General features: G+C 72.0%; 97 protein-coding genes and 2 pseudogenes (2 of these 99 running past the window's edge). 70 read left to right on the top strand and 29 right to left on the bottom strand.

The window, feature by feature from the left end; all coding sequences use genetic code 11:
- The 8 genes from ACERM0_RS16425 to ACERM0_RS16460 all read left to right on the top strand — a co-directional run.
- Positions 1-809, top strand: partial view of a Gfo/Idh/MocA family protein gene (locus ACERM0_RS16425; RefSeq protein ID WP_373679703.1) — the 3' portion only. 295 nt of this gene lie to the left of the window's left edge; only the last 809 of its 1,104 coding nucleotides appear in the window; its start codon lies off the left edge, out of view; the stop codon is at positions 807-809.
- A gap of 38 nt (positions 810-847) precedes the next feature.
- The gene (locus ACERM0_RS16430) at positions 848-1,744 is read left to right on the top strand and encodes a sugar phosphate isomerase/epimerase family protein (protein ID WP_373679704.1); all 897 of its coding nucleotides are present in this window, start codon (positions 848-850) and stop codon (positions 1,742-1,744) included.
- Entirely contained in the window at positions 1,741-2,604 is an 864-nt protein-coding gene (locus ACERM0_RS16435; protein WP_373679705.1) for a branched-chain amino acid ABC transporter permease, read from the top strand. The genes ACERM0_RS16430 and ACERM0_RS16435 overlap by 4 nt, the downstream gene beginning before the upstream one ends.
- On the top strand, positions 2,601-3,668 hold the full coding sequence (locus ACERM0_RS16440; protein ID WP_373679706.1) for a branched-chain amino acid ABC transporter permease: 1,068 nt from the start codon (positions 2,601-2,603) through the stop codon (positions 3,666-3,668). The genes ACERM0_RS16435 and ACERM0_RS16440 overlap by 4 nt, the downstream gene beginning before the upstream one ends.
- Positions 3,669-3,728: 60 nt before the next feature.
- A complete protein-coding gene (locus ACERM0_RS16445) occupies positions 3,729-5,078 on the top strand; it encodes an ABC transporter substrate-binding protein (protein WP_373679707.1) in 1,350 nt (449 codons plus the stop codon).
- Positions 5,075-5,857 carry an ABC transporter ATP-binding protein gene (locus tag ACERM0_RS16450; protein ID WP_373679708.1) on the top strand — a complete coding sequence of 261 codons (783 nt, stop codon included), beginning with the start codon at positions 5,075-5,077 and terminating at the stop codon, positions 5,855-5,857. The genes ACERM0_RS16445 and ACERM0_RS16450 overlap by 4 nt, the downstream gene beginning before the upstream one ends.
- The gene (locus tag ACERM0_RS16455) at positions 5,847-6,560 is read left to right on the top strand and encodes an ABC transporter ATP-binding protein (RefSeq protein WP_373679709.1); all 714 of its coding nucleotides are present in this window, start codon (positions 5,847-5,849) and stop codon (positions 6,558-6,560) included. The genes ACERM0_RS16450 and ACERM0_RS16455 overlap by 11 nt, the downstream gene beginning before the upstream one ends.
- Positions 6,561-7,026: 466 nt before the next feature.
- A complete protein-coding gene (locus ACERM0_RS16460; RefSeq protein ID WP_373679710.1) occupies positions 7,027-11,730 on the top strand; it encodes a ThuA domain-containing protein in 4,704 nt (1,567 codons plus the stop codon).
- Between the two features lie 129 nt (positions 11,731-11,859).
- On the opposite strand, the gene ACERM0_RS16465 is transcribed toward ACERM0_RS16460, so the two are convergent.
- Positions 11,860-13,101: an ROK family protein gene (locus ACERM0_RS16465; protein ID WP_373679711.1), complete on the bottom strand. Its 1,242-nt coding sequence runs from the start codon at positions 13,099-13,101 to the stop codon at positions 11,860-11,862.
- A 111-nt stretch (positions 13,102-13,212) separates the two neighbouring features.
- Between ACERM0_RS16465 and xylA the strand changes: the two genes are divergently transcribed.
- Positions 13,213-14,544, top strand: coding sequence for a xylose isomerase (gene xylA / locus ACERM0_RS16470; RefSeq protein ID WP_373679712.1), 1,332 nt, complete (start codon positions 13,213-13,215; stop codon positions 14,542-14,544).
- A gap of 57 nt (positions 14,545-14,601) precedes the next feature.
- Here xylA and ACERM0_RS16475 read toward each other — a convergent pair whose 3' ends face one another.
- Genes ACERM0_RS16475 through ACERM0_RS16485 form a run of 3 tightly spaced genes read right to left on the bottom strand, consistent with a single transcriptional unit; the run spans position 14,602 to position 17,674 of the window.
- On the bottom strand, positions 14,602-15,639 hold the full coding sequence (locus ACERM0_RS16475; RefSeq protein ID WP_373679946.1) for a LacI family DNA-binding transcriptional regulator: 1,038 nt from the start codon (positions 15,637-15,639) through the stop codon (positions 14,602-14,604).
- A complete protein-coding gene (locus tag ACERM0_RS16480; RefSeq protein WP_373679713.1) occupies positions 15,639-16,499 on the bottom strand; it encodes a PmoA family protein in 861 nt (286 codons plus the stop codon). Before ACERM0_RS16480 ends, ACERM0_RS16475 begins: the two co-directional genes overlap by 1 nt.
- Entirely contained in the window at positions 16,496-17,674 is a 1,179-nt protein-coding gene (locus tag ACERM0_RS16485) for a Gfo/Idh/MocA family protein (protein ID WP_373679714.1), read from the bottom strand. Before ACERM0_RS16485 ends, ACERM0_RS16480 begins: the two co-directional genes overlap by 4 nt.
- A 316-nt stretch (positions 17,675-17,990) precedes the next feature.
- Here ACERM0_RS16485 and ACERM0_RS16490 point away from each other — a divergent pair, with 316 nt between their 5' ends.
- From ACERM0_RS16490 to ACERM0_RS16555, 14 genes are all read left to right on the top strand, one after another.
- On the top strand, positions 17,991-18,974 hold the full coding sequence (locus ACERM0_RS16490; RefSeq protein ID WP_373679715.1) for a carbohydrate ABC transporter permease: 984 nt from the start codon (positions 17,991-17,993) through the stop codon (positions 18,972-18,974).
- A complete protein-coding gene (locus tag ACERM0_RS16495; protein ID WP_373679716.1) occupies positions 18,961-19,833 on the top strand; it encodes a carbohydrate ABC transporter permease in 873 nt (290 codons plus the stop codon). The genes ACERM0_RS16490 and ACERM0_RS16495 overlap by 14 nt, the downstream gene beginning before the upstream one ends.
- A 120-nt stretch (positions 19,834-19,953) precedes the next feature.
- Positions 19,954-21,357: an ABC transporter substrate-binding protein gene (locus ACERM0_RS16500; RefSeq protein ID WP_373679717.1), complete on the top strand. Its 1,404-nt coding sequence runs from the start codon at positions 19,954-19,956 to the stop codon at positions 21,355-21,357.
- Positions 21,358-21,438: 81 nt separating this feature from the next.
- Positions 21,439-22,812: a Gfo/Idh/MocA family oxidoreductase gene (locus tag ACERM0_RS16505; protein WP_373679718.1), complete on the top strand. Its 1,374-nt coding sequence runs from the start codon at positions 21,439-21,441 to the stop codon at positions 22,810-22,812.
- Positions 22,813-22,886: 74 nt separating this feature from the next.
- On the top strand, positions 22,887-24,041 hold the full coding sequence (locus ACERM0_RS16510) for a Gfo/Idh/MocA family protein (protein ID WP_373679719.1): 1,155 nt from the start codon (positions 22,887-22,889) through the stop codon (positions 24,039-24,041).
- Entirely contained in the window at positions 24,038-25,270 is a 1,233-nt protein-coding gene (locus ACERM0_RS16515; protein WP_373679720.1) for a dihydrodipicolinate synthase family protein, read from the top strand. Before ACERM0_RS16510 ends, ACERM0_RS16515 begins: the two co-directional genes overlap by 4 nt.
- On the top strand, positions 25,267-26,178 hold the full coding sequence (locus ACERM0_RS16520) for a sugar phosphate isomerase/epimerase family protein (protein WP_373679721.1): 912 nt from the start codon (positions 25,267-25,269) through the stop codon (positions 26,176-26,178). The genes ACERM0_RS16515 and ACERM0_RS16520 overlap by 4 nt, the downstream gene beginning before the upstream one ends.
- Positions 26,175-27,149, top strand: coding sequence for an NAD-dependent epimerase/dehydratase family protein (locus ACERM0_RS16525; protein ID WP_373679722.1), 975 nt, complete (start codon positions 26,175-26,177; stop codon positions 27,147-27,149). The genes ACERM0_RS16520 and ACERM0_RS16525 overlap by 4 nt, the downstream gene beginning before the upstream one ends.
- 3 nt (positions 27,150-27,152) lie before the next feature.
- A complete protein-coding gene (locus tag ACERM0_RS16530; RefSeq protein WP_373679723.1) occupies positions 27,153-28,070 on the top strand; it encodes a 5-dehydro-4-deoxyglucarate dehydratase in 918 nt (305 codons plus the stop codon).
- Positions 28,063-29,172, top strand: a complete 1,110-nt coding sequence (locus ACERM0_RS16535; RefSeq protein WP_373679724.1) for a mandelate racemase/muconate lactonizing enzyme family protein — start codon at positions 28,063-28,065, stop codon at positions 29,170-29,172. The genes ACERM0_RS16530 and ACERM0_RS16535 overlap by 8 nt, the downstream gene beginning before the upstream one ends.
- A 1-nt stretch (position 29,173) precedes the next feature.
- Positions 29,174-30,685, top strand: coding sequence for an aldehyde dehydrogenase (NADP(+)) (locus ACERM0_RS16540; protein WP_373679725.1), 1,512 nt, complete (start codon positions 29,174-29,176; stop codon positions 30,683-30,685).
- Between the two features lie 50 nt (positions 30,686-30,735).
- The gene (locus ACERM0_RS16545) at positions 30,736-31,839 is read left to right on the top strand and encodes a glycerate kinase (protein WP_373679726.1); all 1,104 of its coding nucleotides are present in this window, start codon (positions 30,736-30,738) and stop codon (positions 31,837-31,839) included.
- A gap of 411 nt (positions 31,840-32,250) precedes the next feature.
- Entirely contained in the window at positions 32,251-35,091 is a 2,841-nt protein-coding gene (locus tag ACERM0_RS16550) for a M36 family metallopeptidase (RefSeq protein ID WP_373679727.1), read from the top strand.
- 92 nt (positions 35,092-35,183) lie between these two features.
- Complete coding sequence (locus ACERM0_RS16555; RefSeq protein WP_373679728.1) at positions 35,184-35,777, top strand: hypothetical protein; 594 nt, start codon at positions 35,184-35,186, stop codon at positions 35,775-35,777.
- A 440-nt stretch (positions 35,778-36,217) separates the two neighbouring features.
- On the opposite strand, the gene ACERM0_RS16560 is transcribed toward ACERM0_RS16555, so the two are convergent.
- Complete coding sequence (locus tag ACERM0_RS16560) at positions 36,218-36,613, bottom strand: hypothetical protein (protein WP_373679729.1); 396 nt, start codon at positions 36,611-36,613, stop codon at positions 36,218-36,220.
- Positions 36,614-36,832: 219 nt separating this feature from the next.
- On the opposite strand from ACERM0_RS16560, the gene ACERM0_RS16565 reads away from it, so the two are divergent.
- The 3 genes and pseudogenes from ACERM0_RS16565 (at position 36,833) to ACERM0_RS16575 (ending at position 38,121) form a co-directional block, all read left to right on the top strand.
- Complete coding sequence (locus tag ACERM0_RS16565) at positions 36,833-37,375, top strand: GNAT family N-acetyltransferase (protein WP_373679730.1); 543 nt, start codon at positions 36,833-36,835, stop codon at positions 37,373-37,375.
- A 291-nt stretch (positions 37,376-37,666) separates the two neighbouring features.
- Positions 37,667-37,750, top strand: a pseudogene (locus ACERM0_RS16570) (hypothetical protein); the annotation flags it as partial.
- A gap of 68 nt (positions 37,751-37,818) precedes the next feature.
- Positions 37,819-38,121 (top strand): hypothetical protein, encoded by a 303-nt coding sequence (locus ACERM0_RS16575; protein ID WP_373679958.1) that lies wholly within the window; start codon positions 37,819-37,821, stop codon positions 38,119-38,121.
- 123 nt (positions 38,122-38,244) lie between these two features.
- Here the strand turns inward: ACERM0_RS16575 and ACERM0_RS16580 are convergent, their stop codons facing one another.
- Positions 38,245-39,678 carry an extracellular solute-binding protein gene (locus tag ACERM0_RS16580; protein WP_373679731.1) on the bottom strand — a complete coding sequence of 478 codons (1,434 nt, stop codon included), beginning with the start codon at positions 39,676-39,678 and terminating at the stop codon, positions 38,245-38,247.
- 218 nt (positions 39,679-39,896) lie between these two features.
- On the opposite strand from ACERM0_RS16580, the gene ACERM0_RS16585 reads away from it, so the two are divergent.
- The 10 genes from ACERM0_RS16585 to ACERM0_RS16630 all read left to right on the top strand — a co-directional run bounded on the left by ACERM0_RS16585 (position 39,897) and on the right by ACERM0_RS16630 (position 51,679).
- On the top strand, positions 39,897-41,252 hold the full coding sequence (locus ACERM0_RS16585; RefSeq protein ID WP_373679732.1) for a trehalase family glycosidase: 1,356 nt from the start codon (positions 39,897-39,899) through the stop codon (positions 41,250-41,252).
- 61 nt (positions 41,253-41,313) lie between these two features.
- A complete protein-coding gene (locus tag ACERM0_RS16590) occupies positions 41,314-42,732 on the top strand; it encodes an ABC transporter substrate-binding protein (RefSeq protein WP_373679733.1) in 1,419 nt (472 codons plus the stop codon).
- Between the two features lie 123 nt (positions 42,733-42,855).
- Positions 42,856-43,797 carry a carbohydrate ABC transporter permease gene (locus ACERM0_RS16595; protein ID WP_373679734.1) on the top strand — a complete coding sequence of 314 codons (942 nt, stop codon included), beginning with the start codon at positions 42,856-42,858 and terminating at the stop codon, positions 43,795-43,797.
- Entirely contained in the window at positions 43,794-44,684 is an 891-nt protein-coding gene (locus tag ACERM0_RS16600; protein ID WP_373679735.1) for a carbohydrate ABC transporter permease, read from the top strand. Before ACERM0_RS16595 ends, ACERM0_RS16600 begins: the two co-directional genes overlap by 4 nt.
- A gap of 11 nt (positions 44,685-44,695) precedes the next feature.
- Positions 44,696-45,808: an ABC transporter ATP-binding protein gene (locus ACERM0_RS16605; RefSeq protein ID WP_373679736.1), complete on the top strand. Its 1,113-nt coding sequence runs from the start codon at positions 44,696-44,698 to the stop codon at positions 45,806-45,808.
- Positions 45,805-46,956 carry a hypothetical protein gene (locus tag ACERM0_RS16610; RefSeq protein ID WP_373679737.1) on the top strand — a complete coding sequence of 384 codons (1,152 nt, stop codon included), beginning with the start codon at positions 45,805-45,807 and terminating at the stop codon, positions 46,954-46,956. The genes ACERM0_RS16605 and ACERM0_RS16610 overlap by 4 nt, the downstream gene beginning before the upstream one ends.
- Positions 46,953-48,308: a glycoside hydrolase family 36 protein gene (locus ACERM0_RS16615; protein ID WP_373679738.1), complete on the top strand. Its 1,356-nt coding sequence runs from the start codon at positions 46,953-46,955 to the stop codon at positions 48,306-48,308. The genes ACERM0_RS16610 and ACERM0_RS16615 overlap by 4 nt, the downstream gene beginning before the upstream one ends.
- Positions 48,309-48,333: 25 nt before the next feature.
- Positions 48,334-49,386 carry a zinc-binding alcohol dehydrogenase gene (locus ACERM0_RS16620; protein WP_373679739.1) on the top strand — a complete coding sequence of 351 codons (1,053 nt, stop codon included), beginning with the start codon at positions 48,334-48,336 and terminating at the stop codon, positions 49,384-49,386.
- Positions 49,383-50,441, top strand: a complete 1,059-nt coding sequence (locus ACERM0_RS16625; RefSeq protein ID WP_373679740.1) for a Gfo/Idh/MocA family protein — start codon at positions 49,383-49,385, stop codon at positions 50,439-50,441. Before ACERM0_RS16620 ends, ACERM0_RS16625 begins: the two co-directional genes overlap by 4 nt.
- Before the next feature lie 17 nt (positions 50,442-50,458).
- Complete coding sequence (locus ACERM0_RS16630) at positions 50,459-51,679, top strand: AGE family epimerase/isomerase (RefSeq protein ID WP_373679741.1); 1,221 nt, start codon at positions 50,459-50,461, stop codon at positions 51,677-51,679.
- Here ACERM0_RS16630 and ACERM0_RS16635 read toward each other — a convergent pair.
- Positions 51,676-52,113: a hypothetical protein gene (locus ACERM0_RS16635; protein ID WP_373679742.1), complete on the bottom strand. Its 438-nt coding sequence runs from the start codon at positions 52,111-52,113 to the stop codon at positions 51,676-51,678. The genes ACERM0_RS16630 and ACERM0_RS16635 overlap by 4 nt on opposite strands.
- A gap of 178 nt (positions 52,114-52,291) precedes the next feature.
- Positions 52,292-55,279: an EAL domain-containing protein gene (locus ACERM0_RS16640; protein ID WP_373679743.1), complete on the bottom strand. Its 2,988-nt coding sequence runs from the start codon at positions 55,277-55,279 to the stop codon at positions 52,292-52,294.
- A gap of 283 nt (positions 55,280-55,562) precedes the next feature.
- On the opposite strand from ACERM0_RS16640, the gene kaiC reads away from it, so the two are divergent.
- Together kaiC and ACERM0_RS16650 are read left to right on the top strand one after the other, a co-directional pair.
- A complete protein-coding gene (kaiC, locus tag ACERM0_RS16645; protein ID WP_373679744.1) occupies positions 55,563-57,065 on the top strand; it encodes a circadian clock protein KaiC in 1,503 nt (500 codons plus the stop codon).
- 34 nt (positions 57,066-57,099) lie between these two features.
- Positions 57,100-57,426: a circadian clock KaiB family protein gene (locus ACERM0_RS16650; protein ID WP_373679745.1), complete on the top strand. Its 327-nt coding sequence runs from the start codon at positions 57,100-57,102 to the stop codon at positions 57,424-57,426.
- Between the two features lie 7 nt (positions 57,427-57,433).
- On the opposite strand, the gene ACERM0_RS16655 is transcribed toward ACERM0_RS16650, so the two are convergent.
- From ACERM0_RS16655 to ACERM0_RS16670, 4 genes are all read right to left on the bottom strand, one after another.
- Complete coding sequence (locus tag ACERM0_RS16655; RefSeq protein ID WP_373679746.1) at positions 57,434-57,856, bottom strand: response regulator; 423 nt, start codon at positions 57,854-57,856, stop codon at positions 57,434-57,436.
- Positions 57,853-59,409, bottom strand: coding sequence for a nitrogen regulation protein NR(II) (locus ACERM0_RS16660; protein ID WP_373679747.1), 1,557 nt, complete (start codon positions 59,407-59,409; stop codon positions 57,853-57,855). The genes ACERM0_RS16655 and ACERM0_RS16660 overlap by 4 nt, the downstream gene beginning before the upstream one ends.
- A gap of 4 nt (positions 59,410-59,413) precedes the next feature.
- Positions 59,414-60,583: an acyl-CoA dehydrogenase family protein gene (locus tag ACERM0_RS16665; protein ID WP_373679748.1), complete on the bottom strand. Its 1,170-nt coding sequence runs from the start codon at positions 60,581-60,583 to the stop codon at positions 59,414-59,416.
- A 110-nt stretch (positions 60,584-60,693) separates the two neighbouring features.
- Positions 60,694-61,608 (bottom strand): Gfo/Idh/MocA family protein, encoded by a 915-nt coding sequence (locus ACERM0_RS16670; protein WP_373679749.1) that lies wholly within the window; start codon positions 61,606-61,608, stop codon positions 60,694-60,696.
- Between the two features lie 135 nt (positions 61,609-61,743).
- On the opposite strand from ACERM0_RS16670, the gene ACERM0_RS16675 reads away from it, so the two are divergent.
- Both ACERM0_RS16675 and ACERM0_RS16680 read left to right on the top strand, forming a co-directional pair.
- Entirely contained in the window at positions 61,744-62,550 is an 807-nt protein-coding gene (locus tag ACERM0_RS16675) for an isocitrate lyase/phosphoenolpyruvate mutase family protein (protein WP_373679750.1), read from the top strand.
- A 179-nt stretch (positions 62,551-62,729) separates the two neighbouring features.
- On the top strand, positions 62,730-63,908 hold the full coding sequence (locus ACERM0_RS16680) for an MFS transporter (protein WP_373679751.1): 1,179 nt from the start codon (positions 62,730-62,732) through the stop codon (positions 63,906-63,908).
- An 11-nt stretch (positions 63,909-63,919) separates the two neighbouring features.
- On the opposite strand, the gene ACERM0_RS16685 is transcribed toward ACERM0_RS16680, so the two are convergent.
- Entirely contained in the window at positions 63,920-65,146 is a 1,227-nt protein-coding gene (locus ACERM0_RS16685; protein ID WP_373679752.1) for an IS110 family transposase, read from the bottom strand.
- 365 nt (positions 65,147-65,511) lie between these two features.
- Here ACERM0_RS16685 and ACERM0_RS16690 point away from each other — a divergent pair, with 365 nt between their 5' ends.
- Positions 65,512-66,018, top strand: a complete 507-nt coding sequence (locus ACERM0_RS16690) for an AAA family ATPase (RefSeq protein ID WP_373679753.1) — start codon at positions 65,512-65,514, stop codon at positions 66,016-66,018.
- Between the two features lie 48 nt (positions 66,019-66,066).
- Here ACERM0_RS16690 and ACERM0_RS16695 read toward each other — a convergent pair whose 3' ends face one another.
- Complete coding sequence (locus ACERM0_RS16695; RefSeq protein WP_373679754.1) at positions 66,067-67,152, bottom strand: GNAT family N-acetyltransferase; 1,086 nt, start codon at positions 67,150-67,152, stop codon at positions 66,067-66,069.
- Between the two features lie 253 nt (positions 67,153-67,405).
- Between ACERM0_RS16695 and ACERM0_RS16700 the strand changes: the two genes are divergently transcribed.
- The 7 genes from ACERM0_RS16700 (at position 67,406) to ACERM0_RS16730 (ending at position 74,481) form a co-directional block, all read left to right on the top strand.
- A complete protein-coding gene (locus tag ACERM0_RS16700) occupies positions 67,406-67,600 on the top strand; it encodes a hypothetical protein (RefSeq protein ID WP_373679755.1) in 195 nt (64 codons plus the stop codon).
- A 171-nt stretch (positions 67,601-67,771) separates the two neighbouring features.
- Positions 67,772-68,134 (top strand): group 1 truncated hemoglobin, encoded by a 363-nt coding sequence (locus ACERM0_RS16705; RefSeq protein ID WP_373679756.1) that lies wholly within the window; start codon positions 67,772-67,774, stop codon positions 68,132-68,134.
- Positions 68,131-69,177, top strand: coding sequence for an adenylate/guanylate cyclase domain-containing protein (locus ACERM0_RS16710; RefSeq protein WP_373679757.1), 1,047 nt, complete (start codon positions 68,131-68,133; stop codon positions 69,175-69,177). Before ACERM0_RS16705 ends, ACERM0_RS16710 begins: the two co-directional genes overlap by 4 nt.
- A 2-nt stretch (positions 69,178-69,179) precedes the next feature.
- The gene (locus ACERM0_RS16715) at positions 69,180-71,774 is read left to right on the top strand and encodes an AAA family ATPase (RefSeq protein WP_373679947.1); all 2,595 of its coding nucleotides are present in this window, start codon (positions 69,180-69,182) and stop codon (positions 71,772-71,774) included.
- A 301-nt stretch (positions 71,775-72,075) separates the two neighbouring features.
- Positions 72,076-73,242, top strand: coding sequence for an NAD(P)/FAD-dependent oxidoreductase (locus ACERM0_RS16720; protein ID WP_373679758.1), 1,167 nt, complete (start codon positions 72,076-72,078; stop codon positions 73,240-73,242).
- Positions 73,243-73,273: 31 nt separating this feature from the next.
- Positions 73,274-73,723, top strand: coding sequence for a MaoC family dehydratase (locus tag ACERM0_RS16725; RefSeq protein ID WP_373679948.1), 450 nt, complete (start codon positions 73,274-73,276; stop codon positions 73,721-73,723).
- A gap of 41 nt (positions 73,724-73,764) precedes the next feature.
- Positions 73,765-74,481: a L,D-transpeptidase family protein gene (locus tag ACERM0_RS16730; protein WP_373679759.1), complete on the top strand. Its 717-nt coding sequence runs from the start codon at positions 73,765-73,767 to the stop codon at positions 74,479-74,481.
- Between the two features lie 61 nt (positions 74,482-74,542).
- Here ACERM0_RS16730 and ACERM0_RS16735 read toward each other — a convergent pair whose 3' ends face one another.
- On the bottom strand, positions 74,543-76,504 hold the full coding sequence (locus ACERM0_RS16735; protein WP_373679760.1) for an APC family permease: 1,962 nt from the start codon (positions 76,502-76,504) through the stop codon (positions 74,543-74,545).
- Positions 76,505-76,724: 220 nt separating this feature from the next.
- Here ACERM0_RS16735 and ACERM0_RS16740 point away from each other — a divergent pair, with 220 nt between their 5' ends.
- The 3 genes from ACERM0_RS16740 (at position 76,725) to ACERM0_RS16750 (ending at position 78,289) form a co-directional block, all read left to right on the top strand.
- Positions 76,725-77,468 (top strand): ANTAR domain-containing protein, encoded by a 744-nt coding sequence (locus ACERM0_RS16740; RefSeq protein WP_373679761.1) that lies wholly within the window; start codon positions 76,725-76,727, stop codon positions 77,466-77,468.
- Between the two features lie 123 nt (positions 77,469-77,591).
- Positions 77,592-77,957: a hypothetical protein gene (locus tag ACERM0_RS16745; RefSeq protein ID WP_373679762.1), complete on the top strand. Its 366-nt coding sequence runs from the start codon at positions 77,592-77,594 to the stop codon at positions 77,955-77,957.
- Positions 77,954-78,289, top strand: coding sequence for a hypothetical protein (locus ACERM0_RS16750; protein ID WP_373679763.1), 336 nt, complete (start codon positions 77,954-77,956; stop codon positions 78,287-78,289). The genes ACERM0_RS16745 and ACERM0_RS16750 overlap by 4 nt, the downstream gene beginning before the upstream one ends.
- Before the next feature lie 18 nt (positions 78,290-78,307).
- Here ACERM0_RS16750 and ACERM0_RS16755 read toward each other — a convergent pair whose 3' ends face one another.
- From ACERM0_RS16755 to ACERM0_RS16770, 4 genes are all read right to left on the bottom strand, one after another.
- Positions 78,308-78,763 (bottom strand): universal stress protein, encoded by a 456-nt coding sequence (locus ACERM0_RS16755; protein WP_373679764.1) that lies wholly within the window; start codon positions 78,761-78,763, stop codon positions 78,308-78,310.
- 115 nt (positions 78,764-78,878) lie between these two features.
- The gene (locus ACERM0_RS16760) at positions 78,879-79,397 is read right to left on the bottom strand and encodes an ion channel (protein WP_373679765.1); all 519 of its coding nucleotides are present in this window, start codon (positions 79,395-79,397) and stop codon (positions 78,879-78,881) included.
- Between the two features lie 57 nt (positions 79,398-79,454).
- Positions 79,455-80,342, bottom strand: coding sequence for a class I SAM-dependent methyltransferase (locus tag ACERM0_RS16765; protein WP_373679766.1), 888 nt, complete (start codon positions 80,340-80,342; stop codon positions 79,455-79,457).
- Positions 80,343-80,441: 99 nt separating this feature from the next.
- Positions 80,442-82,103 (bottom strand): LuxR C-terminal-related transcriptional regulator, encoded by a 1,662-nt coding sequence (locus ACERM0_RS16770; RefSeq protein ID WP_373679767.1) that lies wholly within the window; start codon positions 82,101-82,103, stop codon positions 80,442-80,444.
- A 225-nt stretch (positions 82,104-82,328) separates the two neighbouring features.
- Between ACERM0_RS16770 and ACERM0_RS16775 the strand changes: the two genes are divergently transcribed.
- Positions 82,329-82,553 (top strand): hypothetical protein, encoded by a 225-nt coding sequence (locus ACERM0_RS16775; protein WP_373679768.1) that lies wholly within the window; start codon positions 82,329-82,331, stop codon positions 82,551-82,553.
- An 86-nt stretch (positions 82,554-82,639) separates the two neighbouring features.
- Positions 82,640-83,026: a phage holin family protein gene (locus ACERM0_RS16780; RefSeq protein WP_373679769.1), complete on the top strand. Its 387-nt coding sequence runs from the start codon at positions 82,640-82,642 to the stop codon at positions 83,024-83,026.
- Positions 83,027-83,053: 27 nt separating this feature from the next.
- On the opposite strand, the gene ACERM0_RS16785 is transcribed toward ACERM0_RS16780, so the two are convergent.
- Positions 83,054-84,676: an MFS transporter gene (locus ACERM0_RS16785; protein ID WP_373679770.1), complete on the bottom strand. Its 1,623-nt coding sequence runs from the start codon at positions 84,674-84,676 to the stop codon at positions 83,054-83,056.
- 517 nt (positions 84,677-85,193) lie between these two features.
- On the opposite strand from ACERM0_RS16785, the gene ACERM0_RS16790 reads away from it, so the two are divergent.
- Positions 85,194-86,576 (top strand): DUF222 domain-containing protein, encoded by a 1,383-nt coding sequence (locus ACERM0_RS16790; protein ID WP_373679771.1) that lies wholly within the window; start codon positions 85,194-85,196, stop codon positions 86,574-86,576.
- Positions 86,577-86,813: 237 nt separating this feature from the next.
- Positions 86,814-87,275, top strand: coding sequence for a YbhN family protein (locus ACERM0_RS16795; protein ID WP_373679772.1), 462 nt, complete (start codon positions 86,814-86,816; stop codon positions 87,273-87,275).
- A gap of 21 nt (positions 87,276-87,296) precedes the next feature.
- On the opposite strand, the gene ACERM0_RS16800 is transcribed toward ACERM0_RS16795, so the two are convergent.
- From ACERM0_RS16800 to lon, 3 genes are all read right to left on the bottom strand, one after another.
- Positions 87,297-87,926, bottom strand: coding sequence for a PRC-barrel domain-containing protein (locus tag ACERM0_RS16800; RefSeq protein WP_373679773.1), 630 nt, complete (start codon positions 87,924-87,926; stop codon positions 87,297-87,299).
- Positions 87,927-88,102: 176 nt separating this feature from the next.
- On the bottom strand, positions 88,103-88,336 hold the full coding sequence (locus tag ACERM0_RS16805) for a hypothetical protein (protein ID WP_373679774.1): 234 nt from the start codon (positions 88,334-88,336) through the stop codon (positions 88,103-88,105).
- A gap of 189 nt (positions 88,337-88,525) precedes the next feature.
- Positions 88,526-90,871, bottom strand: coding sequence for an endopeptidase La (lon, locus tag ACERM0_RS16810; protein WP_373679775.1), 2,346 nt, complete (start codon positions 90,869-90,871; stop codon positions 88,526-88,528).
- Positions 90,872-91,046: 175 nt separating this feature from the next.
- Between lon and ACERM0_RS16815 the strand changes: the two genes are divergently transcribed.
- The 3 genes from ACERM0_RS16815 (at position 91,047) to ACERM0_RS16825 (ending at position 94,699) form a co-directional block, all read left to right on the top strand.
- Positions 91,047-92,021, top strand: coding sequence for an aldo/keto reductase (locus ACERM0_RS16815; protein WP_373679776.1), 975 nt, complete (start codon positions 91,047-91,049; stop codon positions 92,019-92,021).
- A 163-nt stretch (positions 92,022-92,184) separates the two neighbouring features.
- Positions 92,185-92,436: a hypothetical protein gene (locus tag ACERM0_RS16820; RefSeq protein WP_373679777.1), complete on the top strand. Its 252-nt coding sequence runs from the start codon at positions 92,185-92,187 to the stop codon at positions 92,434-92,436.
- 91 nt (positions 92,437-92,527) lie between these two features.
- Positions 92,528-94,699, top strand: a complete 2,172-nt coding sequence (locus tag ACERM0_RS16825) for a cation:proton antiporter (RefSeq protein ID WP_373679778.1) — start codon at positions 92,528-92,530, stop codon at positions 94,697-94,699.
- Positions 94,700-94,726: 27 nt separating this feature from the next.
- Here ACERM0_RS16825 and ACERM0_RS16830 read toward each other — a convergent pair whose 3' ends face one another.
- From ACERM0_RS16830 to ACERM0_RS16840, 3 genes are all read right to left on the bottom strand, one after another.
- Positions 94,727-95,905 carry a zinc-dependent alcohol dehydrogenase gene (locus tag ACERM0_RS16830; protein WP_373679779.1) on the bottom strand — a complete coding sequence of 393 codons (1,179 nt, stop codon included), beginning with the start codon at positions 95,903-95,905 and terminating at the stop codon, positions 94,727-94,729.
- A 49-nt stretch (positions 95,906-95,954) separates the two neighbouring features.
- On the bottom strand, positions 95,955-96,860 hold the full coding sequence (locus ACERM0_RS16835) for an SRPBCC family protein (protein WP_373679780.1): 906 nt from the start codon (positions 96,858-96,860) through the stop codon (positions 95,955-95,957).
- Positions 96,861-97,640: 780 nt separating this feature from the next.
- Positions 97,641-98,765 (bottom strand): tripartite tricarboxylate transporter substrate-binding protein, encoded by a 1,125-nt coding sequence (locus ACERM0_RS16840; RefSeq protein ID WP_373679781.1) that lies wholly within the window; start codon positions 98,763-98,765, stop codon positions 97,641-97,643.
- Between the two features lie 281 nt (positions 98,766-99,046).
- On the opposite strand from ACERM0_RS16840, the gene ACERM0_RS16845 reads away from it, so the two are divergent.
- The 3 genes from ACERM0_RS16845 to ACERM0_RS16855 all read left to right on the top strand — a co-directional run bounded on the left by ACERM0_RS16845 (position 99,047) and on the right by ACERM0_RS16855 (position 103,162).
- Positions 99,047-100,864: a thiamine pyrophosphate-binding protein gene (locus ACERM0_RS16845; RefSeq protein ID WP_373679782.1), complete on the top strand. Its 1,818-nt coding sequence runs from the start codon at positions 99,047-99,049 to the stop codon at positions 100,862-100,864.
- 147 nt (positions 100,865-101,011) lie between these two features.
- A complete protein-coding gene (locus ACERM0_RS16850) occupies positions 101,012-101,584 on the top strand; it encodes a tripartite tricarboxylate transporter TctB family protein (RefSeq protein ID WP_373679783.1) in 573 nt (190 codons plus the stop codon).
- A gap of 51 nt (positions 101,585-101,635) precedes the next feature.
- Positions 101,636-103,162: a tripartite tricarboxylate transporter permease gene (locus tag ACERM0_RS16855; protein WP_373679784.1), complete on the top strand. Its 1,527-nt coding sequence runs from the start codon at positions 101,636-101,638 to the stop codon at positions 103,160-103,162.
- A 72-nt stretch (positions 103,163-103,234) separates the two neighbouring features.
- Here ACERM0_RS16855 and ACERM0_RS16860 read toward each other — a convergent pair whose 3' ends face one another.
- Positions 103,235-104,008, bottom strand: a complete 774-nt coding sequence (locus tag ACERM0_RS16860; protein ID WP_373679785.1) for a FadR/GntR family transcriptional regulator — start codon at positions 104,006-104,008, stop codon at positions 103,235-103,237.
- A 167-nt stretch (positions 104,009-104,175) separates the two neighbouring features.
- Between ACERM0_RS16860 and ACERM0_RS16865 the strand changes: the two genes are divergently transcribed.
- The 4 genes from ACERM0_RS16865 to ACERM0_RS16880 all read left to right on the top strand — a co-directional run bounded on the left by ACERM0_RS16865 (position 104,176) and on the right by ACERM0_RS16880 (position 107,785).
- Entirely contained in the window at positions 104,176-105,468 is a 1,293-nt protein-coding gene (locus ACERM0_RS16865; protein ID WP_373679786.1) for a Rieske 2Fe-2S domain-containing protein, read from the top strand.
- 2 nt (positions 105,469-105,470) lie between these two features.
- On the top strand, positions 105,471-105,983 hold the full coding sequence (locus ACERM0_RS16870; RefSeq protein ID WP_373679787.1) for a 3-methyl-2-oxobutanoate hydroxymethyltransferase: 513 nt from the start codon (positions 105,471-105,473) through the stop codon (positions 105,981-105,983).
- A gap of 32 nt (positions 105,984-106,015) precedes the next feature.
- The gene (locus ACERM0_RS16875) at positions 106,016-106,837 is read left to right on the top strand and encodes a 3-methyl-2-oxobutanoate hydroxymethyltransferase (protein WP_373679788.1); all 822 of its coding nucleotides are present in this window, start codon (positions 106,016-106,018) and stop codon (positions 106,835-106,837) included.
- Between the two features lie 72 nt (positions 106,838-106,909).
- Complete coding sequence (locus tag ACERM0_RS16880; protein ID WP_373679789.1) at positions 106,910-107,785, top strand: alpha/beta fold hydrolase; 876 nt, start codon at positions 106,910-106,912, stop codon at positions 107,783-107,785.
- A gap of 24 nt (positions 107,786-107,809) precedes the next feature.
- Here the strand turns inward: ACERM0_RS16880 and ACERM0_RS16885 are convergent, their stop codons facing one another.
- Positions 107,810-108,259, bottom strand: coding sequence for an RpiB/LacA/LacB family sugar-phosphate isomerase (locus tag ACERM0_RS16885; protein ID WP_373679949.1), 450 nt, complete (start codon positions 108,257-108,259; stop codon positions 107,810-107,812).
- A gap of 22 nt (positions 108,260-108,281) precedes the next feature.
- Positions 108,282-109,217, bottom strand: a complete 936-nt coding sequence (locus ACERM0_RS16890; RefSeq protein WP_373679790.1) for an ABC transporter substrate-binding protein — start codon at positions 109,215-109,217, stop codon at positions 108,282-108,284.
- Between the two features lie 68 nt (positions 109,218-109,285).
- Here ACERM0_RS16890 and ACERM0_RS16895 point away from each other — a divergent pair, with 68 nt between their 5' ends.
- From ACERM0_RS16895 to ACERM0_RS16915, 5 genes and pseudogenes are all read left to right on the top strand, one after another.
- On the top strand, positions 109,286-110,440 hold the full coding sequence (locus ACERM0_RS16895) for a putative manganese transporter (RefSeq protein WP_373679791.1): 1,155 nt from the start codon (positions 109,286-109,288) through the stop codon (positions 110,438-110,440).
- 124 nt (positions 110,441-110,564) lie between these two features.
- Positions 110,565-111,788, top strand: a pseudogene (locus ACERM0_RS16900) (MFS transporter); the annotation flags it as partial.
- A 93-nt stretch (positions 111,789-111,881) separates the two neighbouring features.
- Positions 111,882-112,856 carry an aldo/keto reductase gene (locus ACERM0_RS16905; protein ID WP_373679950.1) on the top strand — a complete coding sequence of 325 codons (975 nt, stop codon included), beginning with the start codon at positions 111,882-111,884 and terminating at the stop codon, positions 112,854-112,856.
- A complete protein-coding gene (locus ACERM0_RS16910) occupies positions 112,853-113,530 on the top strand; it encodes a hypothetical protein (protein ID WP_373679792.1) in 678 nt (225 codons plus the stop codon). The genes ACERM0_RS16905 and ACERM0_RS16910 overlap by 4 nt, the downstream gene beginning before the upstream one ends.
- A gap of 49 nt (positions 113,531-113,579) precedes the next feature.
- On the top strand, positions 113,580-114,857 hold the 5' portion of the coding sequence (locus tag ACERM0_RS16915; protein ID WP_373679793.1) for an aldehyde dehydrogenase family protein. 180 nt of this gene lie beyond the right edge of the window; 1,278 of the gene's 1,458 nt are visible here — the first part of the coding sequence; the start codon lies at positions 113,580-113,582; its stop codon lies off the right edge, out of view.

The raw sequence follows: 114,857 nt of genomic DNA on the forward strand, positions 1-114,857 counted from the left end.
CGACCACCGTCGAGGAGTGCGAGCAGATCGTCGCCACCGCCCGCGAGACGGGCCGGAACTACATGATGATGGAGACGGTGGTCTTCTCACGTGAGTTCCTCTACGTCCAGGACCTCGTGCGCTCCGGGGAGCTCGGTCGCATCCAGTTCCTGCGCGGGGCACACCAGCAGGAGATGGCGGGCTGGCCCGGCTACTGGGAGGGGCTGCCGCCGATGCACTACGCGACCCATGCGGTCAGCCCGCTGCTGGCTCTCGCCGGCAAGCAGGCCGAGTACGTCCACTGCCTCGGCTCCGGGCAGATCTCCGAAGAACTGACCGCGAAGTACGGCTCGCCGTTCGCGGTGGAGAGCGCGCTCATCAAGCTGCGCGACTCGAACCTGTCGGCCGAGATCACCCGCTCGCTGTTCGAGACCGCCCGCGAGTACGTGGAGAGCTTCGACGTCTACGGCGACAAGCTCTCGTTCGAGTGGGAGCAGGTCGCCGGGGAGCACCCGGTGATCCACCGCGGGGAGGACGCCTCGCGGGTCGAGGTCCCCGACTACGCCGACCGGCTGCCCGAGGGCATCCGGCGCTACACGACCAAGGGTGTCTACGACGCCGAGGAGAACGAGCACCTGTCGTTCAAGCAGGGCAGTGGGCATGGCGGTTCCCACCCACACCTCGCACACGAGTTCGTCCGCAGCATCGTCGAGGGCCGCAAGCCGCTCGTCGACGAGGAGACCGCGGCGAACTGGACCTGCGTCGGCATCTGCGCCCACGAGTCGGCCATGGCCGGCGGCAAGCGGGTCGACCTGCCCACCTTCGACTGACGGATCGCCGACGGCCACCGAGGAGACGAGGAGCCGCCATGAAGCTGGGCATGAACCTGTTCCTCTGGGACAGCGACGTCACCGACGAGAAGTACCTGCCGCTGTTCGAGCGACTGAAGACGATCGGCTTCGACGGCGTCGAGGTGCCGATCTTCGACGCCCGCCCCGAGGCGATCGCCGCACTGGCGCGCCGACTCGACGACCTCGGACTCGAGCGCACCGCCGTCACCGCAGCAGGAGCCCACAACGCGGTCATCAGCGCCGATCCGGCGGTGCGCCAGGCCGGCATCGACCATGTCCGGGCCGTGCTCGAGTGCTGCCACGCCGGCGGCATGGACCTGCTCGCCGGGCCCTTCTACGCCGGGCTCGGCGTCTTCAGCGGGACCGGCCCGACCGACGAGGAGTGGGAACGTGGTGTCCAGGCGTTCCGCGGCTTGTCCGAGGACGCTGCCGCGGCCGGGGTCACCCTCGCTCTCGAGTACCTCAACCGGTTCGAGATCTACCTCCTCAACAGCGCGGCGGACACGCGACGTCTGGTCACCGAGGTCGACCATCCGCACTGCCGGATGATGATCGACACGTTCCACTCGCACATCGAGGAGAAGGACGTCGGTGCCGCCATCCGCGACAGCGCCGACGTGCTGGTGCACATGCAGCTGGCGGAGAACGACCGCAGCACGCCCGGCAGCGGACAGGTGCACTGGGACGCGGTCTTCGGCGCCCTGGCGGACATCGGCTACGACGGCTGGCTGACCATCGAGGCGTTCGGGAGCGGGCTGCCGGAGCTCGCCGCCGCGACCTGCATCTGGCGGCGCATGTTCGACAGCGAGGACCAGCTCGCCGCCGACGGCCACGCTTTCGTCCGTGACGCCTGGGCCGCCGCGGTCGCGGCCGCCCCCGAGCGGCCGCGACTGGCCACCTCGAGCACCTCATGAGGCAGGTACTCGTCATCGGCCTCAACGGCCTGACCCTGGCCGCGCTGTACTTCCTCGTCGCCAGCGGCCTGACGCTCATCTTCGGGATGATGCGCATCGTCAACCTGGCGCACGGGGCGTTCTACCTGCTGGGCGGCTACCTCGGCTGGAGCGTGCTGCAGCGCACGGAACGGTGGGGCGTCGCCCTACTCGGTGCCGCGATCGCGATCGGTTGCGTCGGGCTGCTGATGTACGAGGTCCTGCTGCGGCGCATCGAGAAGGAGGACATGCGCGTCGCCCTGGTGACGATCGGGGTGTCGCTGATCATGGCCGACCAGATGCTGCTCAGCTACGGCGGCGTCGCCTACTCGCTGCGCACACCCGATTGGCTGCGCGGCGCCTTCGACTTCGGGTTCGCCGGCCTGGTCTACCCACGCGGCCGGCTGTTCACGCTGCTGCTCGCCGTCGTGGTGGGCATCGCCCTGTGGGCGTTCATCACCCGGACGCGCTTCGGCATGATCATCCGGGCCGGGGTCGACGACCGCGACATGGTCTCCGCGACCGGGATCAACGTCCGCGTGGTGTTCGCCGCCGTCTTCTTCCTCGGGTCGGCACTGGCCGGCCTCGGCGGCGCCGTCGGCGGCACCACCTTCTCCCTCGCGCCGGGGACCGACATCGAGTACCTGCTGTACTCGCTGATCGTCGTCATCGTCGGTGGCATGGGCAGCATCACCGGCGTCGCCGTCGGCGCGGTGCTGGTCGGACTCGTCTCGCAGTTCGCGCTCGGCTACATCCCGGCCTGGGCGTCGATCCTGACCTTCGCACTGATGATCCTCGTCCTGGCGGTCCGCCCGCAGGGGATTCTGGGGCGCGCCGCATGAGCCAGCTCATCGACACCACACGTCGGCGCACCAACTGGGTCGCCTTCGGCATCGTCCTGGCACTGCTCGTCGCGTTCCCGTTCGTGGTGCCACGGCCGCAGTTCTGGGTCGTCAGCGTCGGATTGCGCTCGCTCTGGCTCGGGATCGTGGCCATGAGCCTGATCTGGCTCGCCAAGACCACCGGGATGCTCTCGCTCGGCCAACTCACCTTCTGGGGCGTGTCCGGCTACACGGTCGCGATCCTCAGCACCACCGGCGACCTGCACTACGGGTTGTCCCTCCCTCTGGCCGTGCTGGCCGGGACGGCGGTCGGGTTCCTGGTGGCCCTGATCTGTGTCCGGACGCAGGGCGTCTACTTCCTGATGCTGACGCTGGCCGTCTCGCAGCTGGGCTACTTCCTGGTCCTGCAGGCCGCATCGCTGACGGGCGGGTTCGAGGGGATCGGCGGCATCCGCCGCCCGGAGCTGTTCGGGCTGTCGTTCGACGACCGCAACGTCCTGTACTTCTTCGCGCTCGCGGCGGCGGTCGGCTGCTACCTGCTCTGCCGCTACGTCGCGAGGACCCCGTTCGGGCTCGCGCTCGAGGGCGTGCGCGACAGCCCCGAGCGCATGCGCGCACTGGGCTACAACGTCTACTGGTACCGGGTCGCGGCCTTCACGTTCTCGTCGTTCCTCGCCAGCGTCTCGGGGGTGCTCGCGCTCTTCTACCACGGGCGGATCACGCCAGGCGCGGTCGACATGGTCCGGTCCGTCGACGTCCTGATCGTGTCCGTCCTCGGCGGGATCGGCTCCATCGCCGGCGCGTTCCTGGGCTCCACGGGGCTCACGATCCTGCAGAACTTCGCCCAGCACCCGGCCATCCCCGTCCGTCGCCTGACGCTGACCGGCGTGGTCTTCGTGGTGGTGCTGCTGTTCTTCCCCGGCGGGATCGTCGGGCTCACCGACCAGGCGCGTCGCGCCTGGTCGCGATTCCGGAGGCGGGACGGTGACCCGTCGGGTGACCGCGAGGAGGAGGGATCGGGCCGCGAGACGGCGGCGACGGGAAGTGCGACCACCCGTGGCTGAACCACGTCACGACCGTTGGGAGAGGCCGCGGGAGCGGCCAGCGACAGGAGGAGAGTTCGGATGACCAGCCGACTCCGAAAGTACAAGAGAGGCACCGCCACGCAGGCCGTGGCGGCGCTGGGCGTGTCGGCGATGTTGCTGGCCGCCTGTGGCACCGACGGCGACACGTCGCTCGGGGACGAGGTCGGTGGCACCGACCTGGGCGAGGAGGACCCGGGCGCCACGGACGACGACGGCGGCGAGGCCGCCGCGGTCGACGCCGAGGGCGACGAACTCGTCATCGGCCGCATCAGCGCCCTGGAAGGTGCCTTCGCGGCGTCCGCCGAGGACGGCGAACGCACCGTCCAGATGGTGCTGGAGGAGTACGGGCACCAGGTGGCGGGTCGCCCGATCCGCACGATCGTGGAGAGTTCGGACACCACGCCGGAGACGGCCGTCGACCGGGCCCGAAAGCTCGTGGAACAGGACGGCGTCCACATCATCCACGGCCCGCTGTCCGGCGGCGAGGGTGCCGCACTGGCCGACTACGCGAAGAGCGTGCCGCACGTGACGTTCGTCGACGCGGCCTCCGGTGGCACGGCCACGACGCTCGCGGACCCGGCCGAGAACTACTTCCGCTGGCACTCCGAGGGCGCGATGTGGACCAGCCCCCTGGGTGCCTACACCGTCGAGGAGCTCGGTTACACCAACATCGCGACGCTGGCCGAGGACTACGCCTTCCCGCACTCGCAGGTGGGCGGGTTCCTGGAGAGCTACTGCGCCGCCGGTGGTGAAGTCGCACAGACCTTCTGGGTGCCGCTCGGCGAGAGCGACTACAGCTCCGTGATCGCGTCCATCCCGGGGGACATCGACGCCATGTTCGTCTCCGTCGGTGGCTCGGACGCCGTCGACTTCCTCACGCAGGCCGAGGAATTCGGGGTGGACATCCCGATCATCGGCGGCTCCATCCTGGTCACCGAGGACGTGCTCTCCTCCGAGGGCGACGTGCGGGCCGCGTCCGCGGGCATCGTCAGCTCGGGCCCGATCCCGCCGGCCAGCGCGGACATCCCGGAGTGGCAGGAGTTCCAGCAGGCCTACCGCGACGCCAACCCCGACGCGTTCGACACCCCCACCCTCCAGGCCGTCCTCTACTACAACAGCTTCAAGTCCCTGCTGTTGGCGCTCGAGGAGAACGACGGCGTCGTCGAGGAGGACGAGGGCGCGTCGCTGCGCGAGACCATGTCGAACCTGCAGTGGGACTCGCCGATCGGTTCGCTCCAGCTCAACGAGAACCGCCAGGCCGAGACCTCCATCTTCATCTACGAGGTCGTCGACGAGGGTGGCGAGCAACTCGGCACACAGCTCGTGAGCACGGCCGAGGGCGTCCAGCAGGGAAGCGAGAACTGGGCGCGGCTGGACGGCTGCCCATGAGTTCCCTCGACACCACGTCCGGTCGCGACGGCTCGGCCCTCCACCTGACGGGCGTGTCCAAGCGGTTCGGTGGTGTGCAGGCGGTGGCCGACGTCGATCTCGACGTCGGCCACGGCCACCGGGTGTCCGTCATCGGGCCGAACGGGGCCGGCAAGTCCTCCCTGTTCAACACCATCGCCGGCGAGTACAAGCCCACGGCCGGGCGCATCGAGATGCTCGGCGAGGACGTCACCGGCTGGTCGATCCAACGGCGCGCGCACGCGGGGCTGGTCCGCACGTTCCAGACCTCGCGGCTGTTCACGGGCGTCTCGGTGGCCGACAACCTGTACCTGGCGCTGTGCGGGCTGCCACGGTCGGTCAACCGGCTGACCAACGCCGACCGAGACGACGACCGGCGGGCCCGGGCCCGCGAGCTGGCCGAACGGGTCGGTCTGCGCGCCAGACTGGACGCGGTCGTCGGCGATCTTTCGCACGGCGAGCAGCGGCAGCTCGAGCTCGCCATGGCCCTCGGCGGGAACGCCCGGGTGCTGATGCTCGACGAGCCGGCCGCGGGTCTCTCACCCAGCGAGCGAGGCCTGCTGACCTCGCTGCTGGAGGACCTGGATCGGGAGATCACCCTGCTGCTGATCGAGCACGACATGGACATCGCCCTGCGGGTCGCCGAACGCGTCGTGGTGATGGCCGACGGACAGAAGGTCCTCGAGGGCACGCCGGCCGAGGTCCGCTCCAGCGCCCTCGTGCGCAGCATCTACCTGGGAGGCGACCTGCATGCCAGCTGAGCCCGAGAACCGGCTCGTGGTCTCCGACCTCGACGTCTACTACGACCAGGTCCACATCCTGCAGCAGGTCTCGTTCGAGATCGGCGACGACGCGGTGGCGATGGTGGGCCGCAACGGGATGGGCAAGACCACCCTGGCGAAGGCCATCATGGGGCTCGTCCCGGCACGTGGCGGCTCGATCGAGTTCGGTGGCCGGTCGCTGCGCGGGCGCTCGCCGTACCAGATCGCCAACGCCGGTATCGGCTACGTGCCACAGGGCCGCCGGATCTGGCCGAGCCTGAGCACCCACGAACACCTGGTGATGGTGGGTGCGAAGCCGGCCGACCGGTGGAACGTGGACGCCGTGTACGACCTGTTCCCCCGACTCGCCGAGCGGCGGCGCGTCGGCGCGGCCAATCTGTCCGGTGGCGAGCAGCAGATGCTGGCGATCGGCCGGGCCCTGCTGACCAACCCACGTCTGCTGGTGATGGACGAACCGTCCGAGGGACTGGCACCGGCCATCGTCGAGCACCTCGTCAACACCCTGCGCACACTGATCGGCGAGGGGCAACGGGTGTTCCTGATCGAGCAGAACCTCGCCTTCGCGACGGCGCTGGGCGACCACGTGCTCGTCATGGTCAATGGCCGGATCGCGACCGAGATCTCGTCGCAGGAACTGCTCCACGACGAAGAGAAACAGAATCAGTACCTCGGGGTCGCCTGAGCGGCGAAACGGGCCGAGTCATGGCTCGTTGTCGTCTCGGATGGTCCCGAGGGTAAAGAGCGCGTCGGAGCCGGTCGCGCCCGGTTCATTTCGTCCTGCCGCGACGCCGCGCGAGGCGCTGCGATAAGGAGTCGCTGCGTCGGGCGCCACCGTCCCGGGTTGCGCGGACGCCGAAATCCGGCGACGAGGGGGTGCCAGTCGTCCGGAACGCCGAGTGCGGCGCGCGCCGGGGTCATCGGTGTCAGCGAACTCCTCGGTTACGAAGCCTTGACGTCTAGTTCCAATCGGCTAGTTTGTTGGTCACTCCGCGAAAAAATGGATCGGCGGAGATGTGCCGCGGAAATTCGGTATGACGACGGCTCCGTCGTCGCGTGTTCCGAATGCCTGCTTGGGAGGGCGCCACCGCCTCGGCGGTCGAGAACGAGGCCGATCACCCGTGTCGCGGGTACCCAGGGAGAGATGTTCGATGAAACGCTCGACGCTTCGCGCCGTATGCCAGCTGCTGATGATCGCCTCGCTGGTGCTGTCGACGATGGGCACCGCCGTCGCGCAGGAGGAACCACCACCCGAGGAGCCGCCGGAGGAGGAGTACGCCGTCCTCTTCTTCCATCTCACGACCGGGTTCCGCCACGACTCGATCCCCGCGGCCATCGCTGCGGTCGAGGAACTGGGTGCGGAACACGGGTTCAGCGTGACGGCGACCCAGGACCCGACCGTCTTCGACGACGAGTCGCTTCGTGAGTACGCCGCCGTGGTCTTCTTCACCGACGGCGAGAACACGCTCGACCACGCCCAGCGGACGGCCTTCGAGCGCTACATGCACCGCGGTGGTGGGTTCGTCGGGTTGCACTCGACGTCCAACATGGACACCACCGACTGGCCCTGGTGGGAGGACCTGCTCGGCGGTGCCTTCTTCGCCAGCCACCCGCCGACCCAGGACGCCACGCTGGTCGTCGAGGACGGCGAGCACCCGTCCACGCTGCATCTGCCGGACACCCTCGAGTGGGCGAACGACGAGTGGTACGACTTCACCGCCAACCCGCGTGACGGTGGCGCCCACATCCTGCTGACCGTCGACGAGTCGACGTACGAGGGCGGTCAGATGGGCGACGACCACCCGATCGCCTGGTGCAACGAGTTCGACGGCGGGCGCACCTTCTACACCGCGCTCGGCCACTACGCCTTCCACTACGAGCAGGCCGCGCTGCGCCAGCACATCCTCGGCGGCATCCAGTGGGCGGCCGGCGTCGCGGACGGCGACTGCGGCGAGGCCCGCGAGGGTCCGCCGACCGAGGCGTCGTTCGAGCGCGTCGCGCTGGACGACAACACCGCCAACCCGATGCGCCTGGCCGTCACGAACGACGGTCGGTTGATCTACGTCGAGCTCGCCGGCACCGTCAAGGTCTACGACCCCGACACGCAGGCCGTGACCCAGGCGGCCCAGATTCCGGTCTACCGCGACCAGGAGAACGGCCTGCTCGGCATCGCGCTCGCGCAGGACTTCGACGACACCGGCCACCTGTACCTGTTCTACAGCGACCCGGACGAGGAGCAGCAGCACGTCTCGCGGTTCACCTTCGACGACCTGTCGAACACGATCGACCTGGACTCCGAGGTCGTGCTGCTCGAGATCCCGCACCAGCGCGTCGAGTGCTGCCACTCGTCGGGTGACCTCGACGTCGGGCCCGACGGGGCGCTGTACATCTCGACCGGTGACGACACCAACCCCTTCGGCTCGCAGAACTTCGCGCCGATCGACTACCGCGAGGGCCGCGACCCGTGGGACGCCGCCCGGACCTCGGGCAACACCGCGGACCTGCGCGGCAAGATCCTGCGGATCGTGCCGATGGACGAGCCGGGCGACACGCCCGGACTCGGATCCACCTACACGGTGCCCGACGACAACCTGTTCACCGAGGCGAACGACACCTACCACGACCTGTTCCCGGACGGCGCCTACGACCCGGACCTCGCCCTTCCCGAGATCTTCGTCATGGGACTGCGCAACCCGTTCGCGATCGCGGTCGACCAGGTGACCGGGGACCTGTGGTTCGGCGACGTCGGACCGGACTCGAACCCCTCGGGTGGCCACCACCCCGACCGTGGCCCGCGCGGTTACGACTCCTGGACCCGCACGAGCGAGGCGAGCAACTACGGTTGGCCGTTCTGCTACGTGTCGCACGAGCCGTACCGGCAGTGGGACTTCGCGACCCAGACCCCCGGTGACTGGTACGACTGCGAGGGCGGCGCGACCAACGACTCGCCGCGCAACGACGGCCTGGACCAGCTGCCGCCGGCCACGCCGCGGACGTTGTGGTACCCGTACTGCCCGTACACCGCGGAGCCGCCCTTTCCCGAGGTCCCCGGTGGCAACGTCGACGGTGGTCAGAACTACGGCTGTGGTCGGTCCGCCTTCATGGGCGACGTGTACAACTTCGACCACGAGGCCGAGGAGCCCGCGGAAGGGGCCTTCCCCGAGATCTTCGACGGCAAGTCGTTCGTGATGGAGTGGGAGCGCGACGTCCTGGCGACCATCGACGTCGACGACGACGGCCAGTACGTCGAGGGATCCTTCGAGGAGTTCGGCCACCGCTGGCGCTTCAGCGACGAGACCCGCATCCGGAAGCCGCACGACATGCAGTTCGGGCCTGACGGCAGCATGTACCTCATCGAGTGGGGCGACGACTTCAACTTCGCCGGTGGCGGCGTCAACGCGGACTCGGGCCTGTACCGGATCAGTTACGTCAAGGGTGGCCGGACGCCGGTCGCGAGTGCGTCGGCGACCCCGGACTCGGGCCAGCCCGACCTGGAGGTGAGCTTCTCCTCCGAGGGCAGCTACGACCCGGACGGCGAGGACGTCACGTACCTGTGGAGCTTCGGTGACGGCACCACCAGCACCGAGGCGAACCCCACGCACACCTACACCGAGATGGGGGTCTTCAACGCCCAGCTCACGGTGACCGACACCACGGACCGGTCGAGCAGTTCGACGGTGACCATCACCGTCGGCAACACCCGACCGGAGGTGACGATCGAGTTCCCGGAGCACGGACAGGTGTTCGACTGGGGCGACGAGATCCCGTTCCTGATCACCGTCGAAGACGCGGAGGAGGGCACGACCGGCGACGGCGACATCGACTGTTCGCAGGTCACCGTGCAGCGCGGCCTGTGGCACTCGTCCGGAGGCGCCGCCCACGTCCACCCCGGCCCGTCACAGAACACCTGTGAGGGGACGCTCACCACGCAGGCCGACGCCGACCACGGCGACGACGCGCACATCGCGACCGTGGTCACGGCCAGCTACACCGACGACGGCGGTGACGTGGGCGTGCCCCTGACGGGCGGGACGACCCACCTGCTGCAGCCACGGCTGAAGCAGGGGCACTTCACGAGCGAGGAATCCGACGACCTGACGCGCGCGCCCAGCGGCGACACCGAGTGCTGTGGGGACGCGATCGCCGGCTCCGATGGTGCGTGGGCGATGTACCAGCCCTACCACCTCGGCGACGTCGCGCAGATGCGGCTGCGCGTGGCGTCACTCGACGACACGACCATCGAGGTGCGCCGCGATGCGCCGGACGGCCCCGTGCTCGGGACCGTGGACGTCGCGGCGACGGCCGAGGTCGAGCGGGTCGATGGTCCGGACGGCTTCGGCAGTGCGGTGCGGTTGCATCCAAACGGTCCGAACTCGTTCGTGGACCTGCCCGACGACCTCGTGAACGATCTCGAGGACTTCACGATCAGCACCTGGGTGCACTGGAACGGCAGCCAGACCTGGGCCCGGATCTTCGACTTCGGGACCAACACGAGCAACTACATGTTCCTGACGCCGGCGGCGGCGGGTGCGGGACTGCGCTACGCCATCACCACGGGTAGTGGCGAGCAGATGATCAACGCACCCTCGGCGCTGCCCACGGACGGCTGGCAGCACGTGGCGGTGACCCTGTCGGGGACGACCGGCACCCTGTACCTCAACGGCGAGGCCGTCGGCACCAACACCAACATGACCCTGTCGCCCTCGGATCTCGGGAGCACCGACCAGAACTGGATCGGTGAGTCCCAGTGGGGCGCCGACCCGATCCTCGACGGTGCGGTGGACGACTTCCAGATCCACGACCGTGCGCTGACGGCGGACGAGGTCGCGGCCCTCATGGAGCCTCCGGGCGCCGACGCGAGTGGCGGCAACGTGGCCTGGTACCGCTTCGAGGAGGCCGGCGGCGCTCGCGCCGACGACTCCTCCGGTCAGGGCAACCACGGCACGATCGTCCAGGCCGCCGGAGCCGCGACCTACACCGACGTGCACGTCGACCTGGAACCGACGAACGAGACGCTCGAGCTGTACCTGGTGTTCCCGGGTGCCGAGGCGCGCGTGAACTTCCTCGAGATGCTCACGGCCGCCGAGCCGGAGCCGCCCTCGATCGAGGTCACGCTGGACCCCGCCGAACCCGACGGTCAGGACGGCTGGTACACGGCGAGCGTGCTGGGCACCTTGTCGTCGGACGATCCGGAGGCACACCTCGAGTGGCGCGTCGCGGGTGGAGACGACTGGACCGCCTGGGCCGAGCCCGTCGCCTTCGACCAGGACGGCGAGCACGAGATCGAGGCCCGCGCGACCGGCGACGGTGGCTCGTCCGAGATCGTGACGGTGGCGTTCCGGATCGACGCGACGCCACCGGAGACGCTGGCCACGGTCGAGGGGGAGCAGGACGGCGACGTGTACGTCGACGCCGCGTCCGTCATCCTCACGGCGCAGGACGCGACCTCCGGCGTGGCCACGACCGAGGTCCGTGTCGACGACGGCGACACCGTCGTCTACGACGATCCCGTGGTCCTCGCGGAGCCCGGCGAGTACACGGTCGAGTACCGCTCGATCGACGTCGCCGGCAACGCCGAGGACTGGCAGTCGCTCACGGTGACGGTGATGGTCGCCTGCACCGGCACGGTGGTCGTCGCCGGCATCGACTCGGGCGTGCGCGAACGGGCGGTCGACCTCGCGAACTGCATGGCCGACCGGATCGGGCCGCGCAGTGACCACCGCAACCACGGGCACTTCGTCGACCACGTGAAGGCCGTCGCCGACACGCTGGTGGACGAGGGGACCATCACGCGGGCGGAAGCCCGCCAAGTGCACACCGCTGGAGCACGGTCCAACACCGGGGGGCCGCGCTGAGCGAAGACGGTGGCTGCGGGATTCTCCCGTCCCGCGGCCACCGTCGGCCTCCGACCGGTCGCGCCCCACGGCGCGGCTGGTCGGGGCCGACGGCGAGCAGCTGCCGGGGCTGGTCGGGTGCGGGCCCGGCTAACCGACGTGCAGCCCGGGGTCCGACAACAGCTCCGCGAAGGCCAGCTCCGCCGCACCGACCAGCGGGGCACTCCCGCCGAGCGCACTGGGGACGATGCGCACCAACTCGCCCGGCGGATCCAGCACCCGGGTGGCGAGCCCCTCGCGAACGGAACGTTCGATGAGCGGGAACGTCTGGCGGTACAGGCCGCTGAGCACCACGAGCGAGGGATTGAGCAGGTTGACGAGGTTCCCGACGCCGATGCCGAGCCAGCGGCCGACGGCCTCCGCCGCGCCGAGCGCGGCCTCGTCGCCGGCCTCCGCGCGCGCCAGCAGCTCCGGGACGGCGACGGCGCCCGGGGCGTGCGGGTCCATGCCCGCCTCGCGTAGCAGGGCCGTCTGCCCGGCCGCCGTCTCCCAGCAGCCTCGGGCGCCACAGCCACAGCGCCGGCCCTGGGGATCGATCAGCATGTGGCCGGCTTCGCCGGCGTACCCGGCGGCGCCGAGCAGCGGCACGCCGTCGCTGATGACGCCGACGCCGATGCCGATCTCCCCGGAGACGAAGACGAGGTGGTCGACCCCGCGGCCCGCGCCGCGACGGTGCTCGGCCAGGGCCCCCAGATCGGCTTCGTTGGCGACGTGGACCGGCACGGGTCCGGGCAGGCGGGGCCGCAGGGCCGCGCGCAACGACGCGGCCAGCGGGACGTCGCGCCAGCCGAGGTTCGGCGCGAGATGGACGAAGCCGTCGCTGCGTCGCGTCACGCCGACCACCGCGACCCCCACGGCCGTGAGCGTGCCGCCGGACAGCGTCTCCAGCAGCGGGCCGGCCGCGGTCGCGAGATCGGCGACGAGGTCCTCGGGTGCGTGCTTCTGGGGGTCGTGGGGGACCGTGGCCGTGGAGACGACGTGGCCGCCGATCCCGACGGTCGCCACCGTGGCGGCGTCCGCCGCGAGTTCGATCGCCAGGACGTGGGCGCCCTCGGCCCGGGGGTGCACGACCGGTGAGGGGCGGCCGGGCCCGCTCGAGGCTGTGCCACCCACCTCGGTGACCAGGCCGAGGTCGACGAGTTCCGCGACCAGGGCGCCGATCGTCGACCGGTTCAGCCCGATGGCCGCGGTCAGCTCGGACCGGGACGTCCCGCCGTGGAGATGGACGTGGCGCAGCACCGCCGAGAGGTTGGCGCGGCGCAGTCCGCTGGCGCGGGCGCCGCGGCCGGAGACCGGGCGCGGCCCGACCGCGCCGGTGCCGTGTTCGTGCACCCGCCGAACTCCTCTGCCGTGAAGGGTGAGCTTACTGCCCGGGAGGCTTATTGTGGTTCTGAACAACAAAGCCGTGGTGGCCCCACGGCACGATGGATCCCGGAGGTCCCCATGACGGAAGCATTCTTCTCCGACGTCGCCGGCCGTGTCCCGTTCGGTGGCCTCGGAGGCGACGAGGACGTCGCGTACCGAGTCTATGACCCGGATCGCATCGTGGCCGGCAAGCGGATGGAGGACCACCTACGCATCGCCGTCTGCTACTGGCACTCGTTCGCCTGGTCGGGTGCCGACGTCTTCGGCGACGGGACCCTGGACCGGCCGTGGCTCCAGGACTCGGCGTCGCTCGACGCGGCCCGCCGCAAGATGGACGCGGCCTTCGAGTTCTTCACCAAGCTCGGGGTGCCGTTCTTCACCTTCCACGACGTCGACATCGCCCCGCAGGGCGAGCGGTTCTCGGACTTCGCGCGCAACCTGGAGACCATGGTCGAGGAGGCCGAGAAGCGCATGGCCGAGACGGGCGTGCGCCTGCTGTGGGGGACCGCCAACCTCTTCTCGCATCCCCGGTACGCCGCCGGCGCCGCGACCAACCCCGACCCGGCGGTGTTCGCCCACGCGGCGGCGCAGGTCCGTCACGCGCTCGAGGCGACACACCACCTCGGCGGTCAGAACTACGTGCTCTGGGGGGGTCGAGAGGGCTACGAGAGCCTGCTCAACACCCGTCTGGCGCACGAGGAGCGGCAACTGGCCCGCTTCCTGACCATGGTGGCCGAGCACAAGCGCGACATCGGCTTCGAGGGGCCGCTGCTGATCGAACCGAAGCCGGCGGAGCCGACCAAGCACCAGTACGACCACGACGCGGCGACGGTGCACGGGTTCCTGGCACGGTACGACCTGCTCGACGAGTTCCGGCTGAACCTCGAGGTCAACCACGCGACGCTCGCGGGACACAGCTTCCACCACGAGGTCGCCTACGCGGTCGAGCACGGCCTGTTCGGAAGCATCGACGCCAACCGCGGTGACGAGCAGAACGGGTGGGACACCGACCAGTTCCCCAACTCGGTGGACGAACTGTCGCTGGCGATGTACGAGATCCTGCGCGGTGGCGGGTTCACGACCGGAGGCTGCAACTTCGACACGAAGCTGCGCCGCCAGAGCATCGACCGGACCGACCTGTTCCACGGGCACATCGGCGGCATCGACACGCTCGCGCGTGCCCTGCTCGTGGCCGCGGAACTGCACGAGCGTGAGACCCTGTCGGCCGCCCGCGCGTCCCGGTACGCGGACTGGGACGGTGAGCTCGGTGCCGGCATCCTGGAGGGCCGCGAGACGTTGGCCAGCCTGGAACGCCGGGTGTCGGCGGGCGAGATCGTCCCGACCGGCCGGTCGGGCCGTCAGGAACTCCTGGAGAACCGCGTCAACGCGGCCATCTGGTCCGTCTCGTGAGGCGCGCGGTGGTCCGGCGGTCGTCGTCGCCGGACCACCCGCCGACCGCGGCGAGCGTCAAGCCGTGACCAGTTTGGTGCTGTCCCGCAGGATGACCTCGCCACGGACGCGCACCAGACGCGGGCCGCTGGGGTCGGGGTCCAGCGCCATCTGCGCCGCCTGACGGCCCATCTCCCGTAGCGGCAGCGCGACGGTGGTCAGCGCCGGGGTGACGTCGCGCAACGTCTCGATGTCGTCGAACCCGGCGACCGCCACGTCGTCGGGCACCGACAGGCCGTGCTCGCGCAGCGCCGCCATCGCTCCGACCGCCATCACGTCGTTGACCGCGAAGACGCAGCCCGGGCGTGCGCCCGCGGCGAGCAGGCGGCTCATGGCGTCGTGACCCCCGTCGCGCGTGAACGTGCCGTCGACCACGGGGACCTCGCCGCCCACGCCGCCGTCGCGGAGCCCCTCGCGGAAGCCGCGGACGCGGTCGCGGGCGGTCAGCAGGCCCTCGGGGCCGCCCAGCATCGCGAACGACCGGTGCCCGAGATCCACCAGCGCCCGGGCGAGGTCGCGTGCCCCCGCCCGGTTGAGCGGCTGCACCGTGTCCACGCCGAGGCGGTCCTGGCTGACCGCGGCGACCCGCCCGCCCGCGCGCCGGTAGGCGTCGATCTCGCGCGCGACCCTCGCCTGGTAGGCGCGGTCGTCCCAGCGGCTACCGACCATCACGATCGCCCGGGCCCGGTGGGCACGCAGGGTCGCGAGATACTCCAGTTCCCGTTCGCGGCGCTGCCGGGTGCTGGCGAGCACCACGGTGGTGTCCAGGTCCTCGGCCGCCTCGGTGACGCCGGCCGCGATGGCCGCGAAGTACGGATCCGAGATGTCATGGACGACCAACCCGACGAGGTTGCTCGCCCCACGCGCCACGGCTTGAGCCTGCGCGTTGGGGGAGTAGCCGAGCAGCTCCGCGGACCGCAGCACCCGCTCGCGGAACGCCGCCCCGACCGTGCGACCCGTGGATCCGTTCAGGACCCGGGACGCGGTCGCCAGCGACACCCCCGCGTGGCGGGCGACGTCCGCCAGCGTCACCGAACCGTTGCCCGTCGTGCTCATCATCGCCCCTCGTCCGTGCCGTCCGGGAGACGCCACCCGTCGGCCACCAACACCTCGAACTCGCGCTGCACCACGGCTCCCGGCGTCAGGACCACGGGATCCACGAACGCCAGGGCGGAGCACACCCCCGGGTAGCCCGCCACGCGGACGAACCAGGGATCGGCGCGCGTCACCTCGTCCATCGCGACGACCGCGACCGTCCACCGCCGCCCTGCGGTATCGCTGCCGTGGGCGGCGACCCAGTCGGCGACCGACCCGTGGACGGCCTGTTCGCCCTCCGCCGCCGGGGTGCGGACCCGCACCGGCTCCGGACCCGTCGGCAGACGCCAGAAGAAGCCACCGTAGCCGGCGCCGACCCGACCGTTGGTCGCCGGCGAGCCCAGCGGCAGGTCGGCGTCCGTGGTGTTGTGCAGCGCGAACGTCACGCCCAGACGCCAGGCACCCTCGTGGCTCTCGCGGACCTCGAGGTGGCGCTGCTCACGCAGTCGTCCCCGACCGTCGGGGCCGACCCACCGGAACTCGGCCTCGAGGCGGCGCTCATCGGCGGTGAGGGCGTCGACGGCCACGTGCCCGTGGTCGTCGCGCCACGTGTAGCCGCGGTCGCGGAGGTAGGTCCGCCCGCCCCAGAAGTTGACGCCGCCGACGTCCTGCAGGGTCACGGAGGCGCCGAGGTGCCAGCGGTGGTCCTCTGGATGGGTGTCCGTCACGACGACGCCCGCGGGAGTGGTGACGGGGTGCAGGTAGGGCCGCGGTGACCACTCGGGTGCGGTGTCGTTGCCGCTGCGCAGCTCGGCCCCGCCCCGGCCCGTGGCCGTCAGGCGGGCGAGGACGTCGGGGACCGGTGCACGGGTGCTGGTCACGAGGCAGCCTTGGTGGTGGAGTCGGCGGCGGCCCGCGCCCACGGCAGGCCGAGATCGGCGTAGGAGGCACGTTCCCGTGCGCTTCGCTGGACGGTGACGTCGATGCCGTCGACCACGACGCGGGGACCCGCCTCGTCCTCGACCCAGCGCGCGTACGGCGGGTCGATCGGCCGCGGCTCCGGCGCGTGACGCACGGCGTCGATCACCTGGGCGAAGCCCAGCGTGCGCTCGACGGGCGCGAGCAGCGTCGTGCGCTGGTCGCCGAGGTGGTCGAGGAGGTTGTCCAGCAGGTCCACGTCGTCGTGCACGACCTCGCGCTCGACGCCGTCGAGGGCCGTGCGCAGCCGGTGGGTCTTGTAGAAGACCTGCATCCACCCGCGGCTGCCCTGCAGGAGCAGGTAGGGCTCGACATGGCTGGGCGAGCACAACGTCACGGCGACCGACAGCCGGGTGCCGCGGCTGGTGGTGCCGGTCAGGCAGGAGGTGTCGTCGGCCTCGATGTCGTTGGCGTGGAACAGCTCGAGGTGCAGGTTCCGGAAGCCGCCGTCGACGCCGTCGCTGCCGTCGATGCGCAGCGCCGTGGCCGTGGCGTGCGCGAACGGGTTGGTCAGGGCCCCGTCGACCACGGGGCGGCCATCGAGCATCCGCCGGCCGGCCCAGGCGGCCCGCGCGTAGTAGGCGTCGCCACGGATCCAGGCGCCGGCCACACCGATGCCGTGCAGTTCACCCAGGGCACCGTCGGCGACCAGGCGCCGGGCGGCCTCGACCGCCTCGGAACCGAAGCTCTGGAACCCGATCTGGCAGGCCACCCCGGCGGCGACGGCCGCGTCGCGCAGGACCAGGTGCTCGTCACGGGTCGGCGCGGGCGGCTTCTCCAGCAGCACGTGCACGCCGGCCGCCATCGCCTGTGTCGCCAGCTCCAGGTGAGTGTGGATCGGGGTGCACAGGATCGCGATGTCGGGTGCGTGCCGTTCCAGCGCCGCCGCGAGCGTGTCGCTGCGCGGGACGTCCGCGAGTTGTCCGGCGAGGTCAGCCGTCGGCGGGCGCGGGTCGCAGACGCCCACCAGCCGGGCCCGCCCCGCCGCCGCCTGCCGCGCCAGGTTGCGCAGGTGCCAGCGACCGTGACCGTGCACGCCGGCCAGCACGACCCGGGCAGGTGTGGGGACGTGGACCATCGCGGGCGAACCTTTCCGTGCGAAGGATGCCACCCACCGCACACGCTGTCTCGGAAATCGCTTTCCCAGCTTTGCGGCCACCAACGTGGGTGTCAAGTCACGTTTTCCCGTTTTCCCGCGAATCGGCGGGATTCAGGGTCTTGACAGGTTCCGTCCGCCGCTGTTAGAAACCGCACTGCCGGGTCGGAAAACGCTTACCAGCGCACTCGGGGTCGCGGAGAGGCGGCCCTCGCAGAAGAGACCGATCCTGCATCAGTCACCGGGAGGACGACTCGATGGGCACCAGCCGCGAGGCCCGCAGGCACGAGGCCGTGTCGTGACCGCGACCGGCTCGGTCGAGCAGGCCACCGACACGCAACCGGCGGCGCCCCCGCGGCCGCCGGCGCCGGCGGTCCCCCCGCGTCGCCGGCGCCGGACCGGCCGCGTCGCCGAGGACCGGCGTGCCGCCTGGCTGTTCCTGTCGCCGTGGTTCGCGGGGCTCGCCCTCATCACCATCGGGCCGATCCTCGGGTCGCTGTACCTCTCGTTCACCGACTACAGCCTGCTGACCGCACCCGAGTGGACCGGGCTCGACAACTACCGGCGCATGCTGGACGACCCCCGGTTCTGGACCTCGCTGCGCGTGACCTTCACGTACGTCTTCGTGTCCGTCCCGCTGCAGCTCGGCTTCGCCCTGCTCCTCGCGATGGTGCTCAACCGCGGCGTCCGGGGCCTGCCCATCTACCGCTCGATCTACTACCTGCCGTCGCTGCTCGGCAGCAGCGTGGCGATCGCCATCCTGTGGCGGCGCGTCTTCGGTGCCGAGGGGCTGGTCAACTCCGTGCTCGCGATCGTGGGGATCCAGGGGCCGGGCTGGGTCTCGCACCCCGACTGGGCGCTGTCGAGCCTGATCGTGCTGAACGTGTGGACCTTCGGTTCGCCGATGGTCATCTTCCTGGCCGGGCTGCGGCAGATCCCCACGATGTACTACGAGGCGGCCCAGGTCGACGGCGCGGGCGCCTGGCAACAGTTCCGCAGGATCACGCTGCCGCTGCTCACGCCGATCATCTTCTTCAATCTGGTCCTGCAGCTGATCAACGCCTTCCAGAGCTTCACCCAGGCGTTCATCGTCAGCGGCGGCACCGGGGGACCGGCCGATTCGACGCTGTTCTACACGCTCTACCTCTACCAGCGCGGGTTCGGCTCCTTCGACATGGGTTATGCGTCGGCGCTCGCCTGGGTGCTGCTGTTGATCGTGGCGGGTCTCACCGCCGTCAACTTCCTGGCCTCCAAGTACTGGGTGTTCTATGGCGACGAGTGAGCTCACCCTGCCCCGCGCCGCCGCCGGACGTCCCCGGCGTCGCCGCAAGTGGCCGATCCATCTCGGTCTGATCCTGTTCGGTCTCGTGCTGCTCTACCCGCTGCTGTGGATGCTGGCGAGCTCGTTCAAGCCGACCGCGGAGATCTTCACCCAGCCCGGCCTGATCCCGTCGCAGTGGCGGCTGGAGAACTACCCCGAGGGCTGGGAGGCGCTGCGTCACCCCTTCAGCCGCTACCTGATGAACTCGGCCATGGTGGTGATGGGCGCGGTCGTGGGCAACCTCGTCGCCTGCTCGCTGGCGGCCTACGCCTTCGCGCGCCTGGAGTTCCCGGGCAAGAAGCTCTGGTTCGCGGTCATGCTCGGCACGATCATGCTGCCGATCCACGTCATCATCGTGCCGCAGTACATCCTGTTCTCGCAGCTGGAGTGGATCAACACCTTCTACCCGCTGATCGTGCCGAAGTTCCTGGCCACGGACGCCTTCTTCATCTTCCTGATGGTGCAGTTCATCCGGGCCCTGCCACGCGAGTTGGACGACGCCGCCCGCATCGACGGGTGCGGGCACTTCGGGATCTTCCTGCGGGTGATCCTGCCGCTGTCCGTGCCGGCGCTGGCGACCACGGCGATCTTCACGTTCATCTGGACCTGGAACGACTTCTTCAGCCAGCTGATCTTCCTGACCAGCCCCGATCTCTACACCGTTCCGGTGGCGCTGCGGACCTTCGTGGACGCCACCAGCGCGACCCCGTGGGGGCCGCTGTTCGCGATGTCGATCGTCGCGATCGGCCCCATCTTCGGGTTCTTCCTCGCCGGGCAGCGCTACCTCGTCCAGGGGATCGCGACGACCGGCATCAAGTGACCCGCACGCCCGTCCGGGCCGGACGGCGACGTCACGGCCCTGGCCCGACCCGCGCCTCCATCCGGGCGCGAACCCCCGGCTCCGCCGACGCGGAGCAGACCGAAGCAAAGGGAGAGCAAGGTGCACGCATTGGGAGAACGCTCTGCACGCCGATCGGCGAGACGGGCCACGGCCCTCGTCGGCGGCCTCGCGCTGCTGGTGACCGCCTGCGGTGGCGGTGACGGCGGTGGCCCGGCCGGCGGCGCCGAGGCGGCGGCCGACCAGGAGTCGACGAACGACGCCGGCAACGACACGGGGGACGGCGGCGAGGACGGCGGCGAAGGCGGCGAAGGCGGCGAACAGGTGACGTTGCGGTTCTCGTGGTGGGGCTCCGACGCCCGGCACGAGGACACGCAGGAGGTCATCGACCGCTTCGAGGCCAAGTACCCCCACATCACCGTCGAGGGGGAGTTCACCGGCTGGGGCGACTACTGGGACCGGCTGGCCACGACCGTCGCCGGTGGGGACGCGCCCGACATCATCCAGCACGAATCGCGCTACCTGCGCGAGTACGCCGACCGGGGCGCACTGCTCGACCTCAACGAGGTGGCGGACACGCTCGACCTGTCCGAGCTCGACCCGCTGGTCGCCGACTCGGGCACCGTCGAGGGCGCCGTCTACGGCGTGCCCACGGGCATCAACGCCTACACGCTGTTCGCGGACCCGCAGGCCTTCGAGGAGGCCGGAGTGGAGATGCCCGACGACACCAGCTGGACCTGGGAGGACTTCGTCGGACTCGCGGCGCAGATCAGCGCGAACAGCGACTACTACGGTGCCCAGGACAAGGGCTACAACGAGACCGACCTGCAGATCTTCGCCCGGCAGCGCGGCGAGGACATGTACACCGAGGACGGCCAGCTCGGCTTCAGCGAGCAGACGGCCGCGGACTGGTGGCAGCTGGGTCTGGAGATGCAGGAGACCGCCGGCACCCCCAACGCCTCCATCACGACCGAGGTGCAGGCCGGTGGCGTCGACCAGTCGCTGATCGCGACCAACCGCGGCGCGATGGCGTTCTTCTGGACCAACGAGCTCGGTGCCCTGACCGACACCTCCGGACGTGACCTGGAGCTGCTGCGCTACCCCGGCGAGTCCCAGCACGAGCAGCCCGGCATGTTCTTCAAGCCGGCGATGTTCTACTCGGTCGCGTCGACCACGGCGCACCCGGAGGAGGCGGCGCTCTTCCTCGACTTCCTGCTCAACGACGAGCAGGCCGCGGACGTCATCAAGAGCGACCGCGGGCTGCCCGCCAACACCCGGATCCGCGAGCACGTCCTCGCGGACCTGAGCGACGCCGAGCAGCAGGCGGCCGACTTCCTCGCCGAGATCGAGGACGAACTGGCCACCCCGCCGCCGGTGCCGCCGGTCGGCGCGGGCGAGATCGTCTCGATCGTGCAGCGCATCAACGAAGAGGTGCTGTTCGGCCGGTTGAGCCCCGACGAGGCCGCGGCGCGGTTCCTCCAGGAGGCCAACGCCGCCATCGGCTGACCCCGACCACGGCGGGGGTCGTGCGCGCCCCGACCGCGACCCCCGCCGTCTCCACCCACCCGATCGACCCGAGGAGCCCGCGTGACGACCGACGCCGCCCCGCCCCGGCGCTATCTCGTCGTCGGCACCGGGCACCGCGCCGAGCTGTTCCTCGAGGCGCTGCGCACCACGCACCGCGACGTCGGCCGCGTGGTCGCGCTGTGCGACACCAATCCGACCCGCATGGCACACCACGCCGCCGCGTTCGGTGACGAGGTGCCCGCCACCTACCGTGCCGACGACTTCGCCCGCGCCCTGGACGAGCAGCGTCCGGACGGCGTCGTGGTGTGCAGCGTGGACGCCACCCACCACCGCTACGTCGTCCCCGCGCTGGCGGCCGGCTGCCACACCGTCGTGGAGAAGCCGCTGACCACCACGGCCGAGGCGTGCCGCGCCATCGTGGCCGCTGCCGAGCGCGGTCCCGGGCGGCTCACGGTCACCTTCAACTACCGCTACGCGCCCCGCAACAGCCGCGTGAAGCAGCTGTTGCTCGAGGGCGCGATCGGCAGGCCCACGTCGGTGCACTTCGAATGGGTGCTCGACACCGTGCACGGCGCCGACTACTTCCGCCGCTGGCACCGCGACAAGGCCAACTCCGGCGGCCTGTTCGTGCACAAGGCGACCCACCACTTCGACCTCGTCAACTGGTGGCTCGACGACGTGGCCGACACCGTCAACGCCCAGGCCGCGCTGCGCTTCTACGGCGACGTCAACGCCCGCGAACGCGGACTGGGCGAACGTCCGGCCCACGGTCGCGACCTGTTGGACGACCCGTTCGCGATCGACCTGGCCGGTGACGACCGGTTGCGGGCGCTCTACCTCGACGCGGAGGCCGAGGACGGCTACCGCCGCGACGTGGACGTGTTCGCGCCCGGCATCACGATCGAGGACAACCACGCCGTGCTGGTCCGCTACCGCCGCGGTGCCTTCCTGAGCTACGCGCTCAACGCCCACAGCCCCTGGGAGGGCTACCGCGTCGCGATCAACGGCACCCGGGGACGCCTCGAGCTCGACGTCGTCGAGCGGGCGGAGATCCTCCACGGCCAGGCCGCGGACGTCGTCAACGGCCGCCGCCGCGAGGTGGACCCCAGCGCCGTCGAGGTGGCGGACACGTCCGCGGTCCGCCGGCGCGGCACGCGGCTGGTGCTGCAGCGCCACTGGTCGCCCGCCGAGGTCGTCGACGTCGTGGAGGAGGGCGGCGGCCACGGCGGCGGCGACCGCCGCCTGCTCGACGACGTGTTCCGCGGCACGGATCCGGCCCGTGACCCGCTGGGCCGCGCGGCCGGCCACCTCGACGGCGTGCGCAGCGTGCTGGTGGGTGTGGCCGCCAACGCCTCGGCCGCCGCCGACGGCGCCCCGGTCCGCCTCACCGACCTCGACGTCCCGGTGGACCCGCCGGTGTCCGCCCCCACCTGAGCCCCCGATCTCCCCGGCCTCGCCCGACGACGCCGGACGACGCCAGCACCGACCACAGCGAGAGAGCACCACGAATGACGACCACGACGCTTCCCATCATCCTCAACGGTGTGACCGGTCGCATGGGCTACCGCCAGCACCTGGTGCGCTCGCTGCTCGCCCTACGCGACGAGGGCGGCCTGCCGCTGCGTGACGGGGTCCGCCTGCTGCCCGAGCCGATCCTCGTGGGACGCAACGAGCACAAGCTGCGCGACATCGCCGAGCGGCACGGCATCGCCCGCTGGACCACCGACCTCGACGGCGTCCTGGCGGACCCGGACGTGCCGGTCTACTTCGACGCCCAGGTCACCCAGGCCCGCGAGAAGGCGATCAAGGCGGCCATCGCCGCCGGCAAGCACGTCTACACGGAGAAGCCGACGGCCGAGAGCCTGGACGGTGCACTGGAGCTTGCCCGTCTCGCCGCCGACGCCGGCGTGAAGAACGGGGTCGTGCAGGACAAGCTGTTCCTGCCCGGCCTGATCAAGCTCAAGCGGCTGATCGACGGCGGCTTCTTCGGCCGGATCCTGTCGGTGCGCGGCGAGTTCGGCTACTGGGTCTTCGAGGGCGACTGGCAGGAGGCACAGCGCCCGAGCTGGAACTACCGCCGCGAGGACGGCGGCGGCATCGTCGTGGACATGTTCTGCCACTGGTCCTACGTGCTGCACGAGTTGTTCGGACGGGTCGAGGCCGTCACCGCCAAGGCCATCACGCACGTGCCCGAGCGCATCGACGAGCACGGCGAGCGTTACGCTGCCACCGCCGACGACGCCGCCTACGGCATCTTCGAGTTGGCCGGCGGGATCGTCGCGCAGCTCAACTCGTCCTGGTGCGTACGGGTCTACCGCGACGAGTTGGTCGAGTTCCAGGTCGACGGCACCCACGGCAGCGCGGTCGCCGGCCTGCGCGAGTGCCGCATCCAGCACCGCGCCACGACCCCGAAGCCGGTCTGGAATCCTGACCTGCCCGTCACCGAACGTTTCCGCGACCAGTGGCAGCTGGTGCCCGACAACGCCGAGTTCGACAACGGCTTCAAGGTCCAGTGGGAGCAGTTCCTGCGCCACGTCGTCGAGGACGCCCCCTTCCCCTACGGCTTCCTCGCCGGCGCCCGCGGCGTGCAGCTGGCGGCCCTGGGACTGCGCTCCTCCGACGAGGGCTGCCGCGTCGAGGTGCCGGAGCTGGAGCTGGCATGACCACGATCACCCTGCCCCGCCCCGACGGTCGTTACGAGCGGTTCGAGCTGTCACCGCCACCAGCGCTGCCGGTCCCGCCCGGCCCACCGCGCTCACGGGTCGTCTACGCCGCCGCCCACGTCGTGGCCGACCCGCTGAGCGACACGACCCCGGACGCGCCGGCCCGGCTGAACTGGGACGCGACGCTGGCGTTCCGCCACCATCTGTGGGACCTCGGGCTCGGTGTCGCCGACGCGATGGACACCGCCCAGCGCGGCATGGGTCTGACCTGGGACACGTGTGCGGAGCTGATCCGCCGCTCGGCCGCGGAGGCGGCCGGCCGCGGCGCCCGGATCGCCGTCGGCGTCGGCACCGACCACGCGGCCGCCGACCTGCCCGACACCAAGGCGGTCCTGGACGCCTACCGCGAGCAGCTCGAGGTCGTGGTGCCCACCGGCGCCACGCCGATCCTCATGGCCAGCCGGCAGCTCGTGCGTGCCGCCCGCGGACCCGAGGACTACCTCGAGGTCTACGGCCAGCTGCTCGACGACCTGCCCGACGGCGCGATCCTGCACTGGCTCGGGCCCATGTTCGACCCGGCCCTGGCCGGCTACTGGGGCGCGGCCGACGTCGCCGTCGCCACCGACCACGTGCTGGCGCTGATCGAGCGGCACGCCGACCGCGTCCAGGGCGTCAAGGTGTCGCTGCTCGACCTCGACCACGAGGTGGACCTGCGCCGCCGGCTGCCCGAGGGCGTCCGGCTGTTCACCGGCGACGACTTCCACTACCCGGAACTGATCGAGGGTGACGCGCAGGGGTACTCCGACGCGCTGCTGGGGATCCTGGACCCGATCGCACCGGTCGCGGCCGCGGCGCTGCAGGCGCTCGACGCCGGCGATCGGGACCGCTACCGCGAATTGCTGGCCCCGACCGTGCCGCTGGCCAGGCACGTGTTCGGCGCACCGACGAAGTACTACAAGGTCGGCATCGTCTTCCTCGCCTGGCTCGCCGGTCACCAGGCGGCGTTCGCCATGGTCGGTGGGCTGGCGTCCGGCCGCAGCCTGCCGCACCTCGCGGAGACGTTCCGGCTGGCCGACCGCGCGGGGCTGCTGCCCGACCCCGAGCTGGCCGCCGCGCGGATGCGGGCGCTGCTGGTCGTGCACGGCCTCGACGGCGGTGCCGTGAGCGGCGGAATCGGCCCCATGATGCCCTTGGAGGGGCCGATTGCGGTCTCGGAGGAGGGGACGTGAGCGCCGCCGACACCGCGACGAACGTCGACGCGCCGCTGGGCGCGCCGGCACGCGTGCCGACCCCGCCCGCGGGCGACCCGCGCCTCGCGCGCCTGGCGCTGAACCAGAAGACCACCGACGGTTGGGACCTGCAGGACCTGGTCGCCGGCTGCCTCGACGCGGGTCTGCCGGCGGTCGGGCTGTGGCGCGAGCCCGTCCAGGCCCACGGCGTCGAGCGCGCCGCCGCCCTGGTCCGCGAGGCCGGGCTGCGCGTGTCGTCGCTGTGTCGCGGCGGGTTCCTCACCACCGACGACCCCGCCGGGCGGCAAAACGCCCTGGCCGACAACCGGCATGCCATCGACGAGGCCGCGACCCTCGGCGCCCCGTGCCTGGTCATGGTGGTGGGCGGGCTGCCGGCGGGCTCGACCGACCTGCGGGGCGCGAGGGCCCGCGTCGCCGCCGCTCTCGAGGACCTCGTGCCCCACGCCCTGGACCGCGGGGTCCAGTTGGCGCTGGAGCCGCTGCACCCGCTGTTCTGCGCCGACCGGGCCGTGCTGTCGACCCTCGGGCAGGCACTGGACCTCGCCGCCCCCTATCCGGCGGAAGCGGTCGGCGTGGTCGTCGACGCCTACCACGTCTGGTGGGACCCGCAGCTGGACGCACAGATCGCCCGGGCGGCCGGCCGGATCGCCAGCTACCAGGTGTGCGACTTCGTCCTGCCGCTGGCCGACGACCCGCTGCTGTCGCGCGGGATGATGGGGGACGGGTTCGTCGACTTCGCGTCCCTGTCGCGCGCCGTGGCCGCGGCCGGCTACGACGGCGACGTCGAGGTGGAGATCTTCGACCGGGCCCTGTGGGACGCCGATCCGCGGCAGGTCGTGGACACGGTCAAGCGTCGCTACGTGGAGCTGGTGGAGCCGTCGCTGTGAGCCGGGTGCTGATCACCGGTGCGGCCGGGCGCCTCGGGCGCTCGACGGTCGCCTGGTTCCTGGCGCGCGGCCACGACGTCGTGGCCGTCGACCGGGTGGCACTCGATGCGACCAGCGAAGCGGCCGGTCACGCCGGCGCCGCACCGCGGACGGTGGTGGCCGATCTCACCGACGCCGACCGGGCCGCGCAGGTCGTCGCGGAGGCCCGTCCCGACGCGATCGTCCACCTCGCCGCCATCGCGGTGCCCTTCAGTGCCCCCGAGCCGACGATCTTCGCCGTCAACACCGCGATGGCGTTCAACGTCTGCCAGGCCGGCGCCGACGTCGGGGTCGACGCGGTCGTGGTGGCCTCCAGCCCCACGCCGATCGGCTACGGCAACCCACGCGGGTGGACGCCGCGGTACCTGCCGCTCGACGAGGACCACCCGCTCGAGCCGTGGCACGCCTACGGCCTGTCGAAGGTCGTCCTGGAGGAGACCGTCCGTGCCTTCGCCCGCGCCGCGGGCGACCGGACCCGCTTCCACGCCGTGCGCCCGTGCTACGTCATTGCACCGGAGGAGTGGGCCGGCGCGCCCACCCAGCAGGGCCACACCGTCCGCGAACGGTTGCTCGATCCCGCCCTGTCGGCCGTGGCGCTGTTCAACTACGTCGACGCCCGCGACGCCGCGGCGCTGTTCGAGTGCCTGGTGACGGCGGGCGACGAGGTCCCGAACGGCGAGGTGTTCTTCGCCGCCGCGCCGGACGCGCTGGCCACCGCCCCGCTGGCCGAGCTGCTGCCGGCCTTCCATCCGGGCACGACCACCGCGGCCACGGCCCTGACCGGCGACGCGCCGGCCTTCACCGCGGCCAAGGCGCAACGCCTCCTCGGCTGGACGGCCCGCCACACCTGGCGGCACGAACTGCACGACACCACCGACCTGCTCACGACGGCGCGCGCGGCCGCGCCGACGGCACCCGCCCAGGAGGGCTGACCCATGTTGCACGACGGCGTGCTGTTCTTCCCGGTGACCCCGTTCGACGAGACCGGCGCGGTCGCCACCGACGTCCTCGCCAAGCACGTCTCCGACCGGCTGGCACACGACCCGGGCGGCGTGTTCGTCGCCTGCGGGACCGGCGAGTTCCACGCCCTGGACACCGACGAACACGCCATCGCGACCCGGGCCGCCGTCGAGGTGGTCGCCGGCCGGGTCCCCGTGGTGGCCGGTACCGGCGGGCCGCTGCCGCTGGCGCGCACCTGCGCCCGGCAGGCGCAGGCGGCCGGCGCCGACGCGCTGCTGCTGCTGCCGCCCTACCTGGTCGGTGGCCCCGCGCGGGGCGTCGTGGACTACGTCATGGGTGTCGCCGACGCCAGCGACCTGCCGGTGATCCTCTACCAGCGCAGCCAGGTTCGTTTCGACGTGGACGGGCTGCGCCGCCTCGCCGCCCACCCCAGGGTGATCGGGCTGAAGGACGGCACCGGGGACTTCGACCTCCTGCAGCGGCAGCTACTGGCGCTGCGGGCCGATCTCGGCGACGCGCTCGGCCACGACTTCCTGCTGTTCAACGGGTTGCCGACCGCGGAGTTCACGATGCCCGCCTATCGTGGCATCGGGATCACGCGCTGGTCGTCGGCGGCGTTCGCCTTCGTGCCGGAGCTGGCCCGCGCGTTCCACGACGCACACGTCGGCGGTGACGTGGCGCGCGAGCGCGAGCTGCTGAGCCGTTTCTACGCCCCGCTCGTGGTCCTGCGCGACCGGGTCCCCGGCTACGCCGTGTCGCTGGTCAAGGCCGGCGTACGGCTGCGTGGCCTCGAGGTGGGGCCGGTCCGTGCCCCACTGGCCGAGCCGACCGCCGAGGACCTGGCCGAACTCGAGCGCCTGATCGCGCTCGGCCTCGAGCTCGCCGATGGCTGACCGACTCGCGATCGAGGAGCTGAGCACGCGACACCTCGTGCTCGAGCTGGCACGACCGTGGGGTCCGGACGTGCCCCACAACCACCTGATCGTGGTCGACGTCACGCTGTCCGACGGCAGCGTCGGGACCGGCGTGAGCTGGACACCGCGCGTCGGTCCCGAGGCCGTGCAGGCACTGCTCGACCACGACGTGCGGCGGGTGGTGGCCGGCATGCCGGCCGAGCCCGAACTGGTCTGGGACCGCCTGTGGGAGCGCCTGCACGAGGGTGGCAGCGGTGGCCTGACGACCATCGCGATGGCCGGCCTCGACCTCGCCCTGTGGGACGCCCGCGGCAAACGCCAGGGCCGCAGCCTGGTGGACCTGCTCGGACGCCGGCACGACGAGGTGCCGACCTACGGCAGCGGGATCAACCTCCACTACCCGCTGGACGACCTGCTGTCGCAGGTGCAGGGCTGGGTCGACGACGGCCAGACCGCCGTCAAGATCAAGGTCGGGCGGCCGCGGCTGTCCGAGGACGTGCAGCGGGTGGCGGCCGTCCGCGAGGTGCTCGGCCCCGACCGTGCGCTGATGATCGACGCGAACCAACGCTGGGACCTGCCCACGGCCAGACGTGCCATCGACGCCCTGGCGCCCTACGACCTCCACTGGGTCGAGGAGCCGCTGCTGGCCGACGCGACCTGGGCCTACGCGCAGCTGCGCCGGTCCGTGGACGTGCCGATCGCGCTGGGCGAGAACGCCCACACCGTCCACCGGTTCCGCGACCTGCTGGACGCCGGTGCGGTCGACGTGGTGCAGCCGAACGTGGTCCGCGTCGGCGGCATCACCCCGTTCCTGCGCATCGCCGAGATGGCCGCCACCTATGGCGTCGGCCTGGCCCCGCACCTGCTGCCCGAGCTTTCCGGGCAGCTGGCACTCTGCCTGCCGGGACCGACCTGGGTCGAGGACGTCGACCGCGCGTCCTTCGCGGCCCTCGGCGCACTCGCGGAACCCTGCGGTGTCACCTGCGTCGCCGGCCGGCTGACCGCCGCGACCGGACCCGGACTCGGCCTGTGCTTCGTCGACCGCCTCCCGGACCCGACGACCGACCCCCGAAAGGCCTGACATGACCTCGACCGAGATCCCCGCGGTGGTCACCGGGGACGCCGGCATCGCGCTGGCCGACGTCACCGCCGCCGCCCGGACGGCGGCCGGCTGGCTCGCGGAGACCAGCCTCGACGCGCGTGCGGAGCTGCTGGAGGCGGTCGCCGACGCGCTCGACGCCCACGTCGACGAGCTGGTCGCGATCGCCGACCGCGAGACCGCCCTGGGCACGACCCGCCTGACCGGGGAGGTGGCCCGCACGACCGGGCAGCTGCGGCTGTTCGCGTCCGCCGTGCGCGAGGGCAGCCACCTCGAGGTCACGATCGACCACGCCGACCCCGACGCCACGCCGCCGCGGCCGGACCTGCGCCGGATGCTGGTCCCGCTCGGACCCGTGGCCGTGTTCACCGCCTCCAACTTCCCGTTCGCCTTCAGCGTCGCCGGCGGCGACACCGCTTCCGCGCTGGCCGCCGGCTGTCCCGTCGTGGTCAAGGCCCACTCCGGCCACGCCGAGCTCTCGCGCCGCACGGCCGGGGTCGTGGCGGACGCGCTGCGCGCCGCCGGCGCACCCGCGGGGGTCTTCGCGCACGTCGAGGGCCGCGAGACCGGCGTGGCGCTGGTCCAGGACCCGGCGATCCGGGCGGTCGGCTTCACCGGGTCGCTGGGCGGCGGCCGGGCGCTGTTCGACCTGGCCGCAGGTCGCCCCGACCCGATCCCGTTCTACGGCGAGCTCGGCAGCATCAACCCGGTCGTGGTGACCCGCGCGGCCGCCACGGCCCGCGGGCGGCAGCTGGCGGCCGGACTGACCGGCTCCTTCACGATGGGGGTCGGCCAGTTCTGTACGAAGCCCGGCGTGCTGCTCGTCCCGGCCGACGTCGGCTTCGAGGACGCCGTCGTGGCGGCCGTGACCGACGCGGGCGGGCGACCGCAGCGGATGCTGACGACCCGGATCGCCGAGCAGTTCCGCGACGGCACGGCCGCGCTGGCCGACTCGGCGGCGGTCCAGACCCTGGTCGGCCCGGGCGAGACCGTCGAGGGCGCCGCCACGCCGCAGGTCTTCGCGACCGACGTCGCGGCCCTGCTCGCCGACACCGACCACCTGCTGGAGGAGCGTTTCGGCCCCGCCTGCCTGCTGGTGCGCTACCTCGACGAGGAGGAACTGCACGCGGCCATCGAGGTGCTGCCGGGCAGCCTGACCGCCACCATCCACGCGGAGCCCGACGAGGACGTCGCCGACCTGGCGCGTCGTCTGCGCGAGCTCGCTGGGCGGGTGCTGTTCGGCGGCTGGCCGACCGGCGTCGCCGTCACCTGGTCGCAGCACCACGGCGGTCCGTGGCCGGCCACCACCGCGCCGCTGCACACGTCGGTCGGCGTCTCCGCGATCCGTCGCTTCCTGCGACCGGTCACGTACCAGGACGCCCCTGCGTCGGCGCTGCCGGCCGCGCTGCAGGAGGCCAACCCGCTGGGGGTTCCACGTCGCGTGGACGGGCACCTCGAGGTACCCGGCGCCGGCGGTCCGTCGGACGCGACCTAGGCTGCGCCGCACCCCACCGGTGGGGCGTCGCGAACAGCAACGAGGTGGTCGTGCGGGTCCTCATCGCGCCCGATTCGTTCAAGGGCACGCTGACGGCGACCGAGGCCGCCGTCGCGATCGCGGACGGGTGGCGCGGCGCACGGCCGGACGACGTCGTGGAGCGGTGCCCGCTGTCGGACGGTGGTGACGGCCTGCTCGAGGTGGTGGCCGCCGGCGGTGGGTGGACGTGGCACTCGGCCGAGGTCGAGGACCCGCTGCGGCGGGCCTGTCGGGCCCGGTGGCTGCGCCGCGAGCGCCGCGCGGTCGTGGAGTCGGCTGCCGCCTGCGGCCTGCACCTGCTGACCGAGGCGGAACGGGCGCCGCGGCGGCTGTCGACGTTCGGCGTCGGCCAACTGCTCGACGCCGCGGTCGACGGTCGCGTCGAGCAGGTCTTCGTCGGCCTCGGTGGGTCGGCCACCTCCGATGGCGGTCTCGGCCTGCTCGCCGCGCTGGGTGTCGACCTGCGCGACGCCGCCGGGACGGCGGTGGGCGCCGCCGGGGCGCCGGACCTCGACCGGGTCGACCGCGCCCTGCCCGGCCCCGCGGCGAGGTGGCGGGCCGTCGACCTGGTCGTGGTCAGCGACGTCACGACCACGCTCCCCGACGCCGCGCGCGTCTTCGGGCCGCAGAAGGGCGCCTCGCCGCAGGACGTGGAGGTGCTCACGCGCGGACTCGGACGGTTGGCGGACGCGGTCGAGCGCGGGTTCGCGCTGCCCGGGCTCCGAGACCAACCGGGCACCGGCGCCGCTGGTGGCCTGGGGTTCGCCTTGGCCGCCCTCGGCGCTCGGGTCGTCGACGGCGCCCGCCACGTCGCCGAAGTGGTCGGGCTCGCCGAGCGCGTGGCCTCGGCCGACCTCGTGGTGGTCGGTGAGGGGCAGCTGGACGCGACCTCACTGCAGGGCAAGGTCGTCGGCGCGACCGCCGCGCTCGCCCGCGAGCACGGCGTGCCGGTGGCGGCGGTGGTCGGGCGGGCCGTCGACCGGCCGGCCTCGCTGGTCGCCGTCGAGGAGGCGTCGCCGGCGGGCCCGGGCCCGGAGCCGGGGGCGGACGTCCGTCGGGCCGCGGGCCGGTTGGCCGCCACACTGACGAGGGCCGGCGGTTCGGGACCGGAGTGATCATTTCGGACTGGACCAAACGGATCTGACCGAGTAAGGCGGGGTGGCCGAGCGGTCCATGGCCTGTTCTGGTCACTCTCCGTGGCTGCACCTGCGCACATCGGGCTTGACGCGCTAGTGCGAGTCGGCATACGACTATGGCGGCTGGACCGAACGTTCGGGCGCTCCAGCTGCCGCATGACACGGCCCTGTCGGAGGGTCGCGCGTGTCGGCGGTCGGTGAACCGGGGGGTGAACGCCGGCCGAGGGGAGGAGACTGGGAGCGCGGGGCACCGGCTGCCGCACCAGGGGCGCGCTGGGAGCGCATCGATCACCGCGGGGGAGTGGCGGTGAACGATGCCGGCGTCCCCTGGGACGGCTGCCGGCGTCCCCGGCCCTGGCCTGCCCATGCCCGAGACTGGGAGCAGGTCAGATGGAACGAACGCATTCGCGCCTCGCGGCGGTGACGGTCACCGCCGCGATGGTCGCCCTTCTGGTGCCGGTGGCATCGGGAACGGAGGCGGCGGCGCAGTCCACGGTGCCGGCATCGGGGTTCCTCACGGGCCCCAACGACGGGGCACCCGAGGACATCGCCACGAGCTACTTCCGCGAGGAGGCGGCCACCTACGGACTGTCCAGCAGCGACGTCGCCGACCTGGCGGTGCGCTCGAGCTACGTCAGTCGTCACAACGGCGTCACGCACGTCAACCTCAACCAGCGGTACGAGGGACTCGAGGTCTTCGGTGCCGACACGACGGTCAACATCGCGGCCGACGGCAGCGTCGTGTTCGTGGGTGGTGCGTCGGTCAGCGGGCTCGCCGCGGCGCCGACGGACGCGGATCTGACCGCGGCCGACGCGGTCGAGGCCGCCGCCGAGGCCCTGGACCTCGACGAACCCGAGGACCTGCGCACGCTGCGGCGCCGGACCGGGCCGGCCCGGGAGACGGTGCTGAGCGACGGCGGCATCTCCGACGAGCCGATCCCGGCCCGCCTCGGGTGGCAGCCCACCGACAAGGGCCTGCGGCTCGCCTGGCAACTGGTCATCGACGACGCCTCGGACGTCCACCTGTGGAACGCCACGGTGGACGCGAAGACCGGTGAACTGCTCGACGTCGACGACTGGACCTCGCACGACCACGAGGACGACCTGACCGCGACGCTCTCGCGCGCAGGTGGGCCGTCGTCGTCGGCCTCGTCCGCACTGGCCGCGCTCGCGCCGCCGAGCCGTGTCGAGGACGGGTCGAGCTACCGGGTCTTCGCCTTCCCGGCGGAAACGCCCAACGACGCCCCCACGACCCTGGTGACCGAACCGGCCGACGCCGAGGCGTCGCCGTTCGGCTGGCACGACACCGACGGTGCGCACGGGGCGGAGCACACGACCACGCGTGGCAACAACGTGCACGCGTACTTCGACCAGGACGCCAACAACCAGCCCGACCCCGGGTTCGACCTGGACGGCGGGGCCGGCCTGACCTTCGACCACGAGCCCGACCTGCACGAGCACGCACAGAACTACCGTGAGAGCGCGCTCACCAACCTGTTCTACTGGAACAACCTGTTCCACGACCTCGCGTGGCGCTACGGCTTCGACGAGGCGTCGGGCAACTTCCAGCAGAACAAGTACGGCGCGACGCAGGCCAACGGCAACCCCGTCCCCGGTGGCGACCACGTCCGCGCCGAGGCCGCTGACGGCGGTGGCACCAACAACGCGAACTTCTCCACGCCGGCCAACTACGGCGGCACGCCGCGCATGCAGATGTTCCTGTGGCCGGGCAACCAGTTCGGTTCCCAGAATCAGATCATCGTGGACGGCGTCGGCGAGTTCGGCGCCGGCTGGGCGCGGTTCGCACCGGCCCCGACCGCCGCGGGCCTGTCCGACCGGGAGATCGTCTACGCCGGCACCGGCTGCAGCGCGGGGCTGTACCCGACCGAGCTACCCGCCGGACCGTGGATGGCGATCGTCGACGGTGGCACGACGGGTGGGCTGTGCACCAACCCGATCCGTGCGCAGGTGGCCCAGTCCCTGGGCGCCGACGCGCTGGTCGTCGCCCACAACACCACGGCGGCGGCGCCCATCCTGACCGGGGCCATCACCCTGCCGCGGGTCGAGATCCCGGTCGTCAGCATCACGCAGGCGGACGGGAACACCATCAAGGCCGCCGTCGCCGACGGGTCGACCACGGGCGCGGTGCGCAAGCACCCCGACCACCCCGGCATCCGCGACGGTGACCTCGAGGCCGGCATCATCATCCACGAGTACGGCCACGGCGTGTCGAACCGGCTCACCGGTGGTCCCGGGATCAACTGCCTGTCGGGCAACGAGCAGGCCGGTGAGGGCTGGAGCGACTACCTCGCGATCGCCCTGCTGATCGACCCCGAACTCGACGACCCCGAGGGGCCGCGTGGCATGGGCCCCTACGCCCTGTTCCAGGACTCGCGTGAGGGCAACGGCATCCGCCCGCGCCCGTACTCGCGCAACTGGGACATCCAGCCCTTCAGCTACGACAGCATCAAGACCGGCGGGTGGCTGAACGGCACCTCGCTGGCGCTGCCGCACGGCCTCGGGCACGGCTGGGCCGCGGTGCTGTGGGACATGACCTGGGATCTCATCGACAAGCACGGGTTCAACCCCAACGTCTACGAGGACTGGAGCACCGGCGGGAACAACCTCGCCTACCAGCTCGTCATGGACGGGATGAAGTTCCAGGGCTGCGGCCCCGGTCTGGTGGTGGCCCGCGACGCGATCATCGCCGCGGACGCCGCCCTCACCGGTGGTGACAACGCCTGCACCCTGTGGGCGTCGTTCGCCCGTCGCGGTCTGGGCTACAGCGCCGTGCAGGGCACGACCAACCGCAACGACAACGACGAGGCGTTCGACACCCATCCGGCGTGTCAGAACGGCTTCCAGTCACCGGTCCGTGCCGGTGCCGGTCAGCTCAACACGGTCGGCGCCGGCTCGACCGTGCCGATGCGGTTCGACCTCGGCGCCAACCGTGGCAAGGACGTCCTCGCCACCAACTCCCCGTACTCCCGGCAGGTCGACTGCGACACGCTCGCCGTCGTGAGCCAGGACCCGAACTTCACCACCCCACGTGCCGCGCCAGTCGCGGCCGACAGCCCCGGCAACGCGAGTCTGTCGGTCACCAACCGCGGGATCTACTCCTTCAACTGGAAGACCGCCGAGGGTTGGGTCGACACCTGTCGTGAGTTCGTGCTGACGCGGGACGACGGCCAGCAGCACCGGGCCTTCTTCCGGTTCGTCGAGGCGGACTGACGCCACCTGGCGCAGGCCGCTGGCCTGCCTATCCTGACGCGGGGTGGGGACCGACATGGTCTCCACCCCGCGCCACCCGTCACGAGGCAGGCATGCGGTACCCCGACGCTCGGCCCACCGCCCGGCCCACCCGACCGCGGCGTCACGTCATGGCGCTGGCGGCAGTCGTGATGCTGGGGCTGGCCGTGACGGCGTGCGGCGGGGACGCGGGAACGGATGCGCCGGCCCCCGGGGCCGACGAACCGTCTCCGGACGATCCCGCGGCGCTGCCGGAGGACCAGACGTCGGGCGACGACGTTCCCGCGTCGGGCGAGGACGAGCCCGCGTCGGGCGACGGGCCGGCACCCACCGTCGACGACGGCGACCCGGCCAGCGACCTGCCCGAGGGGGCGACGCTGGTGACCGAGGACGACGACGGTCGCACCATCCCGCTGACCGTCGGGGACCTGCTGGTCGTGCGGTTGTCCAGCGCGTGGTCCTGGGACCAGGCCGGCGCCACCGGCGCGCTGGAGATCACGCCCGTCGACCACTTCGCCGACCCCGGCTACGCCGAGTGGCACGTCACCGCCGGCGCGGCCGGTCCGGCCGAGCTGGCCTTCGACGGCAGCCCGAACTGCGCCGACGAGCAGGCATGCCCACCCCGCACCGTCACCGTGTCCCTGGACGTGCTCGAGGCGAGCGCGTAGGCGGCCCCAGCGCCGGATGAATTCGGCAGCGGCTGTTGCTGGATAGCCCATCAGCACGGCGGCTGGCGGTGACCTCCGCGTCGCCAGGCATCCGGCACCTACGGCGGTTTCCGACGTGCTGACCTCCGGGGCGGACCGCGCGCCCGCCCACTCCCTGAGCATGGCCAGGTTTCCGGCGCTCCGGCGGTTGGACCGGGCCGCGCGCCCGCCCACTCCCTGAGCATGGCCAGGTTTCCGGCGTTCCGGCGGTTGGGCCGGCCGAGCTCCCGACCCACTCCCTGAGCATGGCCAGGTTTCCAGCGTGCCGACGTCCGGGGCGGACCGCGCGCCCATGCGATGGTCGACCAGGAGAACCCGCCCGTAGGGGGCCAACCAGCCGACTCGACGAGGGTGACGATGTGGGGTGGCGGTTACCGCGGTCGGGTGCGTGTTCACCTCGGTCAGGAGCCGCTGGCGACGACCGATCGCTCCAGCACGGCGATGAGCTCGTCATGGTCGGTGGGGGTGATCAGCTCGTCGAGGTCCACCGGCCGATCATCGAGACGTAGCCGCAGCAGCCCGAGGCCGATCGCTTCCTCTGCGGCCGCGATCAGCAGCTCCGCATCGAGAAGGCGGGGCTCGCGCATCCGGAACCCGTCGCTGTGGCGGACCGCATCCGCAGGCTGTACGAGACCGCAGAACACCGGACCGGGACCGGCGTTGTAAGCCGCCACCTCGCCGTGGATACGGGTACGGACCACGTCTCGGACGCTCACCTCGTCAGGCAGGTCGGCGACCCGGGCACCACCGAGCACGTGCCCTGCCCGGCTCTGGTCTCGCATCATGATCTCGGCCATGGGCACCAGCGTAGGTCGTCGCCGCTCCACACCGGCTCGTAGGGGCGGAGGTCGAATCCGGGCGGCAGGTGACCCGGTAAGAAGCGCCCGGATCCACTTGGTCGCCCGCGGCGGTTATCGCCCGGTTGGCGATTGACCGGTGCGTTCTCCGATGCGTCGTGTGCTCGAGTCTTCGCGTCCGGCATGATGGAGGGCCGACATCGGATGACGAGAGCGGCTGTGGCAGACGCCGAGTGGCCCGAGGTGTTGCTGACGGAGCGCACTCGGCTTCGCCCGGTTCGGGTGGACGACGCTCCAGCCGTGTTCGCGTCGTACGCCGCGGATGAGCGTGTCACCCGATTCTTGACCTGGGCGCCGAACAAGACCGTCGACGACGTGCGCGCCTTCCTCGCGCGTCTGATGGAAGACATCTTGCGCGGGAGACAGTTCGCTTGGGCCATCCAGAGCCGAGGTGACGAGCGGCTCATCGGGATGGTGAACGCGCGCGTGCAGGCCCACATGGTCGAACTGGCCTACGTGCTGGCCTACGACCGGTGGGGGCAGGGCTTGATGTCGGAGGCGGTGGCCGCTGTCGTGGAGGCGGCACAGCGCAAGCCCCAGGTGTTTCGGATCTGGGGGTACCACGATGTCGACAACCCGGCATCGGGCCGCGTGATGCAGAAGGCCGGGCTCGAGCACGAAGGTCGCCTTCGGCGCTGGGCGTTGCACCCGAACGTCTCGCGCACGCCCCGCGACGTCGAGGTCTACTGCTGGGTGCGGTAGCACTTCAGCGCCGCCCGCCATGCTCAGCGCCGGCAGGAGCGGAGCAGCCGGTGCTGTCGTGGCCGCGGTAGCGTCGGGCCGAGCAGCAGACGTGGGGGCCGCGTGCACCTTGATCCAGACATCCGAGCCTTCTACGAACGTGGGGCGGAGGCCGACCGATTACGTGGAGGGTTCCCGTCGGGTCCGTTGGAACTCGAGCGGACGAAAGAGCTCATCGATCGCTCCCTGCCCGACGGCAGCCTGCAGATCTTGGGCGTCGGTGGTGGCCCTGGGGTGTATGCCTCGTGGCTGATGGATGGCGGCCACGCGGTCTGCTTGGTGGACCCTGTTCCGTTGCACGTCGAGCAAGCGGCCGCGGCTGGCGTGGATACGGCACTCGGTGATGCTCGTCGTCTGACTCAGCCGGACGCCTCGGTCGACGTGGTGCTGATGCTCGGTAGCCCATGGTTGCGGAAGCGGTCGCAAACGGCGCGTTCCGGGGCGGGGCAACGGTGTTCACCAACGCCTACTTCCACCTCCCGAGCGAGCTCGCCAGCGAGGTCGAAGCCGCCGGCTTCCAGGAGGCAGAGGTCTTCAGCATCGAGGGCCCAGGTTTCCTGGTCCACAACTTCGAGGAGCGCTGGGCAGACCCGGCGCGCCGCGAGACCCTGCTGGCCACCGCCCGTCTCGTGGAGACGGAACCAGAGATGCTGGCCGCGGCCAGCCACCTGCTGACCGTTGCGAGGAAGCCTGAGACGATTCGCTGATCGCGCGGCAAGCGCTACCTGCCGGTCGTGTCGGATGCCTCCCGACGTTTTGCGCTCACCCGTTGAGCCCGCACCCCTTCTGCGCACCACTCGGGCCTGTCTCCACGACACCCGCTGCCGAACTCAGCGCCCGACCAACGGCAGACCCGTGATGGCCTCGATCATCTCGCTGGCGCGGGTGGCAGCGGCCGCCGGCGTGAGCCGGCCGGTCAGAACCGCCTCGCACATCGCCTGCAGTTGCACCGACACGCGCACGTACGCCGCCGTCTGTGGTCGCACGGCGGCCTGGTCGACCAGCGACGACGTCAGCGCCAGCAGCGGCGAGTCCCCGGTCGTGCGCTGCACGGCCGACCGGCGCGGCGGAATGCGTCCCGTGTGGCGCGCCATGCGCACCACACGGTCGGTGTCGACGAGGTGCTCGAGTGCGCGCATGGCCAGCTTCGGATTGGCCGCCTGCCGCAGGATCACGTACGTCATGCTGCCCAGGACGCACGCCGGCGCCCCGCGCGGTCCCGCCGGCACCGCCACGAAGCCGACGTGGTCCCACAGCCGGTCCACGGGGACGTTCATCGAGTCGGCGATGGTCCCGGCCTCGTAGCTGCCGCCGAAGCTGAACGCCGCCGCACCCTCGGCGAGCAGTCGGGCGGGACGGTCCCACGGCCACCGGACCGCGTCCCGCGAGAGCAGCCCCCCGGTCACCAGCGACTGCAGGAAGGTCAGTGCCTCGACGGTGTTGGGCGAGTCCAGCCGGATGCCGTCGTCGCCGAGCACCTCGGCGCCGTTGGCCGCGAGCAGGGCGACGAGGCAGTACGTGGTCGTCTCGTCGGCGCGGGTGCCACCCGGCAGCGCGATCGGGTGGGTGATCCCGAGTGCGGCGGCGTCGCGGGCGGCGGCGGCGAGTTCCTCCCAGGTCGTGGGCGCGGCCCGGCCGAGCCGGTCCAGGACGTCGCGGCGGTACCAGAGTCCGGCGACGTCCGCGTCGGCGCAGACGCCGTAGGGCCGCTGCTCGTGCAGGCCCGCCTTCACGCACGCGTCGAGGAAGTCGCGGTCGTGCTCGTCGTGCATCCAGCCCTGGTCCAACTCGTCGAGCGGGTACAGGAAGCCGGCCGCGGCCAACTCCGCGACCCACACGGCGTCCAGCAGCGCCACGTCGGGAGCCCGGCCCTCGGCCACGGCGCGGGTCAGCGTCGCGTGCAGCGCGGGCCGGGCGACGGTCGCCACGTTGAGCGTGACCTCCGGTGGTGGCGACTCGCGCACGATGCGGTCCCAGGCGCCCTCGGTGAGCAGGACCCGCAGCTCCGGCCCGTCGCTGCGCCGATGCTGCCAATGCGGGTTGACGTACGTGCCGCTGCCGCGCCGGCGCAGGACGACGCCTTCGTCGGCGAGTTCCTTGAGGGCGCGGTTGACCGGGCTACGGCTGATGGCGAAGCGCTCGCACAGGTCGTGCTCGGTGGGCAGCTGGCCGTCGGCGCCGTACGCGCCGTGGAGGATCTCTTCGAGCAGCAGCGTCTTGAGCTGGTAGTAGATCGGTACCGGCTGCGAGGGGTCGATGGTCACGGTCGGTCCTCGTTGACGTCGGCGGCCGGCACCGCGCGCCGTTGCCCCGCCCCGAACCCGGGTTGTACCGGATGCCGCGACGTGACACGCCGGTGGCGCGACATCGGACTTGACGCCACCCGCCGCCCGACTAAGTTTGTCACAAAGACATGACAAAGAGGCAATCGGCGGTGGCGGGGAGGGCGCCACGGCCGGGCCCGGGCGGGAGCATGCACGCGATGACGATGGCGGACGTCGATCTGGCGGCGGCGGCACGACAGGTGCTGGACGCGAACTGGATGGGGCACGCCACGCGTCCGTCACCGCGTCTGTACCCGCACCAGTGGAGCTGGGACTCCGCATTCATGGCGATGGGGCAGGCGACCCACGATCCGGCGCGCGCGCAGCAGGAGCTGCGCAGTCTGTTCGCCGCCCAGTGGAGCAATGGTCTCGTACCCCACATCGTCTTCAGCGAGGGTCAGGGCCGCTACTTCCCGGGGCCGGACTTCTGGCAGAGCCCACGCTGCCCGTACGCGCCGCGCCGGCCGCTGACCTCGGGCATCGTCCAGCCGCCGGTGCACGCGATCTCGGCGTGGCGGGTGTTCCGCCAGCTGCCGGACGCGGACGAGGGGCGCGCCTTCCTCGCCGAGCTGTTGCCGCGGCTGGCGGCCTGGCACGCCTACCTGTACCGCGAGCGGGCCGACGAGCACGGCTTGGTGGAGATCTGGCATCCCTGGGAGTCGGGGATGGACAACTCGCCGCTGTGGGACGAGGCGCTGGCACGCATCGAGCCGGCGCCCGGCGAGGTACCGCCCTACGAGCGGATCGACCTCGACTACGCCGACGTTACCCACCGGCCGACCGACCGCGAGTACGACCGTTACGTCTATCTCGTCGCCCTGATGCGCGAGGCCGCCTACCTCCCCGACCGGATCCGGCCGCGGTTGCCGTTCGCGGTCCAGGACGTGCTGTTCAACGCACTGCTGGTCCGCGCCGACCGTGACCTGGCACACATCGCCCGGGAGGTGGGCGCGGACCCACGCCCGTTCGAGGAGTGGGCAGACTGGACCGCCACGGGCATCGACGCCCGGCTGTGGGACGAGGCACGAGGCCTGTACCTCGACTTCGACGTCCGCGCGGGCCGAGCGATCGACGTGCGCTCGGGAGGTGGGTTCGCGCCGCTGCTGGCCGGCGTACCCGACGAGGTGCGGGCGCGGCGGCTGGTGGAGACGCTGGACCGCTTCGCCGTCGCGCATGACGGCGAGGGTTTGCTCGTGCCGAGCCTCGACCTCGACGACCCGCGCTTCGAACCCGCCCGCTACTGGCGGGGGCCGGTGTGGCCGGTCGTGCAGTGGGTCGTGCAGGCCGGGCTCGAGGAGTACGGCTTCCGAAGCCGGGCGGCGCGCGTCCGGGCCGGGCTGACCGGTCTGGTCGATCGCTCCGGCTTCTGGGAGCACTACGACCCCACCAGCGGTCGGGCCAACGGTGGGGAGCAGTTCGCCTGGACGGCGGCGATCGTCCTGGACGTGCTGCAGGCCGGTTCGGGGGACCGGCCGGCGGGGGAACCGACGATCCCGGACGGCTCCGGGACCTGACGAAGAACGGCGAACGCGACCGGCGGGCACCCGGCCCGCCACGGAACATCGGGAGAGAACGATGACGCATCTCAGCACCAGCGCGCCCCCGGGCGTGCGCCGATGGCGGGGGCTCGCCGCCGCGCTGGCCGGAGCCCTGCTCCTGGCCGCCTGCGGCGGTGGCTCGACCGCCGACCTCGAGCCCGACGAGCTCGCGGGGGAAGCCGACGCCGACGAGGACGCCGACGAAGGCGACGGGGACGCGACCGCCGGCGCCGGTGGCGACCTCGACCTGACCCTGCTGTCCACCCAGCTGCGGCCGGTCGAGGAGGCCGAGGCCGTCCGCAACGTCGTGCTGGCCGACTTCCCCGGCACGGTGGAGTTCATCGGTGAGGACGACGGCCCGTTCGTGGACCGCATCCTCGCCGAGGCCGAGGCGGGCAGCGGCTCGGTCGACGTCATCGGCGCCCTCCACGGCGACTTCGGCACGTTCGCGGCCGAGGACGTCCTGATGGACCTCTCCGATCTGCTCGAGGAACTGTCGGCCGACCGCGAGTTCCCGGACAGCCTCGTCGAACTGACCCGGTTCGGCACCGACGCCGTCTACTACATCCCCTGGGTGCAGGCCACCTACGCGATGGTCGCCAGCACCGAGGCGATCGAGTACCTGCCCGACGGCGCCGACCTGCAGGCGCTGACGTACGACGAACTGCTGGAATGGGCCCGTGTGCTCGAGGAGGAGACCGGCGCGCCGCAGTTCGGGCTGCCGGCGGGCGAGGACGGGCTGCTGCACCGCTTCTTCCAGGGCTTCCTGTACCCGGCGTTCACGGGTGGGCTGAACACGACGTTCACCAGCGACGCCGCGGTCGAGGGCTGGAGCTGGCTGCAGGACGTCTGGGAGCACACCAACCCGCAGTCCACGACCTACGGCTTCATGCAGGAGCCGCTGCTGTCCGGTGAGGTGATGGTCGCCTGGGACCACACGGCGCGGCTGATCGGCGCGCTCGAGGAGCGGCCGGACGACTTCGTCGCCTTCCCGTCACCCGTTGGGCCCGAGGGGCTCGCCTTCATGCCCGTCGTCGGTGGACTCGGCATCCCGGCGACCTCGCCGGATCCCGAGGGGGCCAGGCAGCTGATCGAGTACCTGACCCGGCCCGACGTCGCCGCGCTGACCCTGCGCGAGACGGCGTTCTTCCCCGGCACGGGTGACGAACTGCCCGACGACCTCGAGGGCGGGGTCGGGGCGCTGGCCGAAGTGGTCGCGGCCCAACAGGACAGCCCGGATGCGCTGCCCTCGCTGCTGCCGATCGGCCTCGGCGACCAGGGCGGCGCCTACAACAAGGTCTTCCAGGACAGCTTCCGCGCGATCATCCTGCAGGGCAGCGACCCCGCCGGCGTGCTCGAGTCGGAAGCCGCCAACCTGCAGTCCGTCCTGGACGCCGCGGGCGCGGCGTGCTGGGAGCCGGATCCCGACACGGGCGACGTCTGCCAGGTCGGCTGACCCTTCCCGGGCCGCGGCGCGCGCGCCGCGGCCCGGACCCACGCGTCCCTCGGGCGGGGCCCCTCCGCGCACCTCCCGCCCCGCCCGGGGGGCGCACCACGCCGGAGTCAGGGAGAGCCTGCCGTGGCCGCCACCGACACCCCCGACCGCACCAGGCGACTGGGGCACCTGGGCCTGGCGCCCTACGTGCTGTTGCTGCCGTCCCTCGTGTTCCTCGCCGTCTTCTTCGCGCGTCCGATGGTCGACGCCTTCACGCTCGCCTTCGAGGATCCCTCCGGTGGGTTCGGCCTCGAGCCGATCCGGCAGATGATGGCCGACTCGCGCTTCGGTGAGGCGCTGCGGACGACCTTGATCCTGCTGGTGGCCATCGTGCCGGTGCAGTTCGTGCTGGCGATGTCGATGGCACTGGTCATCAACGCCAAGCTCAAGGGCCAGAGCGTCTGGCTCTACATCTACGCCATCCCCCTGGCCGTCTCCGAGCTGGCGGCCGGCATCATCTGGCTGTCCATCTTCACCCAGCGCGGCTGGCTCAACAGTTGGCTGATCCAGACCGGCCTGCTGGAGCAACCCTTCGACTTCCTCGGCTACCAGAACCGCGGCTGGCTGATCGCCGCGATCGTGCTGGCCGAGGCCTGGCGGGCGACGTCGATCATCATGATCATCCTCGTCGCCGGCCTGCAGTCGATCCCGAGCGACTACCTCGAGGCCGCGGAGATCTACGGCGCGAACCTGTGGAAGCGCATCCGGTACGTGATCCTGCCGATGCTGCGCCCGAGCCTGCAGGTGGCCCTGATCCTGCGCACGGTGCTCGCGCTGCAGGTGTTCGCCATCGTCATCGCCCTGGCGGGCGCGTCCATGACCGTGCTGTCGGCCGAGGCCTACAAGTGGCAGGTGACCTACCGCGGCCCGAACGTCGCCGCCGCCTACGCGGGTCTCATCCTGCTGCTGTCGTCGTCCGCCGCGGCGCTGTTCCTGTGGCTGCTGCCGGCGTCGCCGCGGTCGGGTCGTGGCGCGCTGAACCGCGCCGCCCGGCCCGAACCCGAGCGTGAGGAGGTGTCGAGATGACCGCGACCACCGACCCGGCGCAAGGCGAGGCACGCGCGGACGAGCGGCCGCTGCAGGTCCGTACGCCGCCGCGCAGCCGCCGGCACACCCTCGGTCGTGTCGGTGCCTACGTGGCCGCGACGTTGCTGGCACTGTGGGTGCTGGTGCCGCTCGTGCTCATCACGTTCGTCACGTTCGTCCCGCGCGAACGCGTCCGCGACTTCCCGAAGACGTGGTGGCCGCAGGAGTGGTCCGCGGACACGTTCCTGTTCTTCTGGAATTCGGCCGGGGTGCGGCCCGCCCTGTGGAATTCGATCGTGATCGCGCTGATGACGGTGCTGATGGCGATGGCCATCGGCGCCCCGGCCGGCTACGCCCTCGCCCGCTTCACGTTCCGCGGCGCCAACGCCTACCGGATCACGGTCCTGTCGACGCGGGCCTTCCCGATCGTCATCCTCTCCATCCCCCTGGCGGTGACGTTCCTCATCTGGGGCATCGCCGACACCCGCCTGGCCGTCGCGCTCATGCACACGGCGCTGGCGTTGCCGTTCGTGGTCCTCATCACCAGCAGCATCTTCCTGAGCGTGTCGAAGGACCTCGAGGAGGCCGCCCAGACGCTCGGGTGCACGCCGTTCCAGGCGTTCCTGCGGGTGTCGCTGCCGCTCACGCTGCCGGGCCTGACCGCGGCCGCCATCTTCACGTTCGTGCTGAGCTGGAACGAGGTGTTCGCGGCCTCGATCCTCACGCTGCGCAACCCGACGTTGCCGGCGCTCGTGCTCGACGCCCTGACGGTCTCGCCGCTGCCGTTCCAGTTCGCGGCCGGGTTCTTCCTGATGGCGCCGTCGCTGATCTTCCTGTTCCTGATCCGCAAGTACCTGCTCGGCCTCTGGGGCCGCGTCGAACGCTGAGGAGGCCACCGATGGCCGAGATCCGCATCGAGGGCGTGACCAAGGTCTTCGACAAGAAGACCCGCGCGGTCGACGACGTCGACCTGACCATCGAGGACGGTGAGCTGCTGGTGCTGCTGGGGCCGTCCGGCTGCGGCAAGACCACGCTGCTGCGGATGATCGCCGGGCTCGAGTACCCGACCGCCGGCCAGATCCGCATCGGCGGGCGCGACATCACCGACCTGCCGCCGCGCAAACGCGACCTGGCGATGGTGTTCCAGAGCTACGCCGTGTTCCCGCACCTGACCGTCGCCGGCAACATCGGCTTCGGGCTCAAGATGCGCGGCGAGCCGAAGGCGGAGATCCGCCGCAAGGTCCAGCGTGTCGCGGAACTGGTCGAGCTCGAGGACTACCTCGGCCGGCACCCGGCCCAGCTGTCGGGCGGCCAGCGGCAACGCATCGCGGTCGCACGCGCCGTCGTGATGGAGCCGGCCGTGCTGCTGATGGACGAGCCGCTGTCGAATCTCGACGCACTCCTGCGGCTGAACTTCCGGGCCGAGCTCAAGGAACTGGTGCGTGAGCTGCGGACCACGACGGTCTACGTGACGCACGACCAGGTCGAGGCGCTCAGCCTCGGGGATCGGATCGCCGTCATGCGCAAGGGCCGGGTCATGCAGGTGGACGACCCCACCAGCGTCTACGACCAGCCGGCACACCGCTTCGTCGGCGGCTTCATGGGCAACCCGCCCATGAACTTCCTGCAGGCACGCTGCGAGCAGGAGGACGGCGACCGCGTGGCCCGCGTCGGCGACCACGCCATCGCGCTGCCCGACCACGTGGCGGCCGCCGGTGGTGAACAGGTGCTGATCGGCGTGCGGGCGGAGAACCTCACCATCGCCGACGGGCCCGGACACAACGCCTTCGCCATGCAGACGGCCGTCGTCGAGCCGCTCGGGTCGCACGCGCTGGTCACCGGCCGGGTCGGGGACGAGATCTGCAAGCTGCAGGCACCGATGGACTTCTTCGTCGAACCGGGCACCCGCCTGTGGGTGCAGGCACAGGAGGGCAAGCTGCGCTGGTTCGACCCGGAGAGCGGGCTGCGGCTGGACCCACTGCCCGACGCGAGCCCGGCGGCGACCGCGTGACCACGACGTCGGAGATCCCCCTGACCGCCGACGGCGCCCGCAGCCTGCTCGAGCGCAACTGGCGAGCGGACGGCTACACCAGCCCCAACCTGGAGACCTATCCCTGGCAGTGGTTGTGGGACTCGTGCTTCCACGCGATCGTCTGGGCCCGCCTCGGCGACCCCCGCGCCTCGACCGAGCTGCGCAGCGTCTTCCTGCACCAGCGTGCCAACGGCTTCGTCCCCCACGTCGGCTACCAGCACGATCCGGCTGCCGCGCGCGAACTGTGGGGCATCGACGGGTCCTCGACGATCACCCAACCGCCGATGTACGCCCACGCCGCCCGGCGCCTGCAGGCCGAGGGTGTCGAGGTGCCCGACGACCTGCTGCGCCGCATCGAGGACGCGCTGCAACACCTGTGGGACGTGCGGCGGGCCGGCAACGGCCTGCTGTCCTGCTACCACCCGTGGGAGGCCGGCACCGACGACTCGCCGCGCTGGGACGCCTGGACCGAGCCGCCGTTCGACCGGTTCGGGCGGTGGAAGCGGCGGAAGCGGGAACTGGTCGACGCGCTGGTGCTCGACGAGCACCGGGCGGCGGTCGACTCCCGCGCCTTCGTCGTGCAATCGGCCTCGTTCAACGCCATCACGGCGTTCAACGCCTTCGAGTTCGCCGCGCTGACCGGCAGCGACCTCTGGCGTGCCCGGGCAGCGACGCTGCGTGACGCGCTCGAGGCACGCTGGGACCCGCGCCTGGCGACGTGGACCGACGCCGCGCCGGTCGAGCACGCCAGCGGGGCGGTGCGCACGCTCGAGGCGCTGTTGGGGGTCCTCGTGACCCGCGACCGCGGCCGTGCCGGCACGGTCTTCTCGCAGCTGTTCGACCCGCAGGCCCACGGCGCCGCCTACGGGCCGCGTGGACTGCACCGCGACGAACCGGCCTACGACCCCGACGCCTACTGGCGCGGCGCCAACTGGCCCCAGCTCGTCTACCTGTTCTGGGTCGCCGCCGAGCGGCAGCAGCGACCCGACGTCGCCGCCCGACTGGCGGCTCTGCTGCGCGAGGGCGCCCGTGCCAGCGGCCATGCGGAGTACTGGAACCCCGACACCGGCGCGGGTCGAGGCGCCGCTCCGCAGTCGTGGACGGCCCTGTGGCTGGTCACCCCATGACCTTCCACGACGTCGACGAGGTGGTCGTCGACCCGCAACGCGGCCGCGTGCACGAACACGGCTGGCAGTCGTGGAGCCCGGTCGGCACCCACCCGCTGCACGTCACCACGCCGCGGCCGGAGACGGACGTCCTGCACACGATGCGGTTCCGGCCGGAGACCCCGGCCCCGGCCGCCGGCGCCCAGGGCGAGGGGCTGCTGGTCGTCGACCCCGGCACCGGCGCGCCGGTTCGGCTGTACGCCACGGTGGACGCCTCCGAGACCGTCGCATCGATCCGGACGCGGCTGGTGGGCGACCGGCTGGTCGTGTCCGCCGACGGGCCGGTCGTACGCGACCAGATCGAGGCCGACCTGCAGACGGCGCTGGCCACCTTCGGCGACCGCTTCGCGGCCGCCAACGACCTGCCGGCGCCGCGTGCGGCGCCGACCGTCTGGTGCTCCTGGTACCACTACTTCCTCGACGTCACCGAGGCCGACCTGGCGGAGAACCTGGCCGGCATCGTGGACCACCGCCTGCCCGTCGACGTGGTGCAGCTCGACGACGGCTGGCAGGCGCGCGTCGGGGACTGGCGGCGTCAATCCGACCGGTTCCACTCGGTCGCGGCCGTCGCCGACCGCATCCGCGACGCCGGCCTGCGCGCCGGTATCTGGGTCGCGCCGTTCACCGCCGTCGCCGACAGCGAACTCGTCCGCGCCAACCCCGGCTGGCTGGTCGACGCCGACGCCGGCCACAACTGGGACCAGCCCCTGCGCGCGCTCGACCTGACGCACCCGGGCGTGCAACAGGAACTCGACGACGTCTTCGGCCGGCTGCGGGAGTGGGGCTTCGACTACGTGAAGCTCGACTTCCTCTACACCGGGGCCGTGCCCGGCGCCCGTCACGACGACGTGACCGGCATCGCGGCCTACCGCGACGGCCTGCAGCGCATCCGGGCGGCCGTCGGCGAGGACACCTACCTGTTGGCCTGCGGCGCGCCGGTCCTGCCGAGTGCCGGGCTGGTCGACGCCATGCGCGTCTCGCCCGACACCTACCACCCGGCGGTCGGGACCGACGCCGTCCAGCACCTGCGCAGCGTGCCCAACACGGTCGCCCGCGCCTGGCAGCACGGGCGCTTCTGGGTCAACGACCCCGACTGTCTCGTGCTGCGCCCGTCGGCGCCCTGGCGTGAGGAGTGGGCCGAGGTCGTCGCCCGCCACGGCGGGCTGCGCGGGTTCTCGGACCGTGTCGCGGACCTGGACGACTGGGGGCTGCGGACCGCCCACCGGCTGCTGGGCGAACCGCCCTTGCCCGTTCCCTTCGACGCCGTCGCCGACGCCGCGCCGAAGGCGTCCCCGCTCCCGCCCGGTCCGTGAGGCCCATCCCACGAAGGAGCCGCGCTTGCCACAGGTCGTGCAGTTCACCGCCCCGTACCGGGTGACGCTCGCGGACGCCGAACCGTTTCCGCTGCGTCCCGGCCACGTCCGCGTGCGGACGTGGTACTCGGGCATCTCCGCGGGGACGGAGCTGACCGCCTACCGGGGCTCCAACCCGTACCTCGCCAAGACGTGGGACGAGGCGCGCCGGCTGTTCGTCGACGGCACCCCCCGTTTCTCCTACCCGCTGACCGGCTGGGGCTACCAGGAGGTCGGCGAGGTCGTCGAGGTGGCCGACGACGTCGCCGCGCTCGGCCCCGGCGACGTCGTCTTCGGCATCTGGGGTCACGTCTCCGAGGCCGTCGTGCCGGTCGAGAAGGTCGACCGACAGCGACTGCCCGCCGGGCTCGATCCCGTCCACGGTGTGTTCTCGCGTCTGGGGGCGATCGCGCTGAACGCCGTGCTGGGTGCCGAGGTCCACCTCGGCGAGGACGTCGCCGTGTTCGGGCAGGGCGTGATCGGGCTGCTGGCGACCCGCCTGACCGTGCTCAGCGGCGGCCGGGTGCTGGCCGTGGACGCCATCCCCGGCCGCCGGGAGTTGGCCCTGGGCATGGGCGCTGCGGAGGTCTTCGCCGTCGACACGCCGGGCGGGGCCGCCTCGGCCATGCGCGACCACACCGGCGGCCGCGGCGTGGACGCGGCCATCGAACTGAGCGGCAGCCACCACGCCCTGCACGAGGCGGTGCGCAGCGTCGGCGCCGACGGCACCGTGGTGGCCGCCGGCTTCTATCAGGGTGAGGCCAGCGGCCTGCGGTTGGGGGAGGAGTTCCACCACAACCGCGTGCGGATCGTCGCCAGCCAGATCGGTGGCACCCCGTCGGCGCTGGGCCCCCGGTGGGACCACGCGCGGTTGGTGGCCGTGTTCATGGCCGCCGTCGGCGACGGCCGCGTGGAGGTGGCGCCGCTGGTCAGCCACGTGGTCGACGCGGCGGACGTCGCGGACGCCTTCGCGCGACTGGACACCGACCCCGCCTCGGTCCTGCAGATGGTGCTGCGGTTCCCGGGGGCGCCGGCGTGAGAGCCTGGCCCGACCACCGGCCGCGCGTGCCCGAGGACCCGCGCCGCCACGGCATCGCCGTGCTCGGCTGCGGCGAGATCGCCCGGACGGCTCACCTGCCGGCCTACGAGCGCTACGGCCTCCGGGTCGTCGGGGTGTGGAGCCGCAGCGCGTCGTCGACCGACGGCATCCGCGACCGGTTCCCCTCGATCGAGCGGGTCCACACCTCACCGGAGGAGCTGCTCGCCGACGACGAGGTGACGGTCGTCGACCTCGCGACGCGTGCGGAGCACCGGCTGCCGTGGCTGCGGGCCGCCGTCGAGGCCGGCAAGCACGTGTTGGCCCAGAAGCCGCTGACGACCGATCTCGAGGCGCTCGCGCCGATCCTCGACCTCGCCGAGGCGCGCGGCGTGCGGATCGCCGTCAACCAGAACGCCCGCTGGGCCCCGGTCTGGCGTCTGGCGACCCTGCTGGTCCGGGAGGGGGCCATCGGCGACGTGGTCGGCGTCACCCACCTGCACGACAAGCCGTTACCGCCGATCGCCGGCACCCACTTCGACGAGCTGCCGCACATGCTGATCGTCGACTACCTGATGCACTGGCTGGACATCACCCGCTGCTGGCTCGAGGGCAAGCAGGCCGAGGTGGTGCGCGCCTTCGACCACCGCGTCCCCGGTCAGCCCGGGCACGCGCGCAACCCGTGGTCGGCGCAGGTCGACGTCGTCTGTGCCGACGGGGCGAGCGCCAGCGTGCGGGTCGTCGGCGACGGGCAGACCACCCGGCCCTCGTGTCCGTTCTGGATCCACGGCACCGCGGGCACCCTCCGTGGCAGCATCCTCGGCGACGACCACCTCGTGCTGGACCGCGACGGCGAGGTGGCACGGGTCGTGCCCGAGGGCGCCTGGTTCGTGGACGGCTTCGCCGGCACCATGGGCGAGCTGCTGTGCGCGATCGACGAGGACCGCGAACCCGAGCACGCCGCCCGCCACAACCTCGCCTCGCTCGAGCTCGTGTTGGCAGCCCGGGCCTCCGCCGAGCAGGATGGCGCGCCCCGGCGGACGGGGTTGGTGTTCTGAGCGGCGGAGGAGTGGCGATGACCGCACCGATCGGTGTGTCCGACGCGGACCGGTTGCAGGCCGAGACCGAGCGGCTGCTGCGCTTCGGCACGGACGGCCGCCATCCGGCCGGCGGGTTCGCGTGGCTGCGCGACGACGGCAGCCCGGACCTCGACCGCGACGTGGAACTGTGGATCACGTGCCGGATGACGCACGTCTACGCGCTGGGGCACCTGCTGGGCTTCGACGGCGCCGTCGAACTCGTCGACCACGGCCTGGCTGCCCTGGACGGTCCGCTCCGCGACCATCAGCACGGCGGGTGGCATGCCGCCGTCGGCCGTGACGGTCCGACGTCGTCGACGAAGGGCGCCTACGAGCACGCCTTCGTCGTGCTGGCCACCTCCTCGGCGCAGGCAGCCGGCCGGCCGGGTGCCGGGGACCTGCTCGCCGACGCGCTCGAGGTGCAGGAACGCCACTTCTGGGACGACACCGACGGTGCGGTGGTGGACGCCTACCTCGACCCGGCGTTCGAGACGCTCGAGGACTACCGCGGCGCGAACGCCAACATGCACACCGTCGAGGCCTACCTGGCGGCCGCGGACGTCACCGGCGACCGCGTGTGGCTGGAGCGCGCGGACCGGATCGTGCACCGGTTCGTGCACGGCGCCGCGGGCGGGCACGGCTGGCGCCTGCCGGAACACTTCGACCCGGAGTGGCGCCCCCGTCTCGACTACAACCGCGACGAGCCGGCGCACCCGTTCCGTCCCTACGGCGCCACCGTCGGGCACGCCTTCGAGTGGGCGCGGCTCGCCCTGCACCTCGAGGCCGCCCGCGGCGAGACGGCGACGCAACTGCGCAGCGACGCCGAGGCGCTGTTCGACCGCGCGGTCGAGGACGGCTGGGACGCCGACGGTGCGCCAGGCTTCGTCTACACGACCGACTGGGACGGCACCCCGGTGGTCCGCAACCGCCTGCACTGGGTCGTCACCGAGGCCGTCAACGCGGCCGCCGCGCTGTACCTCGCCACGGGCGAGGAGCGCTACGCCGACTGGTACCGCACCTGGTGGGACTACGCCGAGGCGCACCTGATCGATCGCGAGGCGGGCTCCTGGCACCACGAGCTGGCGCCGGACAACCGTCCGGCCGCCAGCGTGTGGGCCGGCAAGCCGGACCTGTACCACGCCGTGCAGGCGACGCTGGTCCCGCGCCTGCCGCTGGTTCCGTCGCTGGCGAGCGCCCTTGCCGCGGGCCGCGCCTAGACCACGGCCGCCGGGGCGTCGGAGGAGGTGTTCGCCTCCGCGTCATCATCGACCGGCACGGCGCCGGTACCGCCCGCCGGCCCGTCGACGGGCACCGGCCGGTACAGCTGCACCGGGATGCGGTCGCTGCCGGCCGCGAGGTGGGCGGCCAGGACGTGGCGGCCCTTCAGCAGGTACAGCCGGCGGTCGTGCAGCAGCGACACGTAGGAGGCCTCCAGCGGGTGCACCGTGCGGCCCGCGTGCCAGCGGACCTTCGCCGGGTCGATGTGGGGATCGCGGACGAAGACCTCCAGGCCGTAGCGAGGCACCAGCACGCGCACGCCGTTGGTGACCCACTCACCGGTGGGCCAGCGCGCCTCGTCCAGGACGTGGACGCGTCCGGGGAGGTAGTCGGGAAGCAGCGTCGGCAGCTGCGACGGCACGTGCAGGTTCAACGTTGGTCCTCGCGGTGCGGGACGGGCTCGGGAGGAGGCAGGTCGCGGGTTCGGGTACCGCGGACCGGCGGGATCGAAGCGCGCCCGGGTTCCGGAGACGTTTCGGGCCGGCGACGACGCGGCGACACGCGCGTGCACGCCTGCGGGGACGAACTCGGACGGTGGCGGGGTCGCGTCGCTAGCTCGCGCACCGGATCCCGCGGCCGAGCGTACGCGATGCCAACGCCTCGATCACGGGAACGACGTCGGGCAGTGGTGCGCTCTCGTCGTCCCCGTAGCACTCCAGCAGCCACCGGCTGCCGTCCGGGGTCGTCTCCGCGATCCCGACGACCCAGTCGAAGCCTTCCTCGGCCAGGACCGCCCGTTCCTGGGGATCGGCGCGGGGGTCGTCGGCGTCGACCGCGAAGCCGCCACCGTTGCGGAACGCCTCGGCGGTGGTCGGATATTCCGTGATGGGGTACTCGCCGTCCTCGGCCATCGGCTTCAACGGCTCGCCGACGCGCCGGCGCCGCACGTGGCGGGAGTGGGTCGCCAGCACGTCGTTCCCGGGCTTGGCGACGCTGAGCACCCACCGGTTGAGGTCGAACATCGCCACCGCCACGGCGCCGACCTGCTCCAGGCGCGTGGGTGCGTCGTCCGCGTCGTCGACCGCGCGGCTCCAGCGGCCGAGCGCCGCCTCGAGGGACCGCCGGTGGCCCCGGCTGCGGGCGCGGCGGCCGCCGGCCGCCGTCTCCGCGGCATGGGCGAGCCGTGACGGCGGTGGCGGGCTCCCGGAGCCGTCGTCGACGACCACCGCCAGCCCTGTCGCCTTCGCGCGGTATTGCGCGACGTCCGCCCGGGCGAGCAGGTCGGTCAGCGTCGTGTCGGCAGGTCCGGCCGTGGCGACGCCGATCGCGACCTGCGGTTGCGGTGGTGGGCTGTCGGCGAGCAGTTCGGTGAACCGGGCGACCAGCGCCATCGCCTCCTCGGCGCCCCCGGCCAACACGACGCAGAACTCGTCGCCGCCCAGCCGCGCGGCCAACGATTCCGCATGCGTCAACGAGACGCGGCTGAGCGCGTCGCCCACGGTGACCAGCAGGTCGTCGCCGGCCGCGTGCCCGTGGACGTCGTTGATCTCCTTGAGCCCGTTGACGTCCAGCATGATGGCCGTGACCGGCTGGGCCGGCCCGGCGACCAGCAGCGCCGCCGCGAAGTCCTCCAGCGGGCGGCGGTTGGCCAGGCGCGTCAGCGGGTCCTCGCCGGCCAACCGCGACAGGTGCCCGTAGTGCTCCGCCCGCGAGATGGCGAGCCCGACGAAGCCGGCGACCGCGGTCAGGTACGGCACGTCGGCGGCCGAGAAGGACGGCTCCGCGGCGGACGTGGTGACGTACAGCTCGCCCCACACGGCGCCTTCGACGACGATCGCGACACCAGCCGCGGAGCCCAGGCCGGCGCGGCGGAGGCGGTCGCGCTCGTCGGCGTCGATGGCGGGGTCGTCCGCGGCGCGCAGGATCACCGAGCGCTCGAGCAGCAGCCGCGAGGTCACCGGCAGGTCGCGCAGCAGGTAGTGCTCGTCGCGTGGGCGCCGCTCGGCGTCCCCCCGCAACTCCCCGACGTTGACGAGGGTGCGCAGCGCGGCCCCCTCCCGGTCCCAGCGCGAGATCGACAACGAGAGGCCGCCGAGCGCGCTCAGCGCCTCGTCGGCACAGATCTCCAGGACGTCGAGGAGTTCGCCGCTGGCCCCGATGGCGCGGGCAACGCCGACCAGGCCACGCAGGCGCTCACCCGCGTCGTCACGTCCGCGCAGGCGCTGCTCGACCTCGCGCACCGCGGGCACCGGCGCCGACGACACCGCCGTGCAGTACCACCACGTGCGCAGCCGACCGGCCAGGTCCGCCGCCAGGTCCGCGTCGTCGGGCGCCAGTTCCCGCAGCGCCTCGCCCAGGTCGCGGCGGACGCGGCGGGCGACCGCCAGACGGGCGACCGCCGCGGCCAGCGCGCCGGGGTGGGCGTCGGCCCGCAGCACGGGCGCCTGCGACAGGTGCGCCTCGAGCTCCCGCCAGGCGGGCACGGCATGGGCGGTGCGCACCACCTGCAGCAGTTCGCCGGCCCCGACGAGCGTCGCCAGGAGCACGACGACGTCGATCTGCGTCCGCGACAACGACAGCGCCGCGCCCACCACCCGGGCGGCCTCGACGGTGTCGGCCCGAAGGGACCCGGCACGAGGGTCGCCCGCGACGACCACCGCCGCGGCCGCCGCGGCGAGGTCGAGGGCGCGTGGCCCCACCAGCGGCTGTTCGCGACGGGGCGGTTCGACGCGGCCGGCCGCGACCCTCGTGTGGGTCGTCTCCGCGTCGGCGGGCGCGGCGAAGAGCACGCCCTGGCCCAACTCGCAGCCCCATTCGCGCAGGGTGGCGATCTGTTCGGGCCGGTCGATGCCGTCGGCGACGACCTCCAGCCCGAGCGAGCCGCCGAGTCCGATCGCGGCCTGCACGACCAGCGCCCGGCCCCGCGTCGGGCCGGTGGCCGTGCCGACCGCCGAGACGAAGCCGCGGTCGAGCTTCAGCATCGTCACCGGAGCGGACGCCAGCCGGTCGACCGTGGTCATGCCGGTCCCGAAGGCATCCAGCGCGATGCCGATGCCCAGGTCGGCGAGCGCGTACAGCGGCAGTGGCGCGGCGCCCTCGGCGTCGAAGGCCGTGTGCTCGCTGACCTCCACGACCAGGGCGCCGGCCGGCAGGGCCGTGGCCGCGAGCACGCGCCGGACCAGGTCGACGAACACCGGCGACGCCAGCGCCGACGACGACACGTCGAGGTGCAACCGCAGCCCCGCGAGCGTCGACGCACGCCGCCAGGTGGCCAGCTGGGTGCACGCGCGCACGAGCGTCTCGGCCGCGACGGCCGTTGCCAGCCCGTAGCGTTCGGCGACCGCCGTCGGGTCCAGGTCCGTGCCGTCGGCACGCACCGTCGCCTCGACGGCCACCGGGCGCGCGGACGCGAGCTCGACGACCGGCTGGTAGACGACGGACAGACCTTCACCGGCCAGCAGCTGCGCGAGCCGCGCGGCCTCGGGGGCGTGCTCCGCCGGACGATCGCCCTGCCACGTCAGCAGGGTCGCCTGGACGGCGGCACGCAACTCGCGCGGGACCGGCGCCTCGCGCCGGCCGTGCACCGTCCCGCCCCTCAACGCCGCCCCTCGCTGACCGTTTCCGGACATATCGGCTGATGGGGACGGGAGTCGAGCGGTTCGCGCACCGGTCGAATGACCAGGTCGGCCCTCGCACGCGCCGGCACGGGACATGGGCGGCTGGTGCGCTGTCGCGGTGGGCCGGGGCGCGCGGCCGCACGTCCGGTCGCGCACGCCCGAGCGGCCGGCGGGCCTCGCCGCGCACGCGTCTAGGCTCGCTCGCGGCGGCCGCCGCCGCGTACGAGAGCCGTGCGTCGGGGTGCGGCAATCCGATGGGTCTTCGATGGCAATCGCCCCGGTCCGCAAGGTGCCCACGGGGATCCCGGGCTTCGACGTCATGGCGCACGGCGGCCTGCCGGCCGGTCGCACCACGCTGGTCGCCGGCAGCGCCGGTTCGGCCAAGACCCTGTTCGCGTCGCAGTACCTCGCCGGCGGGATCATGGCCCACGACCAGGCGGGCGTCTTCGTCACCTTCGAGGAGACGCCGCTCGACGTGCGCCGCAACCTCGTGTCGTTGGGGTGGGACGTCGAGGCCTGGGAGGCGGCCGGCAAGTGGCGCTTCGTCGATGCCTCGCCGGACCCCGAGCAGGATGTCACGCTGACGGGCGCCTGGGACTTCGGTGCGCTGATGGCGCGGATCCGCCGGGCGGTGGAGTCGATCGGCGCGACCCGCGTCGTCGTCGATTCCCTCGGCGCGGTCTTCAGCGAGTTCTCCCAGAGCGGGCGCGTCCGGCGCGAGCTGCGGCGACTCGTACGCGGGCTGCGGGACCTTGACGTCACGTCGGTCATGACGGTCGAGCGCACCTCGGAGTACGGCGACCTCAGCCGCTGGAACGTGGAGGAGTTCGTCACCGAGGACGTGATCGTGCTGCGCAACATCCTCGAGGACGAGGCTGCGCGCCGGACGATGCAGATCCTGAAGTTCCGGGGTACCACCCACCGCAAGGGTGAGTTCCCGTTCGCGATCATCAACGATCGTGGCATCGTCGCCCTGCCACTGGCCAACTCCGCGCTGATCGACCTGCGATCGAGTTCGGAACGCATCGACTCCGGCAACGACGTGCTGGACGGCATGTGTGGTGGCGGGCCGTTCCGCGACTCGATCAGCCTCGTCTCCGGGGCCACCGGCACGGGCAAGACCCTGACGGTCACGGAGTTCATGAAGGGTGGGTCCCGCAGCGGTGACCGATGCCTGCTGTTCGCCTTCGAGGAGTCGCGCGCGCAGCTGATCCGCAACGCCGCCGGCTGGGGCGTGGACTACGAACGGATGGAGCGCGACGGGCTGCTGCGCATCGTCGCCGCCTATCCGGAGACGGCGTCCCTGGAGGAGCACCTCGTCTCCATAACCGACGCGGTGAACGACTTCCAGCCGCAGCGCTTCGCCCTCGACTCGCTGTCCGCCCTGGAGCGGGCGGCCACGTTGCGCGGGTTCCGGCACTTCGTGATCGGCGTCACCTCGATGCTCAAGGAGCGCGGGGTCACCGGGATGTACACGGCCACGACGCCCAGCCTCATGGGCGGCGCGTCCGTCACCGAGTCGCACATCTCCACGCTGACCGACGCGATCATCCTGCTGCGCTACGTGGAGCTGGCCGGCGAGGTGAAGCGCGCGATCTCGGTGCTGAAGATGCGCGGATCCATCCACGACCGCGAGATCCGCGAAATCACCATTGACGGCTCCGGCATGCACATCGGCGAGCAACTCACCAACGTGTCGGGTGTGCTCTCCGGGGCGCCGCGGCAGTTGGGACCGGACGAGCTCGAGGTCGTGGGTCGCCAGGCCTGACGCCATGGCGGCCGGCGACGGGGGAGGAGGGCGCATGGACCGACCACCGCAGGTCCAGCTCCGATTGCGCCTGTACGTCAATCGGCACGCGCCCGAGTCGGCCACGGTCGAGGCCAACCTGCGTGCCCTCTGCGACGGCGCCGGGCTGGAGTACGACGTCGAGGTGTTGGACGTGGACGAGCACGCCGATGCGGCCGAGGCGGACCGGATCATGCTGACGCCGACGCTCCTCCGGCTCACCCCGCCGCAGCTGCGGGTGGCCGGCGACCTGACCGACGTCGAGGCGGCACTCGACGGCCTGGGGCTGCGGATCTGGGCGCGCAACCACCGACGACCGGTCGTGAACGACGGATCCGTGTGAGACGGCGTCAGCCGCTCGTGTCGTCGGTCTGCCGGCTGGCCGCCGCACGGGCGATCTCGGCGCACAACTCGTCGTTGCGGTAGGGCTTGGCGATGAACGAGGTGTAGGCACCGGCCCCGGCGAGATGGTCGGCGACCTCGCTCTGGTCGAAGCCGCTGAAGAACACCACGGGCAGGTCGGGCTCGGCCTCCCGCAGGCGGGGGAAGGCGTCGTGCCCGGTCATCTCCGGCATCATCACGTCGAGGAGCACGACGTCGACGCTTCCGCCCCGTTCACGTACGAGGTCGACCGCCTGCCGGCCGTTGTCCGCGAGCACGACGTCGTAGCCGGCATGGCGCAGGATCAGCGACGTGACGTCGCGGACCATGGCGTCGTCGTCGACGACCAGCACGGTCGTCGACGACACGGCGGTCGGCCCGACGTCGGTCACGTGCCCGCCCGCGGCACCGGCAGCAGGACGCGGAAGCGGGTGCCGCGCCCGGGGACGCTGTCGACGTCGATGGCGCCGCCGTGGGCCGCCACGATGCCCGAACTGGCGGCCAGCCCCAGCCCGCGGCCGGCGAACTTCGTGCTGAAGAAGGGGTCGAAGAGCCGCTCCCGGACGTCGTCCGGGATGCCGGGGCCGTCGTCCTCCACCTCGATGACGACGTAGCGGCCGGGGCGCAGCGCGCCGGTCGGGTGGGTCTCCGCCTGACGCGGCCCGACCGTGGTCGTCCGGGTCCGGACGTGGACGTGTCCCGGGCGGTCGCCGATCGCCTCGCCAGCGTTGATGACGAGGTTCATCAGGACCTGGCGCAGTTGGGTCGGGTCGGCGTGCAGGGTGGGGAGGTCCGGTCCGGCGTCGACCGTGAGCTCGGTCGTGCGGGGGATGCTGGACTGCAGCAGGCGGGCCATCCCCGTGACCAGTTCGTCCAGGTGGACGCGGCTGAACTCGATGCTGCCGCGACCGCCGTAGGCCAGCATGGAGCGCGCCAGTTCGGCCGCGCGCCCCGTGGCCTCCAGGATCTGCGACAGCGCGTGCTCGACCAGTTGGGGGTCGTCCAGACGGTCGCGGGCGATCGTGGCCCAGCCCTGCATGCCCACCAACAGGTTGTTGAAATCGTGCGCGACCCCGCCGGCGAGGGTCGCGAGGCTCTCCGCCTGCTGCAGGTTGCGCAGCCGCTCCTCGCTGCGACGTTCCCGCGTGATGTCGCGGGCGATGACGACGTGCCCGACGATGTCGGCGCCGTCGTCGAGCATGGGTGCTGCCGTGACCGCCAGCAGCAGTGGCTCCCGGTCGCGTTCCAGGCGGAACTCGTCGCGCACCTGGGCCCGGGCCTCGGTCGCGGTCCGCAGCAGTGCCTCGACCTGCTGGCGTGTGCCGTCACGGAGCAGTTCGTGCAGCGGCCGTCCCTCGGCCTCGGCGACGCTCACGCCCAGCACCTGTTCGCCGGTGTCGTTGAGCGTGACGACGCGGCCCTCCGGGGTCACGCTGAGGATCGCATCCGGAGCGTGGTGGACCAGCGCCGCGAGGTACTGCTCGGAGACCGTCGTCGGTTCGGCCTGCGGCGGTGCGGGGCTCGGGCCCAGGACGTCGCGGTTGATCGCGTCCAGCGCCCGCCGGACGCGGCGTCGACGGACCGCGGTGGACGCCGCCCGGTCCAGCGTGAGACGCAGCTGCCGACCATCGGGGGGGCCGGCCACCACGACCACGTTGGTGAGTTCCGGCGCCAGCGCCAGCCGGGTCCGCGCCGTCGTGACCTGCTCGGGCGGGACGACCAGCGCCAGGCCGATGGCGCTGTCGGCACGACGGATGCTGCGAGCCGCCGACAGCGGCCGGCGGCAGGAGCTCCCGATGGCGACCAGTTCCGGACGCGGCTGCGCGTGACGGAGCAGGTCCAGGCACTGCTCCACGTCGGCGACGAAGCGCAATCCGCCGTCCGTCCCGGCCGCCGCCTCGGCGACGGTGCCGGTGTCGGGTTCGAGGAGCAGGATGCGGGTCATCGCGTCACAACAGCGGTAGGTCGAGCAGGGAACGGCCCAGCCAGCTCTTCAACAGGTCGGTCGACGGGGACATGACGTGCGCCGCCCGTGCGTCGCGCAGGGCGCGGGTCAGCGCGCCGTTCGCCTGGTAGGCGGCCCCACCGGTGAGGGTGAGCGCCTCGTTGGCGACGTGGACGGCCGCGTCCGCGATCTCCGCCTTGGAGGCGAACAGGGCGTTGCGGGCGGCCGGGTCGCCGCGATCACCCGACGCGGCGGCGTGGTGGAGCAGTTGCCGGCTGCGTTCCACGGTCGCCCACAGGCCACCGAGACGGTGCGCGATCGTCTCGCTGGTGCCGATCGGCTCGCCGGTGTGGTCGTACGCGCGCTTGCGCAGGTGGTCGATGGTGCCCTCGAGGGCCGCACGGGCGACGCCGAGGTAGGTGCCCGCCATCGCGACGATGAAGTACGGCGCGATCACCTCGAAGACGTACCAGGTCTCGTCGCCGACGGCGCCGAGCAGGTTCTCCACCGGCACCGGCGCGTCTTCCAGCAGCAGCCCGCGCGAGCTGTTGCCCCGCATGCCGAAGCCGTTCCAGGCGCCCTGCCAGCTGGCGCCCGCCGTGCCGGCGTCCAGCAGCAGGCAGGAGAACGTGCCGGGGTCGAGTTCCGCGTCCTCGCCCACGACGCTCAGCACGTACGAGTCGGCCTCGCCGCCGCTGGTCACGAACGACTTGCGGCCGTTGACGACGAAGTGCCCGTCGGCGCGCCGGTACGTCACCCGCGGCAGGTAGAAGTGGACGCCCGTCCCCGGCTCCGACAACGCCAGCGAGGTGACGTGTTCACCGGCGGCGATGGCAGCGAGGTAGCCCTTGCGCTGGTCCTCGGTCGCTTTCACGTCGATGACCTTGGCCGCGACGCAGTGCATGCCGAACACCAGGCCCGTCGAGGCACAGACGCGGCCGAGTTCCTCCGTGACCAGCGCCAGGGCCAGCAGCCCCTCGCCGCGGCCGCCCACCTCGGCGTCCACGTTCAGGCCCAGCAGGCCGGCGTCACCGAGCGTCTGCATCGCACGCCGTGGCCAGCGCGCGTCCCCGTCGACGTGTTCGACCTCCTCGGCGACGACCGAGGTGGCGATGTCACGTGCTGTCTCGGTCAGCAGCGACAGTCGGGCCGGAAGGCCCGCCGCTTCACGCACGCGCCGTTCCTCCGCATGCCGACGCCATGGCGACCACCTACCCTAGTCGTTCTCGGTCGAACGACCGTCACCGCCCGACGGACGGGGACGGCTCCGGCGCCGCCCGTGGCTCAACGCGAGGCGCCGGCGCCCGCGGTCCCGGTCGCGGTGCGGGCCAGGTCGTCCTGCGCGGCCGCCAGCACGTCCACGATGTCGGCCCCGAACCGGACGTCACACGGATGCGGCGAGCCGCCGTCGGCGGCCCTCGACAACGCGGCGACAGCGACGCCGAGCGCGTCGGTCGCCTCGTACGCGAGTCCGCCGGGCAGCTCGCGCCAGCCGGCCGGCCCGTAGAAGGCCAGTCGCCGGCCGGCCGCCGCCTCGGGCATCGTCAGGCTCAGCAGCGCCTGACTGGAGGCGCCGCCCTCGTGACGCAGCGCCAGGTGGACCGTGTCGCCCGGGCCGGCCGCCGCCCGCACCTCGTGGACCGGGCCGAGGACCGGCAGCAACAGCGACAGCACGTGCGGCCCGACGTCCCAGAGGGCGCCGTGTTCACGCCGCCAGGGCGAGGCGCCGAACGGGTTGCCGGGCGCGTCGAGCGCCGCGAGAAGCGTCGCCTGTCCACCCAGCCAGCCGCCCTCGGCGGCGGTCTCCTCGAGCCAGCGCTGGATCGGCGGGACGAACCGCGATGTCAGGAAGACGACGCTGGCGACCCCGGCCGCCTCGGCGGCATCACGGACCGCGTGGGCCGCTGTCGCCGTCAGTGCGACCGGCTTCTCCAACAACAGGTGGCAGCCGGCACGTGCGGCCCGGACGGCCAGGTCGGCCTGGACGTCGGGGGGCACGGCGAACGCGACCGCGTCGACCTCGGCGAACAGCGCATCGGCGTCCTCGTACGCGGTGGTGCCGTAGGCGTCGGCCACACGCGCCGCCTTGGCGGTGTCGCGACCCCACACGCCGACGAACTCGACGTCGTCGGCCGCCGTGAGCGCGGGGGCGTGCACCTCCGCCGCCCAGTAGCCGGTGCCGACCAGTCCGAACCGCATGCCGCTCCTCACGTGCCGACGTGTGGACGGGTCAGCCAAGCAGCCGGCAGGGGCGGGCCGCGCACCGCCATCCGGCCGTCGGGAGGGTGGTGTCCTAGCGTGCATCGCCCGGTGGCAGCGACGCGAGGAGCGACGATGAGATCCGTGGAGGACCGGCGTGGGATGTTGCGCCGCCTGCACGAGCAGGGCTTGTTCGTCCTGCCGAACGCCTTCGACGTCGGCTCGGCACGCTTGCTGGCTTCGCTCGGCTTCCGGGCGCTGGCGACCACCAGCTCGGGACACGCCGCGACGCTGGGGCGACTCGACCAGCAGGTGCAGCGCGACGAACTGCTGCGCCACGCCGCAGCCCTGGCCGACGCCGTCGACGTGCCGCTGAGCGTCGACGCGGAGCGTTGCTTCGCGCAGGACGCGTCCGGGATCACCCGGACCGTCGACCTGCTCGCGGACACCGGTGCCGCCGGCTTCTCCCTCGAGGACTACGACCCGGCCACCGACCGGATCGACGACCGCGAGCAGGCCGTGGAGCGCGTGGCCGCGGCCGCGGACGCCGCGCGTCGGCACGGGCTCGTCCTGACCGCCCGTGCGGAGAACCTGCTCTACGGCGTCGCCGACCTCGACGACACCATCGCCCGCCTGCGGGCCTACCACCAGGCCGGTGCGGACGTGGTCTACGCCCCTGGGCTCACCGACCTCGAGCAGGTCCGGCGCGTCTGCGCCGAGGTGGAGGCGCCGGTCAACGTGCTGCTGCTGCCGGGCGGCCCACCCGTCGACGCGTTGGCGGAGGCCGGCGTCCGGCGCGTGTCCACCGGCGGTGCCTTGGCCTGGGCCGCGTACGGCGCCGTGGCCCGCGCCGGCCGCGAACTCCTCGGCACCGGCACGACCGGCTTCCTCACCGACGTGCTATCCCTCGACGACCGCGGCGCGGCGTTCGGCCACGGCTGAACCGGCACCGGGTGGGCACGAGGACGTACACGAGGCCCCGGCGGGTCCGAGGCGGGCAGGCGGGCCACCCTGGCCGTGGGACGGCAGGCTCGAGTCGGGCGTGATGCCCGGCTTCGTTAGCGTGGCGACGCCCCGCCGGTTCTGCGCGCTTCCGATGCTGGCTGCCACGAAGGGACGTCATGCGCCGCAGCCAGAGTTCTCGCGTCGGGGTCGCCGGCCTGCTGGCACTGGTGGCGACGTACGGCATCGGCCGGCAGGCGTTCGGGTTGTTCGTGCCGACCTTCCGGGACGAGTTCGGCCTGTCGTTGGACGTGCTGGGTTTCTACGCCAGTGCGGCCCAGGCCGGCTACCTGGTGGCCACCGTGGTCACGGGCGTCGCGACGGCGCGCTTCGGTCCGCGTCTACCGGTCGTGTCGGGCTGCCTGCTGCTGGCGGTCGGTGCGGCCATGACCGCGTCGGCGCCTGGTCCGATCCTGCTGGCCCTGGGGATCGTCGCGGCGGGCACCAGCGCCGGCGGCACATGGGGACCGTTCTCGGACGCGGTCGACGTCCAGGTCCCCGCATCCGGGAGTCGGCGCGCACTGGCGCTGGTCAACGCCGGATCGCCGGTCGGGCTGGTGGTCGCCAGCGTGCTCGTGCTGGTGGCCGGGGACCGCTGGCGGGCCGTGTGGTGGGCGTTCGCGACGATCGGGTTGGTGGCGGCCGCGTCGTCCTGGCGGGTGCTGTCACCCGGGGCAGTGGGTCCGGTTCGCGACCGAGCACGGCCTCCGCTCCGGTGGTTCCTCAACGCCCGGTCGGTGCGGCTGCTCGTCGTCACGCTGGGGGTGTCGATCACCTCGGGTGCGTACTTCGCCTACGCCCCCGACACGGCCCAGGACGCCGGTCTGGCCGGCTGGATCGGTCCGGCGATGTGGGTGACGCTGGGACTCGCCGGCGCCGCGATCGGCGTCTTCGGCGGTGGGATCGCCGATCGGTACGGCCTGCGCGGGCCTTTGGCGGTGATGCTGATCCTGGTCGGTACGTCGACGGGGATGTTGCTGACGCCTGGATCCGTGAGCGTCGTGCTGGGGTCGGCGGCCCTGTTCGGAATCGGCTTCACCACCGGGTTCGCGCTCGTGGTGATGTGGAGTCAGCAGGTCTTCCACGACCGTCCGACGACCGGGTTCACGCTGGTCATCGTGTGCAGCGCGGCCGGGTTCATCGTGGGGCCGAGCCTGTTCGGCCTGCTGGCCACCCACGTCGGCCGATCCGTCGCACTGCTCGCCTCGGCCACCCCCGCCCTGCTGGTCGCGCTGGTGCCCCCCTCGCGCGCCGACCGTCGCGGGGCTGACGACCCGGACCGGCCCGGCGCGGCGTGAGTAGCCCTGTGTCAAGCGGTCAGCGCGAGGTGTTGTTGCGCGGTGCGGTGGCGGGTGGGGTCGTAGGCGACGCCGTCTTGCCAGCAGCGCCAGATCACGCGCAGCCAGGCGCGGGCGAGGATGCGCACGGCGTGCTGGTGGGTCTTGCCTGCCGAGCGGTGCCGGTCGTAGATCGCGGCCGCCCAGGGCGAGGCATGTCGGGAGTCGCCGGCGAAGTCCATGACTGCGTCGCGGAGCTTCTTGTCGCAGGCCCAGCGGAACGTGACCACGTGGTGGCGGCCGGACTGTCTGGTCGAGGGGCAGGCGCCGGCCAGCGCGGCCAGGGACGCGTCGGTGGGGAACCGGCCGCGGGCGTCGCCGATCTCGACCAGCAGCTTGGCTGCGCGGACCATCCCGGAACGGGGCAGCGACCCGAAGATGTGGGCGTCGGGGTGGACGGCGAGCTGTTCGGCGATGTCGGCCTCGAGCACCCGGATCTGTTCCACGATGGCCTGCAACGCAGCGACGTAGGCCAGTGTGGTCCGGCCGGCGGTGTCGCCGGCGTCGCCGCTGTGGCCGGCCGGTGCGGTGGTGAGCCGGTCCATCAGCGTGGCGGTCTTGGTCCGGCCGCAGTAGCGGTTGGCGGCGAGCCAGGCACCGAGACGTTTGGTCGACAGCCAGGCGGCCTTGTCGGCGGTGGGGAACCGGGTCAGGAACGTCAGGCTGATCGGCGAGTCCAGGTCGCTGAACAGCCCGACTGCGCCGGGGAAGACGATCTTGAGGTGTGCACGCAGCTGGTTGCACAGCGCCACGCGGGTTTCGACCAGGTCGGTGCGGGCGCGCACGGCAGCGCGCAGCGCCAGGGTCTGCGGGGTGTCGGGGGTCAGTGCGACCAGCCGGCCCGGGTCGGTCCGCAGCGTGTCGGCCAGCACGAACGCGTCGAACCGGTCGTCTTTGTTCCCGGCCGAGCCGTACCGCGACCGCAGGTTCTTGACCTGCCGCGGCGTGATGACCACCACTTCGATGCCGGCGGCGAGCAGCGCGTCGACGACGGGTCCGTCGGGCCGTTCGATCGCGACCCGGTCGACGGCGTGCCGTTCGAGCTGGCCGACCAGTTTGCGGAGCCCGGCGGCGTCCATCGCGGTGTTGGAGCGGTGGACGACCTGGCCGACTACGTCCACGATGCACAGTTCGTTGCTGTCGTTGGCCCAGTCGATCCCGCCGGTCGGCGGTGCGGTCGTGAGCGTGTCATCCTGCACAGGTGTCTCCTCGCTGCGGCAACAGTGGGGATGCACCCGGTGGTGCCGGGACGTGCACGTCGGTCGCTCACTGATCGGCGCTCTGCGGCGCTCAGCCCTGTAGCCGCTTGGCACGTCCTGGGCCGCCGGACCCTGCAGAACTCACGCTGGCCCTCGAGGGGCAAGCGACGAAGGCAGTGGTCCGGCGGGCACCAGGGGCGCATCAGCAGTCAAGCTGCTGACACCCGGAAGGTTGCCCAGTGAGCGACCGCCGGCGGCCGGGCGTCGCCGTACGCGGCTGATGGTGTCCCGAAGGTTGCGCGGGCGTGCCGCCGGGGCGGTCTCCGGATCGGTGGACTCGCTGGTGCGGTGTGGCAGGCTTCCCCATGCTCATCGTGATCTCGGGTCTGCCGGCCACGGGCAAGACGACCCTCGCCGCCGCCCTGGCACGACACGCCCGGGCCGTGCACCTGTCGGTGGACACCGTCGAGGACGCGATGCTCCGCTGTGGGCTCGAGCACGGCTGGACCACCGGGGTGGCGGCATACGAAGCCGTCAGCGCGGCCGCACGACAGAACCTCTCGCTCGGGCTCACCGTCGTGGTGGATGCCGTCAACGACAGCGAGCCTGCCCGTCAGGTGTGGCGAGACGCCGCTGCGAGCTGCGGCGTCGAGCTTCGGTTCGTGCTGCTCGTCCCGCCGGCGACCTCCGAGCATCAGCGCCGGCTTCGTGTCCGACAGCGGGGCCTCGACCTGCTCCCCGAGCCGTCGTGGCGGCAGGTCGAGGCACGAGCCGCCGGGTACGAACCGTGGCCGGACGCGCCGCTCGCGTTGCTGGCCGATGAGCCGGTCGAGACGTTGGTCCAGCGTCTCGTACACGAACTGGCGAGGTAGTGGCGCACGGTCGAGCCAGCAGCCGACCGTGCTCGAACCGCGACGCTGTCAGGCCAGCTCCGCCAGCAGCGACGGCGCGTCCAGGGGGCGATCGACGAGATCGGCCACCACCTCCAGCACGCCGCCGGTGTCGTCGACCCGCAGCTGCGGCAGGACGCGGCGCAATACGCGCAGGCTGGCCTCGTTGTCGGCCAGCACGCTGGCGTGCAGCGTCTGCAGCCCGGCGGCCCGGGCCTGCGCCACCAGCGCCGCGACCAGCCGTCGCCCGATCCCGCGTCCCTGCCAGGCGTCGACCACCTCGAAGGCGAGTTCGGCCGTGCCGGGCGCGTCGACGGCGTAGCGGCCGATCCCGACCGGCACCCAGCCGCGGCCATGACGAACCTCGGCGACCAGGGCCACGTGGCGGGTGCCGTCGACGCGCGACAGCGACTCGCGCAGGGACGGACTCAGGCGGTCGACGGCGCCGAGAAAGCGCCGCTGACGGCTCTCGACCGACAGGCCGAGGAACACCCGGTCGAGCGTGACCCGCTCGTCGGCACACAGGGCGCGTATGCGCACGGCGCGGCGACCCACGGCGCGCGGCGCGCGTGTCGCGCCTCGCCGGCCGGCGCCAATCTGCACGAACCCGTCCGGGACCTCGGAGGCGCGCGTGCGCCGCAGTCGCTCGACCGACACGAACGGGGCCGGCTGCAGGTTCTCGAGCAGGCCCAGCACCTCCGGCGCATGACGCTCGTCGACGGCGAGGCTGATGCTGGTCACCGGCCCCCGGGGCCCGACGCCCGGCACACCGGTCGCCGGCCACCCGGCCCGGTGCAGCAGGTCGAGTACGGCCGTGCCGTCGCCGGCCGCGACGGCACGAACCTCCGCGACGCCGGCCGTGAGCCGCTCGTCGGCGTGTAGGCCGAGCAGGGTGCCGACCGCCACGCCCGTGGCGTAGGCGACCAGGCGCACCGGGTCGCCGACGCCCGCGACCAGCGACGTGAACACCGACACGTACAACAGGGCCTCCACGCCGGCGAACACGGCACTCAGCAGGCGACGGCCGCGGTTGGCCAACGCCATGCGGAAGGTCCACAGGCCCAGCGACAGGGTGGCGGCACCACCCGTCACCAGGGCGGTCGACAGGGTGCGCACGGGTCTCACCTCCGTGCCGTGGTGGGCCGGGAGGTTCCTCCCGGACGACGAACACCGCGACGTCCCGAGACTGCGGGCGGTGAGCGGCCCCGGCATCGGCAGGCCCCACCCACCTCGGCGTGCTCGACCTGGGTGACGGCTGCACCCGACATGGGTGACCCCGCCCACCGACTTCGGTGGTGCCCACCGGGGACGGTCCGGCCGGCGCCGGGGAAGGTCCACGTCGGCAACCCTCCGACGACCAGGACCTCCCATGCTCAGCCCCGAAACCATGTACGTCCACCTCGAGGTGCAGCGCCGGCAGCAGGAACTCTTCGACAGCCGCCGCAGCGCCACCGCCCGCCGCGGACGCCCGAGCCGCGCCAGCCGGCGACGTGCGGCACGACACGAGCGGCCGCCACGGCCGGTGACCGGCTGGGTGTGGTCGCGGCCCCGCCGAGCCGTCTGAGACCGCCGCCTCCCGGCGCCCCGCCGTCCGGTCCGCCTCGCGCGACCGATGCGCGGGGCGCCGGCGATGTCGCGCGACCAATCGTCTCAATGGCCGCACGGTTCCCGGCCAGCCCCGGCGTCCGGCCACCGGCCGTAGGCTGAAGTAGCGCTGAGCGGCGGGAGTCCGCACATGGGGAGCATCTTCGACCGGTACGGCGGGTTCGCGGTGATCCGCAAGGTCGTGTCCGAGTTCTACGACCGCGTCCTGGACTCCCCGCAGCTGTCGTCGCACTTCGCCGGCGTCGACATGCGGTCGCTGATCAACCACCAGACGCAGTTCATCGCGTACCTCACGGGCGGGCCCGGGGCCGTCTACACCGACGACGCCCTGCGTCGCGTCCATGCCCCGCTCGGCATCACCGAACCCGAGGTCGAGGAGATGCGCCGCCTGCTGCGCGAGACCCTCGAGGACCTCGACTTCGATCCTGCCGACATCAAGACGATCGACGGGGAGATGGAGGTCCGCACCAAGCTGATCGTGGGCGCGTCATGAGCGCCGACCCCGCGACGCTGCTCGCCACGCTGCAGCGACTCGAATGGGGCGTGGCCGTCGTCTCGCCCGACGACTGGCTCGTCGAGTTCGAGAACGCGACGTTCTTCCGTTGGTTCCCGCCGACGCAGGACGACACGGAATCGCTGGCCGGCCGCCTGCCCGGACTGCGTGAGGAGCGGGCCCGGGCGCGGCTGGAGGACGGCCAGCCGTTCAAATTCGAGACCGAGGTCAAGGACGGGGTCCGCAGCGTGAGCCTGCAGGTCGTCCTGCGTCCGTTCGAGATCGAGGACCAGCCCGCCGTGCTGGTGGAGGCCCACGACACCTCGAAGCAGAAGGAGGCCGAGTACATGCTCGACTCCTACAGCCAGCTCGCCGAACGCAACGCCCGCGAACTGCAACGCGAGAAGGAACGGGTGGAGAAGCTGCTGCTCAACATCATGCCGCGCTCCGTGTTCGACGAGATGACGGAGTTCGGCACCGTCACCCCGCAGCGGTTCGACGACGCGTCCATCATGATGCTCGACTTCGTGCAGTTCACGTCGATGGCGGTGTCGCGCGACCCGTCCGCCCTGGTGGCGGAGCTGAACGACATCTTCACCGCCTTCGACCGGATCGTGGAGCTGTTCGGCGGCGAGCGGCTGAAGACCATCGGCGACGCCTACCTGGCCGTCGCCGGGATCCCGGACCCGTCGCCGGACCACGCCCGCAACCTCGCTCGTGTCGCTCTGCGGATCCGTCGCTACCTGGAGCGGCGCAACGCCTCCCACCCGGAACAGTGGCTGTGCCGGATCGGCCTGGACACGGGGCCCGTCATCGGCTCGATCGTTGGCGTGCAGAAGTACGTCTACGACATCTTCGGGCCGGGCGTGAACCTGGCGGCGCGGCTGGAGAGCCTCGCCGAGCCGATGCAGATCCTCGTCAGCGAGCCGGCCTACCAGCTCATCCGCAACGACTTCGTCCTCACCGACCTCGGGATCGTCGAGGTGAAGGGCTTCGGGCCCCAACAGCTGTATTCGCTGGACCGTGAGGAACCCCGGCGTTGACCATGCGACTGCTCGAACGTGACGCGGAACTGCAACTGCTCGACCGCGCCGTGTCCGCGGCCGCGGCCGGGGCCGGCAGCGTGGTGCTGGTGGCGGGGGAGCCGGGGATCGGGAAGTCCGCGCTGGTGGACGCCTGGCTGGCCCGGCTGCCCGACACGGTGCGGATCCTTCGCGGCGCCTGCGACGACCTCGTCACGCCCCGCCTGCTGGGACCGTTCCGGGACATGGTGCGCGGCACCCAGGCACCGCTGGCGGGCGCCCTGGAGTCGGCGGGCTCGCGCGACGGGGTACTGGGAGCGATCCAGGCCGAGCTCAGCAGCCCGCTGCGGACGACCGTCGCGGTCATCGAGGACCTGCACTGGGCCGACGAAGCCACCCTGGACGCCGTCCGGTTCCTGGCCCGACGCATCGCCGACGAGCCCACCGTGCTGGTCACCACCTACCGCGACGACCTGCCGGCCGACCATCCGCTGCTCGCCGCAACGGGTGCGCTGACCGGCCCCGCGGTGCACCGCCTGGCGCTGGCGGGATTGTCGGTGGCCGGGGTGGCGACCTTGGGGGCGGAGGCCGGGCTGTCGGCGGCGCAAGTCCACGACATCACCGGCGGCAACCCGTTCTTCGTGACCGAGGTGCTCTCGTCGCCCGGCCGGGAGGTGCCGACGACCGTCCGCGAAGCCGTCGGCGCCCGCCTCCGCGAACTGCCCGACACCGCCCGGCGCGCCCTGGAGCAGCTGGCCGTCGCCCCGGGCGGGCTGTCGCTGGCGCTCGTCGAGCGCGTCGTCGCCGGCGGCATGGCCGCACTGGAGGAACCGGAGCGCCGCCGTTTCACGGCGTTCGTCGACGGCACGGCACGCTTCCGCCACGAGCTCATCCGCCGCGCCGTGGTGGCCTCCTGCACCGCGGCACAGCTGGCCGTCGCCCACGCCCGGGTGCTGGCCGCGCTCGACCCCGACCGCACCGACCCCGCCCGCCTCGTCCACCACGCCGTCGGTGCCGGCGATGCGGAGGCCGTGGCCCGACACGCCCCGGCGGCGGCCCGTGCCGCCGCGCAGGCGGGTGCGCACCGCGATTCCGTCGGCCTCTACGAGCACGTGCTGCGCTTTCCCGAGCTGTTGCCGGCCGCCGAGCGCGCCGCCGTACGCACCGACCACGCCCGCGAGTTGCTACTCGTCAACCGGTTGGAAGAGGGGTTGGCCGAGGCGGAACGGGCCGTCGCCGAATCGGAGCGCCTCGGCGACCCGGAGGGGCTCGGAATCGCACTGACGGTGCTGGCCGACGCCCGCTACTGGGGCCTGCGCGGCGCCACGGCGGCCGCGGCCGCGGAACAGGCCGTGGCCGTCCTGCGGTCACTGCCGCCGGATCGACCGCTCGCGCGGGCCACCTCGACGTTGGCGTTCGTCCAGGTGATGGACAACCGGTTCGCGGACGCGGAACGCAGTGCGGATGAGGCCGTGGTGCTGGCCGACGCCGTCGGCGCGCCGGACCTGCGTTCGCACGCGCTGGCGCAGCGCGGCCTGGCGCGCGTGATGCTGGACGACGAACGCGGCCTGGAGGACCTGCGCGGGGCACTGCGGTCGGCGCTCGAGCTGCCGCACCACGAACACGTCGTCGTCGCCAGCGTCGGTCTCGCCTCCGCGATGCACCGGGCGGGTCGGACCGCCGACGCCGAGGAGGTGCTCGCCACCGGGCTGGCCCACGCCCAGCGCCACGACCTGACCACGGCCGCGACGACGCTGCGCATGATGCGCAGCGGCCTGGACCTGGCCCGCGGCGACTGGCGGGAGGCGGAGCAGGGGTTGCGGGCCGCGCTGGGCGAGGGTCAGGGCACCGGTTGGGGCGAGACGGTCGCCGCCGCCCTGCTCGGCCGGCTCCGGGCCCGCCAGCAGGCCGGCGGTGCCGAGGAACTGCTCGATCGGGCCTGGCAGCTGGCGACCGCCAGCGGCGAGATCCAGCGCATCGGTCCCGCGGGCGCCGCCTGGCTGGAGTGGGGCTGGCTGACCGGCCAGCTCGACCGGGTCCGTGACCGCGTCGAGTACGCGACCGCCACCGCCCGTCGCGTGGGCCATCGCTGGTACCTCGGCGAGCTCCTGCGCTACCGGATGCTCGCGGAGGGACCGGCCGAGGTCACCGACGCACTGCCCGAACCGTGGGCCAGCGGCTGCCGTGGCGCCTGGCGGGAGGCGGCCGCGACGTGGCAGGAACGCGGCGCCCCCTACGAACGAGCCCTGGAGCTGTACGCCTCGGCCGAGGTGGCGGCGGTCCTCGAGGCGCTGACGGAGTTCGACCGCCTGGGCGCGCTGGCCACGGCCACGCTGGCGCGCCGCCGCCTCAAGGAACTGGGCGTACGTCACATCCCGCGCGGGCCGCGGGCCGAGACCCGGGACCATCCACTCGGGCTCACCCCGCGCCAGGTCGAGGTGCTGGGGCTGCTCGTCACCGGGGCGACCAACCCGGAGATCGCCGAGCGGCTGGTCCTGTCGGTGCGCACCGTGGACCACCACGTCTCCGCGGTGCTGACCAAGCTCGGGGTCGGCTCACGCCGCGAGGTCGCCGCGCGGGCCGAGGAGCTCGGCCTGCTGCCCGCCACCGTTCGCTGACGTCCCGGGCCGGGCCGCCGGCCGGACGGCAGCCGACCCGAGCCGTGCGGGTCACTGGCCCATGGGTAGTTCGCCGGGCTCAGCTGGGTGGTGCCCACCGATGGCCCGACGACCCGCTCGGTCGATGCTCGTCCCGTCGCGCCGCCCACGGGTCGAAGGAGACACGATGACCACCCCCCGCACCAGCACCGTCCAGCATCGACATGACGACGCCATGAGACGGCGTAGCCGGGGCGGCGGGCTGCGGCTCCCCGCCCCGCACGAGGACCGGCGCAGCCGACCGACCACGAGGAGAGCGACCATGGCCACCGCGACCGCTGACGTGATCGTCGTCGGCGCCCGCGTCGCGGGCGCCGCCACGGCACGGCTGCTGGCCCGTCAGGGACTGGACGTGCTCGTGGTCGACCGGGACCGGCCGGGCACGGACACCCTGTCCACCCACGCCCTCATGCGCGGCGCCGTCGTGCAGTTGCAGCGCTGGGGGCTGATCGATCGGCTCGTCGCGGCGGGGACCCCGCCGGTCGAGCACGTGACCTTCCACTACGGCGACCGCATCGATCCGGTCGACCTGCGTGGAAGGGCCGGGCCGCTGTACGCGCCGCGACGGACCGTGCTCGACCCGCTGCTGGTCGACGCGGCCCGCGAGGCGGGTGCCCGGTTCCGGTTCGGGGTGAAGGTGGACGGCCTGGTGCACGGGCCCGACGGCCGCGTCGCCGGCGTGCGCACCCGAACGACAGACGGGACGACCGAGACGCTGCTGGCTCGCCACGTCGTCGGCGCGGATGGCCGCCGTTCGCGTGTCGCCGCCGCGGTCGACGCACCGGTGCAGCACCAGGCCCGCGGTTCGGGCGCCTGCGTCTACCGACTCGTCGAGCACCTGCCGACCCAGGGCTACGAGTGGTTCTACCGGCCGGGCCGGGCGGCGGGGCTGATCCCCACCAACGGCCGCCGGACGGTGGTGTGGTCCGGTGCCCCGACCGCACGGTTCCTCGCCGAGCGCCGCGCCGGTCTGCCGAACTGGTGGGCGACGGTGCTGGCCGAGGCCGCCCCGGAGGTGGCCGAGGTCGTGCAGTGGCTGCCGCGCGGACGGACCTGGGGGTTCGCCGGCGTCCCCACGCGGGTGTTGCGTCCGTGGGGGCCGGGCTGGGTACTCGTCGGCGACGCGGGCGCCTTCCGCGACCCGATCTCCTCCCACGGCATCACGGACGCGCTGCGCGACGCCGAGTTGGCCGCGCGGGCGATCGTCGCCTCGCACGCCGCGCCCGCCACCGAGCTCGTCAACCTGCGACGCTTCCACGCACTGCGCGACCGCAGCCTGCTGCCGGTGGTCGCCGCCACCGACGCCGTCGCCCGTTACGACTGGGACCTGCCCGAACTCGAACGCCGTCTGCGGCAGCTGAGCGATGCCATGCGCCAGGAGACCGCCTTCCTGCGCCAACTCGACGCGGCTGCCGACCTCGCCGCCTGAGGAGACGCACGTGGACCGCTCCGAACCGACCATGGTCTGGCCGCACGGGGCGCCTGCCGTCGGGGCGACGGCACGCCGCCGACGCACGATCGAGCCGCAGGACATCCAGCGCTTCACCGCCATCAGCGGCGACCGCAACCCGCTGCACTACGACGACGAGGTTGCCGAGGCCACGCCCCTCGGCGGCATCGTCGTGCAGGGCGGCGTCATCACGGCCATCCTCAACGCCGTCGTCGCCGAGGACCTGCCCGGCCCGGGCACGGTGTTCCTCCACACCGACTGGTCGTTCCGTGCGCCGGTGCGGCCGGGCGACGTGATCACCGGCGAGGTGGAGGTGCTCGAGGTGCGGACCGACAAGCCGATCACCCGGCTCGCGACGCGCGTCGTCCGCGACGACGCGACCGTCAGCGTGGAGGGCACGGCATTGTGCTGGACCTTCCCACTGTCGCCAAGGGAACAGCGCCCCGGGCGAGAGGGGTAGGACGCCTCTGGCCCTGGCTCACCCTCGGCGCGACGATCGTCGTGGGCCTTCAGGTCCGCGGTCCGGACGTGGCCGCGGCCGGCTCCGAGGTGGTGAGCCACATGCGCGTCGTCCTGCGTCCCCGGAGGCTGTGGGCGGTACTCCTGCTCACCGTCCTCCTCGTCGTCACGTTCGTCACACCGGCGGGCGCGGCCACGACCCTGCGCGAAGGGTCGCGTGGTCCGGCCGTCGTCCAACTGCAGACCCGACTCCAGGAACTCCGCTACGACGTCGGCCCCGTCGACGGGGTGTTCGGCGCCAGCACCAAGCACGCGGTCGTCGCCTTCCAGAAGGTCAACGGCCTCAGCCGCGACGGCGTGGTCGGCACCCGGACACAGGCGGCGTTGAAGGACCCGGTCCGGCCCAAGCTCCGGCGTGATCGGGCAGGCACCTACGTCGAGGTGGACCTGACCCGCCAGGTGCTCTACCTCGCAAAGGACGGCCGCATCGTCCGGATCGTGGACGCGTCGTCCGGCAAGGCCTCGACCCCCACGCCGACCGGCCAGTACCGGATCGAGCGGCGGATCGACGGCTACCGGACCGGGCGCCTGGGCACCATGTGGCGGCCGGCGTACTTCTACAAGGGGTACGCCATCCACGGCTACCCGTCGGTGCCGTCGTACCCGGCCAGCCACGGTTGCGTGCGGGTCCCCAACGCCTCGATGAACCGGATGTGGAGCCGCCTGCCGGTCGGCACGCCGGTCCACATCTACCGATGACCCCGCCGCGTGGTGACGGCCCCGGTGCCAGGTCACCGGGGCCGTTTCGCCGGCCGCGCCATCACTCGCGACCGGCGGGTGGCACCGAGGACACCGTCAGCGCGACGTCCTCCGCCGCCGCCGGTGCCGGCGTCCGACGGCGGCGCCACGGCAGCCGACCGTGGACCTCCTCGGGCAGCGGCACGGGGACGGAGGCGATGACCGTGTTCGGGCGCTGACGCAACCGCGTGCGCAGCCACCAGGCCGTCTGGGTGTGCAGCAACCGCTGCCAGGCGTGCTCGACCACGAACTCGGGCAGCACGACCGTCACGATCGCGTCCCGATCCGCTCCCTGCACGCGGTCGAGGTAGCGCAGCAGCGGGTTGACGAGCTGCCGGTAGGGGTCCTGGATGACGTCCAGCGTCAGGTCGAGACCCGCGTGCTTCCACTGTCGACGCAGCTTGGCCGCCTCCTCGTCGGACAGCACGACCGTGACGACGCGCACCTCGTCGGCATGCAGGTTGCGGGCGTACGCGATCGCGTCGACGGCACCGCGGTGGACCCGGGAGACCGGGACGACGACGATGTTGCGACGGGGTCGCGCCCGGTAGCCGACCGGCACGGCCAGGCCGCGCTTCACGTCGAGGTAGTGCCGGTGCACCGTGCGGAACAGCCCGATGATCACCGGGATGACGACCACGGGGATCCAGGCACCGGTCGTGAACTTGGACACCACCACCACGACCAGAACCGTCGCGGTGGCCGTGGCGCCGACGGCGTTGATCGCCTGGGCCCGGCGCCAGCCCGGCTCCCGCAGACGGGCGTGGTGGCGGACCATGCCGACCTGGGACACCGTGAATCCCGTGAACACGCCGACCGCGTACAGCGGGATGAGGGCGGTGGTGCTGCCGCCGAACGCGATCAGCAGGACCGCGGCCGCGCCACCCAGCAGCAGGATGCCGTTGGAGAACACCAGCCGGTCGCCGCGGTGGCTGAGTTGGCGCGGGAGGAAGCCGTCGCGGGAGATCAGCGACGACAGGCGCGGGAAGTCGGCGAAGGCGGTGTTCGCCGCGAGGAACAGGATGGCCATCGTCGTGATCTGCAGGGCCCCGTAGCCGAACGAGCCCCGCCCGAACACGGCGCCACCGAGCTGCGAGAGCACGGTCTCGTCCTCGCTCGGCAGTGGTCGCAGCCGGTCCGCGAGCACGGAGATGCCAAGGAAGGCGCTGCCGAGGATCAGGCCCATCGCACCCAGCGTGCGGGCCGCGTTGCGCGACTCGGGACGGCGGAAGGCGGGGATGCCGTTGGTGATGGCCTCGGTGCCCGTCAGGGCGACGGCGCCGGACGAGAAGGCCCGAGCCACGATCAGCGCCCCCGCGAGCCCGGTCAGCCCCAGCGTGCTGCCACCGGTGAGGGCGGCCAACTGTTCCGGGTCGACCGGAGCGGCCGTCAGCGCGCCGGTCTGCGTCCGCCACAGGCCGACCAGCAGCAACGCACCCAGGGCGACCAGGTAGAGGTAGGTCGGGATGGCGAACAAGGTCCCCGATTCCTTGGCGCCGCGCAGGTTCGCGACGGCGATCAACGCGACGACTCCCACGCCGATCTCGACCCGGTACTCGAGCAGTTCCGGAAGTGCGGACACCACGGCCGCGACGCCTGCCGAGACGGACACCGCGACGGTGAGCGTGTAGTCGACCAGCAGCGAGGCGCCGGCGAGCAACGACCAGCGTTCACCGAGGTTCTGGCGCGCGACGACGTAGGCGCCGCCACCGTCGGGGTACGCGTAGATGGTCTGCCGGTAGCTGAGCACCACGACCAGCAGCACGAGCGCCACGACCAGCGAGATCGGAACCAGCAGGTGCAGCGCGGCGAGTCCGGCGACCGGGACCAGGATGAAGAGGATCTCCTCGGTCGCGTAGGCGGTGGAGGAGATCGCGTCGGAGGCGAACACGGCCAGGCCGATGCGTTTCGGCAGCCGGGTGCGGTACTCCTCCGCGGTCGCCAGCGGGCGCCCGACGAGCAGGCGCTTGACGAGCGATGTCATCGCCGTACCTCGTCGCCGGTGGTGATGGTGCCTCGAGCGCGGGCGCCGGCGACCGTTCTCGCCCACGACGGTACGACCGCCGCTGCGGTGTCGCGCGCGATTTGTCCGAGGCTTGGCACAACGTGAACCCGGGCGCCCGGTCGATGCGGGGCGACGCATCAGCGTGGGGAAGGGGACATGGGCCCTTCGTCGACGCCCGGGTGACTGGCCATCATGGAGGGTGCCCGACGGCCCCTCCGGCCGGGCCGGCGTGGAGGTCGCCGCCGTGGTCGACGCGTCGCTGCTGGTGGCCGTCCTGGGGGACTTCGCCGGGACCGTGGCGGTGCGGCACGACCCGGACCGGCTGGCCGCGGAGGTCCTCGGCCCGCTGTGCCGGCTGCTGACGGCGGACGCGGCAGCCATCTCCCTCGTCGTCGGGGACGGCTTGCGGTTCGTGGCCGCGACCGGACCCGAGACGGCACGGTTCGAGCGCCGCCAGCTGGCCACCGAACACAGCCCGGCGAGCGAGGCACTCCGGCAGGTGCGCGGTGTGACGTGCGGGGACCTCGGCGTCGACCCCCGCTGGCCGGAGCTGGTACCCGTCGCGCTGGAGGCCGGTGCCCGCGCCCTCGTCGCCGTCCCGTTGTCTGCCGCGGGCTCGTCCGTCGGCGTCGTGACCGTCTTGGCCCGAGCGCCGCGCGTCTGGGAGACGGCCGACCTGGTCGCGGTGACGGCGTTCGCCGAGTTGGTGGCCGCGTGTCTCCTGGTCGCAGGACGCTCGTCCGCGCGGGCGCGCCTCGCGGCGCAGTTGCAGCACGCCCTGGAACGGCGGGTCGTCGTCGAGCAGGCCAAGGGGATGCTGGCCGAGCGCCACGGGACCACACCGGAGGTCGCCTACGAACGACTTCGCCGACATGCCCGCGAGCACCAGACGAAGGTGGCGACGGTGGCGCGGGCGGTCCTCGACGGCCGCTCGGAGCCATGACACCGACGTCAGAATTGGGTCGAAGGTCCCTGTTCCGCGCGACGGCGCGTCGGTACCAATGGAGCCGCTGCCCGTGACCCCGGTGGCGCATCGACCATCACAACGCGTTCACGGGGGACCATCTTGCTGCACCACGTCCAGGCGCCACACCTCACCTCACGGGTCGCCGAACGAGCCTTCGTTCGGTGGCTCGTTCAGCCGGACAAGCCGGACGAGCTCCGCCTCGGCGGGCCGGACGCGCCCGCGACGCCACTGACGTGGACCCTCGGGGAGTTGTGCACCTCGAGGCACACGCTGCCGCCGATCGCCGCGGCCGTCCTCGGCTGCGAGGAGGGCTTGAGTGTCGGGCAGGCGGCCACGGAACTGCTGCTGGCCGTGAACGACCCGGCGGGACCACGCTGCCGGTCGTACCGCGCCGCGACCTACTACCTGCGCGAGCGCGCCCTGCTCGGCGAGGTGTTCGCGGACCTGGAGGCGGTCTCGTCGTGACGGCAACCGTGTACGCCACCGCACCGCGGCGGGGCGTGATGACCTACGCGACGACCCCGACGGGAACGGTGACGCAGATCGTCGAGCCGGCCGAGCCGCTGGTCGACCATCGCGCCGTCGCGGCCCTGGCGCTGGGTCTGGCCTACTCGCACCTCGACCGGGGCGACTCCGTCGCGGAGCTCGCCACGAGCGCCGACGCGGCGTTGCTGCGCCGTGCGCACCACCACCTGGCCGGGCTCGACCACCACACGCCGGCGGTCCTCGCCAGCGCGCGCAAGCTCGTCGAGGCGGCCGTGCACGTGCGGACCCGACCCGAGCGCGCCATCGCGTGACGCGGCCGGCGGCGTGGGTCAGTGCTCGTGGGTCGGCACGACCGCCAGCGGGCAGGGTGCGTGGTGGATGCACTGCTGGCTGACCGAGCCCAGGAGCAGCCCGGCGAAGCCGCCACGGCCTCGGGTGCCGACCACGAGCAGGTCGGCACCCTTCGCCCGCTCGAGCAGCACCTGGGCCGGCCGTCGACCCTGCACGGCTTCGGCGGTCACCTCGATGCCGAGGTCGGTGCCGAGTTCGGCGACCATGCCCTCGACGAGGTCGGTCGCGTACGCCGCCATCCGCTCGTGGCGTGCCTCGACCTCCTCGACCGAAGGCAGGCCGGCGGGGTAGCGGTACACCTCGTAGGCGGGGGTGTCGTCGTAGGCGTGCACCACCTCCAGCGCGGCGCCATGGACGCGGGCCTCGTCCACCGCCCACCGCAGGGCGGTCCGGGACTGGTCGGACCCGTCGACGCCGACGACGATGCGGTCCATCCTGGTCTCCTCGTCCCGGGTGCCTCGGCGCCTGCGCGGCGCCTGGGCGGCGCCTTCGCCCCCAGCGTCCGCCGTGGTGGGCCGCCCGGCCAGGGTCCTTCGCCCCGACCGCGACTCACCCGTCCCTGGGGGCGGCTCGTCGCCGCGCCGCGGCGAGCAGCACGCGGACGGCGGCGGCGATCACGACGGTGTTGAAGACCATCTGCACCGTGACCACCAGGCGTGCCGTCTGTCCTGCGGCGTGCACGTCGCCGAAACCGACGGTGACCAGGGTCGAGATGGTGAAGTAGGCGGCGTCCAGGCGGGTCGCCAACCCGCTGAACTGGCCCGGTACCTCGGCCAGTCGGGCATAGGCCAACGCGAAGAACGCCACCGCCCACAACACGATGGCCACCAGGCTCTCGATGCGGGCGCCCTGGACGACGGTGGGATCGGTCGCCCGTGCGGCGCGCTGCTCGCGGAGTGCGGCGGCGGCCACGGCCATGCCCAGCAGCAGCACACCGCCGGTGACGAGCACCGCGTCCAGCGGCCCCAACGGTCCCGACGGCAACGGGGCGACCGCCAGGACCGCGAACCCGAGCCCGCCGACGACCAGGCCCCGCACCAGCGCCCTCGCAACGCTCAGGGACTCCACCGGGGCCTCCTCGTCCGGCCAGCCGTAGCGTGCCGGACGGAGGACGTCGGCGTGGCCTCAGCGCTCGGCGACCACGAGATTGGTGTGCATCGGCACGACGACGTGGTCGCCCACCCGGTACTCCTCGACCAGCGCCCTGGTCTCCTCCTCGATGGCGGCGAGGTAGTCCGCGAACAGGTCCGGGTCCTCGTCGAACTTCGGCACGACGGCGGCATAGGCGTGCTCCAGCCGCTCCACGAAGCGCTCCGGCGTGACGAAGCGGGCCGTGACGGTGTGCGTGGCGACGTCGTGGACGCGCAGGCCGGCCTCGCGGAGCAGTCCGGTGAGCGCCGCCGCGTCGCCGAAGGTGAAGGGTGCCACGAGGTCCTCGGTCTCGACCGGCAGCCCGTGCGCAGCCAGGTGGGGGGCCTCGGCACGGGCGAGCGCGGCGAAGAAGGAGTGCCGTTCGAGTCCCTGCCAGACCGCCAGCGCGACCCGACCGCCGTCGACCAGGACGCGGCGCATCTCGCGCACGGCTGCGAGGCGGTCGGGGAAGAACTGCAGTCCCTGTTGGCAGTACACGCGGTCGACACTGCGGTCGGGGAGGTCGAGGGTGGTGGCGTCGCCCTGCCGGTAAGCGACCGTTGCCGCCGTCGCCGTGGTGCGCTCACGGGCGACCGCGAGCATGGCCGGGTTGAGGTCGATCCCGGTCACCTCGCCGCCCGGCCCCACCGCCGCGGCCAGCCGGCGGGTGACGATGCCCGTCCCGCAGGCGACGTCCAGCACCCGGTCACCCGGCGACGGCGGGGCGAAGGCCAGCAGGGCCCGACCGAGCGGGCCGAAGATGGCGGGCCCGTAGTAGTCGTCGTAGGTGTGGGCCGGTGTGGTGTCCGCTGGGGTGGTGTCCGCTGGTGTCGTGTGCGCCGGTGCCGTGTGGGCCGGCGTCGCACTGGTGATCCCGGTCATGTCGTGTCTCCCGCGTCGCCGGGCGCACCCCGGTGGCGCGCCCGGCGTCGACGCTACGGACGCGCCGGGGCGAGCACCTGCGCGGTGGCACGCACCCGACTACGCAGATCCCGCGGGGCCACGGTCGGGACGCGTGGCACCCTCCCGGTGTGCGTAGCTGACGGCGGCGGCACGGGCGCTGCGGCCGTGGAGGCCCAGCTTCTGGTAGATCGTCGCCAGATGCCGTTCGATGGTGCGCACGCTCAGCACGAGCTCCGCGGCGATCTGCTGGTTCGACCGGCCGGCGGCGACCAGACCGAGCACCTCGGCCTCCCGTCCCGTCAGCGCCGCCGGACCTCGCGGAGCACGGTCGGTGCCGAGGTCCACCGACCGGACCCCCAGCGTGGCCAGACCGGCCGTCGCCGCCTCGCGCTCGCGGCCCGCCGCGTCGGCGTCCCCCATCGCCCGGTAGGCACGGGCGAGCAGCTGCCTCACACGCGCCGCCTCGAAGGGAGCGCCCAGGTCCTGCCAGGCCTGCAACGCCGCGTGCAGGGCCGGCAGGGCCCCGGCCGGGTCCTCCTCCGCGAGCCGCAGCAGGCCACGGCCGTGGTGGGACCGGGCGACGAAGCCGGTCGTCGCGTACGTGTGCGCCGCGGCGTCCAGCTCCTCCCATGCCGCCCGCGCCGTGTCGAGGTCGCCGGCCGCGACCGCCACCTCGAGCGCGGCCGGCAGCAGGCGCGCCCGCGCGAGGCGATCCTCGCCGGCGGCGGTCAGGGCCGCTCGGAGCGAGGCGGCCGCCGCCTCGGTACGGCCCTGCGCACAGCGCAGCAACGCGAGGCCCGGTTGGGGGTCGCAGCCGAGCCGGTGTGCGGCGTGGTACTGCTCCTCGGCGCCCGCGAGGTCACCTCGCTGGCGGCGCAGCTCGCCGCGCTGGTAGTGGGCCTCGGCGACGATGCCGACGTCGAACGCGGCCAACTCGTCGCAGACGTGGGCGGCCTCGCGTTCGGCCTCCTCCCACGCGCCGTGGACCTGCAGCACCTGGGCGCGGTGCACCCGGCAGATGCCCATGAAGGGGCCCGCCCCCGGCATCTGTTCGCACCACCGCGCCGTCGCCCGGGTCCACTCGCCGGCCCGACGCAGGTCGGCCAGCTCGTGGCAGGCCTCCATCAGGTGGCAGTAGATGTTGCCGGCCCAGCCCGGCTCCAGCTCGTCGGACACGGCGGCGACCATCGCCTCGTCGAGCAGCACCATGCCGGCGGCCACGTCACCGCGTTTGACGAGCACGCGCCCCTCACCCATGACGCCCATGGCCAGCAGCGTCTGGTCCTCCCAGCGACGTCCCAGGGCCTGGACCTCCCTGGCCGCCCGGAGCGCGTCTTCCAGCCGGCCCGTCTGGAGGTTGGCCTCGAAGTCGAGGTAGACGAGGAAGCCGTACTCGGGTGCGTCCGGTGTCTCGCGCAGCAACCGCTCGGCACGCTGGATCCAGCCCGAGGACGGCGCGTCCTCGCCGCGGATCATCAGGGTGTAGCCGGTGTCGATCGCCACCAGCGCGGCCGCGCCCGCGCGGCCGTCGGCGAGGTACAGGCGATAGGCCTGCTGCTGGGCCGGCAGCGCCTCCTCGAGGTCGCCCAGCCACCAGGCACACGACGCGAGGGAGTACAGGTCGTCGGCGTCCAGCGCCGCATCCCGCTGTGCCTCGCGGTACGCGGCGCGCGAGGTGACCCAGTCGCGGCGGCGGTAGGCCGCGCGCGCCCGCTCCAGGGTCGTGCTCGCGTCCGCCATCTCTCCACCCGCGACGCACCGGGAGGCGTCGCTGCCCGTTCGAGGCAGTATGGCACGGTCGTCCAACGGTCACTGACCGGGTGATGCGGTCGTCGGTGTCGCCCGCACGCCGCAGCGGTAAGGATGGGGACTCGCCGATGTCGGAGGGCTGTCGTGACCCGGGAACCGTCTCCAAAGCAGCAGCCGGCGACGCCGGCGTCGCGGGAGCCCGCGAACGCCGACGCCGTGGAACAGCACCAGCGCCCTGACGGGACGATCGAGGAGGACGCCACCGTGACCGGGACGCCGCGCGAACCGTTGACCCCCGACATGCTCGAGCAGTACCAGCGGCTCGACGGCACCGTCGAGGTTCCGACCGCGTTCGACGACGTCGACGACGGCCCGCTGACGCCCGACATGCTCGAACAGCGCCAGGTCGTCGAGGACGACGAGGACGAGTGGCGCGAGTGACCCGGACCCCCGCCTCGGGGTGAGGCGACGTCGGCCGCGCGTGCGGATGCTGTCCTGTGGGAACGGCGCCGACGTGAGGTGGCCCGATGGTCCGTCTACTCGTGTCCGCGGCAGTGCGCGTCGCGGCGAACGCGCTCGGCCTGCTCGTGGCGGCCTGGCTACTCGAGGGTGTGACGGTTTCCGGGGCGGCCTTCGCCGTCGCCGTCGTCGTGTTCACGCTCGCGCAGGTGATCGTCGCGCCGATGTTGCAGAACCTGGCCGAGAGGAACGTCGCTGCACTGACGGGAGGGACCGCCCTGATCGCCACCCTCCTGGCACTGATCGTGACCAGCCTCGTCTCCGACGGCCTGCGCGTCGATGGCCTGTCGAACTGGCTGCTGGCGACCCTCGTCGTGTGGTTGGTGTCGGTCGCCGCCGGCCTGGTGCTGCCGCTGGTGTTCGTGAAGAACCGCATCGAGGAACGCCGCAGCTGAGCCGCGTCCATGCCGCTGGCATCGGGCTCAGGCGGCCGGCGTCCTGCTGACGGTGCCGACGGGCGGTTCGCGACGGGTCCGCGGCCGCTCGTGTGGCAGGTTCCGCGTCGCCGGCAGCGCACAGATCGCCAGCACCGCCGCCGCGAGGAGGCCGCCCTTCAACGCGAACAACTGGGCGTCCTCGTAGTCGGCGACGAGCGCGTCCGCCGTGGCGGTGTCCACGCCGGCCTCGACCGCCCCCTGGCGAACCTGCTCCGCGGTGACGAACGAGACGGTGCCGTCGACCGCGACCTCGGCCTGCTCGACGACGGAGCTCGGGACGGCCGGGTCCTGCTCGATGCGGACCAGGAAGTTCGAGACGAGGCCCGAGAGCACGATCGCGCCGACCAACGCCACGCCCAGCGCCGATCCGAGCTGCTGCGCGGTGTACTGCAGCCCGCCCGCCTCGCTGCGGCCCGCCGCGCCGACCGAGGACTGGATCACGTTGCCCAGCTGCGACGCCATCAGTCCGAGACCGAGGCCGAGGAGCCCCATGGCGATGGCGAAGGCCAGCTCGTCCAGGGTGGGTCGCACGGTGGTGAGCAGCCACACCGTCGCGGCGATCACGGCCACCAGACCTGCCCGCACGAGCGAGCGAGGGGCGAAGCGCATGCTCAAGGAGGAGCCGGCGATCGACGCCAGGAACATCAGCAACGACACGGGCAGCATCCGCAGCCCCGTCTGCAGGGCATCCAGCCCCAGGACGAGTTGCAGGTACAGCGGCACGGTGAAGAACACGCCCATCAGGATCAGGTTCATGGCCAGGAACGTCTGCAGTCCGGCCCGCAGCGGAAGCACCTTCAGCAGCCCCAGCCGCACCAGTGGGTCCGTCCCGAGCAGCTCGCGACGCCGCTGCCAACGGACGAAGAACCACAGGAGCGCGGCCCCGGCGCCGATCACGAACGGGGTCAGGGCGAAACCGAACGGCTCGATGGGTGACGTCTTCGGCACGACCCATCCCCACGTGCTGGCTCGCAACACGCCGAGCACGACGGCACCCAGCCCCAGCGCCGACAACGCCGAGCCGACGAGGTCCAGTCGTGGCCGCCCGGTGGTCGACGGCACATCGGCGAGGCGGCGGACGAGCAGCAGGATCGCGACGACGATCACCACCTCTCCGACGAACACGACGCGCCAGCTCAGTGCCGTCGTTGCCCACCCACCGAGGATGGGTCCGACCGCGATGCCGGCGCCGGCCACGCCGCCGATGACGGCGTAGGCCACGGCACGGTCGCGCTCGACGTAGCTGCCGGCGACCAGGGCGGCGAGTGCGGGCAACACCAGCGCGGCGCCGAGCCCTTCCATCACCGACCAGCCGACGGCGAGCACCGCGACGTTCGGCGCCAGGGCCGTCAGCGTCGACCCCGCGGCGTAGACGACCAGCCCCACGACGAAGGCCCGTCGCCGACCGATCAGGTCGCCGATCTTGCCCCCGGTCAGCATGAACATGGCCATGACCAGCGAGTACAACGTGATCACGCCCTGGATGGCGGTCACCGTCGTGTCGAGGTCGCTGACGAGCTGGCTGATCGACACGTTCATCACGGCCTGGTCCAGCACCATCACGAACTGGGCACTCGCGAGGATCGCCAGGGGCGTCCACCGGCTCATCGCGACTCCGTGGGCGGAGACGACCGGCTCCATGCCGGCCGTGGGACGAATGCCATGGATCCTGACGGCCCGAGCCGTGGCGCGCCCCACCCGGGGTGACATCGCCGTCGGGTCGGGTGAGTTCGTGTCGTGGCGCCGGCGCGTCGATGTGTGGACGACGAAGAACCGGAAGGCCGCGTGCCGACGGCGAGATGGTCCGTTTCCACAGGTGCGGGCAACCCATCCGGGCCGTGTCGCCGGCATCGCCGATACTGGGCCGATGCTTCGCACCGCTTCCGCCCCGTCGCGGTCGGCCGCTCCGGCCGGCCGCTACCGGGCTGCCGGTGGGGCCGTGCGCCGGGGGCGGCCGCACACGGTCGGTCGGGTGCTGGCGGCCGATCACGGTGCCGGCTACCGCCCAGACGGGTCTTCGAGCACGGATTCGGCTGGCGGTGCCGTCGATGCCGTCGATGCCGCGTCGGCGACGACTTGCGCGGCTGCGCGCGAGCGGGCGGCTGCGGCCGACCGCCTGGATGCGTTGCCGCTGTTGGCGGAGGTGCCGGGGCTGGCCGGGATGCTCGACGAGCTGCGGCTGGTCGACCGGCTGCTCGCGTCCGTGTTGGACACGATCATCCAGCTGCAAAGCTCCTCGGCGGTGGAGACCGTGACGGGGGTGCCGTTGGAGCAGTGGCTGCTGTCCGAGGCCCGCCGCACGACGGCGGACCGGCGCATGCTGCTGACCGCCGCTGACGTGCTGCGGCGGCTGCCCGGCCTGCAGTCCGCATTCGACCAGCACAAGCTGTCGTGGGCACAGCTGCGCATCATCGTGCTGGAAGTGGCCCGGCTGCCCCGCCGGCTGGATGTTCAGCTGGACGCCGCCGTCGACGAGCTGGTCGACCGGCTGGAGGGCACGGATCCGGATGCGGTGTCCGGGCTGGTGCGCTGGCTGGTCACCGACCTCACCGCCACCGACCCCGAACCCGCTGACGCAGACGACGAGCCGGCGGAGATGCTGGTGCTCCAACCGCGGCTGGACGGCACCGGCGGGAAGTTCTTCGGACAGGCCAACGCCACCAACTTCGCGCTGCTCGAGGCCGCAACCGACCCCGGCCGGGCCGGTCCGGCCACCAAACCCGGCATCGGCCACGACCCCGACCCCGACAAGGTCCGCCAGGCCTCTGAGGACCGGGGCCGGCGGCGGTTCGAGAAGCTGATCGGACTGCTCGAGGCCGGCGCGACCGGCGACGGTGACGGCGGGCGGGTGCCGGTGAAGGTGTTGCTGCGTGTGTCGTACGACACCCTGCTGGATGCCGGCCGGCTGCCGGCCGAGGTGCTGACGCGCCTGTCCGGCGGCCGGCTACAGCTCACGTCCGTGGCGGCGCGGCGGCTGCTCGACGAACGCGGCACCGACCTGCGGACCGTGATCGTCGACGACGCCGGCCAGGTCCTGGGGGTCGGACGGTCACACCGGTTCCCGCCCGGCTGGCTGTCCGACGCCGTGCTGACGGTGCACGACACCTGCAGCGAACCCGGCTGCAACACCGCTGCGCTGGCCTGCGATCTCGACCACGCAAAGCCCTGGCGCCGCGTCCGGCCCGGTGACGTGCCCGGACGCACCGACATCGACCAGCTGGCGCCGGTGTGCCGGCCCACCAACCACACCAAAGATGCTGCCGGCTGGAGCGTCACCCAGACCGCCGATGGCATCCGCGTCTGGCACCACCCGCGCAGCGGACTGCGGATCCGGACCCTGCCCGGCACCACCCGCATCCCCGTTCCACCCGCACCCGTCGACCGCAGCGTGAGCGGCGGCACCGACCCGCCGGCGCCGGCCGGCAGTGCCGACCGGCCCGCCGCACCTCGCGACGGACCCGAGGCCGCGGCCGACGCCGACGACCCTGACGGCACCATCCCGTTCTGATCGCCGCCAACGCGGCCGAGACCGCGCACGTCGACCACGTCACCCGCCCACCACGCCGACCCCCCTTCCGCGGGACGTCGCGTGGTGGGCTCGACGTGCGCGCCCCGTGGGGTCGGCTCGGGGACGCATGACCGCGCCGGCCGGGTCCGCGGGTGCGCCGGGCATCGTTGGGCCTTTGCGCTCGACTCCAGGACCTGCGGGCCGGCCGGCTCCATCGGCGGGAGCGTGGAGCGGCTGGTGCGTGGCCTCGCGCGGGGGCCGTTGCGCAAGCGGGTCCGGCCCGGGGCGGTCGCCGGGCTGGTGGAGCGTGGAGCGGTGGGCGTCCGCGACCTCGCCACCGACCGCCGGGCGCTGCTGGCCGCCACTGGCTGGGCGGCGGCGAACTGGCTCCTGGACGTCGCGGTGGTGGTCGTCCTGGCGAGCACCATCGGGGCGGGCACGCCCCTGACGGGGGTGCTGCTGGCCTACATCGTCGCGCAGCTGGCGGCCTCCGTGCCGCTGACGCCAGGCGGGGTCGGCATCGTGGAGACGGCGATGGTGGGCGCCCTGGTCGGCGCCGGCGCCCCCGCGGCAGCCGCGACCGTGACCGTCCTGGGCTGGCGGCTGGTCAGTCACTGGCTGCCGATCGTCGTCGGACTCGCACTGCTGCCTGGCCTGCGGAATCACGCCGGTCAACCGACCGACCCACGGACGACCTGAGGCCGCCCCCAGCATCCGCCGTCACGACACGGCATAGCGGTCGAGGTCCGCGACCGTCCCCCGCACGACGAGTTCGCCCTCACGGAACCCCTCGAGGAGCGACAGCGGCAGCAGCACGGTCCTGCGCTCCCACAGGTGGCCGTGCCGCAGCACCACGTGGCTGACCTCGTCCGTCGCCTGGTCGAGGAACAATCCCGCGACGTGGCCGATGCGTTGGCCGTCTGCGGACCGCACCGGTGTGCCCGAGTGCAGCTCGTGCTCGCCGGGTGGCAGCTGACTGCGGATGACCGTGCCCGTACCCATCGGTGTCTCCAGACGGTCCCACAGCAGCAGGTGCTCGGCGCCGTACGGGTAGGGCAGTTGATAATCCCCGTCCTGCTCGAGCGGCAGGAAATCGAGGTCATACGTGCGATCGAAGCCGTGGGGCCACGGCGCGTCGGTCCGCAGGCGCAGGGACCCGTCGGTGGGTTCGAGGTCGTCGATGGGCACGAGGCGCGATTCGGTGAAGCCGCCGCCCGGCGACACGCTGACATGGGTCATGTGCGACAGCGTCGGCGTCAGCACGACGGCCTCGACCACGCCGACGACGTTCCCCTTTTCGTCGAAGACGCGCTGGTCGATGCGGACGAGGAGTTCACGGTCGTCGGCCACGTGGCTGCCTCCTGGCCCACCGTCGACGGGGAGATCCGTACGCGCCCTGCGCCTGGGAGCCAGCCGGTTCCTTGTCGCCGAGCCGCCCGGGGCGCACCAGAGGACAACGTCCCGGACGCCGGGCGTGTCGGCGGGCCGGGGAAAACCCGCTCCGTCGCCGCCTCCACGACGCTCGGTCAGGAGCTTCCGGCTGGCCGACGCCCCCACACGTAGTAGGCGATCTGGCCCAGCGGCCGGACGAACGACGCGAGCACCCAGGCGCGCTTCGAGCCGCGGATGTCCTCGGCGGGCCGTCGGCGCAGATCCCACAGCATGGCGACCTGCCACGCGGTGGTGACCACCCCGGCCACGACGATCAGGCGCTGCTGGGTGGGCGTGAGGTCGGACCAGTTCCGGCGTGGTGTGTCCATGCCGTCAGTCTGCCAGGCGACGACACGCGCCGGCGGCAGGTGGCGACAGGATTCTCGACGGGCCCCTCCGTCGCCGCGCGCGCCTGGCCGCCACGGAGCCAGGGACCGGCCACCAGTGTTCCGGCTGTCTCCCGCCCGACTGAACGACGATGGCGCGCCGCGTGGGCGCGCCATCGTCGCGGCGGTGGGTCAGGCGGCGGCTGCCGCCGGTGCCGTCAGGGCCACGGCGAGCACGTCGCGGACGTCCTCCACCAGGTGGACGTCCATCAAGTCTCGTACGGCTGCGGGCAGGTCGTCGACGTCGTCGCCGTTGCGGGCCGGCAGGACGACGGTGCGCACCCCGGCGCGGTGCGCCGCGAGCACCTTCTGCTTGACGCCGCCGATGGGCAGTACCCGGCCCTGCAGGGTCACCTCACCGGTCATGCCGATGTCGTCGCGGACCGGCCGGCCCGTCAGCGCGCTGACGAGCGCCGTCACCATCGTGATCCCGGCCGATGGGCCGTCCTTCGGCACCGCCCCGGCCGGGACGTGCAGGTGCACCCGCCGTCCGGCGAGGGCGTCGGGCGCGATGCCGAGCTCGGCGGCGTGGGCGCGGACGTACGACGTCGCGATCGTCGCCGACTCCTTCATCACGTCGCCGAGCTGCCCGGTGAGGGTCAGGCCCTCATCGCCCTCGTGCAGCGATGCCTCGACGAACAGCACGTCACCGCCTGCACCCGTGACGGCCAGGCCGATCGCCACGCCCGGTACGGCGGTGCGGCCGGCGGCCTCGTCGAGGTGCACGGTGGGTCGCCCGAGCACGTCGCGAACCATCGGCTCGTCGACGGCGACCGGCGCCACGCCGGGGTCGCTGCCGATCCGGGACGCGGCCCGCCGCATCAGCCGGCCGAGCGCGCGCTCCAGCCCGCGGACGCCCGCCTCGCGGGTCCAGCCGCCGATGACGGCGTTCAGGACCGTGTCGGGTACCTCGACCTCGTCGGGGCGCAGGCCGGCCCGTTCGACCTGGCGCGGCAGCAGGTGTTCGCGGGCGATCGACACCTTCTCGTCGTCGGTGTAGCCATCCAGTCGCACGACCTCCATGCGGTCGAGCAGCGCGGCCGGGATGGTCTCCAGCACGTTGGCGGTGGCGAGGAACACCACGTCGGACAGGTCCAGGTCGAGTTCGAGATAGTGGTCGCGGAACGTGTGGTTCTGGGCCGGGTCCAGCACCTCGAGCAGCGCGGACGAGGGGTCGCCCCGCCAGTCGGCACCCACCTTGTCGAGCTCGTCCAGCAGCAGGACCGGGTTGATCGCCTTCGCCTCCGTCAGGGCCCGCACGATCCGACCGGGCCGGGCGCCGACATAGGTGCGCCGGTGGCCGCGGACCTCGGCTTCGTCGCGGACGCCGCCCAGCGCGACGCGCACGAACGGGCGGCCCATCGACCGGGCGACCGACTCGCCGAGCGAGGTCTTGCCCACGCCCGGCGGGCCGACCAGCAGCAGGATCTGGCCGGCGCCCCGCCGGGCGGGCACGGCGCCGTCTGCGACGGTGTCCAGCCCGCGCTCGTGCCGCAGCTTGCGGACGGCGAGGTGCTCGACCAACCGCTCCTTCACGTCGTCCAGGCCGGTGTGGTCGGCGTCGAGCACCGAGCGGGCCTCGGCCAGGTCGAGACGGTCGCTGGGGCGCACGTTCCAGGGCACCTCGAACACGGTGTCCAGCCAGGTCTGGATCCAGCTGTGCTCCGGGGACTGCTCGCCGACACGTTCCAGCCGGTCCAGTTCGCGCTCGATCGCCTGCTTCACCGCCGCGGGGGCGTCCAGGTCGGCCAGTCGTTGGCGGTAGTCGCCGTCCTCGGCGGAGCCGGTCTCGCCGAGCTCCTCGCGGATGGCCTGCAACTGCTGACGCAGGAGGTACTCACGCTGCTGCTTGTCGACCCGCTCGCCGACCTGCCGCCGCACGTCACGCTCGACCTTGACCTGCGCCAGCGTCTCGCGGGCCCAGCCCAGCACCAGCTCGAGGCGTGCGGTGAGGTCGAGCGTCTCCAGCACCTCGACCTTCTGTGCCAGCGTCAGGTCGGGGGAGTAGACGGCGGTGTCGGCCAGTTCGGCGAGGTCGTCGATCATCGCGAGCCGCTCGGCCACGGTCGACGCCTGCCGCAGCCGCAGGATCTCGTCGAGCACGGCGCGGTAGGACACGGCCAGCTCGCGGGTGCGCGCAGTCGGTTCGTCCTCGGCCAGCACCTCGACGTCGACCCACAGTGCCTGGTCGCTGCCCATCGAGCCGCCGCCCGGGCGTGCGCGGCGCAGGCCGCGCAGGACCACGGCACGGTTGCCCTCGAGGTCGTAGGACTCGACGATCTGCGCGATGGTGCCGACCGACGAGTAGCGCCCGTCGACCCTGGGGACGAGCAGCAGCCGCGCGTCCCCGCCTTCCGCGGCGGCGACCGCCGTGGCGGCCTCGCCCGACTCCACGATCACGTTGACCACCATCGTGGGCACCACGACGCCCTGGTCGAGGGCGAGCATGGGCAGGCGGTCGGTTCCGACGACGGACATGGTGTCTCCTCCATGGTGTCCCCGGCCGGGAGCGGCGGAGGACCATCCAGGCAACAACGCCGCAGGAGTCGCGGCGGCTTCCACCGCTGCGCCGCGGTGGCGCAGGGTTGTTGCGCGCGGTCCCCGGAGCGGCCCGTTGCTAGCGTCGGACGCGCCACGAGGAGCAGCCGCCCACATGGACCACGTCAAGCTCGGCAGCACGGGTCTCGAGGTGTCGCGGATCTGCCTCGGCTGCATGACCTATGCCGACGCCTCCCGCGGCAACCATCCGTGGGCACTCGACGAGCAGGCGGCGCGGCCGTTCTTCCGCCAGGCGCTGGACGCCGGCATCAACTTCTTCGACACGGCCAACGTGTACTCGGCCGGCACCAGCGAGGAGTTCCTCGGCCGGGCCCTGCGCGACCTGGGGGTCAACCGCGACGAGGTCGTGATCGCCACGAAGGTGCACGGGCGCATGCACCCGGGACCGAACGGCGCCGGGCTGTCCCGCAAGGCGATCCTGAGCCAAGTCGACCACAGCCTGCGGCGACTGGGGACCGACCACATCGACCTCTACCAGATCCACCGGCTGGACCACGCGACGCCGATGGAGGAGACGCTGGAGGCGCTCCACGACGTCGTGAAGGCCGGCAAGGTGCGCTACCTCGGCGCCTCGTCGATGTGGGCCTGGCAGTTCGCCAAGGCCCTGTTCACGGCGGATGTCAACGGTTGGACGCGGTTCGTCAGCATGCAGAACCACTACAACCTCCTCAACCGCGAGGAGGAGCGCGAGATGCTGCCGCTCTGCCGGGACCAGGGCATCGGCGTGATCCCGTGGAGTCCGCTCGCCCGCGGGCGACTGGCCCGCGCCTGGGACGAACAGACCGAGCGCTCACGCAACGACCCCTTCGGGGCCAAGCTGTACCTCGACGAGGACCGACAGATCGTCGAACGGGTCGCCGAGGTGGCCGGCGAACGCGGGGTGCCCATGGCCCGGGTGGCGCTCGCCTGGATGCTGTCGAAGCCGGCAGTCACCGCGCCGATCATCGGGGCGACCAAGCCGCACCACATCGACGACGCCGTCGCCGCGGTCGAACTGTCGCTCACCGACCAGGAGATCGCGCGGCTCGAGGCGCCCTACCGCCCGCACGAGGTCGTCGGCTTCGGCTGACAGAGCCCTCCTCCTGCGGCGCCGGCCGACGTGGTGGCGTCCTCGGCGTGCGCGCCACCAACCGGCCACCTGCCCGTTCGGGCCGACCGGATACGGAACCTGTGGTTAGCCTGAAGCTCGGACTCAAGGAGCGGGTCCTCACGTCTTCCGAGGAGCCTGCTCGATGACCACCCCGCTGCACGCCGCTCCGAGTCCGTTCCGCCCCCAGGCGTGTCTCGTCTGTGGCATGGAGACCCTGGCGGCAGGTTGCTGCTCGTCCGCCTGTGCCGCACGGGCACATCAGGAGTTGGGCCGCAACGCGGCACTCCTGCGCTCGCGGCGGCTCACGCCCGACGACCGTCGCGCGCTCGCCGAGCGCAACGGGCGGCTGTCCTCGGCATTGCTGCGTTGGCAGCCGAGCACGGCGTCGGGCTGAACGGCGTACCCCGTCCGAAGCGGCGCCCTGGTCGAGCGACGAGCTGACCGGCGCCGTCGTCCCTCGCTCACCCCTGCCTGACGAGGTCCACGTGCTGCATCTGCCCACGCTGCCCCTGGAGGACGCCGCCTGGCTGTTCCTGGCGGTGATGACGGCCATCCTCGTCGCGCCGATCCTCGCCCGCTGGTTGCGCATCCCTCAACTGGTGACGCTCGTGCTGGTCGGCATGTTGGCCGGCCCCGGCGTGCTCGGGTTGCTCGAACGCGAGGGGCCGCTCGCCGTCATCGGTGAGGCGGGCCTGCTCTACCTCATGTTCGTCGCGGGGCTGGAACTCGACCTGCACGAGTTCGTCAAGCGCCGGACCCAGGCGTTGGTCTTCGGGCTCTCCGGATTCCTGATCCCGATGCTCGTCGGCACCGTCGCCATCGCGGCGATGGGATTCCCCCTGCTCGCGGCCGTGCTGCTCGCCTCGTGCTGGGCATCGCACACGTTGTTGACGTACCCGACCTTCCGGGCCCACGGCACCGCGACGAACGCTGCCGTCTCCACGAGCGTTGGGGCGACCATCCTCACGGACACCGCCGCCCTGGTCGTCCTGGTCGTGGTGCTGCGTGCCCATGCCGGGCAGCTCGGGCCGGCGCTGTGGCTGACGCTGGCCGGCGGCTTCCTGATCCTCGCCGCTCTGACCGTCTGGGTCCTTCCGCGCGTCGGGCGGGCGTTCTTCGCCACCTACGGGGTCGGCCGCAATCCGCGCTTCGTGTTCGCCATGCTGGCCTTGTTCGGGACGGCCGCGTTCGGCGAGGTCGCCGGTATCGAACCCATCGTCGGCGCCTTCCTCGCCGGGATCGGACTGAACCGCCTCATCCCCGCCGGTTCACCGCTCATGCGACGGATCGAGTTCGTCGGTGACGCGTTCCTGATCCCCGCGTTCCTCCTGACGGTGGGGTTGCTGATCGACCCCGCCATGCTGGTCGACCCGCGCGTACTGGGCATGGCGTCGGGGTTCATCGCCGTGGCGCTGGGCAGCAAGTTCCTCGCCGCCTACGGCACGGGACGGCTGCTCGGCTTCGACCGTCAGGAGTGGGGCGCCATGGCGGCGCTCACCTCGGCCCAGGCGGCGGCGACCCTGGCCGCCGCGATGGTCGGCCTGCAGGCGGAGATCATCGACGCGGAGACGCTCAATGCGGTCGTGGTGGTCATCCTCGTGACCTGCCTCGTCTCCGCCTGGTTGGCCGACCGGGTCGCACCGCGGTTGTCGCAGGCCACGACGAGACGTCGCATCGGCGAGCGGGTGATCGTGCCGATCGCCGACCCGGGAAACGCCGACCGGCTGGTCGCGCTCGCGTCGCTGGTGGCTGCGAAGGACGGAGGACTGGTCGTCCCGGTCACCGTCGCGCCGCCGGAGGCGGGCCCCGAACAGTTCGACGCGGCGGCCGACATCGCCCGCGACGCCGACCGGCTCGTGCAGAGCACGGGCGGCGAGAGCGCGGCGGTCGTGCGCCTCGACGCCTCACCGTCCACCGGCATCCTGAACGCGATGGTGGAGCAGCGCGGCACCATGCTCGTGCTCGGCTGGGAGGCGCGCCCGCGGCGTGGGCGCACGGTGTTCGGCACCACGATCGACTCGATCGTCACGGCCGCGCCCGCTCCCATCCTGGTCGGCCGGCTCGACCGTGACCCCTGGCAGCGTCTGGTCGTGCTCGTCGCGGAGAGCAACCTGCACGGCGAGGGCCGGCCGGCACTGCGTCTGGCCATCGAGGTGGTGCGGCGCATCCGGGACGCGGATCCGGGCGGGCGGCGTCCGGCGGTCGAGGTGATCAGCACCGTCGCCGACGACGCCCTGCAACGGCTGGTCCGTGACTGCTTCGGCGTGGAGGTCACGGTCGATCCGCGGCGGCGGACCGCCGTCGCCGCCGACGTCGCGCGGCCCGGGCACCTGATCGTCGTGCCGTTCCGCCCGGAACGTCACGGCCTGCGCGGCGCGCCGCGCCAACTCGCCGAGGTGGTCGGCGACACGCCGTTCCTGGCCGTGCTCGACCACGCGCACCGGCGCAACGGGGACGAACGGGCGCGAGCGGGCGTCGCCGAGCCGGGTCACCGAGCCGTGGACGAGCGGCTCGAGGACGCCATTGAGACGGTCACGTCGCTGGAGGCCGGCACGCCGGCCGTCGGTGCCATGGGCCCCGGTCAGCTCGACACCAGCGAGATCCCACTGCCCGACCGTGGCGCAGGCACGGACGGTCACCGGCCGCCGGCGACGTGATCGCCGCTCGCGACCCGAGCCTGGTCGTCACGGCGTCAGCACGACCTTCACGCAGCCCTCGTCCTTCTTCTTCATCAGCCGGTAGCCGGTCGGTGCCTCGTCGAGCGGCAGCCGGTGGGTGACGACGAAGCTGGGGTCGATGTCGCCGGCCTGGATGCGCTCGAGGAGCGGCCGTAGATAGCGATGGACGTGGCACTGGCCGGTGCGGATCGTCAGCGACCGGTTCATGACCGAACCGATCGGGAACTTGTCGAGGAACCCGCCGTACACGCCGACGATCGAGACCGTGCCGCCGTTGCGGCAGGAGAGGACGGCCTCGCGCAGGGCATGGCCCCGCTCGGTCTGCAGCCGGGCCCACTGCTTGGCCTTGTCGTAGGTGTGGATCATCGCCGAGGCGTGATGGGCCTCCATGCCGACGGCGTCGATGCACGCGTCGGGTCCCCGGCCCGCGGTCAGTTCCTTCAGGGCGGTGGGGACGTTGACCGCCGAATAGTCCAGCGTCTCCGCGCCCGCGTGCTCGCGCGCCATGGCCAGCCGCTCCGGGAACCGGTCGATCACGATGACCCGCTCCGCGCCGAGGAGCCGGGCGCTCAACGCCGCGAACTGCCCGACGGCGCCGCCGCCCCACACGGCCACCACGTCGCCCGGCCGGATGTCGCACATCTCCGCGCCCATGAACCCCGTGGGCAGCACGTCCGTGAGGAACAGCACCTGATCGTCGCGGAGGTCGGCGTCGTCGATCCGCAGCGGTCCCACGTCGGCGAAGGGCACCCGTACGTACTCGGCCTGCCCGCCGGCGTAGCCGCCGAGCAGGTGGGAGTAGCCGAAGAGGCCGGTCGGGGAGTGGCCGTGCAACTTCTCGGCGACGGGTGCGTTGGGGTTGCCGTTCTCGCACAGCGAGTACTCCTCCTGCCGGCACGCCCAGCAGGCCCCGCAGGCGATCGGGAACGGCACGACGACCCGGTCGCCGATGCGCAGCTTCTCCGCGGCCCGTGGGCCGACCTCGACGACCTCGCCCATGAACTCGTGCCCGAGCACGTCACCCTTGCGCATGGCCGGGATGTAGCCGTCGTAGAGGTGCAGGTCCGAGCCGCAGATCGCGGTCGAGGTGACCCGCACGATGGCGTCACGGTCGTTGAGGATCTTCGGGTCGGGCACCTCCTGCACCTCGACCTTCGTCGGCTTGACCCAGACGTTGGCTCGCATCACGACTCCTGTCGCTGGCCGGCGCGCCGAACGGCGCGTCCCTTCGCGGTCACGGTTGTGGCTGTGCCGGTCGCTGGGCGACGAGGCGGCTGGTGCGAAGTCCCTCCGGCGAGCCGTCGGAGCGCACCACCTCGCCGGCCTCCAGTACCTGCTTGAGGCGTCTGACGTCGTCGCGCGCCTGTTGCTCGGGGTGCTCGCCGAACAGCTTCGCCACGCCGGCACCGGCGGCGCCGGCGGGCGGGGAGAACTCGAACTCGACGGTGACCTCGGTGCCGCGGTCGCCGGGGGCCGGCGCGAAGCGCACGATGCCGGCGTTGGGCACCTGCGCGCCGGGCAGGGACTTCCAGGCGAGCACCTTGCCGGGCACGTCCTGGACGATCTCGGCGTCCCACTCGACGCGCTGGCCACCGGGTGCCTCGGCGACCCAGTGGGAGCGCTGCCCGTCCAGGACCTCGATCCGGACGACGTGACTCATGAACGTCGGCAGGTTGGCGAGGTCGCGCCAGTAGCCGTACACGCTGTCGGGATCGCGCAGGATGGTGGCGCTCACCGTCGTTCTGATCTCCCGCGCGCCGGACGCGTCCCCCAGGGCCCGAAGGGCGGCGACGACGTCCAGCATGCCCACACCGGCCACGCTGCCGATGGCGCTCAGGAGCCGGCGGCGGTCGTTGCCGGGGCGGCGAAGAGCGGTCACCAGCAGGCCGAGGTGCAGGGCGTCACCGGCCACGCGCGACCACAGCAGCGGTGCCGGGGTGGTGCGGACGTTGCGCAGTCCCAGCGCCACGCCGAGCTCCTGCAGCCCGACACTGCGCATGACCCAGTTGTTGCGTGCGCTCGGCGCGATGCCGATGGCCCGGTTGACCAGACCCGGCACGGCGAGCTGCACCGTCCCCAGGCCGGCGCTGAACCAGCGCAGGCCGGTCGACAACGGCTCCGACGGTGTGCTCCTGGCCACCTCGGCCTCCTCCATCCTCGGCTCCGCCCGACGATAGGGACCACGGCCGTACACGGAACTGGGGGAGGATCGTGGCCGACGGACCCGACCGTCGGCGCCTCGAGCGGTGGGAACGGGGACCCCCGTGGCTCGACAGCGCAGCACGCTCCGACGTGTGGCTCGAGGTGTGCACCAACGACCTCGAGGCAGCAGCGCGGCACCTCACAGCCGCCGGCCTGGCGCCACGCGACGAGATCGAACCACTCGAGAGCATCAGCTGGACCGCACACTGGATACGCGAGCCGGGGCGTGGTGTACCTGCCGCCTCGCGTCGTCGACGACGTGGTGGCCACCTCGACACCATGACCGCCGACGCCGGCTTCGAGCGGACACTGGCGTCGTCGTTGCCAATGTCGACGTGTACGACGGCCGCCGCGGATCACGTGTCGATGTCGCCGGGACGGGTGCCCCGGCTCGTGCCGGGGCCCCGGCCCTCTCCGGAGCTGGCGTGTCCACCGCGTGTCCACCGAGCCCGGACGCCGACAGCGCAGGTGGTACTCGGCTCGACGTCACGCGCCGAGCTGACCGCGAAGGGCGGTGTGGTGTCGCACGCCTCAGAGGATCTGCCGTGCTCCACTTCGCGAGGGTTGGGCCTGTGCGTGGGCTTCCGGAGGCCGCTTGTCGGCAGCGCAGCCTGCCAAGTAGTCAGTGAAGAGAGCGGGCCGGCTCCAAAGGAGCCGGCCCGCTTCGGTGATCCGTGAGTGCGATGGGGCTCGACCGCCCCGCGCCGCAGTCAGGTCGTCACTCCTCCTCGCCTTCGGCGAGGACCTCGGCGACGACGGGCGGCGCGTCCAGCGCGTCGGCGATGATCTGCTCGACCTGGGTGTGGTCCAGCCACTGGATGGGCAGGTTCTGCCGCTCGGCCTCCTCGAGCAGTTCCGGGTTGTTGACGAGGTTCTCGAACGCCGCACGCAGTTCGTTGATGACCTCGTCGGGCATGCCAGGGGGGCCGGCCAGCAGGCGGCCGCCCTCGGTGATGGCGACCATCGCCGCGGCGATCTGTGCGGCCTCGCCCTCGAGGTCGAGCTCACCGTACGTCGGCACGTCCGGAAGCTCCTCGACCCGCTCATTGCCTATCAGGATCAGCGGTCGGTGGTCACCGGCGTTGACGTTCGTCATCGCGGTCCCGAGCGTGTTGGCGACGGCGTCGAGTTCACCGGCCGTCACCGACAGCGTCGACTCCTCGCTGCCGTCGAAGCCGTAGACGACATCGCCGTTCGAGAGCCCGAGCGCTTCGATCGACAGCGCCGAGACGATGCCGGCACCGCTGGTGGGGCCGGTCGCCGCGAAGGTGACGGGATCGTCGGAACCGACGAGGTCCTCCGCGGTCTCGTACGGGGTGTGCGTCCCGACGGTGATGAGCCGGGGCTCACCCGCGAGGCGCCCGATCCAGGTCATGTCGGCGAGGTCGAACTCGACACCCTCGGCGCCGCCGATGACCGCGCCGAGCACCCCGGCGCCGTTGATGAGCGTGATCTTCGTGCCGTCCGGTGGGCTGTTGTAGACCTGGTTCAGCGACAGCAGGCCACCGGCGCCGGTCACGTTCTCCACGACGACGTCGGCGTTGAGTTCCTCGGCGAGGTAGGGCGCGATCATCCGGGCGTAGGAGTCGTACCCACCCCCCGGACTGACACCCAGTTCGATGGTGATGAGCTCGCCCTCGAGGACACCCGTGACACCCTCCCCGCCGTCTTCGTCGCCGGTGTCGGCGGTCGTGTCGCCACCGGCCGCGCCGTCACCTGCGGCTTCTTCTGTCGTCGGCGCTGCGGTGTCCCCGCCGTCCACGTCGCCGCCACCGCAGGCTGCGAGCGCCAAGGCGAGTGCGAGGCCGATGATCGGCGCTCGGCTGAACTTGCGGATTGCCATCTCTGCTCCTCTCCCGATGTGTGCTCTCCATCACACCCGCCAGAGCAAGAAGAACGCTTCGTGACCGATGCGTGGGCTAACGGTACGACCATTAGTCATCGGCTGTCAAGGGTGGATACGACATCGGTCGTTGGGCGCTGCAGCGGTTCGGATGCCGGAGCGGGCGGAGCTGCGCCAGTTGACGGTGGTCCAAAATCGGCCATATGGTCTGACCGTTACCTTTGCGTGCTCGAGCAACGCACGCGCCACCCACGCCGCGGGCAGAGGGGACGGAGTCCACCATGGGAGACGTCATGAACGAGATGGGGGCCGGCCTGGGCCCGAGCGCGGTCGAGCAGCCGGTCGGACTGCCGGAGGGAGGCGTCCCAGCAGCCTGGGGATCCGATCACCTCGTCGACGAGTTGCGCCGCCTCGGGTGCCGCTGGCTTCCGATGAATCCCGGATCGAGCTTCCGCGGCCTGCACGACTCGATCGTCAACTATGCCGGGAACAACGCGCCGCAACTGCTGCTGTGCCATCACGAAGGCATCGCCGTCGCGATGGCGCATGGGTACGCGAAGGCGACTCGTCGCGTCGGCTTCGCCGTCATCCACGACCTCGTCGGGCTGATGCAGGGGACGATGGGCGTCTACAACGCCCTGGTCGATGAGGTCCCACTCGTCCTGATCGGCGGAGGTGGTCCCGCCGACACCCGTGAACGCCGCCCGATCGATTGGATCCACGCCGCCACGGCCCAGGCCGATCTCGTGCGTCGCTTCGTGAAGTGGGACGCGGAACCGATCGATCTGCCGGGCACGCAGCACGCGCTCGTGCAGGGCACGCGGATCGCCCAGACCGAACCCAAGGGACCCGTCTACGTCACGGTCGACGCCGCAGTGCAGGAGCAGCCCACCACCGACGTGGCCCCCAGTGGTGAAGCCAGCGAAGCTCCTGACGGGCTGCGACTGGATCCCGCCGCCGCGAGCGACATCGCCGCGGCCATGCTGGGCGCCGAACGACCCGCGATCGTCGTCGGCACCATGGGCTACGACCCCGCGGCCACCACGGCCGTGGTCGCCATCGCCGAAGCGGTGGGAGCGGCCTGCTTCGAGAACGAGCACGCCAGCATCATCCCCAGCCGGTTCGCCCAGAATTTGACCGGAGCCCACGACGTCCTGGCCGAGGCAGACCTCGTGCTGGCGCTCGGGGTCAAGGATCTCCGTTCGCTGCTCGGGCCGGTCAAGGGCCGGCGGATCGGCCGCACCGAGCGTGAGGCACTCCAGGACGTCGAACTCATCGACGTCGGCCTGCGAGACCTGTCACTTCGCGGCTGGACCGACATGGGTGCGACGACGCCGAACTGTCGGCAACGCCACCTCGCATCTCCCGTGCGCGCGGCCGAGGCGATCGCTGCCGCGTTGTCCGATGCAGCATCCGATCCGGCCGCCGCGGCCCGAATCGAGGCGCGCCGTGACGCACTTCGCGAGCGCCACGAGCAACTGATGACCGACGACCGTGATGTCGTGCGGCGGCGATGGGACGAGACCCCCATCGCGCCAGCCCGTCTGGTGGCCGAGCTCTGGGAGACGGTCAAGGACGAACCGTGGCAGCTGTTGCTCCGCAACACACGTTCGTTCCCCAAGAGCGTCTGGGAGTTCCGCGACGGCAGCGACTACCTCGGCCACAGCGGCGGCGCCGGCGTCGGCTACGGGCCAGGCGCCGTGGTCGGCGCCGCGTTGGGAGCCACCGAGAACGGCCGGCTGCCGGTCGCCATCGTCGGTGACGGCGATCTGCTCAGCGCGCCGGGCGCCATCTGGACCGCCGTGCACTACCGGATCCCGCTCCTGCTGGTCGTCAACGACAACAGCTCCTTCTACAACGACGAAGGCCATCAGCAGGCCGTGGCCCTCGACCGCGACCGCCCGATCGACAACGCCTGGATCGGCATGCGGATGGAGGACCCGCAGATGGACTTCGCCGACATCGCACGCGGCTACGGCGCCTGGGCGCGAGGGCCCTTCATCGAACCAGGCGAGCTCGCGGCTGCCTTCAAGGAGGCGCTCACCGTGGTGCGGGCCGGGGGCGTTGCTGTCGTGCATGCCCGGACCGCTCCGAAGTAGCCCGCGGAAGCTGAAGATTCCCTTGACCCCTTGACCTATTGGACCTAAGGTCGGACCCTTAGCACCTCGGGAGAGAAGGCGTTCGCAGTGGGAAACGTGTCGGCACCGAACGGCGCGACGGCGAGAACGCGGCGGACGGGCCCGTTGGTGCCCCGTCACGTCGCGGCGCTGGGGTTCATCACGCTCGTGGGGCTCATCATGGGCCTGGCGGTGTGGAGTGCCCTCGACTTCTCGCGGGACGCGCGCACGGCGCCGCTCGTGGTCGGCATCCCGACGCTCGCGGCAATTGCGGCGCAGGTCGTCCGGGACGTCCTGCGCGTGCGGCGAGGTGACACGTCGGTCGGCCAGACCAGCGACCAGGAGGCCGACCGTTACAGCCAGGAAGAACCGGAGAAGGTACCGACGACAGGCGTCGAAGAGCAGGCCGACGGCACGCTCATCGCGGCCGGTGCCGAACTGGCCACGAAGGACCGCAACACCAACCTGCCCATCGCGGGGTTGTGGGTTATCACCCTGGCCGCCCTGACCTACTTCCTGGGGATGCTGATCTCGATACCGCTGTTCATCGCGCTGTTCATGCGGGTCTTCGGTCGCGAACGGTGGCACACGGTTGTGCTGTACGCCGGCGGCATGACGGGCGCCGTGTACTTCCTGTTCGTGTATCTGCTCGGCGTCCGCCTGTACCAGGGCATGTTCGGCGGACTGTTGCCATGGCCGTGATCGCGTCCATCCAGACCACAACCGCCGGCGTCGGCAGGGGAGTGACCGGTCGTGCTTGAAGGCCTTGCGCTGATCTCCGGGGACATCGTCCTCTACCTGTTCCTGGGGGTCGCCATCTCCACGTTCGTGGTGATCATCCCCGGGTTGGGTGGCTCGTTCGCGCTGGCGATCCTGCTGCCCTTCATCTTCCGACTGGATGCCACGGCCGGCATCGCCTTCATGATGGCGATCACGGCGGTCAACGGGACCGGGAACACGATCACCTCCATCCTCTTCGGGATCCCGGGTTCCGCCTCGGGTGTGGCCAGTACGTTCGACGGCTTTCCCATGACACAGCGTGGGGAAGGCATCCGTGCGGTGTCGGCCGGACTGACCGCCTCGCTGATCGGCGGCCTGCTCGGCGCCTTCGCCCTTGCGCTGAGCCTGCCCGTCATCCGCCCGATCGTGCTGGCGTTCCGACCCCCCGAGTTCTTCGCTCTCATCCTGCTCGCGCTCGTCTTCATGTCCTACGTGTCCGGCGCCGACAAGTTCAAGGCGTTGATCTCCGGCGGTCTCGGCGTCATGCTCTCGTTCGTGGGCATGGAGGGCAGCACGGCCACGCAGCGATGGACCTTCGGCAATCTCGCATTCTGGGAGGGCTTCAGCCTCATCCCGGTCCTGCTCGGGCTGTATGCCGTGACCGAGATGGTCGGCCTGATGCGAAGGGGCGGGGCCATCGCCAAGCGCCCGCCACAGGAGGGTCCCTTCCGGCAGTTGCTGCAGGGCGCGAAGGACACCCTGAGTCACAAGATGGCCGTGCTGCAGAGTTCGGTGTCGGGGATGTGGGTCGGGCTAGCTCCGGGCATGGGCGATGCCGCAGCGCAGTTCATCGGCTACGGGCAGGTCGCACGGACCTCGAAGCGCGGCCACCTGTTCGGTACCGGTGAGGTGGAAGGCGTCATCGCCGCCGACGCGGCGACGAACTCGAAAGAGGGCGGCGCGCTGATCCCGACCCTGGCGTTCGGGATCCCCGGCAGCTCCGGCATGGCCATCATCCTGGCGGGGTTCCTCGCCTTCGGCATCCAGCCGGGTCCCACGATGATCACGGACAACATCGACATCGTCTGGATGATCATCTGGATCCTGGTCTTCGCCAACATCATCGCCGCCGTGCTGTGTGCGTTCATCACCCCCGGGATGGCCAAGGTGACCGGTCTGCGGGCGTCACTGATCGTCGGACCGATCCTCGTCGCCAGCATGCTCGGCGCGTTCTCGGTCAGGAACAACTTCATCGACGTCTACGTCTTGCTCGGATTCGGGCTGCTCGGCACCTTGCTCAAGGAGTTCGGTTACTCGCGGCCGCTGCTCCTGATCGGCTTCGTGCTGGGCCCCCTGCTCGAGCACAACTACCTGCTGTCCATGCGGATCTGGGGGACCGGCTTCCTGACGCGGCCGATCGTGATGATCCTCGGCGCCGTCATGCTCCTGGTAGTCCTGTCGCCGCTGATCGGCAACCTCGTCCGGGGCCTGCGCAGGCCGAAGTCCGGGGACGACTCGGGCGACCGGGCAGAGGCGACGGTTGCGGCGGACGGGGAGTGATCCGACAACGGTCGGTTGCCCGGCATGCGGCTGGCCAGCGCCGTCCGGCCGGCCGCAGTCACGGCGGAGCGGTCACCGGCTCGTGGGCTGGCCGTTGTCGGCCGCGCCACCATCGATGAGCGCAGCGTCGTCGCGCACACGGTCGGCCGTACGCGCCAGATGGGTCGCCATGATGCTGCGCGCCAGCACGGGATCGCGGTCGCGAACCGCCGCGACCAGGTCACGGTGTTCGCGGATCCCGGCGTCACCGGGATGTGGATCGATGAGCTTGGCGCGCACCAGTGAGTGCAGGATCGGCCGCTGGAACGCTTCCGTGATCAACTCCACGGCCCGATTGTGCGACGCGCGTGCCAGCCGCACGTGGAACTCCGCGGAGAGCGACACGTCGAAGTCGCCGTCCTCGAGGCCCTGCTCGGCGCGGTCGCAGATCGCCTCGAGTTCCTCGAGATCCTCGTCGGTGGCGCGATCGCAGACCAGGTCCAGCGCGCCGAGCTCGAACACCACGCGTGCCTCGGTTACCTCGGCAGCGGTCAGGGCCGACGTCAGCAACAGGTTGTCCAGCCCGCGCTGGAGATGTTCGGCACGCGGGGTGGTCACGAAGGCACCGCCCCCCGCCCCGACCCGGATCGTGACCAGGCCGTCGGCTTCCAGCGCGCGCAGGGCGTCGCGGACCGTGACCCGACTGACGCCGAGTTGCGTCGCGAGCTCACGCTCCGGTGGCAGGCGGTCGCCCGGGGACAGCTGCCCGTTCTCGACCGCCGCCCGGATCTGACGGACGACCTCCGCGGATGCCCGTGGGCTCGCGATCGCGGAGAACAGCTCGGCGCTCACGCGACCGTCGCTCATGTGTACACCCCTTCGAAGGAAGAATGGTCTTATCGTAATCGTTACGGCTTCGCTGCCCCTCCACCAGATCGAGAAGGTCGTCGGTGCCCGTTCGCCCGGCCCCTCCACGCGCCGACCGGCAGTGGTATGATGTCTATAGGTAGGACCTTAGTTGGAGGGCGCAGCGGATGCTGAAGCAAGAGATCAACGAGCTTCTCACGCAGACCGACCGCGGCACGCCGATGGGGGAGCTGTTCCGTCAGTACTGGATCCCCGCGCTGCTCGCGGAGGAGCTCCCCGAAGACGACGCCCCGCCCGTGCGTGTCAAGCTGCTCGGTGAGCGTCTCGTCGCGTTCCGAGACAGCGAGGGTCGCTACGGGCTCATCGACGAGTTCTGTGCCCACCGCGGGGTGTCGTTGTGGTTCGGGCGCAACGAGGACGGTGGTCTGCGCTGCCCCTACCACGGGTGGAAATACGACGTCACCGGTCAGTGCACGGAGATCCCGTCCGAACCGGACGAGAAGGAGAGCCTGCTGTGCGCCAAGATCAAGCTGACGGGCTATCCGCTGGTCAAGGTCGGTGACGTCCTCTGGACGTACATGGGCGACCCCGCCTCGCAGCCGCCGTTGCCCGAGTGGGAGTTCGCGACGGTCCCGCCGGAGCAGACCTACACGTCCAAGCGCTGGCAGGAGTCCAACTGGCTCCAGGCGCTCGAAGGTGGCATCGATTCGAGCCACGTCTCCTGGCTGCACTCCGGCGGGCTGCAGTCCGACCCGCTCTTCAAGGGCGCCGCGGGCAACAAGTACAACCTCGCCGACCGCAAGCCGTTCTTCGAGGTCGTCGAGTCGGAGGGCGGGTTGTTCATCGGCGTACGCCGCAATGCCGAGGAGGGCCACTACTACTGGCGCATCACGCCGTGGATCATGCCGTCGTTCACGATGGTCCCGCCCCGCGGCGACCACCCCGTGCACGGGCACTTCTGGATCCCGATCGACGACGAGAACTGCTGGGTGTTCACCTTCGACTACCACCCGGTTCGCGCCCTGACGGATGACGAGGTGCAGGCGATGAAGGACGGTCACGGCGTGCACAACGAGTACGTCCCGGGCACCTACCGTCCCCTGCAGAACAAGGACAACGACTACCTGATGGACCGTGAGGCGCAGCGACGCGGCGAGACCTACTCCGGGGTCAAGGGAATCGCGATGCAGGACGCCTCGCTGCAGGAGAGCATGGGTCCGATCGTTGACCGCACGAAGGAGAAGCTGGTCTCCACCGACACCGGGATCATCATGGCGCGTCAGCGGCTGCGGAAGGCGGCCGAGGAGTTGCGTGACCAGGGTACGACCCCACCAGGTGTCGATCCCGAGCACCACAAGGTCCGCTCGGCAGCTGTGGTGCTGCCCAAGGACCAGCCGTTCCTCGAGGCCTCGCGTGATGCCCTGCGTGTGCGGCCCGGCGTCGCGCAGTCCTCGGTGTGACCATGACCCAGCGACAGCCGATCCTGCTCAACACCAGCGCGGTCGCGTCCTCCGCTCGGGAGGCCGCGTTCCGCATCGACTTCAATGACTTCGAGCCGCGGGCCTCGCGCGTGATCGCGCTGGACGGGGCCGCTGCCGAGGTCGTGAGACGGCTCGCCGCCGGCACCTGGGCTGGTGGACGTTTCCTGTTGTTCGACGAGCTCGTCGACGACGGCGGCGAACGAGACGCCACCCTCCGCACGATCGACGGCCAGCCGCGCCGTCTGATCGAGGAGCTCGAGGACAGCGACGTCGTCGTGATGATCGCCACGGCCGAGGCCCGGCCCGAGGCCGCCGCCGTCGTGGGAGATGCGGCCGCGGCGCGGCCCGTCATGTCCGCGGCGCTCGTACTCGCCGAGAACGGCGACGCCGAGGTCGAGGATGCGGTGGCCGTCCTGCGCCCCAACGCGATGGTCATGCTGCTGTTGCACGACGAGCAGGACGTCGGCGAGGTGCTCAGCGCGCTGCGCGTGTGAGTTCCTGGGCACCCGGACGGACAGGAGACCCCGTGGCAGCCACTCGAAGCCTGCCCGAACTGCAGGCCATGAAGAAGCGCGGCGAGAAGATCGCCGGCGTCGTGGCCTGGGACTACCAGATGGCACGCATCGCCGATCGTGCCGGCGCGGACATCATCTCGGTCGGGGACTCCGTCGGCGTGAACCTCTGGGGCCACGCCAATCCCCTGGAGGTGACCCAACAGCAGATAATCATCGTCGCGTCCGCGGTGCGTCGGGGCACGACCTCCGCGTTGTTGAGCGTGGACTTCCCGTTCGGGCCGCTGCAGGCCGGCGTCGACAGCGCCGTTCGCTGCGCCATAGAGCTGGTCAAGGCCGCGGGGGCGGACCTGGTCAAGCTCGACGGCGCTGCGGCCTACCCTGACGCAGTCGAGGCGGTCACGCGAGCGGGCATCCCGGTCTGGGCGCAGTTCGGCGTGACGCCCCAGACCGCGCTCACCTACGGGATCCCCTATTCGGCGATGTCGGATCCGGACGCGCAGCTGCCACCGGAGATGACCGAACAGATGATCAGCGAGGCCAGGCTGCTCGAGGACGCCGGCGCGTCGTTGCTCAACTTCACCAACTCCGGCCCGGTCGTCGGCCCGGAGGTCGTGGCTGCCGTCGACATCCCCGTACTCGGCGGCTTCGGAGGCGGCCCCTGGCTGGACGGTCGCATCCGGATGAGCACCTCGGCGATCGGCTACGCGGAATCGATGATCGACGACCCCCGCGACACCTATGCGAACGTCGGTGCGATCGCCTACGAGGCCCTGCAGGCCTACGTCGGTGACGTCCGGGCCGGCAAGCAGGTCAAGAGCGGTCGTCCCGGTTGACCCGGGCCCCGAGCACTGCCCGTGTCCACACGTGTGAGCGTGGACGCGGGGTCGAGCGAACAGGAGTGTGTCGTGCCCCACGTGGAGATCGACGGCATCCGCACCGCCTACGAGGTCATCGGATCCGGCCCGCCGCTGCTGATGTTCTCGCCGGGTGGCTTCAACGCCGTGCGCAACAACTGGTCCGAGCTGGGCGTGTACAAGCGTCTGTCGCTGCTGCCGGCCCTCTCCGAGCGCTTCCGGTGCATCGTCTTCGATCGGCGCGAGGCCGGCGAGTCCGGTGGCCGGGTCCAGCGGCTGGACTGGCGCGACCTCGTGGCGCAGGGCATCGGCCTGCTCGATCGGCTGGGCATCTCCAGGGCACACCTGATGGGCGGTTGCGTCGGCTGCTCGATCGTGGCGCGCGCGTCCGTCGACCACCCCAGCCGCGTGGCGGGCATGGTGTTGTACTCCCCGGCGGGCGGCCCGCGGTACCGCATGGGTCAGCACCGTCGTTTCGTCCAGCATCTGGCCTTCGCCGCCTTCGAAGGGCTCGACGGCGTGGTGGACCACGCTCGTGCGACGACGGAGAGCTTCTCGCAGGACCCTCGAGTCGGGCCGTGGGCCAGTGTGCTCCGCAGCGACGAGGAGTTCGCGGCCGCCTACCGGGGCCTCGACCCCGCCTGGTACGAGGCCGTGGTGACCGGCACGGCGCGGGTGATGTTCGATCGGGACACCGTTCCCGGTGTCGAACCCGAGGACCTCTTGTCGCTGGAAGACGTCCCCACGCTCATCGTCCCGGGTGACGATGCCTCGCACGCACCGTCCGCAGCGCAGTACCTGCGCGAATGCCTGCCGGCGGCGCGCTACTGGGACGCGCCCGTCGCGGAGCAGACGTCGACCTCGGCGCCGCAGCAGATCCTGGCCGCGCTCGACGAGGCGCAGGCACGTCGGCCCGCCGACGCCTGATCGTCGACCCGCCGAAGCGACGCCTCAGATGGACTCGCCGCGTTCCATGGCGGCGATCTGTGCCAGACGCCGGGCGTGCTTGCCGCCGGTGAAGTCGGTCGTCAACCAGCGGTCGACGATGCGCATCGCGAGGTCGGGGGCCGTGATCTTGGCGCCGAGCACCAGGACGTTGCCGTCGTTGTTCGCGCGGGCGATCTCGGCCAGGAACACGCGTTCGCACAGCGTGGCACGCACCCCGTCGATCTTGTTGAGAGCGATCGTCTCGCCCGAGCCCGTGCCACCGATCATGATCCCCCGGTCGGCGATGCCGTCACCGACGTGGTGCCCGATGTCGGCGCACAGCCGGGGATAGTCGACCTCGACGACCTCGTCGACGCCGCGGTCGTTGACGTCGTGCCCCAACGCGGTCAGGTGCTCGACGAGTCGGTGCTTGAGTGCGACGCCGTTGTGGTCGGCCGCGATTGCGATGCGCATCACGTTGCCCTTCGGCAGATGGTCACTCCTCGACCGAAGCGAAGACGTCCTCGAGACGGGGATACGTGCGCAGAATCTGTTGGTCGACGGCGTGCTCGAACAGCGTCTCGAGCATCTCGGTGTTCGGTCCGAGCCCGTAGGGAAGTGGGTCGCCGTCGATGCGTTCGCGCACGGTCGCGTACAAGCGGTCGTTGGCGTCCATCTCGCTGTCGGCCAGGTCGTCGAGGCCGGCGACGTAGGCCTCCTTGGCAGCGAGGAACGTCTGGAACAGGTCGCGGGCGAGGCCGGGATGGGCGGCGAGCACGTCGTCGCGGACGACGACGAGATGGTTGATGGGGTAGAAGCCGCGCTCGTCCAGGGCACGTAGCGCGGCGGCCTGGGGGTCGGGGATCAGTGGACGCAGCGCCTCGTCACCGGCCTTGATGTTGATGGCGGCCGGCAACTCGCCCGCGACGACCATCTTCGCCAGGTCCGACCCCGGTGGCAGGTGGACGACGTTGCTCGGTGGCTGGTACGCCTCGACGTGTTCGTCGCCGGACAACGCCCAGGTGACCCGGTCGAGTTCGACCCCGTACTCCAGCCGCAGGATCGCCCGCGCCCACACGCCCGTCGTGACCGTGTAGCCGCGATTCACGCCGACGGCGTGCCCTTCGAGCCCCCGCGGGTCGGCGATGTCGGTGTCGTTGCGCACATGGATCGCGCCGTGATGGAACCCGCGCACGAGGAAGATCGGCAGCGCGGTGAACGGCACCCCGTGTTCGCGGGCGCACAGGTACGTGGTGAGCGCCATCTCGCAGATGTCGAATTCGAGGGAGCGCACCATTCGGCGGAAGGCGTCCACCAGCACAGGCACCTCGACGACCTGCAGATCACAGGCCTGCGGGGACAGGGCGCCGGACGTGATGGCGCGATTGTTGCCCTGGGGGCGGGTGACGATCGAGAGTTCCGGTCGGCTCATCAAGTCGGCTCACGAGTCCGGTTAATTGACGGACCATAGTACCATAGGGCAGGCTCTCGGCGGCGGTCGTGACGTGGGAGGGCGAGATCACCGGGCTCGTGGAGGTGGTGCTGCGACCTGCCGCGGAGGCCTTCCTCGGGGTCACGGTCTTCGTCGCCACGATGATGGGGGTGTTCGCCGTCCTGCACTGGCGGCTGGGGCCGGCGTTGCCGCGTCTGCTCGCACGGCATCGCCGATACGGTCCGCTCCTGGGAGCACTCCTCGGCGTCGTGCCCGGGTGCGGTGGTGCGATCTTCGTGATCCCGCTGTACGCGCGCCGACAGGTCTCATTCGGGACCGTGGTGGCGGCGCTCGTGGCGACGATGGGCGATTCGTCCTTCGTGCTGTTCGCGGCCGATCCCGGGCTCGCCCTTCGGCTGCACGGGCTGCTGTTCGTGACCGGCCTGGTCGTCGGGATCGTCGTCGATGCCTGCCGCTACGCCCCCGCGGCGCGGCCGGCCCCGGTCGCCGTCGTCGCCGCAGCGGCCGGCAGTCGGTCGTTGACGAGCCACGCCGACGAGTTCGAGTCGCCGGCGGCCGTCCTGTCCGGCCGCGACATGGGCGGCGAGCCTGCCTTCGGAAACGACGCCAGATGGAAAGCGGCCGTCTTCTGGCTGCTGGTCCTGCTCGGTCTGTCGGTGAGTGTGCCGGACCTGGTCGGCGGCGCGGATCCATTGGCGCCGACCGGCCCCCGTGGCGCCGCCGCAGCGGTCGGGCTGACCGGGACGGCCATGGCACTGTGGCTGGCGCGCGAGCGCCGCTGCGGGGGAGCGCCGGAGGCGTCCTCGTCGGGCGGCCTGCATGAGGTACTGGCCGCGACCGCCGTCGAGTCGGCGCGCGTGGGTATGTGGATCGCGTTCGTGCTCGTCGGTGTCGAGGTCGTGGGGTTGCTCGGAGCGCCGATCGTGCTGATTGCGACCCTGAGCGGCATGCTCGGTGTGGCTGCCGGTGCGCTTCTCGGCCTCGTGCCCGGGTGTGCCCCGCAGATCGTGCTCACGGGTATGTACGCCGGTGGTCTGCTGCCGTTTCCCACGCTCGTCGCCAACGCACTCAGCCAGGACGGCGACGCACTGCTCCCCTTGCTGCTGTTGGACCCGCGGGCGGCGATCGTCGCCAACCTGGTCACGACCGTCCCGGGCCTGATCGTCGGCGGGGCGGTGCTCGTGTTGGCGATCGCACCGTGACGGCGGCGGCGCGTTGCCATTGGTTAGTCCAACAGTAGACTCGCCGGTCGGGCGCGCGGTCGCGCCTTCGTCCCCGCCGCTGGCCTGGTCGGGATGCGCCGGGGGGTACGACGGTCGGAGGTGGATGGTGGGTGGGCGGGCGGATCGACCGGTGGCGGCGCTCGCCCCCCTGCGTGTCCCGGTGTACCGCCGCATGTGGTGCAGTATGACCGTCTCGCACCTCGGCACGTACCTCCAACTGACAGCTGCGCCCTGGCTGATGTTGCAGATGACCGGGTCGCCACTGTTGGTGAGCCTCGTGACCACCGCGCTGTTCCTGCCGCGACTGTTCCTCATCGTTCCGAGCGGGGCGCTCGCCGACATCGTGGACCGGCGCACCATCCTCATCGTCTGCCACAGCGGCAACGCCCTGATCACGGGCGTGCTGGCGTGGGTCACCGCCATGGACCGGCTCACGCCCACCTCGTTGCTGCTGTTGATGCTCGCCCTGGGAGTCAGTACGGCCGTTTCCACACCGGCGTACCAGACCTATCTGCCCGACCTCGTCGCGGCGCCCCTGCGAGCCCAGGCCATCACGATGAACTCCGCTGCCCACCAGGCGGCGCTCGTCGTCGGGCCGTCGCTGGGCGGCGCCCTGATCGCCGGCGGCATCGCGGAAGCCGCGTTCGCGGCCAACTCGCTGTCCTTCATGATCCTCGTGGTGGTCCTCGCCACGCTGCGTCCACGGGCGGTGCAGGAGGTCGTACCAGAGGGACGAAGCCGGCCCCGGTCGGTGACCGAGGGCTTCCGGTTCGTGCGGGGGCATCGGGGCCTGCAGCGGTTGGTGCTGGTCGCCGCCGTCTTCACGTTGACCTCGGCGACGCTGCAGGCCCTGCTCCCCAACGTGGTCGCCGACGACCTGGGGCGCGAGGCGCAGGTCTTCGGGCTGCTCTACGCCATCTTCGGCGCCGGTGCGTTGCTGGCCACGGTGACCCGCGAGCGGGCTGCGATGCGGTTCGGTCGCTTCCTCCTACCGTCCTCGATCGGCACCTTCGCACTCGCGGCGATCCTGTTCGGCAGTGCGGTCAACGTCGTCGTCGCCGGCGTCAGTCTCGCGTTCGCCGGCGTCACCTGGGTGTGGACGCTGACGACCTTCAAGGCCACGGTGCAGTTGCTCGCGCCCCGCTGGGTTCGGGGGCGGGTCGTGGCGGTCTATCTCATGGCGGTGGCCATGAAGCCCGTGGGCGCGTTCGTGGGCGGCGCGGTCGCCGAGATGGCCGGCGCCGGGAACGCCGTCACGCTCTCGGCCGTCGTGACCCTCGTGCTCGCCTTCGCCACGGCCCGGGCCAGGCTGCCCGTGCTGGGACGTGAAGGCGTCAGCGACCAGGACGTGCCGGCCCCGGGCGGCTCGGTCCCGGGTACCACGGCAGCCAGGCAATCGACATCGGGAGAAGGAGCAAGGATGGAGGGGAGCACGGACGTCAAGGTCGGGCCCACGACGGTGCCGGCGTTCGGATTGGGCTGCATGGGCATGTCCGCGCCCGGTCGCAGCGACGAAGCGTCGACCCGCACGCTGCGGCGCGCCCACGAGGCCGGTGTACGCATGTTCGACACGGCCGACAAGTACGGAAAGGGACACAACGAGGTGCTGGTCGGCCGGGCGATGGCGGACCTGCGCGACGAGATCTTCCTCGCCACGAAGTTCGGGTTCGTCGGTTCGCCGGGAGACGAGCGTCCGGTCGACGGCCGGCCGTCCTACGTGCGGCAGGCTTGTGACCGCAGCCTCGAGCGACTCGGCGTCGACCACGTCGACCTGCTGTATCTGCACCGCGTCGACCCGCAGGTGCCGATCGAGGAGACCGTCGGCGCCATGGGCGACCTCGTCGCTGCCGGGAAGGTGCGGGCGATCGGGCTCTCGGAGGTCAGTGTCTCGACACTCGAGCGCGCCCACGGTGTGCACCCGATCGCGGCGATCCAGAGCGAGTACAGCCTCTGGACACGGGACGTCGAACGTGACGTGCTCCCGTACTGCCGCGAGCACGGCATCGCCTTCGTGGCCTACAGCCCACTCGGCATCGGCTTCCTGACCGGCCGGTATCGGGACGCCGACGCGCTGCCGGCGGGCAACCGCCTCCGGCGAGGGCCGCGCATGGCGGAGGACAACCTCGCACGCAACCTCGGTGTGCTGGAGCAGTTCGAGGCGATCGCGGGCGAACTCGGCGTCACGCCCGCCCAGCTGGCGCTGGCCTGGGTCCTCGACCAGCCCGGGACCGTCGCCATCCCCGGCGCGTCGACCGAGAACCACCTCGAGGAGAACCTGCGCGCCATCGACGTCGACGTCGACGACGCAGTCCGCGAACGGCTCGCCACGTTGTTCGATCCCGTACGCATCGCCGGGGCGCGCAAGTCCGAGGCCGGACTCGCACTGGTGCGATGACGCGCTGGCGGCGCGTGGACGTCGGCGGGCACGGGCTGCTGCACGCCACGCTGCGTAGCCGTCCGGGCTCGCGTGGTCCGCGGGCCGCGGAAGCCCTCATCGGTGTCCTGGAGGCGGCCCTGGCGGAGGGAGGTCTGGCGCCGTCTGCCGTCGTACGGACGCGCCTACGCGCGCGCACGACGGCAGAGCGCGACGCGGCCAGTGCCGTGCGGGCTCGACGGCTCACGGGACCGAAGCGGGCGGCCAGCTCCAGCTACGTCGCCCCTGCCTCCCTGCCGCGCGACACGGCGGTCGCGCTGGACGTGGTCGCCGTCGCCGGCAGTGTGTGCAAGCACATCGAGGAGTACGAGCCTGTCCGGACGCCGGCCCGCTACGTCGCGGTCGACGGCGTGCTGGCGTTTTCCGGCATCACCAGCGTCGCGTCGACGCTGCGGGCACAGGTCGACGAGATCCTCGCGCAGGCGACCGAGACGCTGCGGCACGCGACGGTGGACACCCGCCACCTGCTGGACGTCCGGTGGTACCTGGGCGAGCAGGATCCCGTGGCCGAGCTGCTCCATGCGCTGTCGCCGTGGCTGACGGGACCGGGGCAGCCGCAGGTCCATCGTGTGACGGGCTTCTCGGCCGCGGCGAAGCGCGTCGAGCTCGAACTGACAGCTTTCCGAATCGGATGATTTTCGTTAAAATGGTTAGTCCATAGAGGTGCCGGTAACAGGAGCGGACATGGTCGACACGCTGGTCGAAACGGACGTGCAACGGATGCTCATCGGCGGTGCGTGGGTCGACGCCGCCTCCGGCGAGGTGATCGATTCGGAGAACCCCGCGACCCACGAGATCGTGGGTCGTTTCCCCGCCGCCGACGCGGACGACGTGGATCGGGCGGTGGACGCGGCAGCCGCGGCGCAACCCGAGTGGGCGGCGATGCCCTGGACAGAGCGGGGCCGCCTCCTGCGGACGTTGGCCGACCGGATCCGAGACCGGGCCCGCGAGTTCGCGCTCCTCGACGTCGCCGAGGCCGGGCTCCCGCTGAAGGGCATGCTCAACGACGCGCTCGGGGCCGCCAAGGAGCTCGAGTACTTCGCCGGTCTCGGGGGTGAACTCAAGGGCAGCACCATCCCGAGCGATCCCGAGGCGGTCTCCTACACCTTGCGACAGCCCTACGGCGTCGTCGGCCGTATCGTGCCGTTCAACCACCCGTTCAAGTTCGCCGTCGGCAAGACCGCCGCGCCGCTGCTCGCGGGCAACGCGGTCCTGCTCAAGCCGCCGGAGACCGCGTCCTTGTCGGCGCTGGCGTTCGGTCGCCTGGCCGAGGACCTGTTGCCGCCGGGTGTCCTCAACATCGTGACCGGTCACGGTGCGATCGCCGGTGCAGCCATCGCCGGGCACCCCCGGATCCCGAGGGTCGCCTTCACCGGCAGCGTCCCGGCCGGGCGCGCCGTCATGGCCGCCGGCGCCGAGCACATCAAGCACGTCAGCCTCGAGCTCGGGGGCAAGAACCCGCTGGTGATCTGTCCCGACGCCGACCTGCCCCGTGCGGCGCAGGCGGCCGTCAAGGGCATGAACCTGCCGCGCACCATGGGCCAGTCGTGCCAGTCCAACTCCCGCATCTTCGTGCACGACTCGGTCGCGGATCGCTTCCTGGAACTGTTGGTCCAGGAGATCGCCGCGCTCCGCATCGGCGATCCCACCGACGAGGAGACCGACATCGGACCGGTCGCCTACCGTGGCCACTACGAGCGCATCCTCGAACACATCGCCGCGGCGAAGGAGGACGGCGCCAGGCTGCTCACGGGTGGCGGTCGCCCCGACGATCAGGCCGAGGGGTACTTCGTGGCCCCGACCGTGTTCGACCACGTGACCATGGACATGCGGATTGCCCGCAACGAGGTGTTCGGGCCGGTCATCGCCGTACTGCGTTGGAGCGACGAGGACGAGCTGCTCGAGCAGGCGAATGCGGTGGACTTCGGCCTGACGGCGAAGATCTGGACGAAGGACCTCAAC

The organism is Egicoccus sp. AB-alg2 (genome assembly GCF_041821065.1).
Lineage (GTDB): Bacteria > Actinomycetota > Nitriliruptoria > Nitriliruptorales > Nitriliruptoraceae > Egicoccus.

Excerpts from the sequence above, each read along its gene's own strand:
- ACERM0_RS16450 (WP_373679708.1), top strand. The coding sequence starts at position 5,075 with ATGAGTTCCCTCGACACCACGTCCGGTCGCGACGGCTCGGCCCTCCAC.
- ACERM0_RS16870 (WP_373679787.1), top strand. The coding sequence starts at position 105,471 with ATGACCCAGCGACAGCCGATCCTGCTCAACACCAGCGCGGTCGCGTCC.
- ACERM0_RS16585 (WP_373679732.1), top strand. The coding sequence starts at position 39,897 with ATGACGATGGCGGACGTCGATCTGGCGGCGGCGGCACGACAGGTGCTG.
- ACERM0_RS16735 (WP_373679760.1), bottom strand. The coding sequence starts at position 76,504 with ATGACATCGCTCGTCAAGCGCCTGCTCGTCGGGCGCCCGCTGGCGACC.
- ACERM0_RS16710 (WP_373679757.1), top strand. The coding sequence starts at position 68,131 with ATGAGCGCCGACCCCGCGACGCTGCTCGCCACGCTGCAGCGACTCGAA.
- ACERM0_RS16455 (WP_373679709.1), top strand. The coding sequence starts at position 5,847 with ATGCCAGCTGAGCCCGAGAACCGGCTCGTGGTCTCCGACCTCGACGTC.
- ACERM0_RS16865 (WP_373679786.1), top strand. The coding sequence starts at position 104,176 with ATGCTGAAGCAAGAGATCAACGAGCTTCTCACGCAGACCGACCGCGGC.
- ACERM0_RS16705 (WP_373679756.1), top strand. The coding sequence starts at position 67,772 with ATGGGGAGCATCTTCGACCGGTACGGCGGGTTCGCGGTGATCCGCAAG.
- ACERM0_RS16720 (WP_373679758.1), top strand. The coding sequence starts at position 72,076 with ATGGCCACCGCGACCGCTGACGTGATCGTCGTCGGCGCCCGCGTCGCG.
- ACERM0_RS16860 (WP_373679785.1), bottom strand. The coding sequence starts at position 104,008 with ATGAGCGACGGTCGCGTGAGCGCCGAGCTGTTCTCCGCGATCGCGAGC.
- ACERM0_RS16805 (WP_373679774.1), bottom strand. The coding sequence starts at position 88,336 with ATGGACACACCACGCCGGAACTGGTCCGACCTCACGCCCACCCAGCAG.
- ACERM0_RS16770 (WP_373679767.1), bottom strand. The coding sequence starts at position 82,103 with ATGGCGGACGCGAGCACGACCCTGGAGCGGGCGCGCGCGGCCTACCGC.
- ACERM0_RS16725 (WP_373679948.1), top strand. The coding sequence starts at position 73,274 with ATGGTCTGGCCGCACGGGGCGCCTGCCGTCGGGGCGACGGCACGCCGC.
- ACERM0_RS16445 (WP_373679707.1), top strand. The coding sequence starts at position 3,729 with ATGACCAGCCGACTCCGAAAGTACAAGAGAGGCACCGCCACGCAGGCC.
- ACERM0_RS16675 (WP_373679750.1), top strand. The coding sequence starts at position 61,744 with ATGAGATCCGTGGAGGACCGGCGTGGGATGTTGCGCCGCCTGCACGAG.
- ACERM0_RS16435 (WP_373679705.1), top strand. The coding sequence starts at position 1,741 with ATGAGGCAGGTACTCGTCATCGGCCTCAACGGCCTGACCCTGGCCGCG.
- ACERM0_RS16715 (WP_373679947.1), top strand. The coding sequence starts at position 69,180 with ATGCGACTGCTCGAACGTGACGCGGAACTGCAACTGCTCGACCGCGCC.
- ACERM0_RS16530 (WP_373679723.1), top strand. The coding sequence starts at position 27,153 with ATGTTGCACGACGGCGTGCTGTTCTTCCCGGTGACCCCGTTCGACGAG.
- ACERM0_RS16540 (WP_373679725.1), top strand. The coding sequence starts at position 29,174 with ATGACCTCGACCGAGATCCCCGCGGTGGTCACCGGGGACGCCGGCATC.
- ACERM0_RS16485 (WP_373679714.1), bottom strand. The coding sequence starts at position 17,674 with ATGGTCCACGTCCCCACACCTGCCCGGGTCGTGCTGGCCGGCGTGCAC.
- ACERM0_RS16910 (WP_373679792.1), top strand. The coding sequence starts at position 112,853 with ATGACGCGCTGGCGGCGCGTGGACGTCGGCGGGCACGGGCTGCTGCAC.
- ACERM0_RS16890 (WP_373679790.1), bottom strand. The coding sequence starts at position 109,217 with ATGAGCCGACCGGAACTCTCGATCGTCACCCGCCCCCAGGGCAACAAT.
- ACERM0_RS16560 (WP_373679729.1), bottom strand. The coding sequence starts at position 36,613 with ATGGCCGAGATCATGATGCGAGACCAGAGCCGGGCAGGGCACGTGCTC.
- ACERM0_RS16780 (WP_373679769.1), top strand. The coding sequence starts at position 82,640 with ATGGTCCGTCTACTCGTGTCCGCGGCAGTGCGCGTCGCGGCGAACGCG.
- ACERM0_RS16590 (WP_373679733.1), top strand. The coding sequence starts at position 41,314 with ATGACGCATCTCAGCACCAGCGCGCCCCCGGGCGTGCGCCGATGGCGG.
- ACERM0_RS16535 (WP_373679724.1), top strand. The coding sequence starts at position 28,063 with ATGGCTGACCGACTCGCGATCGAGGAGCTGAGCACGCGACACCTCGTG.
- kaiC (WP_373679744.1), top strand. The coding sequence starts at position 55,563 with ATGGCAATCGCCCCGGTCCGCAAGGTGCCCACGGGGATCCCGGGCTTC.
- ACERM0_RS16550 (WP_373679727.1), top strand. The coding sequence starts at position 32,251 with ATGGAACGAACGCATTCGCGCCTCGCGGCGGTGACGGTCACCGCCGCG.
- ACERM0_RS16605 (WP_373679736.1), top strand. The coding sequence starts at position 44,696 with ATGGCCGAGATCCGCATCGAGGGCGTGACCAAGGTCTTCGACAAGAAG.
- ACERM0_RS16755 (WP_373679764.1), bottom strand. The coding sequence starts at position 78,763 with ATGGACCGCATCGTCGTCGGCGTCGACGGGTCCGACCAGTCCCGGACC.
- ACERM0_RS16820 (WP_373679777.1), top strand. The coding sequence starts at position 92,185 with ATGACCACCCCGCTGCACGCCGCTCCGAGTCCGTTCCGCCCCCAGGCG.
- ACERM0_RS16830 (WP_373679779.1), bottom strand. The coding sequence starts at position 95,905 with ATGCGAGCCAACGTCTGGGTCAAGCCGACGAAGGTCGAGGTGCAGGAG.
- lon (WP_373679775.1), bottom strand. The coding sequence starts at position 90,871 with ATGTCCGTCGTCGGAACCGACCGCCTGCCCATGCTCGCCCTCGACCAG.
- ACERM0_RS16785 (WP_373679770.1), bottom strand. The coding sequence starts at position 84,676 with ATGAGCCGGTGGACGCCCCTGGCGATCCTCGCGAGTGCCCAGTTCGTG.
- ACERM0_RS16615 (WP_373679738.1), top strand. The coding sequence starts at position 46,953 with ATGACCTTCCACGACGTCGACGAGGTGGTCGTCGACCCGCAACGCGGC.
- ACERM0_RS16650 (WP_373679745.1), top strand. The coding sequence starts at position 57,100 with ATGGACCGACCACCGCAGGTCCAGCTCCGATTGCGCCTGTACGTCAAT.
- ACERM0_RS16575 (WP_373679958.1), top strand. The coding sequence starts at position 37,819 with ATGGTTGCGGAAGCGGTCGCAAACGGCGCGTTCCGGGGCGGGGCAACG.
- ACERM0_RS16475 (WP_373679946.1), bottom strand. The coding sequence starts at position 15,639 with ATGAGCACGACGGGCAACGGTTCGGTGACGCTGGCGGACGTCGCCCGC.
- ACERM0_RS16845 (WP_373679782.1), top strand. The coding sequence starts at position 99,047 with ATGGGAGACGTCATGAACGAGATGGGGGCCGGCCTGGGCCCGAGCGCG.
- ACERM0_RS16765 (WP_373679766.1), bottom strand. The coding sequence starts at position 80,342 with ATGACCGGGATCACCAGTGCGACGCCGGCCCACACGGCACCGGCGCAC.
- ACERM0_RS16700 (WP_373679755.1), top strand. The coding sequence starts at position 67,406 with ATGCTCAGCCCCGAAACCATGTACGTCCACCTCGAGGTGCAGCGCCGG.
- xylA (WP_373679712.1), top strand. The coding sequence starts at position 13,213 with ATGACGGAAGCATTCTTCTCCGACGTCGCCGGCCGTGTCCCGTTCGGT.
- ACERM0_RS16905 (WP_373679950.1), top strand. The coding sequence starts at position 111,882 with ATGGAGGGGAGCACGGACGTCAAGGTCGGGCCCACGACGGTGCCGGCG.
- ACERM0_RS16460 (WP_373679710.1), top strand. The coding sequence starts at position 7,027 with ATGAAACGCTCGACGCTTCGCGCCGTATGCCAGCTGCTGATGATCGCC.
- ACERM0_RS16670 (WP_373679749.1), bottom strand. The coding sequence starts at position 61,608 with ATGCGGTTCGGACTGGTCGGCACCGGCTACTGGGCGGCGGAGGTGCAC.
- ACERM0_RS16885 (WP_373679949.1), bottom strand. The coding sequence starts at position 108,259 with ATGCGCATCGCAATCGCGGCCGACCACAACGGCGTCGCACTCAAGCAC.
- ACERM0_RS16495 (WP_373679716.1), top strand. The coding sequence starts at position 18,961 with ATGGCGACGAGTGAGCTCACCCTGCCCCGCGCCGCCGCCGGACGTCCC.
- ACERM0_RS16630 (WP_373679741.1), top strand. The coding sequence starts at position 50,459 with ATGACCGCACCGATCGGTGTGTCCGACGCGGACCGGTTGCAGGCCGAG.
- ACERM0_RS16600 (WP_373679735.1), top strand. The coding sequence starts at position 43,794 with ATGACCGCGACCACCGACCCGGCGCAAGGCGAGGCACGCGCGGACGAG.
- ACERM0_RS16515 (WP_373679720.1), top strand. The coding sequence starts at position 24,038 with ATGACCACGATCACCCTGCCCCGCCCCGACGGTCGTTACGAGCGGTTC.
- ACERM0_RS16430 (WP_373679704.1), top strand. The coding sequence starts at position 848 with ATGAAGCTGGGCATGAACCTGTTCCTCTGGGACAGCGACGTCACCGAC.
- ACERM0_RS16510 (WP_373679719.1), top strand. The coding sequence starts at position 22,887 with ATGACGACCACGACGCTTCCCATCATCCTCAACGGTGTGACCGGTCGC.
- ACERM0_RS16690 (WP_373679753.1), top strand. The coding sequence starts at position 65,512 with ATGCTCATCGTGATCTCGGGTCTGCCGGCCACGGGCAAGACGACCCTC.
- ACERM0_RS16660 (WP_373679747.1), bottom strand. The coding sequence starts at position 59,409 with ATGACCCGCATCCTGCTCCTCGAACCCGACACCGGCACCGTCGCCGAG.
- ACERM0_RS16440 (WP_373679706.1), top strand. The coding sequence starts at position 2,601 with ATGAGCCAGCTCATCGACACCACACGTCGGCGCACCAACTGGGTCGCC.
- ACERM0_RS16815 (WP_373679776.1), top strand. The coding sequence starts at position 91,047 with ATGGACCACGTCAAGCTCGGCAGCACGGGTCTCGAGGTGTCGCGGATC.
- ACERM0_RS16555 (WP_373679728.1), top strand. The coding sequence starts at position 35,184 with ATGCGGTACCCCGACGCTCGGCCCACCGCCCGGCCCACCCGACCGCGG.
- ACERM0_RS16680 (WP_373679751.1), top strand. The coding sequence starts at position 62,730 with ATGCGCCGCAGCCAGAGTTCTCGCGTCGGGGTCGCCGGCCTGCTGGCA.
- ACERM0_RS16840 (WP_373679781.1), bottom strand. The coding sequence starts at position 98,765 with ATGGCAATCCGCAAGTTCAGCCGAGCGCCGATCATCGGCCTCGCACTC.